The sequence below is a fragment of the Pseudomonas sp. EB271-G4-1 genome (assembly GCF_058791355.1).
The window spans coordinates 1-114,481 of record NZ_JBYTEO010000015.1 but is presented as its reverse complement, the minus strand read 5'-3'; the positions used below and the strand labels follow the sequence as shown (position 1 = coordinate 114,481).

Sequence of the window (114,481 nt, the reverse complement as noted above, 5' to 3'; positions counted from 1 at the left end):
CTCCTACAGGGTGTACATCGATCCCCTGTAGGAGCTGCCGCAGGCTGCGATCTTTCGCTTTTAGCAGGCCCCGATGCGAAACCCGAACCGCGGAAAATGCACATGCACCCAACCGCCGCGCTCATCTTTACGACGCAGGATCAATTCCTCGCGACCGGCGAACAGCAGCTCCCCCGCTACCGGATCAACGCCATAGTCAGTCGCGGCAATCACCACTTGCTGACCGGCCTGGAACCCGTTCGGATCGGCAAACTGCTCGTCCGGCAGATCCGCCGGCGTGGCATTGCGCGCCACCTCCAGGGCCTCTTCAGACGTCATCTCGCTCGGCGCACCGTGACCGAATCCCAGTACCCGCGCCAACCAGGCCGACACCGCCGGATAGCTATCCACACACGGTGAAGTCACGGCGGTTGCCTTGAGGAACCACAGCGGATGAGCCATTGCGAAGTCGGCAATCGACGGCTCGCCAAACAGATAATCGCCCTCCTCGCGCTGCAGCTGCTGCTCCAGGCGCGCCATGATTGTCGGCCATTGGTGTTTGGCCTGCTCGGCGGACAAGCGTGTAGCACTGCCACCGCTGAACAACGCGGCGCGGTCGGCGATGAATGCCTTGATCGCTTCCGGCGGCATATTGCCAAAGCGCACAGCTACCGATTCCGGCTGAAACACCAGGCTGACTGCATGCTGGAACATCACCGAATCGGCCCACGCGGCGAAGGAGGCCGCGATCATTTCCTGGCCTTCGGGGAAGAACGCCGGCAAGGCCTTTTCCTGTTCCAGGCGGCGGGCAATCAACGAAGTGTCGCAATAAATATCGGCGCCAACCTGCAACACTGGAGTTTTGCGATAGCCTCCGGTCAGGGCCGTCAGGTCAGGCTTTGGCATCACCGGCGAAATGTTCACCGAGCGCCAGGACAGCCCCTTGAATCCCAGCAGCAAGCGGGCCTTTTCAGAAAAAGGGGAAGTCGGGTAATGATGAAGAATCAACTCGGACATGCTCGGCTCCGCCGCACGGGTAAGGAATCCGCAGCTTAGCGCGCAATCCATAAGCATCACACCGATATGCCTGATGGGAACTTATCAGTCAGATTGATAAGCCGGCAGCAAAGCTCGCCACCAGGCATTCCTTGGCGCTTTTCCTGAGTTTCTTGATCAGCCGTTCCTGGCGCAGCGCTTCGCTTTTATCGCGGCAGAGTTCGGTATAGACCAGCGCCACGGCCGGGCTGGAAAGAAAGAAGCGCGCGCCCTTGCCGCTCTGGTGAGTGGCAAAGCGGCGTACCGGATCGTCGCTGATCCCGCAGTAGAGCGCGCCATTGGCCGCGCGCACGAGGTAGACGAACCAAGGTTTACTCACCGGTGCATTGGCGTCGAGAGGATTTTCGCTGAGGGTGGTCACGGCACAATCAAAACTTGAAAGGAAACAAGCCGCGATCTTATCAGCGACTGGCCTGCCATGCCTTCAGCCCCTTCAGGGCCTGTGCCCGAACGGCGTTCCTTACCAATGGCGTCCAGCCCAGGATCAGGCCTTTGAAACCCAATGCCTGGCGCGACCAGGCCCACAGATCGAAACGGTCGTGGTGTTCGCAGATCTTGCCGTCACGGAAGACGAATCGTGCCTGGATGTCGTTGACCACGGTGTTGCCGGTCTGGCTGAACAGGTAGGTTGCGACCCAATGCGCGGCGCCCGTGTGCTCATCGGCGTAAACGCTATCGAAGGTCAGGGAGAAATCCCTGGCCCGGGTCGTGAGCATGCGCCACATGTCGCCAGCATCGCGCCCGCGAAGCTCGCCGAACGCCGGATCACTGAACACCACGTCATCGGTATAGCAGGCGCTCATGGCCTCGGCGTCCAGCCGCTGGAAGGCTTGGTAGAACTGGGTGATCAATGCGCGATGGGCATCACTCATGGTCAGGCTCCGTACGAATAAAGGATGGCCAGCAAGATAGTCTGCAAAGCCGCCGAACACTATCGACATTCGTGGTGGGAATACCCTCTGGCACGCTAATGCACCATGCCACTGTCACGGGCATAAGCAAACAGATCCACGTCCGTGGAAATGCCCAGCCTCTGCATGGCCATGCTTTTCTGTTTACTGATCGTCGACACGCTGCGTTTGAAGTAACAAGCAATCTCGCTGACGGTCATGCCGCTGGCGAGCATTCTCACCACTTCATGTTCTTTGGCCGACAGTGACGGTAACGGGGACGAGTCCCCGGTGCCGGCCTCGGTCAGTTCGGCGCGCAGGGACTCGCTGATAAACCGCCGTCCCTGACTCACCGATTTGATCGCGTCGGGCAGCTCCGTCGCCGACGCGCCTTTAGCAACGATGGCCGTCACACCTTCAGCGAAGGCCGACCTCAGTGTCGCGACGTTGGCAAACATGGTGACCAGAATGATCGGCAGCGCCGGGTAGTGCCGGCGCACCCTGCTCAGCATCTTCAGGCCATCGGCCTGCCCGTCGCCCGGCATGCAGAAGTCTGTGATCAGCAGATCACAAGGTAGTGTGGAAAGAAGACTCAGCAGGCTGTCGGGGCCGTCGGCTTCACCGACAACCACGCAGGTTGTGCTTGAATCGATGAGCATCCGCAAGCCGATACGAACGACGGGATGGTCGTCAGCGATGATGACGCGCATGGTCGTAGTTTTCCTGTGAGGTGACTGGAATGCGCGAAAAATAGCGCTGTCCACTGGCCACTACAACAACCAATCTCATCAGTAAAATAGCGACACTCAATGCCTTCGGGGTTTTGTCCTTTCTCTTACAAAACAAACAGACGCCCCCTACTTTTTTAAGCTACGTCACCCACGCCAAAAGACTACAGACAATACAGCGAACCATGACGAGTTGTAGTCCGTCGTCATCCTTCGTGCTCCGGACGCCGCGTTTTCGTATTAGTTGCATTCCTTCCGTCTACCCCGGCCTATAGATTGCCTCCTGTCCACCCAGGGTAATGACTGACAACCTCCTTCAAGGAAGAGCCAACGCATGAACACACCTTTATCATTGCTGGCCGCAGTCTTGCTGCTGACAGGCGCTCCGTCCGCTTTGGCCAGTTCCAACACCGACTTGAGTGTCACCGGCATGATCACTCCCAGTGCCTGTAAGCCCAGTCTCTCGAGCGGCGGTATCGTCGAGCACGGCAGGGTGGGGATGAAGGACCTGCATCCGGACCAGCCCACCCGGTTGGAAAACGGCACGCTCTACCTCGACGTGAACTGCGAGGCGGCCACCCTGTTTACCCTGACCACGGTGGATAACCGCAGCGGATCTTCCGCCATCAGCCCTAGCCAGCACGGGCTGGGGATCGTTAATGATGACGAGAAACTGGGCAGTGTAGCCCTCGGTCTGTTTGACGCGATTGCCGACAAAGCCGCGGTAAAAACCATCTCGTCCCGGGACGATGGTGTCAGTTGGCGAGCGTCGCCCTACCTGGGACATGCCGGCAAGACTTCGTTTGCGGCGATGAATGCCCCTGACACACCGATCGCCATAAAAGACCTGCATGCAAGGCTGACGGCATTCACCATTATCGTGCCTGCCAGCGACCTGACTCTGACCGATGAAATCCCCATCGACGGCCATATCACCGTGCAACTGGACTACTGACAGACCGCGTGCTGCGCAATATCAGCCTGGAGCGCTGACACCGGCAACCGGTGTCACGCCAGCACCCTTTTTTGATCATTCAACGAGACACGTCATGACGATGTTTTCTGCTTTCGTGCGCCCTCTGATCCACGCCGGCGCTGGCTTATTCCCGCTCTTGATGACCGTTTACGCCCAAGCTGACGGGATGGTCCCGAACACTTCCGTGGTCATCATCAATGAGGCCGATGGCGAGGCGTCCGTTACAGTGACCAACACTGATACCACTCTGGCGTTAATGCACGTCACTCTCGAAAACATTGCCGAAGACCCTGAATCGCTGGTGTTTGTGACACCACCGCTGGCCCGGGTTGAAGCGTCGAAAACCCAGTTGGTGCGCTTTATTCTGCAATCGGAAAAACCCTTGCTCACCCAGCGTTTGAAGCGGGTGATCTTTGAAGGCATACCGCAAGGCAAACCCGCCGCCGAAGCTGGACAGGCCCGTGTAGGGGTGACAGTGCGCCAGAACCTGCCGGTGATTCTGCACCCTAAGGGCCTGGCGCCTAATCGCACCCCATGGACTGATCTTCAATGGTCACTAAATGGCGATCAACTGACCGTGCGCAATGACACTCCCTACGTGGTCCGTCTGGGCCAGCAGGTACATCTGCTGCCTTCAGCGGGCAGTGCGATGTTGCCCAAGACCTACGTGTTGCCCGGTGAGCACATCAGTGTTTCGGCACCAGCCGGGGCTGCCACGCATGTGCGCTTTCAACCGGCCACCGTCTACGGTTTTGCGGTACCGCTCTATGACGCGCCGATCAGCTCCTGACGATTGCAGCGACCCACGACGCCACAAAGGAACGGTGAGCGCCTTGTTTTCAGTGAAGTGGAATCAACCGCCACGAGCGTGACTGAGGCCACAGTGCAATCGGCCGGCACGCGCGCATAAACCAAGTGAAACCCATGAACACAGTGATGATTTACCGTGACGGCGAAGCCATGCCCGCGATTCGGTTGATTGCTCATCCTCACGCCTGCCGGCTGTGGATGAAAGCAGTGTTGCTGCTAGCTATTGTGCTGATGGCGCTCGATGCACGAGCCGACGTGCCGTCGCCGGCATCGTTCGATAAAAACACCCTGCAGCAACGCGGTATCGATCCGGCGCTGGCGACGCTGTTGCTGGCGGCACCGAGCTTCCCCGCAGGGCGGCATCCGCTCACGTTGTCGGTCAATGGCCAGCGTCAGGGTCGGGTCGACGTCCGGTTCAATCGCGACGGGACGCTGTGCTTTGATCGCGACTTGCTCGACGCGGCGAACCTGGGTGTGCCTGAACAGTTGGTGGACGCACAACCTGCAAACGACACCCCGTGTCACGATGTGCTCGGCACCTGGCCGCAAACCGTCGTCGATCAGGACCCGGCCAATCTTGCCCTGTCATTGATCGTGCCCGGCGACGCACTGCGCCCGGTTCTTCGAGATGTGTCCGGCTATCAAACCGGCGGCATCGCCGGTCTGCTCAATTACGACGTAACCGGTCTGCACAGCCGATACGGCGATGATTCGAGTCGCTACGCCTCGGCCAGCACCGAGTTGGGTTTCAATGCCGGTGACTGGATCGTGCGCAGCCGACAGATTCAGACCAGGCAGGACGATATCTCCCGCACGACGCACATTGCGGCGTACGCCCAGCGCACATTCGCCAGCCAGGAAGCGGTGCTGCAGGCGGGCCAGATCAATCTCTACAACCCGGTGCTGGCCGGTGCGCAGATCACCGGCGTGCAAGTACTGAACGAACAGGCACTGCAGGTCGAAGGACAAAGCGCGGTCATCGAAGGCATTGCCAACAGTCAGGCGCAGGTCGAAATCCGCCAGAACGGCGCGTTGATCCACTCCACGGTGGTGCCCGCCGGACCGTTTGCGTTGACCAATGTACGTCGCCTCAACAGCCGCTCCGATGTGGAAGTCACGGTCAAGGAGGCTGATGGCAGCGAGCGCCGCTTCACCGTTCCTGCCGCGATGCTCGGCATCGGTTTACCGGCTCCGGGTTACTCGCTGGCGGCTGGCAGGGTGCGCAATACCGGCGACGAAGAAGGTGGCGATCCCTGGGTGATCAGTAGCGGCTGGAGCGGTGCACTCGGCGCACAAGCCCTGCTGAGCGTCGGCATTACCGGCGCCGATGAGTACCGCGCGGCGGGTGCCGGCATCGCGCTGTTACCCTCGCCTGCCACACAGATTCAAGCCACGTTGACAGGTGCCGACGCCAGCGGCCAACAAGCCGGTAAAGGGCTTCAGATCGACCTGAGCGCCTCGCACCTTTTGAGCGCGCAGTGGTCACTCAATACCGGCGGTTCTTACCGGACCCCGGGTTACCGGGAACTGGAAGACGCAGTGTTCGATAGCACCAGTGACCAGCGCAATTCCCGTTACCGCGACCAGCAAAGCGCTGCGCTGTCCTGGTCCCATCCCTGGCTCGGTGCATTCAGTGCCGGCTTCAGTCGTTCTGGCACGTTCGACGGTGACAGCAGCAGCCGCGCGCTCGCCTCCTGGGGGACCAACATCGGCGGTGTATCGATCTCGGCTACGGCTGAGTGGCAGGTCAGTGGCGCCAACCGCAGCGACGACAGCGTATATGTGAACCTGAGCATCCCGCTGGGCCAGAACCGCCGGGCACGCACCTGGGCGCGCAGCACGGGCGGCGAGTACCGCAGCGGCGTGGGCGTGAGTGAACAGATCAACGATCAACTGGCGTATCGGGTCGGCGTCGAGCACGACACACGAGACCGGCAGGTGCAATCGAGCGCGGGGGTTTCCTTGCTGCCGCGCTACACCCAACTGGACCTGAACTACACCCGTACCGATGCCGAGCGTGACAGTTATCAGATCGGTGCCCGGGGCGGGGCCGTGCTGCACGGCGGTGGCGTGACGCTGTCGCCCTATCAGGTGAGCGACACCTTCGCGCTGCTTTCGGTGGGCAATATGGGCGCGATCAAAGTGACGACGCCCAGCGGCCCGGTCTGGACCGACTGGCAAGGCCGGGCGGTGGTCCCGCAAGTGGTGGCCTACGGTCGCAGCGCGGTGGAAGTGGACACCAGAACCCTGCCGCGCAACGCCGACATCAACAATGGGCTGGCGGTGATTTCGGCCGGCCGCGGTGCCGTCGACAACGTTGAGTTTGGCATCACGATGACCCGTCGAGCCTTGCTCAAGGCCACCACCGCCAATGGCGCGCCGCTGCCGCGCGGGGCCACTGTGAACAACGCGGATGGCGAGTTCGTGACCCTGGTACAGGACGGCGGCCTGGTGTTTTTGCCCAATGTCCTCGACCGCCGCGCGCTGTGGGTCCGCGCACCGGGGATGGAGCGCTGCGAATTGCGCTTCGAACTGCCCGCCGACGCGGACACCAACGCGTACTACGAAACCGCCCCCGCCAAGTGCCGAGCCCTCTGAGGATGACTTCATGAATCTGTCTCGCTATCTGCTGCTGACTCTCACGCCCCTGGCACTGAGCGGATTCACGCCACTGGTCTTGGCGTCCAACGACGACTGTCAGTTCAACCTGAGCCAGCCGGTGCTCGATTACGGCTTGATGAACCGGGCGATCCGTCCCGACTCAGCACCGCAGCGACAGCTTGGTATGCGCCAGCTCAGCCTGACCTTGAGCTGCACGCAGCCCATCGACATGAGCCTGTTCTACCGGGCCATGGCGGCGACGGCCGAACGCTTTCACTTTGCCGAACGCGGCAGCTATCAAGTACGGATTCGCGATGCCGTACTCGACGGCCAGTCGGTGGAGATCGGCTTGATTGCCGGGGCCGGTCAGCCACCGAGCAAAACGGCATCGACCCTGATCTGGCGACCGGAACACGGGGTGGTGCCGGTGCAGGCCGGCGTGCCGGTACAGGGACGCAGTTTCTCGGCTCAGCTTGAGCTGACCGCCTGGGTTCAAGAGCAAGGCATGCAGGTGCGTGATGCGGTGACCTGGGAGGCTTCCGGGGCGTTCGACGCCATCGGTGCCGGACGCAGCCGCGAGGCGACCTTGCGCGCCCGTTTCGCCCCGGGAGCCTGCGAACCCATGCTGTCCAATGGCGGCGTGGTCGACTTTGGCACCCTGTCGAAAAATCAGCTCGACACCGAAAAGAGCACGCGCCTGCCACCCAAGTCCCTGACCTTGACAGTGGCTTGTGACGCGCCCACTTCATTCGCCCTGATCATGCAAGACAACCGCTCCGGCTCAGCCACGGTCACCAGCGACATTTTCTACGGCCTGGGAACCGACAGCCGCCAGAACCGGATCGGCCTGTATTCGCTCAACGTCGACCCGGCCGACGCCAGTGCCGATGGCTTCGCCCGCCTCTACCGAACTGACTCCACCACCGGCGGCGTGGCCTGGAGCACCGCCAGCGCCAACCCGATTCCCCTCGGTAAAACCAGTTACCTGGGCTTTACCGACAGCCCTGGCAGCAACGCCGGCCCGGTACTGATCCAGAACCTCAGCACCACCCTGACCGTCGATGCCGTCATCGCCCCCACCAACCACTTGGATCTGAGCAGCGCCATCGATCTCGATGGTGCCGGGACGATCGAGATTATTTACCTGTAACACCCAACCCGATCCTGCTGGATCCGGGGTGCATTTGGGCACCTCGAGCAGTCAGGACGATAACCATAGACGTGAGTAAAACATGATGAAAAAATACCTTGCAGCACTTTCCGCCACAGCACTTATCAGCGTTGCGCCTTATGCGCTGGCAGCGTCCACTGATTTGACCGTCACCGGCACCATCGTGCCGGGTGCTTGCACGCCGACCCTCTCCGACGGTGGCGTCGTTGATCATAAAAAGATTTCAGCGAAAGATCTGAATCCGGATCTCGTTACAAACCTGCCAATAAAGACGCTGCAATTGTCGATCAATTGCGATGCTGAGCAGCCGTTCAAACTACGCACCGTCGATAACCGGCCTGGCACGTCGATCATCAGCTACGCCTACGGTCTGGGTTTTATCAATGGTGATCAAAAGCTCGGTGGGTTTTACATAAGAATGGCCAATCCTCTGGCAAACGGCGTCCCGGTATTGACCCTGAGTTCTTACGATGGCGGTACAACGTGGAAGTATAACCAATGGATGGATCCTGATAGTGGCCTGCTCTCGGTCGGTTCAGTTAGCGACACCACCACCCCGATAGCCGTCAAGGACGTGACGATGGATCTTCAAGTACACACCAGAATCGCTCGCGCCGACGGCCTGGACCTGAGTGACGAAGCGGCTATCGACGGGTCGATCACCCTGGAAGTCGACTACCTGTAACGTAGCCGCCCTTGCCCGGAATCATTCTTCGGGCAAGGGTTGATTGCGCACCGTCGTGCAGCTAGACGGTGCCGTAAGTTGTCTAGTTGCCATTCAGACTTTTTCGCTGACCACCTGAACGTAAAGCGAACGCCCGGCGCCCAGCCCGGCAATGATCGCACCCAGGCCGATCACCCCGAAGATCCAACCCACGGCGCTCCAGCCGCCGGTCCAGTCGTGCACGATGCCGACCGCGAAAGGCCCCATGGACGCCAGGGTGTAGCCGAACCCCTGGGCCATGCTCGACAGGTTCGCCGCCACGTGGGAATCGCGCGAGCGCAACACGATCAGGGTCAATGCCAGGCTGAACGTGGCGCCCTGCCCCAGCCCCAGCACAATCGCCCATCCCCACAAGCCTTCGATCGGGGCGTACAGGCAACCGAACAAACCTGCCAGGGTCAGCGCCATGACGATCACGATCGCCAGGCGCTGGTCCTTGCCGCGAGTCGCCAGCCATGGCGCTGCAAGGGAGCTGATCAATTGAACGATCACCGACCCCGACAGCACCAGCCCGGCCTGGGTTGCGCTCAGGCCACGACCGATCAGGATCGACGGCAACCAGCCGAACACGATGTAGGCCAGGGACGATTGCAGGCCCATGTACAAGGTGACTTGCCAGGCCAACGGGTCGCGCAGCAATCCTCGCACGCGATAGGCAACGTTATGCGCGCCGTGTTTCTGCCCGGTTTGTGGCAGCCAGAAAATCGCCGCAATCAAGGCTGGAATTACCCAGAACCCGAGGCCCAGGCTCCAGCTTTTGTCGAAGTGTTCGCTCAGCGGCACCGTGGCGCCCGCGGCCATGGCCGCGCCCAGGCACAGGGCCATGGTGTAGACACCGGTCATGGTCCCGGCGTGTTTAGCGAAGTCGCGCTTGACGATGCCCGGCAGCAACACGCCGATCACGCCGATGCTCGCTCCGGCCAGCACACTGCCGGCAAACAGGCCGATCTCGCCAAAGGCGCTGCGCAGGATGATCCCGCCCGCCAGGGTCAGGAGAATGCCCAACACCACCCGCTCCGCGCCGAAACGCCGCGCCAGTACCGGTGCCAGCGGGGCGAATAAGCCAAGGCACAGTACCGGCAACGTGGTCAGCAACCCGGCCTGTGACGCCGACAACCCCAGGGTTTTCGACACCTCGCTCAGCATTGGCGCCATGCTCGACAACGCCGGGCGCAGGTTCAGCGCCACAAGGATCAGCCCCAGCAGCAACAACCACGGCCGAACCAGGATCGGCTGGGTTTGCTGGACCTGTTCGTCATCGGCCTCGGCGTCGATCAGCAGCTCTTCCAGCTCTGCCGTGCGCTTGGGTGAAGTGACATCGGTGTGCTGGCTGGACATGGCGTTCTCGGTTTCAAGGTTCATTGATCAACTGCCTCGACAGGGCTTTGGCCCGCTCCGGGTCGCGTTGCTCCACGGCGTCAAGCAGTTCGACGTGCAGGTCGAACACCTCCTGGCGCCGGGGCGTGATGTTCAGGCAATGGCGCAATTGTTCTCCGACAACACTGGAGAAATAGCGATACAGCTCACTGAGCGTCGGGTTGTGCGCGGCGTCCACCAGGCGCCGGTGGAACACCAGGTCACAGGCGATATAGGTGTCGAGATCGCCGTGATAGTGGGTACCGCTGACGCCCAGTGCCTCGCGCAAGGCCACCAGGTCTTCATCGGTGCGGCGCATGGCGGCCAGGCCAATGGCCTCGACTTCCAGGATGTGCCGGGTCTCGCGGGCCTGTTCGAGTGAGCAGCGCGACAGCGCCTTTAGGGTGTCCAGCGGATCGACCACCGCGCGCAGGTAACTGCCGTCTCCCTGACGGATCTCGATCAACCCGGAAAACGCCAGCACGCGCATGGCTTCGCGCACCGTGTTGCGGCTGATGCCCAGCTCTGCGGACAACTCGGGCTCGGTGGGCAAACGCTGACCGACCGCCCAGACGCCCTGGTTGATGCGCAAGCGCAACTGCTCCAAGGCCTGATCGACCAGGGAGCGCTTGATTAACGGAGAAGTATCTGACATGGGATTCATCCTTTCATCCAATCATAGGATGAATTTTCTGACATCTTAGTCAGCTTAACGCCAGAGAACAACCCTCCCCTCTGTAGGAGGTAGGAGCGAGCATGCTCCGGGCGGCGTTCCGACGATGGTCGTCAACGATAACGTTGGAAACCTGGCACCCCGCGGAGCACTCAGGTTTTTCGCGAGCATGCTCGCTCCTACTGGGATGGCAGGGATGGCAGGGACGGCAGGATTGGCAGGCGAAAAAAAACCCTTCACGGTTTGCCGTGAAGGGCCTTTTTTGATGCCCGTGTATCAGGCTTCGGTCTTGGCTGCCGCTGCTTTGGCAGCCGCGTCCTTGATCAGCGCCTGCAACGAACCATCAGCGGACATTTCAGTCATGATGTCGCTACCGCCAACCAGCTCGCCAGCTACCCACAATTGCGGGAAAGTTGGCCAGTTGGCGTATTTAGGCAGGTTGGCGCGGATTTCCGGGTTCTGCAGGATATCCACGTACGCAAATTTTTCGCCACACGCCATCACGGCCTGCGCGGCTTTCGCGGAGAAGCCGCACTGCGGGGCATTCGGCGAGCCTTTCATGTAAAGCAGAATGGTGTTGTTGGCAATCTGCTCTTTAATCGTTTCGATGATATCCATGGAGCACCTCGGCTGAACTTTCCGACTCATGGGTCGGCACGGTGGCGCATTGTAACGGAAAGCCGAGCGCCCTGCTCGGTCTCTCCGTCAGATGCGATCAGGCCGCTACCACGGTCACTGGTACACCGTTCAACGCCGCATTACCCGACAACTCGTCGAGCTGACACTCGTCGGTCAGGTCATTGGCGCTGGAACCCGGCTGACCACTGGCGATGCTCATTTGCACACCTGGCCGGGCATGGCCCCAACCGTGTGGAAGGCTGACCACACCTTTCATCATATCCAGGCTGGCCAACACTTCCACTTCGATCACCCCGACCCGCGAACTGACCCGCACCTTCTGCCCGTCGCTTAACTTGCGACTCGCCAGATCATCCGGGTGCATCAACAACTGATGACGCGGCTTGCCCTTCACCAGACGGTGATAGTTGTGCATCCATGAGTTATTGCTGCGCACATGTCGCCGACCGATCATCAACAACTCATCGCTGGTCGGCGCCTGCAATGTCGCGAAACGCGCCAGGTCGGCGAGGATCGCGGCGGGGGCAGCCTGGACTCGTTGATTGGCGGTTTTCAGGCGGGGCGCCAAGTTGGGTTTCAGTGCGCCCAGGTCAACCCCATGGGGATGATCGAACAGGGTTGCCAGCGACAGCTTGTGTGGCGACGCATCGCCGTACAATCCCATGCGCAAGCCGCGGTCGATCATCTGCGCCGGGGCGATGGTGGGCTTCAACTCCTTGCCGGTCTTCGCTGCAAACGCCTGGGCCAACCCGACGAAAATCTCCCAGTCGTGCAATGCACCCTCGGGCTTGGGCAGGATGGCGCGGTTGAAGCGGCTGACGTTGCGCACCGCAAACATATTGAAGGTGGTGTCGTAATGATCGTTTTCCAGCGCAGAAGTAGACGGCAGGATCAGGTCGGCATAACGCGTGGTTTCATTGATGTACAGGTCGACACTGACCATGAACTCCAGGCCGTCCAGCGCCTGCTCCAGCTGGCGTCCATTGGGCGTGGACAGCACCGGGTTGCCCGCCACGGTGATCAATGCACGGACCTGCCCTTCGCCTTCGGTGAGCATCTCTTCGGCCAGCGCCGAGACCGGCAGTTCGCCACCGTACTCCGGGCGCCCGGACACCCGACTCTGCCACACATTGAAGTGCCCACCCGACGTCGAAGCCACCAGGTCCACCGCCGGTTCCGTGCACAAGGCACCGCCGACGCGGTCGAGGTTGCCGGTAACCAGGTTGATCAACTGCACCAGCCAATGGCACAGGGTGCCGAATGCCTGGGTCGAGACGCCCATGCGGCCGTAGCAAACCGCCGTGGGTGCGGCGGCAAAATCCCGTGCCAATTGGCGGATCTGCTCCGCCGGCACCGCACACAATGGACTCATGACGTCGGCGGAGAAACCGGTCACGGCTTCGCGCACCTGGTCCAGACCGTCCACTGGCAAATGACTGTCGCGGGTCAGGCCTTCGGCGAACAGGGTATGCAGCAGACCGAACAGCAGCGCCGCATCGCCACCGGGGCGCACGAACAGATGCTGGTCGGCGATTGCCGCCGTTTCGCTGCGACGCGGATCGACCACCACGACCTTGCCGCCTCGGGCCTGGATCGCCTTCAAGCGTTTTTCCACGTCGGGCACGGTCATGATGCTGCCGTTGGAGGCCAGCGGGTTGCCGCCCAGGATCAACATGAAGTCGGTGTGGTCGATGTCCGGTATCGGCAGCAGCAAACCGTGGCCATACATCAAGTGACTGGTCAGGTGATGGGGCAACTGGTCGACCGACGTCGCGGAATACCGGTTACGGGTTTTCAGCAAGCCAAGGAAGTAATTGCTGTGGGTCATCAGCCCATAATTGTGCACGCTGGGGTTGCCTTGATAGACCGCCACCGCGTTCTGCCCGTGGCGCTCCTGAATCGCAGCCAGGCGTTCGGCGACCAGGTTGAAGGCGTCGTCCCATTCGATGGGTTGCCACTCGCTGCCCACCCGTCGCATTGGCTGATGCAGGCGATCCGGATCGTTCTGAATGTCTTGCAAGGCAACCGCTTTGGGGCAGATGTGCCCACGGCTGAAGCTGTCCTGGGGGTCGCCCTTGATCGAGGTGATCTGCAGGCTGCCATCGAGCTCGGTGGTTTCGATGGTCAGCCCGCAAATGGCTTCACACAAATGGCACGCACGGTGATGGAGAGTCTTGGTCATGGCCAGTCTCTGTCTTGTTCGGGGCGGGCAATAACGACCGCGGAAACAAAACTATGGTGCCTGCCCCTCCACCGCGCCAGCGACGTTCATCTTGTGAATCGGTGGTTATCAGGCCTGCCGATAACCGCAAGCCATCAGCTGGACGGCAACCTCGGCGGCGCCTGCAACTGGATTTCCTGGAGGGTTTCGACCGGCCCTTGGGCTGCGTGCACACCGGTCAGCTCGCCAATCAGGCGCCAGTGTTCGTCAAGCCCGGCACTGATGGTGACCATGCGATCGATCATGCGCCGTCCTGCGTCGCGTGTGACCTGGTCGTCGCTGCGCAGCAGTTCGAAAGACATCGATGTCATGGAGGCGGTCAGGTGAGTCAGGGAGCGTGCCGTGAGGCCGAGCAATTCCATAAGCTGCTGTTCTTTCGATTCCATCGCTGAGCTTCCTGCGTCACTCGTGAATTAGTTATAACCCAGCACTTTGCATTCGCAAGTATTTCAGATCGGCTGCGCCCGGCACCAAGGTCACGAACCACCGGCCGAAAACCGACTGTCTGTTCGCCATCCCCGCCCCTCTGGATTGCCAAGTTCCAAGGCCCCGGTGTACAAATGACTGGCTGCAGTCAGGAAACAGGCTTCAAAAGCGCTATTGCGGTCCACCGATAGCCCCTCTGAAATCCCCTAAAAACCGTAGCCCTATTGGTAAGACGCGACATTTAATTATAAGATCGCGCCTTCCCCTATTTCGTCGCCCCGTGCGGCTTACGCCGCAGGTCTCGCCCGTTGTTCCGTTAAACAAGGCTTTGAGCATCTGCGGTTTGTAGCAAAAAGGTAGTCAATGATGAGCGCAAGGCACTTTCTCTCCCTGATGGATTGCACGCCCCAAGAGCTGGTCAGCGTGATCCGTCGAGGCGTTGAGCTCAAAGACCTGCGTAACCGCGGTGTACTGTTCGAGCCTTTGAAAAACCGCGTGCTCGGGATGATTTTCGAAAAGTCCTCGACCCGCACCCGAATTTCGTTCGAAGCCGGCATGATCCAGCTCGGTGGCCAGGCGATCTTCCTGTCGCCGCGCGACACCCAACTGGGCCGTGGCGAACCGATCGGCGACTGCGCGATCGTCATGTCGAGCATGCTCGACGCCGTGATGATCCGCACCTTTGCCCACAGCAACTTGACCGAATTCGCCGCCAACTCCCGTGTGCCGGTGATCAACGGCCTGTCCGACGACCTGCACCCGTGCCAGTTGCTGGCCGACATGCAGACGTTCCTCGAGCACCGTGGCTCCATCCAGGGCAAGACCGTTGCCTGGATCGGTGACGGCAACAACATGTGCAACAGTTATATAGAAGCGGCGATCCAGTTCGACTTCCAGTTGCGCATCGCCTGCCCGGAAGGTTACGAACCCAATCCCGAATTCGTGGCCAAGGCCGGCGATCGGGTGACCATCGTTCGTGATCCCCAGGACGCCGTGCGCGGTGCGCATCTGGTGAGCACTGACGTCTGGACCTCCATGGGCCAGGAAGAAGAAACTGCCAAGCGCCTGCAGCTGTTTGCTCCATACCAGGTCAACCGTGCCCTGCTCGACCTGGCCGCCCCGGACGTACTGTTCATGCATTGCTTGCCGGCCCACCGCGGCGAAGAGATCAGCCTCGACCTGCTCGACGACCCGCGCTCGGTGGCATGGGACCAGGCTGAAAACCGGCTTCACGCACAAAAGGCCCTGCTCGAGTTTCTGGTCGAAGCGGCGTACCACCACGCATGAGCCAGCCATTACTGCTTAACCTGCGCAACCTCGCCTGCGGCTATCAAGACCAGCGCGTGGTGCAAAACCTCAACCTGCATTTGAACGCCGGTGACATCGGCTGCCTGCTGGGCTCCTCGGGCTGCGGCAAGACCACCACCCTGCGCGCCATCGCCGGCTTCGAACCGGTGCACGAAGGTGACATCCAGCTGGCTGGCGAGACCATCTCCAGTGCCGGTTTCACCCTCGCACCCGAGAAACGTCGCATCGGCATGGTGTTCCAGGACTACGCCCTGTTTCCGCATTTGAGCGTGGCTGACAACATCGCCTTCGGCATTCGCAAACATCCGAACAAGGATCGCGTCACCGAAGAGTTGCTCGAACTGGTCAACCTGAAAAACCTCGGCAAGCGTTACCCCCACGAGCTCTCCGGTGGCCAGCAGCAACGGGTCGCCCTGGCTCGCGCCCTGGCGCCAGAACCGCAATTGCTGCTGCTGGACGAACCGTTCTCCAACCTCGACGGAGAATTGCGCCGCAAACTCAGCCACGAGGTGCGCGACATCCTCAAGGCCCGTGGCACCAGCGCGATCCTGGTCACCCACGACCAGGAAGAGGCCTTCGCGGTCAGCGATCACGTCGGCGTGTTCAAGGAAGGCCGGCTTGAGCAATGGGATACGCCCTACAACCTCTATCACGAACCACTGACACCCTATGTGGCCAGCTTCATCGGCCAGGGTTACTTCATTCGCGGCCAGTTGAGCAGCCCGGAGTCGGTGCAGACGGAACTCGGTGAATTGCGCGGCAACCGCGCCTACACCTGGCCGGTCGGCGGTGCGGTGGATGTATTGCTGCGTCCGGACGATATCGTCTATGCGCCAGACAGTGCATTGAAGGCGCGGATCGTCGGCAAGTCTTTCCAGGGTGCCTCGACGCTTTACCGCCTGCAAATGCTGACCGGCGCACAACTGGAATCGATTTTCCCGAGCCACGTCGATCATCAGATCGGCGCAGAAGTCGGCATTCGTGTGGCGGCGGAACACCTGGTGCTGTTCCAGGCCTCCGGCAGCATGGCGGCGCAGATTCCAACCGTTGATTCAGGCGTGCGGCGCCACAGCACCGCGCACTGATCAACAGCAAAAGATCGCAGCCTGCGGCAGCTCCTACATTGGAATGCGCTCCCTGTAGGAGCTGCCGCAGGCTGCGATCTTTTCGTTTTCAACCCAAGTTCAAGCTCGGCCTATATCGGCGAATGTTGCCTGGGTGTGCTCCGCCAGCACCGCCGGTGCCAGTTCGACCTCCAACCCCCGCCGTCCCGCACTCACAAAAATGCTCGCCAACGGCTGCGCCGAACTGTCGATAAAGGTCCGCAAGCGCTTCTTCTGTCCCAGCGGGCTGATACCGCCCAGTAGATAACCGGTGGAGCGTTGCGCCGCCGCAGGGTCGGCCATTTCGACCTTCTTCACCTTGGCCGCATGGGCCAGGCCCTTCAAGTCCAGGCTTCCGCCGACGGGCACCACCGCAACCAGCAATTCGCCTTTCTCACTGGCCGCCAGCAAGGTCTTGAACACTTGCGCCGGGTCCAGTCCGAGCTTCTCCGCCGCTTCCAGCCCATAGGAAGCGGCCTTCGGGTCATGTTCATAACTGTGCACACGGTGTTCGGCGCGAACCTTTTTCAGCAAATCCAATGCGGGTGTCATGACAGCTCCAGACTGGGTGGCGGTAGAAAATCCTGGGCCGGATTCTAAGACATTGACCCACAAAAGGCTCTATCGCGGCACTGCCTTAAAAAAGCCCACGTGATTTTGCACACTCACCGACGCGATCATTCACAGAACTAATAGATTATTTGTGACCGACGGTTCACTTTCGACCTTTGACATCAGCGTTTCTTGTCTATATTTTTTCGTTTCTGAAACTGTATGAAATGTCTTACCGCAGTACCCAGCTGTAAAACGGGAACAGGATGGGGATCCTGCCTCAATGAAGAACGCGCTTCGACCATGATGAAATGAAAGCGCCAGACAAGAAAAAAAATGAGGTTTCAATGACAACTGCTTTACAACAACCGTCGCTGTCGAGCCAATGCATGGCCGAGTTCCTGGGGACTGCGCTGCTGATCTTCTTTGGTACGGGCTGCGTTGCCGCGCTCAAGGTCGCGGGTGCCAGCTTTGGCCTCTGGGAAATCAGCGTTATCTGGGGTGTCGGGGTGAGCATGGCGATCTACTTGACCGCCGGGGTTTCCGGCGCTCACCTGAACCCTGCCGTCAGTATCGCATTGAGCATTTTTACCGACTTCGAAAAGCGCAAACTGCCTTTCTACATCGTCGCCCAGGTGGCTGGCGCCTTTTGCGGCGCGTTACTGGTGTACACGCTGTACAGCAATCTATTCTTCGATTTCGAACAAACTCACCAAATGGTTCGCGGCAGTGCGGCCAGCCTCGAATTGGCGTCGGTGTTCTCCACCTTCCCCAATCCAGGCTTATCCACGGCCCAGGCGTTCCTCGTCGAAGTGATCATCACCGCCATCCTGATGGGCGTGATCATGTCGCTGACCGACGATAACAATGGCCTGCCCAACGGCCCGCTGGCGCCGATACTGATCGGCCTGCTGATTGCGGTGATTGGCAGTTCCATGGGCCCGCTGACCGGTTTTGCGATGAACCCGGCACGGGACTTCGGTCCTAAACTGATGACTTTCTTCGCTGGCTGGGGTGAAATTTCCTTCACTGGCGGCCGCGATATCCCGTACTTCCTGATTCCGGTTTTTGCGCCGATTGTCGGTGCCTGCCTGGGTGCTGCCGCCTACCGCGGCTTGATTGCCCGTCACTTGCCTGGCGCCGCGCCTGCTACACAGGATGCAACACCGGCCATTGACGGCAAGCCCAGAATTTCCTGATAGCGTTGGCGCGCGAACCTGCCCGTTTACTCGCGCGCCAGACCTCACTTCCCTTTTTCGTCCAAGGCAATCGACATGACCGACACTCAGAACAAGAATTACATCATTGCCCTCGATCAGGGTACGACCAGCTCGCGCGCGATCATTTTCGACCGCGACGCCAACGTGGTCTGCACCGCACAGCGCGAGTTCGCGCAGCATTATCCGCAAGCCGGCTGGGTCGAACACGATCCGATGGAAATCTTCGCCACCCAAAGCGCGGTGATGGTCGAGGCCCTGGCGCAAGCTGGCCTGCATCACGATCAGGTTGCAGCCATCGGCATCACCAACCAGCGTGAAACCACGGTGGTCTGGGACAAGAATACCGGCCGCCCGATCTACAACGCGATCGTCTGGCAATGTCGGCGCAGTACCGAAATCTGCCAACAGCTCAAGCGCGATGGCCATGAGCAATACATCAGCGAAACCACAGGACTGGTTACCGATCCGTACTTTTCCGGCACCAAGCTCAAGTGGATTCTCGACAACGTCGAGGGCAGCCGCGAGCGCGCGCGCAACGGTGAGCTGCTGTTCGGCACCGTGGACAGCTGGCTGATCTGGAAATTTACCGGCGGCAAGGTGCACGTCACTGACTACACCAACGCCTCGCGCACGATGCTCTTCAACATCCATACCCTGGAGTGGGATGCGAAGATGCTGGAGTTGCTGGACATCCCCCGGGAAATGTTGCCGCACGTGAAGTCCTCTTCGGAAATTTACGGCCACACCAAAAGCGGCATCGCCATCGGTGGTATCGCTGGCGACCAGCAGGCCGCCCTGTTCGGGCAGATGTGCGTCGAATCCGGCCAAGCGAAAAACACCTACGGCACCGGTTGCTTCCTGCTGATGAACACCGGTGACAAAGCCGTGAAATCCAACCACGGCATGCTCACCACCATCGCTTGCGGCCCACGCGGCGAAGTCGCCTATGCGCTGGAAGGGGCAGTGTTCAACGGCGGCTCCACCGTCCAGTGGCTGCGCGATGAGTTGAAGGTCATCAACGACGCCCACGACACCGAATACTTCGCCAACAAGGTCAAGGACAGCAACGGCGTGTACCTGGTGCCAGCCTTCACCGGCCTCGGCGCGCCGTACTGGGACCCTTACGCCCGTGGGGCGCTGTTCGGCCTGACCCGTGGCGTGCGCGTCGACCACATCATTCGCGCCGCGCTGGAATCGATTGCCTATCAGACCCGCGACGTCCTCGACGCCATGCAGCAGGATGCCGGCGAACGCCTCAAGGCCCTTCGCGTTGACGGCGGTGCAGTGGCGAACAACTTCCTGATGCAGTTCCAGGCCGACATTCTCGGCACCCAGGTCGAGCGTCCGCAGATGCGCGAAACCACGGCCTTGGGCGCCGCCTACCTGGCGGGACTGGCCTGTGGCTTCTGGGGCAGCCTGGACGAGTTGCGCGGCAAGGCTGTTATCGAGCGCCAGTTCGAACCGACCCTGGATGAAGCGGCGAAGGAAAAACTCTACGCCGGCTGGAAAAAAGCCGTCAGCCGCACACGCGATTGGGAGCCTCACGAAGGGGCTGAATAAGCCAGGCTGTAAGGCTCGTATCGGGATGTAACTGGTAGGGAGCAGATTCCTGCGGCATCATGGGCAAATTTTGCACGGCAGCCCAAAGGACGCCCCATGAATCTGCCTCCCCGTCAGCAGCAAATCCTCGAACTGGTTCGCGAACGCGGTTATGTGAGCATCGAGGAAATGGCCACGCTGTTCGTTGTTACCCCGCAGACCATCCGCCGCGACATCAATCAGCTGGCGGAAGCCAATCTGTTGCGCCGCTACCACGGTGGCGCGGCTTACGATTCCAGTGTTGAAAACACTGCCTACGCCATGCGCGCCGATCAGATGCGCGACGAGAAACAGCGCATCGGCGAAGCCATTGCCGCACAGATCCCCGACCACGCTTCGCTGTTCATTAATATCGGTACGACCACTGAGTCGATTGCCCGCGCCCTGCTCAATCACAATCACCTGAAGATCATCACCAATAACCTGCACGTGGCCTCGATGCTCAGCGCCAAGGACGACTTCGACGTCCTGCTGACCGGAGGCAATGTGCGGCGAGACGGTGGCGTGGTCGGCCAGGCCAGCGTCGACTTCATCAACCAGTTCAAGGTCGACTTTGCCTTGGTCGGCATCAGCGGCATCGATGAAGATGGCAGCCTGCTGGATTTCGATTATCAGGAAGTGCGGGTATCCCAGGCGATCATCGCCAACGCGCGCAAAGTGATTCTCGCCGCCGACTCCAGCAAATTCGGGCGCAACGCCATGATCCGCCTGGGGCCCATCAGCCTGATCGATTGCCTGGTGACCGACCAGCAGCCGGTGCCGGCGCTGACGCAGTTGTTGAATCAACACAAGATTCGCCTCGAAGTCGTTTAACCCCTGCGCCTGTGGTGAGGGGATTTATCCCCACTCGGCTGCATAGCAGTCGCAAATCCTTCGCACCCGGTGTACCAGGTACACCGTGGGTGCAGGCTTCAGGGCCGCTGCGCAGCCCAACGGGGATAAATCCCCTCGCCACAAGCCCTCGCCTGTCTTATTAAAATGTTCGAATATTTTCCTTTAACCGCCCTTCGATGAGTTTTTTCAATCGAAGTCGACTGGCTGTGCGTGTCTTTATGGGCTAAGATTTTCGCAAATGAACATTAATGTTCGAATTCAAATACAAAAAATCAAAGAATTCCGAGGCCTTAGCCGATGCCCACTTCTATTTCACCTACGCCTCCTCTCGCCGAGGTCTACGATATCGCCGTCATTGGTGGCGGGATCAATGGCGCAGGGATCGCGGCAGACGCCGCGGGCCGCGGGCTCTCGGTGTTCCTTTGCGAAAAGGATGACCTGGCCAGCCACACCTCATCGGCCAGCAGCAAGCTGATCCACGGCGGCCTGCGTTACCTTGAACATTACGAATTCCGCCTGGTGCGCGAAGCCCTGGCCGAGCGCGAAGTGCTGCTGGCCAAGGCCCCGCACATCGTCAAGCCAATGCGTTTCGTACTCCCGCATCGCCCGCACCTGCGTCCGGCCTGGATGATCCGCGCTGGCCTGTTCCTCTATGACAACCTGGGTAAACGGGAAAAGCTGGCCGGTTCCAAAAGCCTGAAGTTCGGTCCCGACAGCGCGCTGAAAAGTGAAATCACCAAAGGCTTCGAGTATTCCGACTGCTGGGTCGACGATGCGCGCCTGGTGGTATTGAATGCCATGGCCGCCCGGGAAAAAGGCGCACACGTCCACACCCAGACCCGCTGCGTCAGCGCGCGTCGCACCAAAGGCCTCTGGCACCTGCACCTGGAGCGCGCCGATGGCAGCTTGTTTTCGATCCGTGCCAAGGCGCTGGTGAACGCAGCCGGTCCCTGGGTCGCCAAGTTCATTCGTGACGACCTGAAAATGGAATCGCCATACGGCATCCGCCTGATCCAGGGCAGCCACCTGATCGTACCGAAGCTGTACGAAGGCGATCACGCGCACATCCTGCAAAACGAAGATCAGCGCATTGTCTTCACCATTCCATACCTCAATCACTTCACCCTGATCGGCACCACCGACCGCGAGTACACCGGTGATCCGGCAAAAGTGGCGATTACCGAGGCCGAAACCGATTACCTGCTGCAAGTGGTCAACGCCCACTTCAAAAAACAGATCGGCCGTGGCGATATCCTGCACAGCTACTCCGGCGTTCGTCCGCTGTGCAACGACGAGTCCGACAACCCATCGGCCGTCACCCGCGACTACACCCTGGCGCTGTCGGGCAGTGGCGAGGAAGCGCCCCTGCTGTCGGTATTCGGCGGAAAACTGACCACCTATCGCAAGCTGGCCGAATCGGCGCTGGCGCAACTGGCGTCGCACTTCCCGCACATCTTGCCAAGCTGGACCGCCAACGCCCCCCTGCCGGGCGGCGAAGACATGAGCACACCGCAGGCGCTGAGCGCGCAGATCCGTGACAAGTTCGACTGGATCCCCAGCGAAATCTCGCGCCGTTGGGCCACCACCTACGGCAGTCGCACCTGGCGCATGCTCGAAGGCGTACAGAACCTCAACGACATGGGCGAACACATTGGCGGCGGTCTCTACACCCGCGAAGTCGATTACCTGTGCAGCGAAGAGTGGGTGACCAGCGCCCACGACGTTCTGTGGCGGCGCAGCAAACTCGGCTTGTTCACCACCCCCGAACAACAGCAAAGGCTCGCCGATTACTTGAGCAAGGTCGAGCAGAACCGCAGCAAGATCGAAGCAGCCTGACGGATTGCTTGAATAGAGCAGCAGATCAAAAGATCGCAGCCTGCGGCAGCTCCTACAGAGCGAGTTGCCGCAGGCTGCGATCTTTTTGCATTCGGTTTTCCGAACGCGACTGGGTGGTCAATTCGGTTAACCGGATTTCCCTTACCTAAAAAAACCTCAATAAATATTTAATCTCCTTATAAATCAATGTATTGAACCATCGAGCCTGGCCTGGCACGAGTCATGCTCTACACTCTTGGACGAATGTTTGTTGTACCGACGCTCCAGGAGCCGTCGGGCATTCGAAGCACAAAAGGGCCGACGAACTGGCTCCATAAAAAAAACAATGTCGAGGAAAATTTGATGCGCATCGTTCCCCATATCCTGGGCGCAGCCATTGCTGCCGCTCTGATCAGCACGCCAGTTTTCGCCGCCGAACTCACCGGCACCCTGAAAAAGATCAAAGAGTCCGGTGTCATCACCCTCGGGCATCGTGACGCTTCCATCCCGTTCTCCTATATTGCGGACGCTTCCGGCAAACCGGTCGGCTACTCCCACGACATCCAGCTCAAAGTCGTCGAAGCGCTGAAAAAAGAACTGGATCTGCCGAACCTGCAGGTCAAGTACAACCTCGTCACCTCGCAAACCCGTATCCCGCTGGTGCAGAACGGCACCGTGGACCTGGAATGCGGTTCGACCACCAACAACGTCGAGCGCCAGCAACAAGTCGACTTCTCCGTCGGCATCTTCGAAATCGGTACTCGCCTGCTGTCCAAGGCAGACTCCAAGTACAAGGATTTCCCGGACCTGGCCGGCAAGAACGTCGTGACCACCGCCGGCACCACGTCCGAGCGCATCCTCAAGGCGATGAACGCCGACAAGCAGATGGGCATGAACGTCATCTCCGCCAAAGACCACGGCGAGTCCTTCCAGATGCTGGAAACCGGTCGCGCCGTTGCATTCATGATGGACGACGCCCTGCTGGCCGGTGAAGCGGCCAAGGCCAAGAAAGCCAGTGACTGGGCCGTGACCGGTACGCCACAGTCCTACGAAATCTACGGCTGCATGGTGCGCAAAGGCGACGAGCCGTTCAAAAAGGCCGTGGATGACGCCATCAAGGCCACCTACGCATCGGGCGAGATCAACAAGATCTACGAGAAATGGTTCATGCAGCCAATCCCGCCAAAAGGCCTGAACCTGAACTTCCCGATGAGCGACGAGCTCAAGGCCCTGATCGCCAATCCGACCGATAAAGCGGCTGACGACAAGAAATCCTGATTTCTGACTAACCTTATCTCCTGAGAGGGCCACTGCCCTCTCGGGAGGTTGTCACTCCCTGCTGGCATTTCTGGAAACACTCGAACTGGTGGCTGTCGAGCCGGTGGCGTGTGCCCGAGCATCACGTTCGGGCGGGAACGGAGCTTCCCCCAAGCGGGTACATCGATTGATCTCAAGGGGAGACCCTAATGAATTACAACTGGGACTGGGGCGTGTTCTTCAAGTCCACTGGCGTTGGCAGCGAGACGTATCTCGACTGGTACATCGCCGGCCTGGGCTGGACTATCGGCATTGCCATCGCGGCCTGGATCATTGCCCTGACACTGGGTTCGATCCTGGGTGTCATGCGTACCGTGCCGAACCGCATCGTATCGGGCATCGCCACCTGCTACGTCGAACTCTTCCGTAATGTGCCGCTGCTGGTTCAGCTGTTCATCTGGTACTTCCTGGTACCCGACCTGCTGCCTGCCGACCTGCAAGAGTGGTACAAGCAGGACCTGAACCCGACCACCTCGGCATTCCTCAGCGTTGTCGTGTGCCTGGGCCTGTTCACCACCGCCCGCGTTTGCGAACAGGTGCGCACCGGTATCCAGGCGCTGCCCCGCGGCCAGGAGTCTGCAGCCCGCGCCATGGGCTTCAAGTTGCCGCAGATCTACTGGAACGTACTGCTGCCCCAGGCGTATCGGATCATCATTCCACCGCTCACCTCGGAATTCCTCAACGTCTTCAAGAACACCTCCGTGGCCTCGCTGATCGGTTTGATGGAGCTGCTGGCGCAAACCAAACAGACTGCGGAGTTTTCCGCGAACCTGTTCGAAGCCTTCACCCTGGCCACGCTGATCTATTTCACCCTGAACATGAGCCTGATGTTGCTGATGCGCCTGGTCGAGAAGAAAGTCGCCGTACCGGGCCTGATTTCCGTAGGGGGTAAATGATGGAATTCGACTTCTCGGGCATCATCCCGTCCCTGCCGGGCCTGTGGAACGGCATGGTCATGACCCTCAAGCTGATGGCCATGGGCGTGATCGGCGGGATCATCCTCGGTACCATCCTGGCGCTGTGCCGTCTGTCGCACAACAAATTGCTGTCGAACCTGGCCGGCGCGTACGTCAACTACTTCCGCTCGATCCCGTTGCTGCTGGTGATCACCTGGTTCTACCTGGCGGTGCCGTTCGTGCTGCGCTGGATCACTGGCGAAGACACGCCGATCGGTGCGTTCACCTCCTGCATCGTGGCGTTCATGATGTTCGAAGCGGCGTACTTCTGCGAAATCGTCCGTGCTGGCGTGCAGTCGATTCCCAAGGGCCAGATGGGGGCTGCCAAGGCACTGGGCATGACTTACGGCCAGATGATGCGCCTGATCATCCTGCCCCAGGCGTTCCGCAAGATGACCCCCCTGTTGCTGCAACAGAGCATCATCCTGTTCCAGGACACCTCGCTGGTGTACGCCGTCGGTCTGGTGGACTTCCTCAATGCCTCGCGCGCCAGTGGCGACATCATTGGCCGCTCCAATGAGTTCCTGATTTTCGCGGGTCTCGTGTACTTCATCATCAGCTTTTCCGCCTCGCTGCTGGTCAAGCGTCTGCAAAAAAGGTTCGCCGTATGATCTCTATCAAAAGCATCAACAAGTGGTATGGGGACTTCCAGGTACTGACTGATTGCAGCACCGAGGTCAAGAAAGGCGAAGTGATCGTGGTATGCGGGCCGTCCGGTTCCGGCAAGTCGACCCTGATCAAGTGCGTCAACGCCCTGGAACCGTTCCAGAAAGGCGACATCGTGGTTGACGGCACCTCCATCGCCGACCCGAAGACCAACCTGCCGAAACTGCGTTCGCGCGTGGGCATGGTGTTCCAGCATTTCGAACTGTTCCCGCACCTGACCATCACTGAAAACCTGACCATCGCGCAGATCAAGGTGCTGGGCCGCAGCAAGGAAGAGGCCACCAAGAAAGGCCTGCAACTGCTTGAACGTGTTGGCCTCTCGGCTCACGCCCACAAGCACCCGGGACAACTCTCCGGTGGCCAGCAGCAGCGTGTGGCGATTGCCCGCGCGCTGGCGATGGACCCGATCGTCATGCTGTTCGACGAACCGACCTCGGCGCTGGACCCGGAAATGGTCAACGAAGTGCTGGACGTGATGGTGCAACTGGCCCACGAAGGCATGACCATGATGTGCGTAACCCACGAAATGGGTTTCGCCCGTAAAGTGGCCGACCGGGTGATCTTCATGGACCAGGGCAAGATCATCGAAGACTGCAAGAAAGAGGAGTTCTTCGGCGACATCAGCCACCGCGCCGAGCGTACGCAGCACTTCCTCAACAAGATCCTGCAACACTAACAGCAACACGGCCGCCCCTCTGTAGGAGCGAGCATGCTCGCGATGACCTCAAAGACACCGCGTACATCCAGGATGAACGCGTCTTCGTTGACGACCATCGCGAGCATGCTCGCTCCTACAGGAGGCCGACGCTGGTTGACCCAAGGCATCTGTGATGAAATGCGACCCCAATCTCTATCGCGCCGCGTCGCCATCACTCGCCGTGAAACCTCGCCTGATTCGCCATCTGTTCCTGCCGCCGCTGATCATCGCCCTGATGATCGGACTGGGTTATATCGGCTTCTGGACCAGTGAACACTACGGAATCCGCAGCCTCGGCGAAAATGGCCAGCGCCAGCTGGAACTGCACGCCCGCGCTGTCGAGAGCGAGATCAGCAAATACACTTACCTACCCAGCCTGCTGGAACTCGAAACCAGTGTTTCGAAGCTGCTGGCCGACCCGACGCCGGAGCACCGGCAGACCGTCAATGATTACCTAGAAGGCCTGAACCGGCGCAGCCGCAGCCGGGCCATCTACGTGATGGACACCACCGGCCGCGTCATGGCCACCAGCAACTGGCGCGATGTCGACAGTTACCTGGGTGAAGACCTGTCTTTCCGTGCCTATTTCCAGAACGCCGTGCGTGGCCAGCCCGGACGCTTCTATGGCATTGGCAGCACCAACGGCGAACCCGGTTACTACTTGGCCCATGGCCTGGAAGAACACGGCAAGATCATCGGCGTCGCGGTGGTCAAGGTCCGCCTCGAGGCCATGGAGGAGCGTTGGCAACGCGCGCGCCTTGAAGCCTTCGTCAGCGACGAGAACGGCATCATCATTCTCTCCAGTGACCCCGCTCGACGCCTGAAATCGGTGGTGCCGCTGAGCGAAGAAACCAAGGAAAAGCTCGCCCGCAGTCTCCAGTACTACTGGTTCCCACTGAACGAATTGCAACCGTTGGCCCGGGAAACCCTGTCCGAGGGCGTGGAGAAACTCACCTTCCCCGCCAATAGCGAACTGGTTTCCGATGACGAAAACATCAGCTACCTGTCACAAACTCGTCCCCTGAGCGATACACCGTGGAATTTCACCCTGCTCACGCCACTGCAGGATCTGCGCCGCGAAGCGGTCAACCAAGGGATTCTGGTGGCCGTGGCCTTTGCCCTTGTGGCGTTCCTGCTGATCGCCTGGAACGAGCGGCGCAAAGTGATCGCCACCCGTCTCGCTGCCCGAGAAGCCTTGCAGGAAGCCAACAACCAATTGGAGCGTCGGATTACCGAACGCACCACCGACCTGCGCGCCAGCAACGAGCGGCTCAAGGGGCAGATCCGCGAGCGTCGTCACGCCGAAGAGACGCTGCGCCGTGCCCAGGACGAACTGGTGCAGGCCGGGAAACTCGCCGCGATTGGCCAGATGTCCACCAGCATCGCCCACGAATTGAACCAGCCGTTGGCGGCGCTGCGCACCTTGTCCGGCAACACCGTGCGGTTTCTCGAGCGCGGTCAACTGGATGTGGCCAGCACCAACCTCAAGACCATCAACGAATTGATCGACCGCATGGGCCGGATCACCGCCAGCCTGCGCTCCTTCGCCCGGCGCGGTGACGACAAGGGCCAGGCTTGTCTTGGCAAAGCCGTGGACGCCGCCTTGCAATTGCTCGGCGGGCGTGTGGAAAACGCCCATCTGCAGGTGCATCGCCACTTCGACGATGTGCAAATGCAGATCGATCAGACGCGCCTGGAGCAGATCCTGGTCAACCTGGTTGGCAACGCCCTGGACGCCATGCAGGCGCAGCCGCAGCCCGAATTGTGGCTTGAAGGCGAAGCACTGGAGGGTAAATATCGGCTGCGTGTACGGGACAATGGCCACGGCATCGATGCCGAAGCGCGCAAACACCTGTTCGAACCATTTTTCACCACCAAGCCCGGCGAACAAGGCCTGGGCCTAGGCCTGACCCTTTCCGCGAGCCTGGCCGCTGCCACTGGCGGTCACCTGGGTGTCGAACACCCGGCCAGCGGTGGTACTGCTTTCGTCCTCAGTTTACCGTTGGTAAGCCCCACTTCCGCTGAGCCAATATGAACAACGACCTTATTGTATTGATCGTCGAAGACGACCCCCATGTTTTGCTCGGCTGCCAGCAGGCACTGACCCTGGAAGATATTCCCTGCATCGGTGTCGGCAGTGCCGAGGAAGCCCTGGAGCGGGTGGGCGAAAACTTCGCCGGCATCGTCATCAGTGACATTCGCCTGCCCGGCATCGATGGACTGGAACTGCTGAACCGACTCAAGGCCCGCGACCGCAGCTTGCCGGTAGTGCTGATTACCGGTCACGGCGACATCTCCATGGCCGTCGGCGCCATGCAGAAAGGTGCCTACGATTTCATGGAGAAGCCCTTCTCTCCCGAACGCCTGGTGGATGTAGCGCGCCGTGCCCTGGAGCAACGCAGCCTGGCACGAGAAGTCTCGTCGTTGCGCCGGCAACTGGCCGAGCGCGACTCACTTGAAGGTCGAATCATCGGCCGTTCGCCGGCAATGCAGAACTTGCGCGAACTCATTGCCAATGTTGCCGATACGTCAGCCAACGTGCTGATCGAGGGCGAAACCGGCACCGGCAAGGAACTGGTCGCGCGCTGCCTGCATGATTTCAGTCGTCGGCACACCCGGCAATTCGTGGCGCTCAATTGTGGTGGCCTGCCGGAAAACCTGTTCGAAAGCGAAATCTTCGGCCACGAAGCCAACGCCTTCACCGGCGCAGGCAAACGGCGGATCGGCAAGATCGAGCATGCCGACGGCGGCACGCTGTTCCTCGACGAAGTGGAAAGCATGCCCCTGCCCCTGCAGATCAAACTGCTGCGGGTATTGCAGGAGCGCACCCTCGAACGCCTCGGCTCGAACCAGAGCGTGGCGGTGGACTGCCGGGTGATCGCGGCCACCAAATCCGATCTCGACGAGTCGAGCAAGGCCGGTGAATTTCGCAGCGACCTGTATTACCGCCTTAATGTGGTGACCCTGGAACTGCCACCTCTGCGCGAGCGCCGCGAAGACATCCTGCAATTGTTCGAGTTTTTCTTGCAGCAATCGTCCTTGCGTTTCGACCGCGCCGTACCGGAGCTGGATAACCAGACCCTGTCTAACCTGATGAGCCACGATTGGCCGGGTAACGTGCGCGAATTGCGCAACGTCGCCGAGCGATTTGCCCTGGGCCTGCCGGCATTCAAGAAACCGGGTGCGGGCGGTGCCGCCCAAGGCCTGGCTTTCGCTGAAGCGGTGGAGGCCTTTGAGCGCAACTTGCTAAGCGATGCCTTGCAACGCAGCGGCGGCAACCTGACCCAGGCCAGCCAGGAACTGGGCATGGCCAAGACCACGCTGTTCGACAAAGTGAAAAAGTACGGGCTAAGCCACTGATGGATCTGATTCTCAAAGCAACCCTGGGCGCATCGGTGGTGTTGATCCTCGCGGCCCTGGCCAAGACCAGAAACTATTACATCGCCGGACTGGTGCCACTGTTTCCGACCTTTGCACTGATTGCCCACTACATTGTCGGCAAGGGTCGTTCGCTGGATGACTTGAAGACCACCATCGTGTTTGGCATGTGGTCGATCATTCCTTACTTCATCTACCTGACAACCCTCTATGTGCTGGTCGATCGCATGCGCCTCGAGGCATCGCTGGCCGTGGCGGCAGTGGCGTGGTTGATCGCGGCGACGGCGCTGGTCACAGTTTGGATTCGCTTGCAGGCCTGATCACAATTCCTCTGTGGGAGCGAGCCTGCTCGCGAAGACGGAGGGTCGGTCATGCCAATGTTGACTGTGCCACCGCTTTCGCGAGCAGGCTCGCTCCCACAGGGGAAGGCGGTGTTACAAAAGGTTGTGTTCCGCCACGGGCTCAACCTGCGCCCAATGCGAAGTGTCCTCACGATGCGCCCGTAGGTACGGCAACACCGCCGCCAGCAACGGCGCCTTGAACGCTTCCTGAAACCGATGAGCCAACCCCGGTATCAACTTCAACTGGCTGCCACGCAGATGCGCCGCCAGGTGCACGCCGTGCATCACCGGCAACAACGGATCGGCCGTGCCATGCACCACCAGCGCCGGCACCCGTAGCTGGTTGAGCAGTGCCACTCGGCTCGGCTCGGCCAGGATCGCCAGGATCTGCCGTTTAGCCCCCTCGGGATTGAATGCCCGGTCATACGCCAGTGCCGCCTGATGCAACAGTGCCTGACGATCATCGGTCACCGACGGACTGCCCAGTGCCGCCAGCAGGTCCGCCTGTTGTTCCAGTGCGATTTCACGATTGGGCGCCCCCCGGCGCGCCAGCAACTGCAGCAGCGCCGCACTGGGTGCGGGTAAACCTTCGGCGCCGGAAGTACTCATGATCAGGGTCAGGCTTTCAACCCGCTGTGGCGCCATCGCCGCCATGTGCTGGGCAATCATCCCGCCCATGCTGGCGCCCAGCACGTGAAATTGCTCGATGCGCAACGCATCCATCAGGCCCAGTGCATCATCCGCCATATCGGTCAGGGAGTATGGCGCCGACACGGGCAAGCCGAGCTTATAGCGCAACACTTCGAAGGTCAGGTTGGCCTCGACGGGGGGTTGCCGCCAGGTCGACAGGCCGACGTCGCGATTGTCGTAGCGAATCACCCGGAACCCTTGCTTACAGAGCGCAACCACCACTTCGTCAGGCCAATGAATCAACTGCCCACCCAGGCCCATCACCAGCAGCAACGCCGGGTCCGAGGCGCGACCGATGCTCTGGTACGCCAGGCTTACCTGATCCAGGTTGACCCGCTCGGTGGCCACATTGACGTCACAGCGGGACGCCGAAAAAGAAGGAAAACTCAACAACAACGCGGCCAAAAAGGCCGCTGTCGATAAAAATCGTGCACGCATGAAAAACACCGAAACGCAGAACCCCAGTAGAGCGAAAGTCTGATGAAGTTTGTTCAAGCGCGCTGCCACAGTTGCATGACAATTTGATGAATGTCGCTCAGCGGTCGATGCGGTAACTATGTAGTACCACGGGCCTGGGGGATTTTTTTTTAATGGCGCTGGATCAGGAGTGGACTTGCCGCTCCCCGTAGAAGAGCCCTCCACCATGACCGAAAGACTGCCCCCAACTCTCCCCACCCCCTCTCTAATCCCCATCCCCGAGTTCTCGACGCTGCCGAGCCATATCGATCAGAGCCTGCTGCAAGGCGCCTTGACCCGTTGGCAAGCATGCAAGGAAGGTTTGCAGGCGCTGTTCGCCGACGCGCCGCGCAGCGAAGACGCCAATGCCTATTGGGATGCCCGCGCCCCCGGAACACCGCTGTCACGGCGTGATCGGGCCAGTCAGTTGTACCGCGAACATATCGAAGCCGCGGCCCAGGTGGCATTCGCCCTGAGCACCGTGAGCGCCGAACAATTGAAACCGTTGTGGTTGGTTTTGGATTCAGGGCCCCAGGCAATGCAGCTGGACGATCAGTTGATCCACTGCGAACACCTGGCGCTGAAGCTGAGCGACAACAGCATCCTCAAACTTCCCGCGGCCTGGGTGATCAGCGTGGGCAACCAGCACCCCGTCGCGCAATTGCTGTACTTGCCGTCTCGACCGGTCCCCGTCCAGGCCTTCAAAGACCGCAGCGACATGGAGCACTGGTTGTCCGCGCAACTACTCGCCCCGCCAGAGCTCCCCAGCCATTACAGGTTTGAATACACGGCCCGGACCGGGCCATTGACGACAGGCATCGCGGACCTGTTTTCGCCCGGACCGCAAGGGCGCCTCGCCGAGGTATTCGCCCAAGCGCCGCCCCTTGAGGACCTGGATCAGACCGAAGGCGTTGGCGATGAAGATCAATCATCGCTATTCGATAGCCTGTCTGCGGATATTCCACTGTCGCTGCGCCAGGCCTCGCTTGGCAAACAGCGTGCGGTGCTCGAAACACTGCTGGGTGAGGCGCTGGACAGTGACCTTCAACAAGCACTTGAGGACACACTCAAGGCGCTGGAAACCGCAGAGCTTGCTGCAGACGCTGCCGCATCCACCTTGCTCTACCGATCGCGCACACTGGACCTGATAACGTTCAATCGTGGCTTCAACGCACTCTACCAGGCACACAAAGACGGCCTGAAGGCCGAGGTGGAACTGCAACGCACGCTTAATCAGCTCGATAGCACGGAACTCGAATTGCTCAGGGGCCTGCTGGACACAGCCGCCGAGCCAGACCCTGACGTTGCATTCGCCAGCCTGATGCTGAGTGTGAGAACAGACGCCGGCGATCCTTTGCCCCATGAGCTCAAAGGGGTGTTTGTGATTGGCCGGACACACACGCTGTCCGATCCAGAATCCCCTCACAGCCTGCTGCTCTACTGGCCCGGTATTGGCGGCGGCTTGCAACGATTCGCCAACCGCAAGGACCTGGAAGAGCAGTTGTTGAAAATCCAGGGACGGGACCCGGTCCTGGCCCTGCACCTGAAGGCCATCACGACCGATCCGCTGTTATACAGCCTCAATCAACAGATCAGCTTTTTCGAAGAACAAGCCGCGCAAACACGCCAGCGCTATCCTGACAGCGGCCAGGCGACACAACGTGCGCAGGCACTGGAAAAGCTGCGCAAACAAACGCTGGCACTACTGCAGGTCCCGGTGAACGCAGCGAGAAGCCTGGCGCTCATGCATATTCTGGAACAGCAGCGCAGCGCCGCGATGGTTGCCAGGCTTCCCACCTGGTTGACGACCTTGGCAGCTCCCGACCGTGCCAGGCTCAAGAGCCTGACCAGCGCTTGTATCCAGGCCATGAAACGCGGCCACGAACAACTGGAAAAAACCCTGGCGCCTCGCGAAGTCTTCACCCGTCGACACCTTCAGGCGCGCCTGCGCCAGGATTTCTCGCTCAAAGGCGACTTCGACGTCCAACTGGACTTGCCCGACTCCGTCACGCTGCAAAAACAACTGACGGACGGCGCGGCTCCCGGTACCCCGCAAAAACTGGTGACGGTGCCCAGTACCGCCAGAAGCAAGATGTCACTCGAAGAACTCGCCCAACTCAACATCGACAACAAGCCGTCGATGCAGCTTGAGCCCTTGTCCTTGCGCCTGGGCTTCATGCGGGTGGAAGTCAAGGCGCCGGACGACGGCGAACGCCAGGCCCTGACAACCGGCATTACCCATGCCTACCTGCGCAAGACGCTGCCGGAACTCGACTTGCCCAAGGTCTACGAACAACTCATCTATGACACGTTCATGGGCAGTCACGGCGAACCGCTGTTTGTAAGGGAACATCGCCGGGAATGCCTGATCGAGCCCTGGCGCCAAACCCTCAAGCTGCAAGGGGAGTGTGCACGCCTGCAACGACACATCGGCCTCGACGACCTGCTCGTCCTGAACGCCGCCATCGACGCCGATACCCCGCAAGCCTGGCTCGCGGGCGGCAAGCGCATCGAATTATTGCCGGCCTACCTGAGCGCGGGCGGCAAGGACACCCCCAACGAGGGCCCGGTGACCTTGTCCGGGGTGACGTTCATTCACGAACAGGTCAGCGGCATGACTTTGCTGTACCTGCCCGACAGTCCCGATGGCCAGTTCCTGCGCCGTCACGACAGCCTCGAAGACGCGCGCAAGGCCCTGTTCAACCTGTGCCTGCGCAGTGAGATGGTCAGCTACCTGGCCGATCGCGCTTTGCAGGGAGACGTGCGAGCTCATGAAAGCCGGATCAACCAGGCCGTCCTCAAACACTTCGACGCCATGATCGGTGTCGGGGCACGCTGGCCGGCGGTCACTTCACTGGCCGCGCACCTGCTCAATACCCAGATGGGACGCCTGATCGAAGCCCATCGCGGTACATCGCGTTCCAACGAAGCGTTATTCCTGGAACGCTACGCGCTCAGCGGACCGAAGGCGTTGAACTACATAAAAATGGCCTTGGGCCTTGTGCCCTACGTGGGCGCAGCCATTGCTCTCTACGATGCCTGGAGCAGCGCCAATCGGGCTGTCGCAGCGCTGTTACGCGCGGACGCGGGTGAAGGCCTGACAGAGATAGAGTCGGTGCTGTTGTCTCTGATCGATGCCGCCATGGACCTCCTTCCCAGTACGATGGGCACCCGATCGGCCGCAGCCGCCCGCACGTTGACGCGTGCTCGTCAGTTAAAGGCGCTTGGCAAAGGCACCCTGGCCTTGCCACCGACCTCAAAACACCAGGCGCGGCACATCGCCCAACGTTTCGCCGGTTACGAGTATGAAAAACCAATCTCCCTCGTCGGGTTGCAACCGGTCGAGCACGGTGTCTATCGCAATGTGTACCGTCATGCCGATGGTGACTTCATCACGCGCCATGGCCGAATCTTCCAGGCTGAACTGAGCAAGGACTCACGCGGCTGGCGACTGAGCGGCACTCATAAAAAAACCTACAAGCAACCCATCGCTCTCGATGAAGCAGGCCGGTGGGACACCTGGTTCGGTGTTTACGGGTCGACTTTCGACGGCGGCGGGCTGGGTGGTGGTGGCGTGCTCGGACATCTGGCGGACACCTTCGACCCGCTCTGGCCGGCCGCCATTCGCGAGCGACTGCCACGCTGGTGGGCCGATCGGGTGTTTCGTCGTCACCATGAATTGACCGAAGCCGCCGATGACTTGGCGCCGCAAATCGAGACCCGGATCCAGGGCACTAACGCAACGCTGAACCGGTACAACAGCAGCCCCGTCGAAGCCCGCCCGGACCTGTTGCCAGCCGCCGATACAGCCTGTCTCAGCGACATCGAAATAGTCAACAGGCACTATCAGACGCTGGTCGAACTGGCGCCCCTGACACATGGCAACAAACGGCGTGTACTCAAGGACATGCAAAGTAATGATGCCCTCGTGATCGCCGATCGCCAAAAGCAGCGGGTCTTTTTCATCAATCATCGAGCTAACCCGCTCATGGACAGGATCGACGCTCTAATCGACCAACTGGACGAGTTACCGGACAACGCGCACGCCGAACGCCTTCGGATTCTGCAAGACATCCGAAAAATTCGCGTCGAACTGATCGGCCACCTGGGGCAGATGGAAACGGCAATGGGCGAGCTCAAGCGGTGGTACGAGCGCATTACGATCAGTACCGAAAAGGCGCAAATGACGCCCGAAGTAACGATGTTGAACGCACGCCTGAGTGAAGCCAATCTGCTTTACTTGAAAACCGGGCATTTGCTGGAAACCGTCCAGCGCTTCGACACGACACAGGATCTCTCCTGGTTCCATCTACAGGCCCAGGTCGACAGCCTGCGGACCAAAGTCGACCGTGCATTGTTTACCCAATACAGCCTGCCGGAAGTCACCGCCAACCGAGCCCAGCGCAATCAGATTCTTCAGGAGTGCCTTGAGCACTATCAGCAATTTCGTCGCGGCATGAACGCCTGGACCGCCAGCTACCCCGGGCACTTTCATCTCGACGCTGTTGCGCCCTTGCTCGAGGGTATCGAGAAAATGGCCGAACGGGCACGCAAGGCTATCGACCAACCGGCTCCAGCCCTGCCCTCCGGGCAACGCAGCAAGAAAATCTTCACCACTGAAGACGACCATCTGTTAATCGGGGTCGAACGCTGGGAGCCGACAACCCAGAAGCACCAATACATCCTGACTGGCCAGGGTGGTGTCCAGGAAACGTGGGAACAGGGTGCAAACGGCAAGTTTCGCTTGCTCAATCCAGCAGCGCCGACCGCTCGTCCCGCGCAAAGGAACCCTGCCGCCATGCTCGAAGACGCCCGTAACCGCCTTCAGTCGCAGCAGGCCTACCAGTCGAAGATCGAAACCTATGCGGCGCAAGACATGCTCCCGGTCGATCTCGAGCACATGATGGTCAGTGAAGCCAGCGAGCTGACGCGGCGGGCGCTGGACATCGAAGCCGTTGTTCCACAGAGCCCCGTCATCGAGCAACTGCGTAACAAGGCGACGGAACTGATCGCCACCGGACGCCAGATGCGTACTCGGCAGTCGCTACTGAGCAAAAACCCTACGGATGGCATGCTCGATGACTTGATTACCCACAACGCTGTGGAGATACGTAAAACCAGCCCGATCAAAAGCCTGCGAAAACGCCCGGGTGGCCGAGCCGACTACCTGCAGGAATACGAAATCTGGGACCTGACCAGCGTCCCGTCCAACGTGTTGTGGTACGCCCATTTTCATTACAGCAAGGCCACACCCGCCTTCGCCGAATTCGAAAAGGCGCACCTGAAACTGCCGCAGTACCGGTATCTGACCCACGCCGATGACGCCACCCTGCCCTATGCCGACATTGGCAAACGGTCAACGGTATTGCGACATTTCGATCAGGCCTGACACGCGATAACGGGAGCGGTTGAACCACTCCCGTTATCGTCCTCAAGCCAGTTGGCTGCGCAGTTGTCGTGCCGCGGCGACCATGTTCACCAAGGCAGCCTCGGTTTCCGGCCACGCCCGGGTCTTCAAACCACAATCGGGGTTGACCCACAGCCGCTCGGCCGGGATCCGCTTGACGGCCTTGCTGATCAATTTGACCATTTCGGCGGTGTCCGGCACCCGTGGCGAATGGATGTCGTAGACACCCGGACCGATATCGTTCGGGTAGTCGAACGCCTCAAAGGCTTGCAGCAACTCCATGTCCGAACGCGAGGTTTCAATGGTGATCACATCGGCGTCCATCGCTGCGATGGCCTCGATCACATCGTTGAACTCGCTGTAGCACATGTGGGTGTGAATCTGCGTTTCGTCACGCACACCGCTGGCGCTCAAGCGGAACGCCTCTACCGCCCACTCCAGATACTCCTGCCATTGCGCCCGGCGCAGTGGCAGCCCTTCGCGGAACGCCGCTTCGTCGATCTGTACGATCTTGATGCCGGCGGCTTCCAGATCCAGCACCTCATCGCGCAGGGCGAGGGCCAGTTGCTGCGCCTGGACTTTGCGTGACACGTCTTCGCGGGGGAATGACCACATCAGCATGGTCACGGGACCGGTAAGCATGCCTTTCATGACCTTGTCGGTCTGGCTCTGCGCGTAGCTGATCCAGTCGACCGTCATGGCTTTGGGACGGCTCAGGTCGCCATAGATGATTGCCGGTTTCACACAGCGCGAACCGTAGCTCTGCACCCATCCGAAGCGGGTAAAGGCATACCCATCCAGCTGTTCGGCGAAGTACTCGACCATGTCATTGCGTTCGGCTTCGCCATGCACCAGCACGTCCAGCCCCAGACGCTCCTGAATCTGCACTGCGTGGCGAATTTCGTGGTGCATGGCATCGGTGTAATCGTTGGCCGACAGCTTGCCTTGCTTGAAGGCCTGACGCGCCAGGCGAATCGAGCCAGTCTGCGGAAACGAGCCGATGGTGGTGGTCGGGAACGCTGGCAACTTCAAGCGTGCGCGCTGTTGCTCGATGCGTTTGGCAAACGGTGAATGACGCTGGCTGTCCGTGGCAACGATGGCGTTGATCCGCGCCTGTACCTGGGCCTTGTGAATACGCGGCGACTCGGCGCGGCTGGTCGCAATGGCACGGCTTTGAGCCAGCGCCGCTTGCACTTTGGGTGCTTGCGGATCATTCAGGGCATCGCGCAGTACCGCGATTTCGCCACATTTCTGCACCGCAAACGCCAGCCAGCTTTTCAGTTCCGGATCGAGCTTGTCTTCACGCTCCAGGTCTACCGGGCTGTGCAGCAGCGAACAGGAGGTGCTGACCCACAGGTTGTCGCCAAAACGCTCCTGGGCAAATTGCAGTTGCGCCAGCACCGGTTCCAGCTCGCAGCGCCAGACGTTGCGGCCATTGACCAGACCCACCGAGAGAATCTTGTAGGTTGGCAGGCGATCGAGCACGTGCAGCAGTTGATCCGGCGCACGCACCGCATCGATGTGCAAGCCTTGCACCGGCAGGCCGACAGCCAGGCCAAGGTTGTCCTGCAGGCCGCTGAAGTAAGTGGCCAGCAGCTTTTTCAGCGGCGAGTACTGCAGGATGTGGTAGGCCCGTTCAAAGGCGTTTTTCCATTCCTGCGGCAAGTCGAGGGTCAGGATCGGTTCATCGATCTGTACCCACTCCACGCCTTGGGCAGCGAGACGCACGAGGATTTCGTTGTAGACCGGCAGCAGGCGTTCCAACAGGTCGAGTTTATCGAAGTCCTGGCCTTTGACTTTGCCCAGCCACAGGTAAGTCAGCGGGCCGATGATCACCGGCTTGACGGTGTGCCCCAGGGCCTTGGCTTCATCGACTTCATCGAACAGCTGTTCCCAGCTCAGCGTGAACTGCTGGTCAGCGCTGAATTCCGGGACCAGGTAGTGGTAATTGGTGTCGAACCACTTGGTCAGTTCCTGGGCGTATTGCTCTGAGCCGTGCTCCGCGCCGCAGCAGCTCGCCGTGGCGCCACGGGCCATGGCGAACAGCGTGTCGAGGGTCGGCAGGCCACGCGCGTCGCGGGTGCTGTCGAAACGCTCGGGGATCACGCCGAAGGCCAGGGAATGAGTCAGTACCTGGTCGTACCAGGCAAAATCGCCGACCGGCAGCAGGTCGATACCGGCGTCTTTCTGCAATTGCCAGTGGCGGGCGCGCAATTGGCGACCGACGCTTTTCAGCGCCTGTTGGTCGAGGTCGCCCTTCCAGTAGGATTCGAGGGCTTTTTTCAATTCGCGGTCGGCACCGATGCGGGGGAAACCAAGGGTGTGGGCTACGGCCATGTCGAATTGCTCCTGGGTAAAAGATGGCGCTATTGTCGACAGCGAAGCCATCATGAGACAAACTCAACCTTTTCGTGTTGATCACAAGTTTTTCTCATGGAGCCCCACGGTGCTTGAAATCCGTCACCTGAAGACCCTGCACGCCTTGCGCGAAGCCGATAGCCTGGTGGATGCAGCCGACCGCCTGCACCTGACGCAGTCGGCGCTGTCCCATCAGTTCAAGGAACTTGAAGAACGCATGGGCATGCCGTTGTTCGTGCGCAAGACCAAGCCGGTGCGTTTCACCAGTGCCGGCTTGCGCCTGCTGCAACTGGCCGACGCCACCTTGCCGCTGCTGCGCGCCGCCGAGCGCGACATCGCGCGGCTGGCCGGCGGCACCGCGGGGCGCCTGCACATGGCCATCGAGTGCCACAGTTGTTTCCAGTGGCTGATGCCGACCATCGACCAGTTCCGCGACGCCTGGCCGGAAGTCGAGCTGGACCTGGCCTCGGGCTTCTCCTTCGCCCCGCTGCCCGCCTTGGCCCGTGGCGACCTGGACCTGGTGGTGACGTCCGACCCGGTGGAGCTGGTAGGGATCACCTATGTGCCACTGTTTACCTATGAAGCGATGCTCGCGGTGGCGAACCAGCACCGCCTGGCCAGCAAGGCCTACATCGTCCCGCAAGACTTGCTCAGCGAAACCCTGATCACCTATCCGGTGGAACGTGACCGGCTGGATATCTTCACGCGCTTCCTGGAACCGGCCGACGTCGAACCGGCCCAGGTCCGCACCTCGGAACTGACGGTGATGATGATGCAACTTGTGGCCAGCGGGCGCGGTGTGTGCGGCATGCCCCATTGGGCGCTGCATGAATACAGCTCACGGGGCTACGTGAAGGCCAAGCGCCTGGGCGAGAAAGGCTTGTTTGCGACGCTGTATGCGGCGATCCGGGCCGACATGCTCGATGCGCCGTACATGCGGGACTTCTTGCTGACGGCCAAGGACACGTCGTTTTCGACGCTGGATGGGGTCAGCGCGGTTCGTTAACCGCCTTGTGGCGAGGGGACTTGTCCCCGCTGGAGTGCAAAGCACTCCCCTGCAATTTTTCAGACAAACATTGCTCGTGGGTATCAGGGCCGCTTCGCAGCCCAACGGGGACAAGTCCCCTCGCCACAAAAGCTGCTCAAGCCATCCGTTTTTGCTCGAGCATCAAGCGCAACGCCAGTGCCGACAACACAAAGCCCATGAAATAACGCTGCAATGCCAGCCAGGTCGGATTGCTGATAAACCATGACGCGATGCCCGACGCGAACAGGGCGATCATCAGGTTCACGCAGAAACTGACGCTGATCTGGGTCAGGCCCAGGACGATACTTTGAGTGAACACCGAACCGTGCTCAGGGGTGATGAATTGCGGAAACACCGACAGGTAGAACACCGCAATCTTCGGATTCAGGGCGCTGGTGAGAAAACCCATGGTGATCAACTTGCGCGACGAATCCGGTGGTAGTTGTTGCGCTTCGAACGGCGAACGCGCTCCCGGCTTGACCGCCTGCCAGGCGAGCCACAACAGATACAGTGCGCCGGCCCACTTCAACACTTCGTAGGCCATCGGCACCGCCAGGAACACGGCGGTCAACCCGGCCGCGGCGGCGAACAGATGCACAAAGAAACCCGCGACCACGCCGAGCAACGAAGTGACCCCAGCCTTGCGGCCCTGGCAGATCGAACGGGAGATCAGGTAGATCATGTTCGGCCCCGGTGTCAGCACCATCAACAACGCGGCAGCGGCGAAAATCAGCAGGTCTTGAAGCGGGATCATGGGCGAAGTCCTTTGCGTAAATGATCAGGCGGTCGCGGTCAGCGAAGCTCGATAAAACGGCAGGATCAGGTCCCGTGTCAATGGCGCCAGAACGACACCACCGTCGGTACCCGGATCAATCCAGAGCACCTCTTCGATCTCGGCGGCCGGGGACACATCGGTGTCGATGGTCAGCAGAAACAGTTCGGCCTGTACGACAAAACCCGGTTCATTGGCGGCAGGGGCCGAGAACTGCCCGAGGAAAGTGGCTTGCGTCGGATCGATGACCAGCCCCAACTCCTCTTCCAGCTCCCGGGCCAGTGCGCTGGCCGGTTGCTCACGGGCCTCGATCTTGCCGCCCGGTTGCATGAATGCCTGGGTGCCGCGCTTGCGCACCAGCAGCGTACGGCCGTCCGGGCCGATCAACAGGGCGGCGGCGATGTGGATAAGTCCGCAAGATTGGGCAGCAAACGTCGACATGAAAAAAGGCCTTTGACTCAAAAGCGCCAAGGATCACATGTCCGCCACCGATTGTGTAGGAGTCGAGTTGATCGTTCCCACGCTCCGCGTGGGAATGCAGCCCGGGACGCTCCGCGTCCCAAATCAAAAGCCGAACGCAGAGCGTCCGTTGATGCATTCCCACGCAGAGCGTGGGAACGATCAGTTAACGCGCAGGAATCATCAGCTCCCGCAATCCACAAGCATGTTCGACCAATTCCCCTGGCAACTTCAGCCGCTGATCCTCCAGGTATCGATAATTCCGACGCGCCGCCGTCAACCGCTCCAGGTCCAGGTCCAGTGCAAACTGCCCCTCGTCACGCCCGGCCTCGAACAACAGCGTGCCCAAGGGATCCACCAACGCACTGCCGCCAGCAAACAACACACCGCCATCGCCCTCTTCCACCCGGTTGACCATCAGTGCAAACGCCTGGTTTTCCTGGGCTCGGGCCATGATCGCCGTGCGGTGAGTGGGACCGTAGGGGTCCATGTTGCCATTGGTCACCAATAACAATTCGGCACCCAGTTGCGCCAGGGCGCGTGCGGTTTCCGGGAACTCGATGTCGTAGCAGATCAGCAAACCAACTCGCACCCCGTTCCACAGGTAGGTGGCGAAGCGATCACCGGCTTCATACACGCCACGCTCCGACGGCCACAGGTGCGTCTTGCGATACTTGAGGGCGATACCCTCGGGGGTAATCAGCAACGTAGTGTTGTAGAACCGGCCGTTGTCGCGCTCGCTGGTGCCGATGACCACGGCAATGTTGCGATCACGGGCGGCTGCGACAATCGCACTGACGGTCGGGCCCTCCAGCGGTTCGGCAACCTCGGCCACGGACTCCGCGCACGGGAAGCCCATCAGGTGGCTTTCCGGGAACATGATCAGTTGCGTATCGGCAGCGCAGGCGTTGATCGCCACCAGGGCTCGTTCGAGGTTGTAAGCCGTGTCATTGTCACGGCCCGCCAATTGGGCGAGTTCGACTTTCATGGGGAGTCCTTGTTCTGAACGCCGGAAAGATTGCCCGGTCGTTGTGTGTGCGCCAGTATGCGCAGCAAGCACGCGGTCGAAAATCACGCCGCCGGGGTAACACGATAGGGGTAGAGGCATGACACTCGCGTTGGACGACATCGCCTGGCACCGCTCGGTCGGGCAATTGATCGATGCCTTGGACAAGCCCAATTTCTGGACGCAGTTGGTGCGCTTGCTGGATCAATACGTGCCCTGCGATAGCTGGGTGGCCTTGCTGTTCAGCGCCGACCAGCACCCACAGGTGTTTGCTGAATGCCCAGGCATTGACGCCAGCCCCGACCCGCTGTTCCAGGATTACCTGCGCGGCCTGTACCTGCTCGACCCGTTCTATATCGCCTGCCGCGAGCAGTCGCGCAGCGGTTTGTATCGCCTGTCGGAAGTCGCGCCGGAGCAGTTCGAACTCACCGAGTACTATCAACGATACTTTCGTGTGAATGTCGTGGCCGACGAAATACAGTTTAATTGCCAACTGGAGGGCGATCGCACCTTGTGCCTGTCACTGGGCAGCCAGCAACGCTTCAGTGCGCAGCAGATTGCCCTGCTTTCGCTGATCCAGCCCTGGGTGCTCGGGTTGTTGCGCCAGCGCCTGCCCTACGAGACCAACGAAGTGCTGGCGGCCTCTGCCCCCGCGCCGGTACAAGGCGACTGGCGCGTGCAACTGGAAGCTTCGGTGCAGCAACTCATGGGCGCACAATTGACCGCCCGGGAGCTGGATGTCGGGCGCTTGATGCTCAGCGGCTGCTCCAGCAAGGAAATCGCCCGCAAACTGGAAATCTCCATCGAGACCGTGAAAGTCCATAAGAAACACATGTACAGCAAGCTGGGGATCAAGTCCCAGTCCGAGCTGTTTTCGATTTTTCTCCAGGCACAAAACGCCTGAAAAGATCGCAGCCTTCGGCAGCGCCTAAAAAGGCAAGCCATGCACCCACCTGTAGGAGCTGCCGAAGGCTGCGATCTTTAAAAACCGAGTCCGAACCCAAGGAAACCGTATGAGCCTGTCACTCCTGAGCCGCTACGCCTTCTTTGCCGTCTGCGTAATTTTCACCCTCGCCAGCCTGCCCTTCCTCGATCACGACTGGCTCTGGCCAATCACTGTCGTTACCGGCATCCTCAGCCTGATCGGCATTTTCGATCTACTGCAAAGCCCCCACGCGGTGCGCCGCAATTACCCGATCCTGGGCAACATCCGTTACCTGGTCGAAGCGATTCGCCCGGAAATCCGTCAATACCTGCTCGAATCCGACAGCGACGCCCTGCCCTTTTCCCGCGCCCAGCGTTCGCTGGTCTATTCCCGCGCCAAGAATGAGAGTGCCGACAAACCATTCGGTACCTTGATCGACGTGTACCAGTCCGGCTTTGAATTCATCGGCCACTCGATGCGTCCCGCCCCCTTGAGCGACCCCAGCGGTTTCCGCGTCACCGTCGGCGGCCCGCAGTGCACCCAGCCGTATTCGGCGTCGGTGTTCAACATCTCGGCCATGAGCTTCGGCTCGCTCAGTGCCAACGCCATCCGCGCGCTGAACCAGGGCGCCAAGCTCGGCAACTTCGCCCATGACACCGGTGAAGGCAGCATCAGCCCCTATCACCGCGAACACGGCGGCGATCTGACGTGGGAGCTGGGCAGCGGATATTTCGGTTGCCGCACGGCCGACGGGCGCTTCGACCCGGAACGCTTCGCCGCTCAAGCACGAACACCTCAAGTGCGGATGATCGAAATCAAGATGAGCCAGGGCGCCAAGCCGGGCCATGGCGGGATCCTGCCCAAGCACAAGGTCACTCGGGAGATCGCCGACACCCGCGGCATTCTGATGGGCGAAGACTGCATCTCGCCGTCACGCCACAGCGCGTTTTCCACGCCGATAGAGCTGATGCATTTCATCCAGCAATTGCGCGAGTTGTCCGGCGGTAAACCGGTGGGCTTCAAATTCTGCCTGGGGCATCCGTGGGAGTTCATGGGCATCGCCAAGGCCATGTTGGAGACCGGCATTCTCCCGGACTTCATCGTCGTCGACGGCAAGGAAGGTGGCACCGGTGCCGCGCCCGTGGAATTCACCGACCACATCGGCGTGCCGATGCGCGAAGGTTTGTTGTTCGTGCACAACACCCTGGTGGGATTGAACCTGCGGGACAAAATCAAGCTCGGCGCCAGCGGCAAGATCGTCAGCGCGTTCGATATCGCCAGCGTGCTGGCCATCGGCGCCGACTGGGCCAACTCGGCGCGCGGGTTCATGTTCGCCATCGGCTGCATCCAGTCGCAAAGCTGCCACACCAACAAATGCCCGACCGGCGTCGCCACCCAGGATACGTTGCGCCAGCGCGCGCTGGTGGTGCCGGACAAGGCCCAACGTGTCTACAACTTCCATCGCAACACCCTCAAGGGCCTGGCTGAGATGCTTGCTGCCGCGGGCCTTGAACACCCATCGCAGCTGTCGGCCAAGCACTTGGTACGGCGCATGTCGGCGACCGAGATCAAGTTGTTCTCACAGCTGCATGTGTTCCTTAAACCAGGAGAGTTGCTGACCGGTGAAATCAATGGCGAGTTTTACTCGCGGATGTGGCAGATGGCGCGGGCGGACAGTTTCGAGCCCAATGAGGTGGCGGCAGCCTGACCTGATCCTGCTCTTTGTAGGAGCTGCCGCAGGCTGCGATCTTTTGATCTTGACCGCGCCCCTATCAATGCGTATCACCAACGCAACGATTTGATCGGGGCCGGTTCTTTCATGACAATAAATCCGTAATCGCCAATCAGGTAAATCCGGTAATACTGGCTCTCCACCAGCGGCGGGAAGCCTTGGTAACCCACCCGCGTAGCATTGCGCCGCTCCTTCTCCGCGACCACGTTGGTGATGCCCACTTTCGGCAAGTTTTCAGCCAGCATGTAGAAGTCGACGTTCAGCAGATAATGCAAAACCGGCAGTTGCTTGAACGAACCCGCGGCTCCCAGCAGCCAGTGATCGGAATAGGTCACCGACATGTAGATGCGCTTGGCGTCACGCAAGGGTTGATGGCTGGCGATGTCGCGCTCAAGGCTGTTCAGCGCGCTGCTGGCAAAGGCCTTTTGCACCGTCAGGACCCGGCCATAGGCAAACGACAACGACAGCATGGCCAGCAGCGGCACCAGCAACAACAGTGGCAGGCGTTCATGAAGCATTGCCAGCGCCAGATGACTCAAATAGAACAGCAGCACCAGCAACACCGCAAACCCCATCAAGGTCCTCGCGCCTTCGTTGAAGTCGCGAAAGAACAGCGCGACGCCGGACACCAACAACACCACGACCGGCACGGTCAGCAGACACAGCAGGCCGATCAGGAGCTTCTTCGTTGCGCTGTCCTTGCGCCTGATAATCTCCAATGCCAGGCAAACCGCACCGGCAACGGCGCACAGCAACAACCCGGCAGACACCCAGGCAAATCCGCCATGGAACAGCAGCACGACTTTTTCCAGCACTCGCGCGATGTTCATGTGGATTTGCAGCAAAGGCTGCGTTCCCCCGTTGAGCAGCAACGTGCGGTCCTGTCCCATGAAGGGAAATGCACTGACGCAGTAAATCAGCCAGCCGAGAAGCAGCTGGGCGATCCTCCAGCCGATCAAGCCGCCCCACCGCTCCCAGGCCACTTGGTCATTGACTGCCCTGAGCACTTCCAGACAGCACAGGCCAAGAAACACATTGATGCTGACTTGATACAAGCCCAGCGCCAGCGCGATCAGGAAGGAAGGCACCAGCCATTGCAAAATGCGTGAAGGGTGATGAAACGTGATGGCGTAGATCACCGCTACCACGCTCAAGGTCATGATCGGACCGTCGTATTGATAGGTCAGGTTTTGCAGGAAGAACGGGTTGTAAAAAAGCGGTAACCACACCAGGCAGCCACTGATGGTCGGTTGGCGGAAGTGATGAAAGGTCAGGCTGGTCAGTGCCCAGGACATGACCAGGGTGGCGATCAACAGCGGCAGGGGAAAGATGTTCGGCGCGCCGTTGCTGAAGGTCAGCGCTTTGTAGAACAACTCGGCGAACAATCGCCCTTCCTTTGCCCAGGCCATACCGGCCGAGAGCGAACGCCAATTGTCATCGATGTAGGGAAAATCCGCGAGGATCAGCGGCAGGACATACACAAAGGTTGCGAACAGAAAAAACAGCCAGGCCTGGCGGCGAGTGAGTTCCTTGATGAAGAAATCGCTGAACCTGCCCATTTAGGGTGTGCGCCTGTCTTTGCCGCCAACGATGTCCTTGATCACATAGCGCGGCCGGTGCTTGGCTTCGATGTAGATCCGGCCGACGTATTCGCCGAGGATACCGATGCCGATCAGCTGCACACCGCCGAGAAACAGGATAGCAGTCATCAACGAGGGGTAACCGGGCACGCTGTTCCCAAAGAAAATCTTGTCCAGCACCATGTACACCGCGTAGAGCACCGCAAAAATCGAAATCCCGCCGCCGACGTAAGTCCACAGGCGCAGCGGCACGGTGCTGAACGACGTCACACCCTCCAGTGCCAGGTTCCACAATTTCCAGACGTTGAACTTGCTACTGCCTGCCACACGCTCGGCCCGCTCGTATTCCACCACCACCGTGTTGAACCCGGCCCAGGACAACACGCCTTTCATGAACAGTTGATGCTCGGGCAAGGTGCGGATCACGTCCACCACCTTGCGGTCCATGAGCCGGAAATCACCGACGTTCTCTTCGATCCGGGTGTAGGAAATTCGATTCAACAGGTGATAGAACAGCGCCGCGCTGTGGCGCTTCAAGTAACTGTCGGAGGTGCGGTCGCGGCGCTTGGCCAGAACCACGTCCGCGCCTTGTTGCCATTGTTCGATCAACAGCGGGATGACACTGATCGGGTCCTGCAGGTCGACGTCCATCGGGATGACCGCATCGCCGCTGGCATATTCCAGCCCGGCAAACAGCGCCGGTTCCTTGCCGAAATTGCGCGAGAAATTGATCAGCATCACCTGTTCGTCCACCTGCGCCAGGGCCGCGGCCTGTGCGGCGGTGCCATCGGTGCTGCCGTCATTGATAAACACGATCTCGACCTCGGCACCGTCGAGTTTCAACTCACGTCGTACCGCCTGGTAAAACAGGTTGATCGCCTGTTCTTCGTTGAACACCGGGACGATAAGCGAAACCTTCATGAATCACGCTCACGAAACACCACGTATTTGGAAAACAGGAACCCCAGCACCAGGCTCAGGCCGGAAAACAACGCCACGGTCAGCAGGCCATGCAAGCGCCAGACATCGCCGGCATGACCGACGCCGAAGCTGAGCGCACCCATCGCCAGCATGAACGACAGGTAGCCGCCTACCGACGCCTTGGCGTCAAAGGTATAGAGCGCGTTCATATAAAAGGAAAACGAGGCCGCCACGCAAAAGGCCGCCAGGTTACTGGCCGCTTGCGTGAAGCCGGCAGCCACGCTCAAGAGAAAAAAGATCTGCCAGTGAATCAGCGTGTTTGCAACGCCAATCACCGTGTAGCTGGACAAGCCTTTGCATGAAAGCCTCATGTAACGCTCCTGCGACAGAACGCTGAACACACAGGTATTTGAGCTTGTCTACTGTCAGAAATCGCAGGTCGGCCAACCTTTCAGACCAGCGGTCAGGACTTGCAATCAGGGCAGGAGACATTCCGAAATACCCCGCCTTTGCAATTGCCGGCGAATCAGTCCACCCTGCGCGCCGCCAATATGTGGCGCGCAACTTTTTGCGCCTTTGGCTAATCCTTTGTTCAATACCTGTCTACGAGCCTGACGTCATGACGCTAGCGCGCGATCACCGGATCGATTTTTTTCGCGGCCTGGCACTGATCTTCATTTTCTGGGATCACGTGCCCCACAACCCTTTGGGTCAAATCACGCTGCGCAACTTCGGGTTCAGCGATGCCGCCGAAGTCTTCGTGTTCCTCGCCGGTTACGCGGCCGTACTGGCCTACGGCAAAGTCCTGGCGCGCGAAGGCTTTTTGATCGCCTGTGTGAAAATCCTGCGCCGCGCCTGGGTGCTCTATGTGGTGCACATCTTCCTGCTGGCAATGCTGATGGGCATTGTATTTTTCGCCAACAGCCACGTGGAAACCCGCGACCTTGTGGAAGAAATGGGCATGCATCATTTCATCAGCGACCCTCAGCAGGCCCTGATCGATGAGTTGTTGCTGCGTTTCAAACCGAACCTGATGGACCCGCTGCCGCTGTATATCGTGCTGCTGGCGGGCTTGCCGCTGGTGCTGCCGATATTGGTACGCAAGGCCTGGCCGGTGGTGGCGGTGTCCTTTGCGCTGTACATGACGGTGCCGTTGTTCGGCTGGAACCTGGCAGCGATCAAGGATGGCGTCTGGTACTTCAACCCCGTGGCCTGGCAACTGCTGTTTGTCCTTGGCGGTGCGGCGGCGATGCATGCTCAACGCCCTCGCGTGCCCGACACCCGGCCGCTGGTGCGCCAGCCGTTGTTCATGATGGCGGCGGTGTATTGCGTAATCGCCGCGGTGCTGACCATCGCCTGGCGCTGGCCTCAGGTCCACGACGCCCTGATGCCCGCCAGCCTGGGCAATCTGCTGTACCCGATCAGTAAGACCAACCTGTCGCCTGTGCGTCTGCTGCACTTCCTGGCGTTGGCCTACGTCACCGCGAAACTGTTGCCCAACACCGGCTGGACGCAAAACTGGCTGGCGCAGCAGAGCTGTCGCATGGGGCGTTTTTCGTTGGAGATTTTCTGCCTGGGCGTGTTGCTGGCGCCTCTGGCGGACATGCTCAATGCGCTGACCGACGATGCGTTCGCCATGCAGATTTTTACCGCGTTGGTGGGGGCCGGGTTGATGGCGTTGCTGGGGGCGTGGCTTGAGTTCAACAAGCGCTTGAATCGACCGGCTTCGGCGGTAGCCGCCTTGTAGGAGCTGGCTTGCCAGCGAAGGCACCCGAAAGTGCGGCGCAATGCCCAAGGACGCCTTCGCCGGCAAGCCGGCTCTTACAGGATGAAAAAAAGCCCCGATCAATTCGATCGGGGCTTTTGCATTTCAGGCGTTACGATTTACGAAGCCGAACGCACCGCACCCTGCGCGATATTGGTCGGTTGCAGCTTGAACACGTAGAACAATACTGTCAGCAGCACCAGGAACGCAGGCCCCACATACAGGGCCACGCGCGTGTCCGGGAAATACGCCATCAAGCCGACCACCAGCACAAGGAATGCCAGAGCCAGGTAAGAGCTGATCGGGTACAGCCACATGCGGTACTTGAGGCCGGCTCGCTCGCTGGCGCTCAGGCCTTGGCGGAACTTGAGCTGGGCCAGCAGGATCATCACCCAGGTCCAGATCGCGCCGAAGGTGGCAATCGCCGTCACCCAGACAAACACCTTCTCAGGCACCAGGTAGTTGAGCAACACGCCCAGCAGCAGGGCGCCAATCGACAGCAGCAAGGCGCGACGCGGCACACCATTGCTGGAAGTCTTGGCAAAGCCGGCCGGGGCCTGCCCGTTCTGCGCCAGGCTGTAGAGCATGCGCCCGGTGCTGAAGATACCGCCGTTACAGGACGACAGCGCAGCCGTGATCACCACGAAGTTGATGATGCCCGCCGCAGTCTTGATGCCCAGACGCTCGAAAGTCATCACGAACGGACTGCCCTGGGTACCGATTTCGTTCCACGGGTAGATCGACAGGATCACGAACAGCGCACCGACGTAGAACAGCAGGATCCGCCAGAACACCGAGCCGATGGCGCTGGGAATGGTCTTCTGCGGGTTCTTCGCTTCACCGGCGGTCAGGCCGATCATTTCCACGCCGAGGTAGGCGAACATGACCATTTGCAGGGACATCAACACGCCCTGCACACCGTTTGGCATGAAGCCGCCGTGGGTCCAGAGATTGGAAATCCCCAGGGCCACGCCATCGTTGCCGAAGCCGAATGCGATGATGCCGATGCCACCGAACACCATCGCAATGATGGTGACGATCTTGATCAAGGCGAACCAGAACTCGAACTCACCGAAAGCTTTCACCGCAATCAGGTTGATCGAACCCATGCTGACCAATGCCGCCAGTGCCCATATCCAGCGCGGCACATCAGGGAACCAGACGCCCATGTACACCGCCACGGCTGTGATTTCCGCGACACAGGTCACCAGCCACAGGAACCAGTAGTTCCAACCGGTCAGGAAGCCCGCCAGCGGGCCGAGGTAGTCTTGGGCGTAACGGCTGAACGAGCCGGCGACCGGGTTGTGCACGGCCATCTCGCCGAGCGCACGCATGATCACCAGGATGGCCAGGCCGCCGATGATGTAGGACAGCATGATGGCCGGGCCAGCCATTTCAATGGCCTTGGCCGAACCCAGAAACAGACCGACGCCGATACAGGCACCGAGTGCCATCAAGCGAATATGCCGTTCGCCGAGTTCACGTTTGAGCGGGCCGCCCTGAGCGGTCTCGCCGTGGGGCAGGTGATTGCCTACGGGCATGGGTACAACCTCGTATTGTTATTGGATATATCCACCGAGTGGCGAAGCGTTGACCGATAAGCCATCGCCTGCCTTGACCGACTCTGCTTCGTGGGCAGAACCGTCTTGCAGTCCGAAACCTGCGAGATCAGCGGGGGGTGCAGTATAAAAAGCTCGCGACAGAGATTTTCACTCTATAAACCACAAAAATCAGGTGTAAATCTCGGCGAAAGCGGTATCCACGGAGATGGATTATCTGGGTCTTGTAGGAATTTTCGCTTTTTGAAACGGCGGCGAGTATTGCACGGTATTGGTGCGTCGTCATGCCCCGCTAAACCTCTCGAGGGCTCTGGATCAACCCTGTAGGAGCTGCCGCAGGCTGCGATCTTTTGATTTGCTTTTAAAAGACAAGATCAAAAGATCGCAGCCTGCGGCAGCGCCTACTAAGCTTCAGACAAGTCCGATCAATCTGCGTGAATGGATCAATCGACTATGGGCGCTTTACAGCAAACCGATTCGAGTACAACCGTGGTCCAGACTGAACCTGTGGATGAAGCGCCAATACCTGAAAAACCCCCTCGCAGTCGCGTCAAGCACGGCTGGAAAGCGTTTTGGCTTTTGTTGGTAATCATTGCGATTGTCGTGGGTCTGGCGGCGGCCAAGGAAATGCGTACCTCGAGGTTTCAAGCCAGGGAGGTCAGCAAGTTTGCCAAGACCCTGAGTTATGAACTCAAACCCGGTCCCAGCGACGCCATTCACTACCCTGGCGCGGGCCCATTCGACCTGCGCCTGGGTTACAGCTCGCTGGACGAATTTCTGCCACGCCTTATCAAGCGTGACTACGTCATTTCTGCCCAGACCCGGTTTTCCAAGGCTTTGATGGACTACACAGACAAGGGCCTGTTCGTGCCTTATGCGGAGAAAATCCAGGCTGGGCTGTCAATCACCGATTGCCGCGCCAACCCCTTGTACCAATACAAGTATCCGCAACAGCTCTATTCCAGCTTCGAGGCGATCCCTCCGGTGGTGGTCAACAGCTTGCTGTTCATCGAAAACCGCTTTTTGCTCGACCCTAGCCAGCCCCTCGCCAACCCGGCGGTGGACTGGCCACGGTTCGGCATGGCGGCGTATACCCAAGTCGCCAAGATGCTGCACCTGCCCGGTCAATCGGCGGGTGGCAGTACCCTGGCCACGCAACTTGAGAAGTATCGACATTCACCCGATGGGTTGACCGTCTCGGGTGGGGAAAAAATTCGCCAGATGATTTCCGCCACCGTGCGCGCCTACCAGGATGGCCCGCAAACGCTCAAGGCTCGGCAGAACGTGGTGCGCGACTACCTCAATAGCGTGCCGCTGTCGGCGGTGCCGGGCCACGGTGAAGTGCATGGCATGGCCGAAGGTTTGCGCGTGTGGTATGGCGCCGACTTCAACAAGGCCAACGAAACCCTGGCGAGCGACGCCACGGATCCAAAAAGCATGGCGGAAAAAGGCCTGGCCCTGCGCGAGATGCTGTCGTTGATGATTGCCCAGCGCCGCCCGTCCCATTACTTGACCAAAGGCCACGATGAACTGGCCGACCTCACCGACAGTCACATTCGTTTGCTGGCACAAAACGGCGTGATCGATGCGCCCTTTGCCGCCGCGGCCCTGGCCAGCAAAGTCACGTATCGCGACTGGGCGACCCAACCGACCATTCAACCAATCGAAACCAACAAGGGCATCAGCGTGGCCCGCAGCCGCCTGGCCGGGTTGCTCAATCGTCCATTGTACGATCTCGATCGGCTTGACCTCTCGGCCACCAGCACCCTGCAAGGCGAGCTGCAAACCCAGGCCACCGCCTACCTCAAACGCTTGGCCGACCCGGCCTATGCCGCTGAAATCGGCCTGATGGGCGAACGCTTGCTGACCCCCACCAGCACCACCCAGGTGCGCTACAGCTTCACACTGTTCGAGCTGACACCGGATGGCTCACGGGTGCGGGTCCAGACCGACAGCACCGATCAACCGTTCGACATCAATGAAGGCAGCAAGCTGGAACTGGGCTCCACGGCGAAAATGCGCGTGCTCACCACTTACCTGCAGATCATTGCCGAGTTGCATGACAAATACGGCGAGATGTCCGTCCCGGACCTGAAGAAAGTCGAGATACCGGAACAGGATCGCCTGAGCCGCTGGGTGGTCGATTACCTGATCCAGAACAAAGACCACAGCCTGCAACCCATGCTCGGCGCCGCGCTGGATCGCAAGTATTCCGCCAGCCCCGGCGAAGCATTTTTCACCGGTGGCGGCTTGCACACGTTCAATAACTTCCGCAAGGAAGACAACGGTCGCAACCCGACCCTGCGCGACGCCCTGCGGGAGTCGATCAACCTGCCGTTCATTCGCCTGATGCGCGACCTGGTGCGCTACACCACGTATTCCGGCCCCAACAACCGGGCCGAATTGCTCAAGGACGACCGCGACCCTCGCCGCCAGGAATACCTGGCCTCGTTTGCCGACCGCGAAGGCACGTCGTTCCTGCTCAAGTTCTGGAAAAAATACAAGAACAAGGACACCCAGGCGCGACTCGAGACCTTCCTCGACAGCATGCGCCCGACCCCGATCCGCCTGGCCGCCGTGCACCGCTACCTGCTGCCGCAGGCCAGCCAGCAGAGCTTCAACACCTTTGTGCGCTCGCACCTCACCGGCGAAAAATCCAGCATCGACAAGGAAAAACTCACCGACGAGCGCCTCGAACGCCTGTACCTGGCTTATGGACCCGGCACCTACGACTTGCCCGACCAGGGCTTCATTGCCAAAGTCCACCCGCTGGACCTGTGGCTGATGGGCTACTTGCTGACCCACCCGGACGCCACGTTCAAGGACATCGTCAAAGCCAGCCAGTTCGAGCGCCAGGAAGTCTATAGCTGGCTGTTCAAGAGTCGACACAAGGGCGCCCGCGACAACCGCATCCGCACCATCCTGGAAATCGAAGCCTTCCTCGACATTCACCAGCGCTGGCAGCAAGTGGGCTATCCGTTCGATCACCTGGTGCCTTCGCTGGCCACCGCCATCGGCAGCTCCGGCGACCGTCCGGCCGCACTGGCCGAGCTGATCGGCACCATCCTCAACGACGGTGTGCGCATGCCGACGTTGCGCATCGACAGCCTGCACTTCGCGGCGAACACGCCCTATGAAACCAAACTGATCAATGACCCGGACGTCGGCAAACGGGTGATGCCGTCCGAGGTTGCCAAGGCCATGCGCGAAGCCTTGTCCCAGGTGGTGGACGCCGGTACGGCGAAACGCGTCGCCGGCAGTTTCATCACGCCAGACGGCAAGCCGCTGGCCATGGGCGGCAAGACCGGCACCGGCGACAACCGCATCGAAGCCATCGGTTCGGGCGGCCGGATTCTGAGCTCGAAGTCGATCAACCGGACGGCGACCTTCGTGTTCTACATCGGCGACAGCCATTTCGGCACCTTGACCGCCTTCGTGCCGGGGCGCTCGGCCGAGGCGTTCAAGTTCACCTCGGCGTTGCCGGTGCAAGTGCTCAAGGGCATGGCACCGATCCTGACGCCGTACCTGCAACCGGGAAGTCACACCGAGTGCCTGCCTGTTGAAGTCGCCCGACGCTGATCGCGGGTCATTTATTCTTTTCGACAGACCTCGCCCTGAAGGCCGTCACGCCTTCAGGGCACGCGTTATCTATCCCACTTCGGAATCCCAGATCACGGTGATATTGCCCCTGAATTTGGAAGCTTCGCCTGCCTTGATCATGTAGTCCACGTAATAAGGTGCAACTTCGAAATGCAGGGTGCCGGGCGCACGGTCTACATAAAAGCCCGGTTTGAATTGCTGGGCATTCACCTGTCCGACATGTAAAGGACGACGAGTGACCGGTTGCCCAAAGATATCCGTCAAGCCGTTGGGCAAGCTGACGCTCAGTTGCACCACCGCAGCTCGCTGGGAAACAGGATCGCGAATCATGCAATCGAAGAGTCCGGTGATTTCACACTGAAGCTGCATCTTGAAACGGCTAGACGAGGAAATGTTGAAGGTTTGATCGCGAAACAACCGGGTTGGCTTGCGCCCCTGGGTCAGCCAGGACTGCCAGCCACCCGCCGGCACCAGTTCCACCCGATCACCACCGGGGGGAATATCCACTTTGAGCGTATGCCGTACATCCAGGGAGAAGTTGAGGATCAACTGATTGTCATCGGGAATCATCACATCGCCCATGTCGAAATCCTGATGAGGGCCGACCGTATACGCAACGGTACCTGTGTATTTACCCCCCAGCATGTTCAGCGGATCAGGGGTGCGCAGCTCATACGCGAACACAAAATACTGATAACGAAAGGCGAGCGGAATCTCGAACAGTGCTTTCTTGCTACATACGCCTGCTCCAACGGGAACCATCCAGAAACTGTTGTAACCATGGTGGCCGGCAGTGGATATGCCGACGCCGCCACAAGGCGCTGGCGCATAGACCCACGCGCCTCCCTCCCACAAATTGTCCCACCACCCTCCATTGGTCAGTTCGCCGATGGCCCGGGGTAAGCCGGCTTCGTGACCAATACCCGCAATGCGTATGGACAGCTCCTTTGAATCGCCCGACTCATGAGTCACGCGCACCGTTCTCCACTCAGAGGGGACCTTCGCCATCCCGCCCTGGCGAGGGTCCGCATGATTGGCCAGGATCGGTGCGTTGGCAGCAAACGCTATGGGGGCAATCAGACTGAATAGCCCACGAGGCTCGCAAGCACTCGGGACTTGGCGACAGAACCCCCCGGACGGTGTCTGATTGATGAATACATTCTTTTGGGGTTGTGACGAGTCGGGCGCGAAGGACGCCTCGATGTCCAAGACCGCCGCATTCGCCTGCAGGGCAAAGGCAACACTAAAGAAGCTGATTGATCCAAAACGCTTCAGGCTCTGGGCTAGTGGTTTGCTGTGCAATCTTTTCATATCGGCAACACCGCGTTGAAGATCATATTGATACTGCCAAAGTACTTGCCGGGCTTGTAAACCCCGTCGGCAGGCGGCATCGGGAGGACTTCCAGCAACACGCGTTTTCCGGGCGCTGCATCGGTCATGGACACCACTTCGCCGCTCTCGTGTTCGCTCAACAATTTGCCGTTGAACAGCACCCGCAAGGCGATGTCATCGGCATCGGTGCCGTTAGACAGATAGGGGCGTCCGTCAAGCCGCGCTTCGATCGAGCCTGCCACATTCTTCACATCGAAATACTTGCGCAGGCTGCCCAGTGTCGACGTCGCCACCTTCCACGGCAGTTGCTGCTCGCGATGAATCCAGCCCGAGTCCGAGGGGATGACGTAAAACGCCGGGGTCGGAATGGTCACGTACACTTCGAAGGTGTGCTCTTCCCGGGCGGCGAATACACCCGCGCTCGCCGCCATCACGGCGGCCGACAACCAGACCTGGATCAGCTTCCTGTTCATGGGTCAGCCCTTCACGTCGAGGTTTTTGCTGCGTTCACCTTCGACCAAGGTGAAGCGGTATTCGCGACCGGCCTGCTTTTCGAACTCAAAAGTGCGACCTGCGAGGATGTGATGCTTGGTCGTGGGCTGGCAGTCCTGATCGTTTTTGACCGCGCAGTCCTTGAACTCATCGATCACCACAACGGAGTTGCCGTTGTTGCGGATCCGATAGGTGCTTGTGGCGTTTTCAACCGCGCTGTCAAAGCGTGTTTCCTTGGGCCGCACGAAAAACACCGCGCCATAACCTGCCAGCACGGTGACACCGGCGGACAGCGACTTTTTGTAGTCTTCCTGTTCTTCGCTGGACAGCGCGAACGCGTCTTCCTTCTCCGGCACCACCGGTACAAAACGCACCCTGAAATACCGCTCCCGGTCACGCTCGCCCATGTACAGCAAACGCGTGCCCTGCATGCCGTTGGCCGGCACGATCAACCGCGCCGGGCTGGCCATCAAGCCGTCGCGGGAGCTGCCATCGGCATTGGATTGAAGCGGTACTTCCTGCGACTTGCCATCGGCGTCGTAGAGAATCTCGAGGATGTTGACCTTGACGAATGCCGTACTGTCGCCGCCATTGAACACACGTTTCAGGAAGGTGCTTTTATCTCCGTCCAGATAGTCGTAGACGGTACCGATATTGATGCTCGGGCTAGCGTGAGCCGTTTGGGTGAACAAACAAAAACCAACTAATACCAACAGACGTTTCATCGTCCCTACCTCGTTAATTAATCCGGTTTGCCGGGGGTTAACCCGCAGTTCGAGCCTTGAACGTCGCATCCGCCAACGTATCCGGCGTGCAACGCAGATCGCCGATCATCAGCACGTTGTTTTCCGTGCGGCCATCGCTCGGGTCGAGACGGAACTGGCACAGCAACTGGTTGCCGTGGCGCACCTCCAGGGTCGGTGAGCCGGCGTTCATTTCCATGGAGAAGAAGCCGTCCACTTCACTCACCCCGCGACTGGCGTGGTTGATGATGTGGTGGCCCTTGAGCGGGTTGCCCTGCGGGTCGATCAAGCGACCGAGCACGGTCAGGGTTCTCATCACTTTCACCTGGCGATATTCCACCCCCCCTTTGTTCAGGTGATAGCTGGAACGAGCCGGCTGGATGGTGGCTGCGGGAACGTGGTTACCCTCGAAATCGAAACTGACCGAGCTACTTTTGTAGGCGGTGATCGGCACGAAATTGCGCCCTGGCTTGAGTATCGCGCTGCCGCCGCTCAAATCATCGGCGCGCAAGGCGATGTCCTCGATGTCCGACTCCACGTCGATGATCATCCCGGCACCGTTGCGGTGGTATTGGCTGGTCATGACCATTTTTTGCCCGCCGACGGCCACGGTGCTTTCGAGGTTCAAGCCGCCGGTGAGGTCGTTGTTGAAGGACGAACGCTGGATGAAGCCGTCGCCATTGACCAGGTCCGAACTCATGGTCGCCATGGCATTCAAGCCGATGCCATAGGTATCGGTGATGGCCGAGGCGGAGACGCTTTGCAGCACATGGTCCTGCAGGGTTTTGCGATAGGTGATCGAGGCATTGTTATCGCGCCCGCCTTCCCTCGCGGTGCGGGTGCCAATGCTGCCGGAAATCTGTTCACCGGGACCGCCCAACGCGATATTCACACTCAAGTCGATGCCGCGATTGCGGTCGTCTCCCGAACTCACGCTGCCCGGCCGATCGAACAGCGACAGGCGCCAATTGGCGTCACTGCCAAACAGTTGAGTGCGCTGGCTCCAGCCCAGGTCCACGCCCGTGCCGTTGATGTTGCCTTCACTGTGGGACACCCGGGCGTTGATTGAGCTTTTAGTGGTGACTCGGTGATTGATCGACAGCGACGAATTGCTGGTTTGGCCGACGAACACATTGCGCTGCCGCACCCGCGTGCCATCGGGCAAGGTGTCGTAGAGCCGAGTGGTGTCGAGCCAGCTGCGGGTGTGACTGGCGACGAGACTGCCGCTGCCGTAGGAATAAAGGCCCTGTACATCGAGGCCGGTGCCGTAGTCTTGAGTCTTGTAGACGTTGGCGAACAGGCTGGCGTTATTGACGATGGCCCAGTCCACCGAGGTGCCGTATTGCAGCGAGTCGCGCACCTGGCGAGCGTTCAGGCCGAGGATTACGCGTGGGTGAAACAGGTAGTTAAACGCCGCACCGGCGGTCATGTCGCCATCGTGCTGCTCCTCCCAGTTGCTGAGCAACTTCGATTCGCGACCCGCAAACAGGTTGTAGCGCCAGCGCTCCTCATGGTTGCGCCAGTTGCTCGGTTTGTAGACCAGTTCCTGGGTGCTGGAAGTGATTTGGCCGTCTTCGATCAGGCGCACTTCCACTTCATAGATGCCGCCCGGCAGCGCACGCGTATCGAGGGTCTGCAACCCTGCTGGCACGGCCTGGGTGTTGATCAGCAAACCGTCGCGGTAAATCTCCACCGAACCCTGTCGATTGGCGGTGACATAGATGGGGTACACCGCCGGTTTCGGGTTGTTGATGGCCAGGCTGTCGGAGCTGCCGTACATCACCCCCAGCGCGGTGTCGGGGCTGATGCCAAAGGCGCGGGGCTGACGGGTCAAGCCTTCGGAAGTCGGCGTGAAATAACCCAGGCGCAGGAAGTTGCCTTCCAGTTCGCGTTGAGTGAAGAGTTCGTACACGGCGTGGTAGAGCTTGTTGTCCAGGCCACCGAGTCGAGACAGTTGCAAGTTGACCGCCTGGGTCCAGTTGCCCAGGCTGCTGCTGGCGTCCAGGCCGTAGCGTCCGCCAAGGTCCTGATTCTGACCGCCATTGAGGTTCAACTGGTTGCGTATGATCAACCCGGTGCTGCCGTGCTCCGGCAGGTTGTAGTAACGCTGTACCTCACCGTCACGCTCGGCGTTTTCCGTGAGGATCGACACCAGGGAATTTTCAAGGCTGTAATGCACAGCCAACAGCTGCTCGGGGCATTTCGCCTGGCAGCCGCCCAAGGCTACGCCCTGCTTCAGATAGTTAGCCCAGGTGTCGCGCTCACTGGGCTTGATGGTGCTGTCGCTGACATCGACGAAGTTAACCAAAGTGACGCGATCGTCGCGCGTCAGCACAATCATCGCTTCACCAAGAAACTGTTGGTCAAGTTCCACGCGCACCGCCATCGGCACATCGAAGAAGTGTTCTTCGAAACCCTTCGGCAAGCCTTTGGCCTGCGCCAGCAAACTTCGAGGTGTGTGGCCGTTTTCCATGGGCGCGGCCACGGCAGTTGCGCAAAAACACAGGGCAAGCGCCGCCGCGATGGGAGTCATCGGGAACATGAACGAAATACTCTGAAGATAAATTCGTTGAAACCCGATCGACAGGCAGGGGTTACCCATCGACCGGTAAGTGTTAACGAATAAGGCTGGGCCTTAAGTCATGGCTGACTTAGTTGATGCGCGGAATGGCATCAAAGATCAGGACTGGATTGGCCGTGTAATTACCTGTCTGCGAGCTCATCGGCAGGGCGGCGGTAATCAACAGCACAGCCCGCATGCCAGCATTGGATTCAGTATCGCCAACCACTTCCTGGGAAGTACCGGTCAAGGTCACGCCGTTGAAGACGTACTTCAGCGCGATGAAGTCTTTACCGTTGTGCAGGGGTTGTGGACCACCTTCAACATAAGCGTTGACCGAACCGAGAGTGTGGCGGACATCGAAAGGCGCACTCAGCGTGCTCAATTTCTCATTTACCACGTCCCAGGTCATTTTTTCATCTTTACCGAATTCAGGATTCACCGGCTGGGCGTGGAATGCGTTGGTGGGAATAAAGGCGCTGATGTTGATGGACGAGCGCACTTCTTCCGCAGCGAACGCCATCGAAGAGCTGAGGGCCAGGAGAGTCATCGGGACGGCGATTGCAAACTTCTTGAACATTGTTGAGTACCTGTTTTTTTTCAAAGGATTGGTCTGTGGAAAGTTTAACGAACCGTGCCAGCAACCAGCGTGATGGCATTCCTGCTCAACTTTCGACGCCAACAATGATCAACCAAAATCCTAGGAAAGTAAGTACGAAAACTCCATGCAAGATGTAGTTAAAGTACCCCACGCACCCGTGGAAAAAGCACGAAAAACAACAGAGTAAGACATTTACCTATCAGCCATATCCTACACACAGTTTTTTGAACGAGCCCCATGACCGACAGGACACCGTTCCCCCCTTACGATAGGGGATAGGCAAACAGGGCTTATGACTAATAGCGACGACAAGAGTGGGGAGCTTTTGGCCCAGGAGCGGCGGCGCCGCTGGAGCCCAGGGCAGAAGCTGGCCATTGTTGAAACGGGTTTACCGGGTGATACGTGACAACAAACCTTTTGCTTGAACGTCGGATCAAACAACCCGGCGTGCCGCGTCGGCACGAAGGCCGTATTGCTATGCGGCAGCATCAATGTAACGGGGAGTTGGTGTCCGGTTTGGTAGGGGCAGTCCAGTTTTCGCAATAAAAACACACAGAAAAGAACTAAAACAACTTCTGTAAGAAGTGTACTACTTATTCATTAACTCATTACCAACAACAGTTGGAACCTGATAATTATTTTAGTCACTCTAAAATTACCAACACTCCCTTCTCCCGCCAGACCGGCGGAGCTTCTGGTCTCCCGACCGTCGGTCAATAAAGCTTGCGCACTGCATAAGATATATCTTACGTTGTATCTAGAAATCACAGGAGAAGGAAAAAATGAGAGACCATCATTCCCCGCACCGCGAACACGGCGACGGCCGTGACGGCTTCGAAAAACGTCCCGGGCGCGAACGCGGCGGCCGCGGCCCCCGGGTGTTCGCCCCCGGCGACTTGAAATTGCTGCTGCTGGCGCTGATTGCCGAGCAGCCTTGCCACGGATATGACTTGATCCGCCAGATCGAAGGCATGTTCGACGGCGCCTATAGCCCCAGCCCAGGGGTGATCTACCCGACCCTGACCTTTCTGGAAGAGAGCGAAATGATTCAGGGCGATGCCGAGGGTGGCAAAAAACGCTACAGCGTGACCGACGCCGGACGTCTGTCTTTAACCGAACAAGCGATTGCCCTGGACGGCGTGCGCACACGCATCGATGTGAGCAAGCGCTCGTTGCGCGGCCACGATCGCCCGCCGCAGATCCACGAGGCTGTGCATAACCTGCGTCATGCCTTGCAACTGCACCATGGACGCTGGAGTGCCGAAGAGATCCAGCGTGTCGCCAACCTGCTCAACAACACCGCCAAAGCCATTGTCGACGGCCCCGCCGTTCAATTTGCCCAGGAGCCAGCCGAATGACTGACGTTATCGTGCCTACCCCAACCATTCACCGCGTGATGCATGAAATAAAACGACGGCGCCTGGAGGTGCTGCGCGTCGTCGACCTGACGCCACGCATGCGCCGCATTACCCTCGGTGGGCCTGAGCTGGCCGGCTTCGTAAGCCTCGGCACCGACGACCACGTCAAACTGCTGTTCCCGCAGAATGCGGAGCAACAGGCGGCGCTGGAAACCCTGGTGCTCGGCGCCGGCAAGGACAACGGCCCGATGCCGGCCATGCGCGACTACACCCCGCGCCGCTACGACCTGGACGCCCTGGAGCTGGATATCGATTTCGTGCTGCACGGCGATGGCCCTGCGTCGACCTGGGCCGCACAGGCCCAACCCGGGCAGTTCCTGCACATCGGCGGGCCTCGCGGCTCGATGATCGTGCCGGATATCTTCGACAGTTACCTGCTGATCGGCGACGAGACCGCCCTGCCCGCCATCGCCCGACGCCTTGAAGGCCTGGCGGCCAATCGCAAGGCGCTGGTGGTGATCGAAGTGGAAAATGGCAAGGAACAGCAAGTGCTGCAGAGCGCTGCCGTGGTCAATGTGATCTGGGTGTTGCGCGAAGGGGGCAAAGACCATTTGTTGAGCACTGTGCGCCAGATCCAGGTGCCAGCCGGCAGCCTGTACGCGTGGGTGGCAACCGAGAGCAAGGTGTCGCGGCAGATACGTCGGGTGTTGCTCGACGAGCACGGTTTGAACGAACAGTTCGTCAAGGCCGTCGGCTACTGGCGGCTGGACGACAGCGACGAGGAGTAATGAGGTTTGAACTGTAGGAGCGAGCATGCTCCGGGCGGCGTTCCGACGAAAAACCTGAGAGCACCGCGGGGCGCCAGGCTTCCCGCGTTATCGTTGACCTCCATCGCGAGCAGGCTCGCTCCTACAGTTGATCGGGTACATCCGAGAGCCCAGTGGTCACCGCCACCGACGATCCAGCGCCATCAACAACAAAGCAATCACCACAAACCCCATCAGTAATCCGCCGGCATTCAAAAACACCTGTGGATAACCCAACTTGTCCACATCAATGAACGGATAGGGATAAGCCGCCAACACGTGCCCGCGAAGCAGTGTGTATGCGAAGTACAGCAACGGGTAAATCAGCCACAGCGCAATGTGCCGCAGACGCAAGGTGCCTTTCGGCACACAGAACCACCAATACAGCAGAAACAGCAGCGGCATCACGTCGTGCAACAGTTCATCGGCCAGCCATTGCCAGCCTTGCGGATGCCACAAATGCCGCAACAGCAGGTTGTAGGCCAGGCTAACCACCACGATGCTCACGGCAACACCGCTACTGACCCCCGGCTGCAGAAACCAGCGACGCGCCGCCGACTCGCGGGACGTGGCTGCACAGGTCAGCACGGTCGCCACCAGGGTGTTGCTCAGCACGGTGAAAAAACTGAAAAAACTCATCAGCCCGCCCAGCAGGCTGGCGCCGATGCTCCAGCGCGCAAAAAAAATCAGGTACAGCTGAATACTCAGCCCGGCCCAGCCCAGCACGGCCGCCAACGTCATCAAGCGTCGCTGCACGCCTTCCTTGGGTGGCATGTCAAACCGGGCGCTTGGTGCGCATCAGCTTCACGTATAAGCGCTCCACTTTCTCCCGTGCCCACGGGGTCTTGCGCAGGAACGTCAGGCTCGACTTGATGCTCGGATCGCTCTTGAAGCAACGTATATCGATGCGCTCGGCCAATCCCGACCACTCGTAATGGGTCACCAGCGCATTGAGGATCTGTTCCAGGGTGACGCCGTGCAGCGGATCGGGGTTGTGTTCGTTCATGCCAGGCCTTCGAGCAGGAGTGGGAATTGGAAGCCGCGCACCTTACGTTAAATGTAGGTGAAACCCAAAAGATCGCATCCTGCCCCAGCGCCTACAAGGACTGTTACCGAATCCGAAAGGATGCATGTCAGGAAAAGACCTTTCTCTATTTGTAACAGAACATTATCCTTACGCCCGCTTTAGCTGAAACGTTTCCTCCTCTGCTTTGCGTCTGCCGTTTTACGTTCATTCCCCAGAAAAAGATCAAGAATTTCTTCTCTATGCCTGATTTACGACTCCCCAAAGACAGCGCTGTCTTCAAGACTACTGTTAGCCTGCTCACAGGCCTAGGCGCTTTCAGCCTCGTTACGTGCACCCAGGCGGCGCCCGCCTTCGACAGCGACTCCCCGTGGATGCTTGGCGACTGGAACGGCACCCGCAGTGATCTTTCGGCGAAGGGCTACGATTTCAAGATCGACTACACCGGCGAAATGGGCAGCAATCTGCAGGGCGGCTTCGACCAGGATCGCACCGCTCGCTACAGCGATCAGTTTGGTTTCGGCACTCACCTGGACCTGCAGAAAATCCTTGGCTGGGATGACGCAGAGTTCCAACTGACCATCACCAAGCGCAGCGGCAACAACATCAGTAACGACCGGATCAATGACCCGCGAGTGGGCGGATTCACTTCGGCACAGGAAGTCTGGGGCCGTGGCCAGACCACGCGCCTGACGCAGATGTGGTACCAGCAGAAGTTCCTCGACCAGACGCTCGACATCAAGGTCGGCCGTTTCGGCGAAGGCGAAGACTTCAACAGTTTTCCCTGCGACTTCCAGAACCTGGCGTTCTGCGGCTCCCAGGTCGGCAACTGGGTGGGCGACATCTGGTACAACTGGCCCGTCAGCCAGTGGGCGATGCGGGTCAAGTATCACCTGACGCCCGAACTGTACGCACAGGTTGGCGCCTATGAGCAAAACCCGTCGAACCTCGATCGCGACAACGGCTTCAAGCTCAGCGGCAGCGGCACCCAAGGGGCCATCCTGCCGGTGGAGCTGGTGTGGACACCAAAGTTCAACGGCCTGCCGGGTGAATACCGTGCCGGCTACTACTACAGCAACGCCGACGCCACCGATGTCTACAAAGACAGCAACGGCCAGCCCGCCGCGCTGAGTGGCGAGGCTTATCGCAGCGCCTCAAGCAAGCACGGTGTTTGGCTCGGCCTGCAGCAGCAAGTCACCAGCATTGCCAGCGACCATTCCCGAGGCCTGAGCCTGTTCGCCAATGGCACGATGCACGACAAGAAGACCAACGCCATCGACAACTATGTCCAGGCCGGCCTCGTCTACAAAGGCCTGTTCGATGCCCGCGCCAGGGATGACATCGGTTTCGCCATGGCCCGCGTGCACGTCAACCCGGCGTACCGCAAGAATGCCGAGGCGCGTAATCAGGCCAATGCTGTCTTTGACTACGACAACCCGGCCTACCTGCCGCCCCAAGACACCGAATACAGCGCCGAACTCTACTACGGCGTGCACGTCACGAACTGGCTGACGGTGCGCCCGAACCTGCAATACATCCGCCACCCCGGTGGCGTGAACGAGGTCGATGACGCGCTGATTGGCGGGATCAAGATCCAGTCGTCCTTCTAACCAACACCCCAAACCCTGTGGGAGCGAGCCTGCTCGCGAAGAGGCCATCACATCCAACATTAGCGTCGGATGACACAGTGCTTTCGCGAGCAGGCTCGCTCCCACAAGGGATTACATCGACTGAACACCTGTTATATGAACCACGCCCCCGCGGGATCGTCATCTACAGTGAACCTGCGCGGGACCACTTGAAACGTCACGGAGAACCACACTATGAGCACTGAGGGTGCTTTGAGTCGAAGCCGTCTGTTGCCGACCCTGCTCGGCATACTGCTTCTGCTAATGGGCCTGGCCATGCTGGCCGGCGGGATCAAGCTGAGCATGCTCGGCGGCTCGCTGTACTACCTGCTGGCCGGTATCGGTCTTGCGCTGACCGGCATCCTGCTGATCGCCGCGCGCCGTGCCGCGTTGGGCCTGTACGCGCTGGTACTGTTCGCCAGCACCGTTTGGGCACTGTGGGAAGTCGGCCTCGACTGGTGGCAGCTGGTGCCGCGCCTGGCGATGCTGTTCGCGCTGGGCCTGGCGATGTTGCTGCCGTGGTTTCGCCGTCCGCTGCTGCGTGATGGCGCCGCCCCCATGGGCACCGGCGCACTGAGCGTGGCTGTGGTGATCGCAGGCGCGACCGCCTTGGCCAGCCAGTTCACCAACCCGGGCGAAATCAAGGGCCAACTGGACCGCGACAGCGTGCCGGGCATGACCAACACCGCGCCGGCCATGCCCGACGGTGACTGGAACTCCTACGGCCGCAGCGCCCATGGTGACCGTTACTCGCCGCTGGCGCAGATCACCCCGCAGAACGTCAACAAACTGGTACCGGCCTGGACTTACCGCACCGGTGACCTGCCAGGGCCGAACGACCCGGGCGAAACCACCGCCGAAAACACCCCGCTGAAAGTCAACGGCATGCTCTACGTGTGCACGCCGCACAGCCAGGTGATCGCCCTGGACCCGGACACCGGCAAGGAAATCTGGCGTTTCGATCCGAAGCTGTCGACGCAGAATGCGGCGAACTTCAAGGGTTGGGCGCACATGACCTGCCGTGGCGTGACCTATCACGATGACGCGGTGTACGCCTCCGAACAGAGCCCGACCGGTTCGGCCAGCCCGGCCCCGGCCAGCGCTTGCCCGCGCAAGATCTTCCTGCCGACCGCCGACACCCGCCTGATCGCGCTGAACGCCGACACCGGCAAAATGTGCGAAGACTTCGGCGACAAGGGCCAGGTCGACCTGCGCGCCAACATCGGCGGTTTCACGGCCGGCGGTTACTACTCCACCTCGCCACCCGCGGTCACCAAGGACCTGGTGGTGATTGGCGGCCACGTCACCGACAACGTTTCCATCGACGAGCCAAGCGGCGTGATCCGCGCGTTCGACGTGCACACCGGCAAACTGGTGTGGAACTGGGACAGCGGCAACCCGGACGACACGACGCCGATTGCCGAGGGCAAGACCTACACCCGCAACTCGCCAAACATGTGGTCCGTGTTCGCGGTCGATGAAAAACTCGGCATGCTGTACCTGCCGATGGGCAACCAGACCCCGGACCAGTTCGGCGGCGCGCGTACCCCTGAATCGGAACTGCACGCGGCCGGCCTGACTGCCCTGGACATCGCCACCGGCAAAGTGCGCTGGCACTTCCAGTTCACTCACCATGACCTGTGGGACATGGACGTAGGCGGCCAGCCGACCCTGATGGACCTCAAGACCGCCGACGGCGTGAAGCAGGCCGTCCTGGCGTCGACCAAGCAAGGCAGCATCTATGTGCTGGACCGCAGCACCGGCCAGGCCATCGTGCCGATCAACGAAGTACCGGTGCCGCAAGGCGCGGTGGAAGGCGACCACACCTCGCCGACGCAACCCAAATCCGACCTGAACCTGATGCCACCGCCGCTGCAAGAGCGCGACATGTGGGGCGTCACGCCGTTCGACCAACTGATCTGCCGGATCGACTTCAAATCCTTGCGCTACGACGGCCCGTTCACCCCGCCATCGCTGCAGGGTTCGATCGTCTATCCGGGCAATTTCGGTGTGTTCGACTGGGGCGGCATCTCGGTTGACCCGGTGCGTCAGATCGCGTTCGTGAACCCGAGCTACATGGCGTTCAAGTCGAAAATGATCCCGGCCGCCGAAATCGCCGCCCAAGGCCCGCGCAAAAGCGAAACCGAAGGCGTGCAACCCAACAAGGGCGCGCCGTACGGCGTGGTGCTCGAAGCCTTGCTGTCGCCAATGGGCCTGCCGTGCCAGGCGCCAGCGTGGGGCTACGTGGCCGCGATCGACCTGACCACCCATGAAAAAATCTGGATGCACAAGAACGGCACCGTGCGCGACAGCTCGCCGGTTCCGATCCCGCTGAGCATGGGCGTACCAAGCCTGGGCGGCACCTTCATCACCGCCGGTGGCGTCGGTTTCCTCAGCGGCACCCTGGACCAGTATCTGCGGGCCTACGACGTGAAAAACGGCAAGCAACTGTGGGAAGGTCGCCTGCCCGCAGGCGCGCAAACCACGCCGATGACCTACACCGGCAAGGACGGCAAGCAATACGTGCTGGTCGTGGCTGGCGGCCACGGTTCGCTGGGCACCAAACAGGGCGACTATGTGATTGCCTACAAGCTGTCGGAATAAGTAACAACCGTAGCTAGCGCCAAGGCGACCCTCGCAAGGGGGTCGCCTTTTTTGTGGGCGAGCTATCAGTCCAAAAGCAGCGCCCGGGGCCTTGCCTCAACGCCACAGCGGTCTAACATCAAACGAAAGGAAATTTTGTCCCAATCCCCTCAAGTTGAAGGACTCGACTACCGACACAGTACTGATCGGGCAATTGCCCCAGACACAGCAAATCGGCCAAGCTGCTGGCATTATCCCGCAGGATGGATTGTCCCTTTGACTGCCACCACGGGATTGCCAATACTCATGGCAACTTGATGCTACCCGCACGGAACAAGGAATTACCCTTTGAAGCTGGAACTCAAGAACAGCTTGTCGGTGAAGTTGCTCCGGGTCGTGCTCCTGTCGGCATTGATCGTCGGCGTGGTCTTGAGCTGCGCGCAGATTGTTTTCGATGCCTATAAAACACGCCAGGCCGTCGCCAGCGATGCCGAACGCATTCTCGACATGTTCCGCGACCCTTCGACCCAGGCCGTCTACAGCCTGGATCGGGAAATGGGTATGCAGGTAATCGAAGGCCTGTTCCAGGATGATGCGGTGCGTCAGGCCTCCATAGGCCATCCCAACGAAGCCATGCTGGCGCAAAAATCCCGTGAGTTGCAGCAGTCCAGCAGTCGCTGGCTGACCGACCTGATCCTCGGCAAGGAACGCACCTTCACCACCCAGTTGGTGGGACGCGGCCCTTACAGCGAGTATTACGGCGACCTGAGCATTACCCTCGACACCGCCACCTACGGCAAGGGTTTTATCGTCAGTTCGGTAATCATCTTCATTTCCGGGGTATTGCGTGCCCTGGCGATGGGCCTGGTGCTGTACCTGGTCTATCACTGGCTGTTGACCAAACCCCTGTCGCGCATCATCGAGCACCTGACCGAAATCAATCCCGACCGCCCCAGCGAGCACAAGATTCCATTGCTCAAGGGCCACGAGAAGAACGAACTGGGGCTGTGGATCAACACCGCCAACCAGTTGCTCGAATCCATCGAGCGCAACACGCACCTGCGCCACGAAGCGGAAAACAGCCTGTTGCGCATGGCCCAGTACGATTTCCTTACCGGCCTGCCGAACCGCCAGCAATTGCAAACGCAGCTGGACAAGATCCTCGTCGATGCCGGCAAGTTGCAACGCCGGGTTGCGGTGCTGTGCGTCGGGCTCGATGACTTCAAGGGCATCAACGAACAGTTCAGCTACCAGACCGGCGACCAGCTGCTACTGGCCCTGGCCGATCGCCTGCGCGCGCACAGTGGACGCCTGGGCGCCCTCGCCCGCCTGGGTGGCGACCAGTTCGCCCTGGTGCAGGCCGATATCGAACAACCCTACGAAGCCGCCGAACTGGCCCAAAGCATCCTCGATGACCTGGAAGCGGCGTTTGCCCTCGATCATCAGCAGATCCGCCTGCGCGCCACCATTGGCATCACCCTGTTCCCCGAAGATGGCAACAGTACCGAGAAGCTGCTGCAAAAAGCCGAACAGACGATGACCCTGGCCAAGACGCGCTCGCGCAACCGCTATCAGTTCTACATCGCCAGCGTCGACACCGAGATGCGCCGCCGTCGCGAGCTGGAAAAAGACCTGCGCGACGCACTGGTCCGCGACCAGTTCTACCTGGTCTACCAACCGCAGATCAGCTACCGCGATCACCGGGTCGTTGGCGTCGAAGCGTTGATTCGCTGGCAGCATCCCGAGCACGGGCTGGTACCACCGGACCTGTTCATTCCGCTGGCCGAGCAGAACGGCACCATCATCGCCATTGGTGAATGGGTGCTGGACCAAGCCTGCAAACAATTGCGCGACTGGCACGACCAGGGCTTCAGCGACATGCGCATGGCCGTGAACCTTTCCACCGTGCAATTGCACCACGCCGAGTTGCCTCGGGTGATCAACAACCTGATGCAGATGTATCGCCTGCCGCCACGCAGCCTGGAGTTGGAGGTCACCGAAACCGGCCTGATGGAAGACATCAGCACCGCCGCCCAGCATCTGCTCAGCCTGCGCCGCTCCGGTGCGCTGATCGCGATCGACGATTTCGGCACCGGTTATTCGTCACTGAGTTATCTGAAAAGCCTGCCGCTGGACAAGATCAAGATCGACAAGAGTTTCGTCCAGGACCTGCTCGATGACGATGACGACGCAACCATCGTTCGCGCCATCATTCAGTTGGGCAAGAGCCTGGGCATGCAGGTGATCGCCGAAGGCGTGGAAACCTTGGAGCAGGAGGCCTACATCATCTCCGAAGGCTGCCACGAGGGTCAGGGCTACTTCTACAGCAAGCCCCTGCCGGCCCGCGAGCTGGTGGCTTATCTGAAGCAAGCCCAGCGCAGTAACGCGGCAATCTTGTAACCCCCCCTGTAGGAGCGAGCATGCTCGCGAAAAACGCCAACGATAACGCAGCGCTTCTGGTTACCCGCGTCGTCGATTCGTTTTTCGCGAGCATGCTCGCTCCTACAGAGTGAATAAGAAATATTTCCAACCGCAACCCTTTACACATAATGCGAAAGATTTGCATTATGTGTCACTTTTGCGCGCCGGACGCGTTATTCCACCCCCTCTCGAAGCAGGATGTTCGCCATGATTCGTATGCCTCTGGCTACCGCCAGTCTGTTGGCCATCGCAATTTCCCTCGCCGGTTGCGGTGAAGGCAAAGACAAAGAAAAAGCGGCCGCTCCTGCGCCAGCGGCCAGCACTTCTGCGGCCCAAGTCGCACCAGCTGCTGCGCCTGCCGCTGCCAGCAAAGTCGACGAAGCGGCCGCCAAAGCCGTTGTCGCGCACTATGCCGACATGGTTTTCGCCGTTTACAGCGATGCCGAATCTACTGCGAAAACCCTGCAAAGCGCCGTCGACGCCTTCCTCGCGAAGCCGAACGCCGACACCTTGAAAGCCGCCAAGGCCGCCTGGATCGCTGCTCGCGTTCCTTACCTGCAGAGCGAAGTGTTCCGCTTTGGCAACACCATCATCGACGACTGGGAAGGCCAAGTGAACGCCTGGCCACTGGACGAAGGCCTGATCGACTACGTCGACAAATCCTACGAGCACGCACTGGGTAACCCCGGCGCCACGGCCAACATCATCGCCAATACTGAAATCCAGGTCGGCGAAGACAAGGTCGACGTGAAGGACATCACCCCGGAAAAACTCGCCAGCCTGAACGAGCTGGGCGGTTCCGAGGCCAACGTCGCCACCGGCTACCACGCCATCGAATTCCTGCTCTGGGGCCAGGACCTGAACGGCACCGGCCCTGGCGCCGGCAACCGTCCAGCTTCCGACTACCTGGAAGGCAAAGGCGCCACTGGCGGCCACAACGATCGTCGCCGCGCCTACCTGAAATCCGTGACTCAATTGCTGGTCAGCGACCTGGAAGAAATGGTCGGTAACTGGAAGCCGAACGTGGCCGACAACTACCGCGCCACCCTGGAAGCGGAACCGGCTGAAAGCGGCCTGCGCAAAATGCTGTTCGGGATGGGCAGCCTGTCCCTGGGCGAACTGGCGGGCGAGCGCATGAAGGTTTCCCTGGAAGCCAACTCCCCGGAAGACGAACACGACTGCTTCAGCGACAACACCCACAACTCGCAGTTCTACGATGCCAAAGGCATTCGTAACGTGTACCTGGGCGAATACACCCGTGTCGACGGCAGCAAGATGACCGGCGCCAGCCTGTCGTCCCTGGTGGCCAAGGTCGATCCAGCGGCAGACACCGCATTGAAAGCCGACCTGGCTGCCACCGAAGCCAAGATGCAGGTCATCGTCGACCACGCCAACAAGGGTGAGCACTACGACCAGTTGATCGCTGCCGGCAACACCGCCGGCAACCAGATCGTCCGTGACGCCATCGCATCCCTGGTCAAGCAGACCGGTTCGATCGAAGCCGCCGCTGGCAAACTGGGCATCAGCGACCTGAACCCGGACAACGCTGATCACGAGTTCTGATCACCGCTGGCTCTTCGGTTGCCGATCGTTCCCACGCTGATCGTTCCCACGCTCTGCGTGGGAATGCAGCCCGGGACGCTCCGCGTCCCAAATCAAAAGCCGAACGCGGAGCGTCCGTTGAGGCATTCCCACGCGGAGCGTGGGAACGATCATCTGCCTAAGCGAACGATAATTCCTCTTATTCAAATTCCCATCCCCTGTTAGACTTTGCGCCCTTGTTTTGCTCGTCTTGCAGGATGTCTGATGCCCTCGCTGCCTCTTCGCTTGTCCGCACTGTTGTTGGCCCTGGGCCTGAGTGCCTGCGATGACGCCCCGAAATTCACCCAGGCTGAACCCGGTGAAGCCCGCTCCGGCGGCGGTACGACCGTGCGCAAGACCGATCAGAACGCCTTTTCGCTGCCCTCCGCTAACCTGCCGCCATCGCGGCGTGTGGACTTCAGTGTCGGCAATAGCTTTTTTCGTAATCCCTGGGTGATCGCTCCGTCGACCACCACCGCTCGCGACGGCCTCGGTCCGCTGTTCAACACCAATGCCTGCCAGGGCTGCCATATCAAGGACGGCCGCGGTCACCCGCCTGCGCCAGATGCGCGCAATGCCGTGTCGATGCTGATACGCCTGTCGATTCCCGACACCCCAGCCTACGCCAACGTCATCGAGCAACAGGGTGTCGTACCGGAGCCCGTGTATGGCGGGCAGTTCCAGGACATGGCCGTGCCCGGCGTGACGCCGGAAGGCAAGGTGCGGGTCGACTACTCGCCGGTGATGGTTCGCTTCAAGGACGGCACCGAAGTGGAACTGCGCAAGCCGAGCCTGAACATCACCCAGCTGAACTACGGCCCGATGCACCCCGACACGCGCTTCTCGGCCCGTGTCGCACCTGCGATGATCGGCCTGGGCTTGCTGGAAGCCATTCCTGAAGAGGCCATCCTGGCGAATGCGGACGCGCAGGCCAAAGCGAAAAACGGCATCGCCGGGCGCCCGAACCGGGTCTGGGATGATATGCAGCAGAAAACCGTGCTCGGGCGATTTGGCTGGAAAGCCGGGCAGCCGAACCTCAATCAACAAAATGTCCATGCGTTTTCCGGTGACATGGGCCTCACGACCCACCTGAGGCCCTTTGACGACTGCACCGACGCGCAAACGGCCTGTAAGCAGGCACCCAATGGCAACGGCCCCGATGGCGAGCCGGAAGTCAGCGACAACATCCTGCGCCTGGTGCTGTTCTACACCCGTAACCTCGCCGTACCGGCGCGCCGCGATGTCGGCACGCCGCAAGTGCTGGCCGGCAAGACCCTGTTCTACCAGGCCGGTTGCCAGTCCTGTCACACACCCAAGTACACCACCGCCGCCGACGCCGCCGAAGCTGAATTGGCCAATCAAGTGATTCGCCCCTACAGCGATCTGCTGCTGCATGACATGGGCGATGGCCTGGCCGACAACCGCACCGAATTCCAGGCCGGAGGGCGCGACTGGCGTACCCCGCCGTTGTGGGGCATTGGTTTGACTCAAGCCGTCAGTGGCCACACCCAGTTCCTGCACGACGGCCGCGCCCGCAACCTGCTCGAAGCTGTGCTCTGGCATGGCGGCGAGGCAAAAGCGGCGCAACAACAGGTTTTGTCTTTCAATGCCGAGCAGCGCGCTGCGTTGTTGGCGTTCTTGAATTCCCTTTAATACCCATCTTCCCGCGGGAGCCCGACATGTTCCGTCCCAAATTGTTGTTCACCAGCCTTGCCGCGCTAGCCTTGGGCGCCTGCTCGCCACAGGACCCGCAGGCCGTCACTTCGGCTGCGATCGCCAAGTCGGTGATTCTGCCGACCTATACCCGCTGGGTTGAAGCCGACCGCCAGCTGGCCGTCAGCGCCCTCGCCTACTGCGAAGGCAAGGCAAATCTCGAAACCGCCCGCGCCGACTTCCTGCACGCGCAAAAAGCCTGGGCCGAACTGCAACCGCTGCTGATTGGTCCGCTGGCCGAGGGCAACCGTGCCTGGCAGGTGCAGTTCTGGCCCGACAAGAAGAACCTGGTCGGCCGCCAGGTCGAGCAACTGGTCACTGCACAACCGCAGATCGATGCTGCTGCACTGGCCAAATCCAGCGTGGTGGTCCAAGGCCTGTCGGCCTACGAATACATCCTGTTCGACAGCAAGCCTGATGTGGCCAACGCCGAGCAAAAGGCCAAGTACTGCCCGCTGCTGATCGCCATTGGCGAGCGTCAGAAACAGCTGGCCGAAGAAATCCTCAAAAGCTGGAACAACACCGACGGCATGCTCGCGCAAATGAGCAAGTTCCCGAACCAGCGCTACGCCGACTCCCACGAAGCAATCGCCGATCTGTTGCGCGTGCAGGTGACCGCCCTCGATACCTTGAAGAAGAAGCTCGGCACACCGATGGGCCGCCAGAGCAAAGGCGTGCCGCAGCCGTTCCAGGCCGATGCCTGGCGCAGCCAGTCGTCCCTGACCGCCCTGGAGGCCAGCCTCGCTGCGGCCAGAACGGTATGGGAAGGTGTCGACAACAAAGGCCTGCGCGGCCTGTTGCCAAGCGACCAGAAGCCATTGGCCGACAAGATCGACGCGGCCTACGCCGCTTCGTTGAAACTGTTCGCCAGCAGCCAGCGCTCGTTGACCGAAATGCTCAACGACGACGCCGGTCGCCAGCAACTCAATGATCTCTACGACAGCATCAACGTGGTCCACCGCCTGCACGAAGGCGAGCTGGCGAAGGCGTTGGGCATCCAACTGGGCTTCAACGCCAACGACGGTGACTGATGAGGGCGAGTTCCATGCTGCGACGCCAGGCTCTGAAATTAGGGAGTTTGCTGCTGGGTGCGGTGTCACTGGGCGGCTGGACGCTGTCCAGGCACAAGGATAAAAGCCCACTGCTGCTCTCGGCGCGGGACGATACCGACGGCAAGCACTACGCCGTCGGTTACCGGCTGGACGGCACCCGGGTGTTTGCCACCCAGGTCGGCCAGCGCTGCCATGACATCATCAATCACCCGACGCTGCCGATCGCGCTGTTCGTTGCCCGGCGTCCGGGCACCGAGAGCTACCTGATCGACCTGCGTGACGGCACGCTCCTGCAAACCGTGACGTCTCAGCCGAACCGGCACTTCTACGGTCATGCGGTGATTCACCACAGCGGTGACTGGTTGTACGCCACCGAAAACGACACCACCGATCCGGGTCGCGGCCTGCTCGGCGTGTACACGTTCGAAGGCGAACGCCTGGTGCACAGCGGTGAGATTTCCACCCACGGCATCGGCCCGCATCAAGTGTCGTGGATGCCCGATGGCGAGACCCTGGTGGTGGCCAACGGTGGTATCCGCACCGAAGCCGAAAGCCGGGTCGAGATGAACCTCAATGCCATGGAGCCGAGCCTGGTCCTGATGCAGCGCGACGGCACCCTGCTGAGCAAGGAAACCCTCGGCCAGCAGATGAACAGCGTGCGTCACCTGGGCATTGCCAGCGATGGCACCATCGTCGCCGGCCAGCAATTCATGGGGGCAGCCCACGAGCATTCGGAGCTGCTGGCGATCAAGCGTCCGGGCCAGCCGTTCGTGGCGTTCCCGGTGCCGGAGCATCAGTTGCAAGCCATGGGGCACTACACCGCCAGCGTTGCGGTGCACAGCGACTTGCGCCTGGTCGCGCTGACCGCGCCTCGGGGCAACCGCTTTTTCATCTGGGACCTGGACAGCGGCGAAGTGCGCCTGGACGCACCACTGCCCGATTGCGCCGGAGTGGGCGCGGTGGCCGACGGATTCGTCGTGACCTCGGGCCAGGGACGCTGCCGGTACTACGATTGCCGCCAGGCAAATCTGCTCGCCAAACCGCTGGATCTGCCGGCGGGGCTCTGGGACAACCATCTGCATCTGATGGCTTGAGTCAGGCCCAAAAAGATCGCAGCCTGCGGCAGCTCCTACAGGGTCATGTGTACACCTGTAGGAGCTGCCGCAGGCTGCGATCTTTTCCGGAACCGACAAAAATCAGCCATTGGATTCCCCTTCCCACTCGCGGTAATGTGCCCCACTGTCTCACCTGATTTCTCCAAGGAACTGGAAATATGCTGCGTCGCCGCATGCTGATCATGTTGGGTGTTGTACTGTTGATCGTGCTGGTCCTGGCCGGTTACAAAGCCTTCTCCATCTATACGATGATTCAGGGCTTCTCCGCGCCAAAACCGCCGATCAGCGTCGCCGTGGCCACGGCCATCGAACGGCCCTGGCAAGCCAGGCTGCCTACCGTAGGCACCCTCAAGGCGCTGCAAGGCGTAGACCTGAGCCTGGAGACCGATGGTACGGTCGTTGACCTGCAGTTCGAGTCCGGGCAGAAAGTCAAAGCCGGTCAACCCCTCCTGCGCCTGGACAGCGCCGTGGAAAGCGCGTTCCTCGAAACCGCCCTGGCCGACCTCGGCCTGGCCCAACTCGATTACGGTCGAGGAAGCCAGCTGGTGGGCAGCCAGGCCATTTCCAAAGGCGAGTTCGATCGACTGTCGGCGGTACTGAAAAAGAGCAAGGCCACGGTCAACCAACTCAAGGCCGCGCTGGGCAAAAAAAGCATCGTCGCCCCCTTCAGCGGGACCATCGGCATTCGTCAGGTGGACGTTGGCGACTACCTGGCCAGTGGCACCATGATTGCCACCCTGCAAGACCTCAGCAGCCTCTACGTCGACTTTTTCGTGCCAGAGCAGTCGGTGCCAAAGATCGCCATTGGCCAGCCGGTTGAAATCATCGTCGCGGCGTATCCGTCCCAGACCTTCCCCGGCACCATCAGTGCGATCAACCCGAAACTGGAAAACAGCACGCGCAACATGCAGGTCCGCGCGACCCTGGCCAACCCCGATGGCAAGCTGCTGCCAGGCATGTTCGCCAACCTGCAGGTGATGTTGCCCAACCCGCGGCCGAGCATCGTCGTGCCGGAAAGCGCGATCACCTACACGCTCTACGGCAACTCCCTGTATGTCGTTGCAGAGAAGAAGGCTGAAGACGGCAGCCTCGAAAAAGACGACAAGGGCCAGCCGATCCTGATCGCTGAACGGCGGTTCATTGAAACCGGTGAACGCCGCGACGGGCAGGTGGTGATTACCAAAGGTCTGCAGAACGGCGAAAAGGTGGTCACGGCCGGCCAGATCAAACTGGACAACGGTGCGCACATCGCCATCAGCGACGACAAGACCCTGGCCGAAAAGAACAGTCAGCCACGCGCTGACTGATCAAGGAACCCCCCAATGGCTTTTACCGACCCGTTCATCCGTCGCCCGGTGCTCGCCACCGTGGTCAGCCTGTTGATTGTGCTGCTGGGCTTCCAGGCCTGGAGCACGCTGCCGCTGCGCCAGTACCCACAAATGGAAAACGCCCTGATCACGGTCACCACCGCGTACCCCGGGGCCAACGCCGAAACCATCCAGGGCTACATCACGCAACCGTTGCAACAGAGCCTGGCCAGTGCCGAAGGTATCGACTACATGACTTCGGTCAGTCGGCAGAATTTCTCGGTGATCTCGATCTACGCACGCATCGGCTCCAACAGCGACCGCTTGTTCACCGAACTGCTGGCCAAGGCCAACGAGGTCAAGAACCGCCTGCCCCAGGATGCCGAGGACCCGGTGCTGAGCAAGGAAGCTGCCGACGCCTCGGCGCTGATGTACATCAGCTTCTCCAGCAAGGAGCTGAGCAACCCGCAGATTACCGATTACCTGTCGCGCGTCATCCAGCCGAAGCTGGCAACCTTGCCGGGCATGGCCGAAGCCGAGATTCTCGGCAACCAGGTCTTCGCCATGCGCCTGTGGCTGGACCCGGTGAAGCTGGCCGGTTTCGGCCTCAGCGCCAGCGACGTGACCAACTCGGTGCGCCAGTACAACTTCCTTTCCGCCGCGGGCGAAGTGAAAGGTGAGTACGTGGTCACCAGCATTAGCGCCAATACCGAGCTCAAATCAGCCGAAGCCTTCGCCGCGATCCCGCTCAAGGTCGAAGGTGACAGTCGCGTGCTGCTGCGCGATGTCGCGCGGGTCGAGATGGGAGCGGAAAACTACGACACCATCAGCTCGTTCGGCGGTACGCCCTCGGTGTACATCGGCATCAAGGCCACGCCTGCGGCCAACCCCCTCGACGTGATCAAGGAAGTGCGCAAGATCATGCCGGAGCTTACGGCCCAGCTGCCACCGAACCTGAAGGCGGAAATCGCCTACGACGCGACGCTGTTCATCCAGGCCTCGATCAACGAAGTGATCAAGACCCTGTTCGAAGCAGTACTGATCGTGATCGTGGTGGTGTTCCTGTTCCTCGGTGCGTTGCGCTCGGTGGTGATCCCGGTGGTCACCATTCCGTTGTCCATGATCGGCGTGATGTTCTTCATGCAGATGATGGGTTACTCGCTGAACCTGCTGACCCTGCTGGCGATGGTGTTGGCCATCGGCCTGGTGGTGGACGATGCCATCGTGGTGGTAGAAAACATCCACCGCCACATCGAGGAAGGCAAGACGCCGCTGGATGCCGCCATCGAGGGCGCCCGGGAGATCGCCATGCCGGTGGTCTCGATGACCATCACCCTGGCAGCGGTGTATGCGCCGATCGGCTTCCTCACGGGCCTTACCGGGGCGCTGTTCAAGGAGTTCGCCCTGACCCTGGCCGGTGCGGTGGTGATTTCCGGCATCGTCGCCCTGACCCTGTCGCCGATGATGTGCGCCCTGCTGCTGCGTCACGACGAAAACCCCACGGGCCTGGCCCATCGCCTTGACCTGATTTTTGAAAGCCTCAAGCGCCGATACCAGACAATGCTCCACGGCACCCTCAACACCCGGCCGGTGGTGCTGGTGTTCGCGGTGATCGTGCTGTGCCTGATTCCCGTGCTGCTCAAGTTCACCAAGTCGGAACTGGCGCCGGATGAGGACCAGGGCATCATTTTCATGCTGGCCAGTGCACCGCAACCGACCAACCTCGACTACTTGAACACCTACACCGACGAGTTCATCACGATCTTCAAGGCGTTTCCCGAGTACTACTCGTCGTTCCAGATCAATGGCTTCAACGGTGTGCAATCGGGTATTGGCGGTTTCCTGCTCAAGCCCTGGAACGAGCGCAGCCGCACGCAGATGGAAATCCTGCCCGAGGTTCAGGCCAAGCTGGAGAGCATTTCAGGCTTGCAGGTATTCGGCTTCAACCTGCCTTCCCTGCCGGGTACCGGCGAGGGTCTGCCGTTCCAGTTCGTCGTCAACACGGCCAACGATTACGAGTTACTGCTGCAAGTGGTCGACCGGGTGAAAAAACGCGCGATGGAGTCTGGCAAATTCGCCTTCGTCGACGTCGACCTGGCCTTCGACAAGCCTGAAGTGGTGGTGGACATCGACCGCGCCAAGGCCGCCCAGATGGGCGTGTCGATGCAGGATCTGGGCGGCACGCTGGCGACGTTGCTGGGTGAGGCGGAAATCAACCGTTTCACCGTGGATGGCCGCAGTTACAAAGTCATTGCCCAGGTCGAACGCCCCTTCCGGGATAACCCTGACTGGCTGAACAACTACTACGTCAAGAACACCCAGGGCGAACTGCTCGCCCTCTCGACCCTGATCACCGTGACCGACCGGGCGCGCCCTCGGCAACTGAACCAGTTCCAGCAACTCAACTCGGCGATTCTTTCCGGGGTGCCGCTGGTCAGCATGGGCGAGGCCATCGACGCCGTGCGTCAGATCGCCCGGGAAGAAGCGCCGGCGGGCTTTGCCTTCGACTATGCCGGTGCATCGCGGCAATACGTCCAGGAAGGCAGTGCACTATGGGTGACCTTTGGCCTGGCACTGGCGATCATCTTCCTGGTACTGGCGGCCCAGTTCGAAAGCTTTCGCGATCCGCTGGTGATCCTGGTGACCGTCCCGCTGTCGATCTGCGGCGCCTTGCTGCCGCTGTTCCTCGGCTGGTCGAGCATGAACATCTATACCCAGGTCGGGTTGGTGACGTTGATCGGCCTGATCAGCAAGCACGGCATCCTGATCGTCGAATTCGCCAACCAGCTGCGCAAGGACAGGGGCCTGACGCCCCGCGAAGCGGTGGAGGAAGCCGCGGCCATTCGCCTGCGCCCGGTATTGATGACCACGGCGGCAATGGTATTCGGCATGGTGCCGTTGATCATCGCCACGGGGGCCGGCGCGGTGAGCCGGTTCGATATCGGTACGGTCATTGCCACCGGGATGTCGATTGGGACGCTGTTTACGCTGTTTGTGTTGCCGTGCGTGTATACGCTGCTGGCCAAATCCTCTCGCTAAGATCGTTCCCACGCTCTGCGTGGGAATGCCTCTACGGACGCTCCGCGTTCGGCTCTTGATTTGGGACGCGGAGCGTCCCGGGCTGCATTCCCACGCAGAGCGTGGGAACGATCTGCACTGCGCAACAAAAAAGGCCTCGCATCAGCGAGGCCTTTTATTTGGGCTTCATTGTGTTCAACTTTGCGGCCTCAATCCTTGAGAGAGTCCGAACATGAACAGCAACAAATCATGATCGGGTTGAGTGGCCACGGATGCCTTGGCAACCCGTGGCAACGGACAGTGCTCGCCACTGTGTACTGAACTTAAGACTTGCGTGCGGGGCTGCTCCCATGCCGCCACCGCGAGTGAAGCAACTGCCAAGGCTCCTACCAGAAACAAACCTCGCGCAACTTCAAGTTTCATTGCTATAAACCTTTGATAGCGCTGCCAAACGCCGTCTCATAAAAATAGACGAGTTTCTTCCAGTCCGTCGGGCTGAATGACGAGTGGCGGCGCAGCTGCTTCATGTCATGGGCCGCCGCCTGGCGAGCGGTCAAGCGCCGCCGGCACTTCTCCAGATCGATCAAGGCAACTTCGACTTTGGCTGCCTCACCCTCACCGGTGACGCGAACAAATACGTGCTTGATATAGATGCAGCTGTGTTGCCAACGCCCCTTGTGCATCCGCGCCAGGTTCTCGGCCAGGTCCTTGAGCACGCGATCGTGCACAGCCTCACCATGACGCTCGCGTCCGCCGCTTTCGTACCAACGTTCGATTTCCTCGAAGCCGTCCAAAGACTTGGTCACCAACAAGGCGCGCCACTTGTGCACGGGATCGCGTTGCGCTTCGCAGAACACGATTTCCGGGACGCGCACATCGAGCAGGCGCAAGCCGGTGAGTGCATCACGCTCGCGCAGCACCGTCGGCCGTCCGAAAGGGTGCAAAAGACCCCGATGGATATGGCCGGTCTGGCGTTTTACGTAGAGCAGTTGTCCATCACTGTCCATGAGACGCTGCACGCCACTCTCGCCACCGCGCCGGACGTTGGGCTCTTCCACCCATTCTCCGCGCTGATTCCAGAAGTAATCGAATCGGTCCTGGGAGGCGACGCCTGTTCCTGCTGCACACTGCTCTACCATCTGTTACCTCTTGCGTAATACATAAACTCGCCACATGGCATAGAGCGGCAAAAAGTCGATACGTTCCTGAATACGGAAACCAGCCTGCTCAAACTCCTTTTCTACGGTAGCCGCCGGTAACACAAATCTATTTTGGTAACCTTCCTGCCCACGGGTTCTCTCCGCGCGCTTGCGTTTCCAGGCTTTGAAGTTACCGTCGACCCACAGTGAAAGGATGACGCTGTCTCGGCTGACGCGCTCGAATTCGCGCAAGATCGCCAGTCGATGCTGGGCTTCACCGATGTGGTGGAGCAAACGCATGCAGAAAATGCTGTCGACAGCGTTATCCGGCAACGCAATGTCGAACGCGGACGTCTGCAAGGGTTGTACCCGTTTCACCACTTCAGCCGGTTGCGACTGTGTAGCGATCTTGATCATGGACTCGGAGTTGTCGGCACCGATGATCACGCGGTTGGGTTTCTCCGCCAGCATTGGCCAGAAACGCCCCGCACCGCAGGGCAGATCGAGAACCAGGCCCGGCTCGCCGACCAACGCCAGCGCCTTGCGCGCCATTTGTACGTCACGCCAGTGGGACAGGCGGCGGCCGACGCCATCCTTGTGTTTTTGCAGGTAACGTTTGGCGTGTTGATCGTCGTACTTGTTGGAAAAATCCAGTTTGATCGGGCCATCCACCATCATCAATCTCCTGAGCTTCTGATTCCAACCACCTTAGGCAGTCATGTGTGAGGGTCAGGTCATGCGATTGTGAAAATTTCGTGATGAAAACCTCGAAACGTTTCGAGGTATTACAAGGCGGCAATCTCAACCAACCGTCCAGCGACCATCAACTCACAGTCGACGCATTGAACTGGACCTGAAAACGACAGCCATTGGGTTCCATGGTCGTCAGGCTGACGCTCCAGCCCTGGTTTTCACAGATCCGTTGTACTAACGATAGTCCAAGCCCGAGGCCCTCTCCGCGTTTCTCGTTGCCTCGCACAAAAGGTTCGAACATCGCTTCGCGTTTTTCCTCGGGAATACCCACGCCACTGTCCTCGACCGTGAACCCGGTGGGCATCAGGCTCAGCCGGATAAATCCACGGTCGGTGTAATGCAATGCGTTACGCAGCAGGTTGCCCATGACCGCGTGCAATAGCGTTGCGTTATACCGAGTAGTGTGGGGACCACCCCAGTCGACAATCAGCTTGAGCCCCTTGGCCTCGATCGGCTCGCGCCACAGGTTGATCAAGCCGTCGGCCACTTCATCCAGCGTTTGCTGCGCAGACATGCCGGCGTCTTCGCGCTGAGCGCGGGCCAGCATCAGGAAAGTTTGTACCAACTCGCGCATTTCTTCACTGGCGCGGGCAATTCGCTCGACCTGGGCAAGGCCGCGCTGGTCGATCCCGGGGTTTTCCAACAGCAACTCGCAGGAACTGGCCAACACCATCAAGGGCGTGCGCAGTTCATGGCTGACGTCACTGGTGAACATGCGCTCACGGGTCAGCGCCTGGCGCAACCGGCCGAGGGTAGCGTCGAAGGCCACGGCCAGCTCACCCACTTCATCGGCCGCATAATCCGGCGCCAGTGGCGGTGCCAGACCCAGTAGCTGATCGCGATGACGTACCTGACGCGCCAGCCTTACTACCGGTGCCATTACCTTGCGCGCCAGCACCCAGCCGAGAAACACCGCCAGCGCCAGGCTCAGCACGAAGCCCACCAGCACCACGGCAAACAGCACTCGCTCGCGCTCTTCGAAGTCACTCTGGTCCTGCAACAGCACATAGCGCCGACCATCGACCACCTCGACCATCGCGTGGTACGACAGCTGCTCGCGAAAAACCTCGTGAAACCCTGGATCCAGGTGCCGCAAATCCTTGGGCAACTCGAAATCGCCCCGCCCGCCGCTGAAATAAAACAACTGGTCCGGTTCCGGGCGATGGCTCCAGTCCGAAACGCTGTCCATCAGCAACAGGCGCTGCAAATCGCCACCCAGGCCCGCCGAGATCAATTTTTCTTCCACCAGGTGCACGGTGGCAACGATGCCCATGGCAAAGGCGCCCGCCACCAGTGCGCTCATCAGCGCAAAGGCAATGATGATCCGTTGAGCGAGGCTCTGTTTAAACTCCATCACGCCCCTCGGCCAGGCGGTAACCCACACCGTGCACGGTTTGCAGCAGCGGTTTGGCGAACGGCTTGTCGATCACCTGGCGCAATTGATGGACATGGCTGCGCAGGCTGTCGCTGTCTGGGCAGTCATCGCCCCACAGGGCCTCTTCGAGAATTTCGCGGCGCAGTACATGCGGGCTTTTCTGCATCAGGACCGCCAGCAACTTCAGGCCCACCGGGTTGAGCTTGAGCAATCGGCCTTCGCGGGTGACCTCCAGCGTATCGAGGTCATAGCTCAGGTCACCCACCTGCAAGGTCCGGCGACCTCCACCTTGGGTGCGACGCATCACTGCTTCGATCCGCGCCGCCAGTTCAGACAAGGCGAAGGGTTTGATCAGGTAGTCATCGGCACCGGACTTGAAGCCTTGCAGCCGGTCGTCCAGTTGATCACGGGCAGTGAGCATGATCACCGGCGTGTCGCGCCGGGCATCTTCGCGCAGGCGTTTGCACAGCGTGTAGCCGTCGATGCCAGGCAACATGATATCGAGTACGATCAAGTCGTAATGCTCCGTAGCTGCCAGATGCAGGCCCGACAAACCGTCCTGTGCGCAATCCACGGTATAGCCCTTGAGTCCCAGGTAATCGGCCAGATTAGCCAGGATATCGCGGTTGTCTTCAACCAATAAAATTCGCATGGGCATCTTCTCCGTACACAATAACGGCCGTCTCGGCCCGCGCAGCTTAAGGCCAAGCGTGATTCAGGGCCAGGGTTGCGTGCAGTCGTCGGTTGGGCGAAATCGTCGGATCAAGCCCCAACGTTTTTTTCACTATCGGTTCACGGGTTGACGACAGGGTCGAGCCCAGACTCCGCGCGGCTGCGTATTCAAGAACATTTCACTGACCAAGGATTGACCATGGTTTCGATCTCTGCACGCCCCGCTTCTCGCCCGCTCAACTTCTGGGTGTGCCTGGGTGTTCCCGCCGTTGCGGCAATCATTCTGGTGTTGCTTGAACTGACGACCCTGGACATGGACCTGGCCAGGCTGTTCTACGATCCGGTCGCCGGGGACTTCATCGGCCGGCACAGTTATTTCCTGGAAACCGTCCTGCATGATCGGGCCAAGCAAGTGGTTATCGCCTTCTCGGTGCTGGCTATCCTCGGTTTTGCCGGTTCGTTCTTTCTGCCCCGGCTCAAGCCGTTCAAGCGGGAACTGGGCTGCCTGGTGCTGTCCCTGGGGCTGGCGACGTCCTTTGTCACGCCGATGAAAGCGGTGACGGCGGTGCAATGCCCGTGGAGCCTGGAGCAATTCGGCGGTCACGAGACCTACAGCGAATTGTTGAGCCCGCGTCCGGCTACAGAAAAACCGGGGCGTTGCTGGCCTGGCGGTCACGCCGCGACCGGTTTCACCCTGTTTGCACTGTTCTTCGTGTTGCGTGATCGCCGTCCGCGCATGGCGCGTGCGGCCTTTGTTTTCGCCTTCGCCCTGGGCTCGGTTTTTTCCATCGGCCGGATGCTGCAGGGAGCACACTTCTTCTCGCACAACGTGTGGACGGCGGTATTCTGCTGGCTGATTTGCCTGGGGTCGTATTACTACATCCTTTATCGACCCACTTCCAAGGCCGAGAGAGAGCTCGAAGCACAGCCGGTCAGTGCCTGAAATACAGATCAAATGTGGGAGCGGGCTTGCTCGCGAAGGCGGTAGATCAGTCAACCTCCCCGGTGATTGACACACCGTCTTAGCGAGCAAGCCCGCTCCCACACTGAATCGCTTGCACTTCAAAATCCGGGCAATAAAAAACCCCGCCTACTTACGCAGGCGGGGTTTTTTTATACAGGGGTAAGGCTGGCTTACATCATGCCGCCCATGCCGCCCATACCGCCCATGTCTGGCATGCCGCCGCCAGCACCGCTGTCTTTCTTCGGTGCGTCAGCTACCGCAGCTTCGGTGGTCAGGATCAGGCCGCCGATGGACGCTGCAGCTTGCAGAGCCGAACGGGTGACCTTGGTTGGGTCCAGGATACCCATTTCGATCATGTCGCCGTATTCGCCAGTCGCAGCGTTGTAGCCGAAGCTGCCTTCGCCGTTCTTGACCTTGTCGACCACTACGCTTGGCTCGTCGCCGGAGTTGGCAACGATCTGGCGCAGCGGCGCTTCAACAGCGCGACGCAGTACAGCGATACCCACGTCCTGATCGGCGTTGTCGCCTTTCAGTTGAGTCAGTGCTTCCAGAGCACGGATCAGGGCCACGCCACCGCCAGGCACCACGCCTTCTTCAACGGCTGCACGGGTAGCGTGCAGGGCGTCTTCAACGCGGGCTTTCTTCTCTTTCATTTCAACTTCGGAACCAGCGCCAACCTTGATCACTGCAACGCCGCCGGACAACTTGGCCAGACGCTCCTGCAGTTTTTCACGGTCGTAGTCCGAGGAAGTCTCGGCAACCTGGGCACGGATCTGGTTGATGCGTGCTTCGATGTCGCCTTGAACGCCAGCACCGTCAACGATGATGGTGTTTTCCTTGGACAGGGTTACGCGCTTGGCGTTACCCAGGTGCTCCAGGGTGGTGCTTTCCAGGCTCAGGCCGATCTCTTCGGAGATAACGGTACCACCGGTCAGAACGGCGATGTCCTGCAGCATGGCCTTGCGACGGTCGCCGAAGCCAGGCGCCTTGACGGCTGCGACTTTGACGATACCGCGCATGTTGTTCACAACCAGAGTCGCCAGGGCTTCGCCTTCAACGTCTTCGGCCACGATCAGCAGTGGACGGCCGGCTTTGGCAACGGCTTCCAGTACTGGCAGCATTTCGCGGATGTTCGAGATCTTCTTGTCGACCAGCAGGATCAGCGGGCCGTCCAGCTCAGCGACCATGGTCTCTGGCTTGTTGACGAAGTACGGGGACAGGTAGCCACGGTCGAACTGCATGCCTTCAACAACCGACAGTTCGTTTTCCAGGCCCGAGCCTTCTTCGACGGTGATCACGCCTTCTTTACCGACTTTTTCCATGGCTTCAGCAATGATGTCGCCGATGGAGTTGTCGGAGTTGGCGGAGATGGTACCTACCTGAGCGATAGCCTTGGTGTCAGCGCATGGCTTGGACAGGGCCTTCAGCTCTTTGACGATAGCGATGGTCGCTTTGTCGATACCGCGCTTCAGATCCATCGGGTTCATGCCGGCAGCGACGGCTTTCAGGCCTTCGTTGACGATCGATTGAGCCAGAACGGTAGCGGTGGTGGTGCCGTCGCCTGCGTCATCGTTGGCACGGGAGGCAACGTCTTTGACCAGCTGCGCGCCCATGTTTTCGAAACGGTCTTCCAGTTCGATTTCTTTGGCTACGGAAACGCCGTCCTTGGTGATGGTCGGAGCGCCGAAGCTCTTCTCGATGATCACGTTACGGCCTTTCGGGCCCAGGGTCGCTTTTACTGCGTCAGCCAGGACGTTGACACCGGTGAGCATTTTCTTGCGGGCGGAATCGCCGAATTTAACTTCTTTAGCAGCCATGATCGATATTCCTTAAATACTTTGTAGTAACGGGAAAATGAGCGGGGAATCAGCCTTCGACAACAGCGAGGATTTCGTTCTCGCTCATTACCAGCAGGTCTTCGCCGTCGACTTTCACAGTGTTGCTGCCGGAGTAAGGACCGAACACAACCTTGTCGCCCACTTTCACGGACAGTGCACGCACTTCACCGTTTTCCAGTACGCGGCCGGTGCCGACAGCGAGGATTTCGCCGCTGTTGGCTTTTTCAGCAGCCGAACCTGGCAGGACGATACCGCCAGCGGTTTTCTTTTCTTCTTCGCTGCGACGGATGACGACGCGGTCATGCAGAGGACGAAGCTTCATTGTCGATCTCTCCTAATTGTGGTTTTCATCGGCCGGTGTAGTCCCGGCGGGTTTAACAAAGTCCGGCGGTGCCGGGTGCGGTTCGTCGAGCGAACCGCGGAAGTCTGTCTGGCGTGATCACCAGAAACCTTGCGGTGACCGTTACATAAGGGCGCACAAGCTTATTACAAGGGCGCAGATCGAAAAATTTTTACGGTGATCGCCCGAAAACGAACACGGCACCCGAAGGTGCCGTGTCGATATTGCTGTTACTTGGTATCGCGGTGTTCGAACTCGCCTTCGATCACGTTCGGCTCGCGGCCCAGAGGCTCGCGCGGCGCAGGGCCCCCACGGGGCTGGAGGTCGTCGGCGAACGCACGCTGGCGGATCGCTTGTTCCTCGGCACGCTGGCGCATTTTATTGGCCAGGAGGCGACGGCTGATCGGCATCAGCATGACCAGGCCGATCACGTCGCTGATGAAACCCGGAAGAATCAACAAGCCACCGGCCAACGCCAACATCAGGCCTTCCAGCATGGTCTGGGCTGGCAATTCGCCACGATTCAGGCTTTCACGGGCACGCAGTGCGGTGGCCAACCCGGCAACGCGCAACACGAACACACCGAACATCGAGCCGAGAATGATCAGCAGCAGGGCCGGGAAAAACCCGATCGACCCTGCCACCTTGACGAATACGAACAGCTCCAACACCGGGAACAGCAGAAAGAGCAACAAAAAAGGGCGCATCAAATGGTTCCTCAACGCAAGAATGCCTTGCCAGTAATCCTTAGATGACGTCGCCATTTCGTGAATTCAAGCGTCAGCCACTGCCTTTTTCGGCCAATGTTCGGCATGAGCCAGGAAAACCAAGGCCTCGCGCACTTGTGTCGGCGTATTACAAGGCGCTGGAAACGGCAGCCAGTGCAGCCCCTGGCCGATGAGCAGGTGCATGCCTTCGCTGTCGATGCCCACCAGGGTCGCCGGCGAAGTTTTCGGCAAGCCGGCCAGTTCGACGTAATGCGCAATGGCTTTGGCGTGATCGGCGTTCATGTGTTCGATCATGCTCGCCTCGGCCTTGCCGGCAAACGGGTTGGCCAGGGTCAGCTCGTTGACCCAGTGGATCGCGCCAAACCCGCCAATGTAGCGATGGCGCACCGGCTTGAGCACCCAGAAGTCGAAATCGTGGGCCTGATGATAGTTCTGCGAATCCGGGAAATAGCGGTAGTACCGTTCGGCGGCCGCTTCGATGGCGGCAACGTCTTCGACCTGTTGCGCTTCGGCCAGGTAGGTCAGGCGACCAACGGCCTGGACGTCTTCGGCCCCACGCTCGCCCACGAACAGTGAGCATTTCGGATCTTTTTGCAGATTGTGGGTGTGCTGGGCGATGCGGCTGATCAGGATCAGCGGCCGGCCGAGCTCGTCCAGGCAGTACGGAACCACGGAACCGAACGGGAAACCAGGCATTGACTTGGAGTGTGTGGAGAGCACCCCACGGTATTCCTTGAGGAGCAATTCTCGTGCATGCTTAGCCGCTTCAACGCTCAATTTATGACTCCTTATTAAGAATCCGTCGTAAAAACGGACAGGCTGCTGATGAAAGTTCCAGCATGCCGTCGGGGTAGTTCTCATGTGCAGCCGTGGCCAGTTCGGGCGCAGATCGAGAGGCACTCAAGAAGCAAACCAACCAGACCTGCCACCGGGGGCATGCGAATGAAACTCACTGACAAAGTAATCATTATCACGGGCGGTTGCCAGGGTTTAGGCCGCTCCATGGCCGAGTATTTGGCCGCCAGGGGCGCAAAACTGGCGCTCGTCGACCTGAACCAGGAAAAGCTCGACGACACCGTCGCTGCCTGCACGGCCTTGGGCGTCGAAGCCCGCGCCTATCTGTGCAACGTCGCCAATGAAGAGCAAGTGAGCCATATGGTCGCCCAGGTCGCCAGCGACTTTGGTGCTATTCATGGCCTGATCAACAATGCCGGGATCTTGCGTGATGGCCTGCTGCTCAAGGTCAAGGATGGCGAAATGACCAAGATGACCCTGGCTCAATGGCAGGCGGTCATCGACGTCAACCTGACCGGCGTATTCCTGTGCACCCGTGAAGTCGCGGCGAAAATGGTCGAGCTCGACAACAGCGGCGCGATCATCAATATCTCGTCGATTTCCCGCGCCGGCAATGTTGGCCAGACCAACTACTCCGCCGCCAAGGCCGGTGTCGCGGCAGCTACCGTGACCTGGGCCAAGGAACTGGCGCGCTATGGCATCCGGGTGGCCGGCATTGCACCGGGCTTCATCGAAACCGAAATGACGCTGGGCATGAAACCTGAAGCACTGGAGAAAATGACGTCGGGGATTCCGCTCAAGCGCATGGGCAAGCCTGAGGAAATCGCCCATTCGGCGGCCTACATCTTTGAGAACGACTATTACACCGGTCGGATTCTGGAGTTGGATGGCGGGTTGCGCATCTAGAGCCCCCCTAAACCAATGTGGGAGCGGCGGTGCGACGATTCGACTTGCTCGCGAAAGCGGTGGTTCAGTCAACAATACTGTTGAATGTTAATCCGCATTCGCGAGCAAGCCCGCTCCCACAGGTACCGGCGTTATCCGGCAGATATCAATCGTCGCTGATGGTGATATTCGGCATCGCCGGCGTGGCGGCTTCCTGCAACACGATCCGCGCACCGACATGGCGGGCCAGTTCCTGGTAAACCAGTGCAATCGGGCTGTCCGGTTCGGCGATGACCGTTGGCTTGCCGCCATCGGCCTGTTCGCGGATAGCCATCGCCAGCGGCAGCGACGCCAGCAGCTCGACGCCATACTGATTGGCCAGTTTCACACCGCCACCCTCACCGAACAGATGTTCGGCATGCCCGCAGTTCGAGCAGATGTGTACGGCCATGTTTTCCACCACGCCCAGTACGGGGATGTTGACCTTGCGGAACATCTCCACGCCCTTGCGTGCGTCCAGCAATGCCAGGTCCTGTGGCGTGGTCACGATCACCGCGCCGGCCACCGGGACTTTCTGTGCCAGGGTCAGCTGGATGTCACCGGTGCCTGGCGGCATGTCGATGACCAGGTAATCCAGGTCGCCCCACGCGGTTTGTGTCACCAGTTGCAGCAAGGCGCCGGAGACCATCGGCCCGCGCCAGACCATCGGCGTGTTGTCGTCGGTGAGGAACGCCATGGACATCACTTCGACACCATGGGACTGAATCGGCACGAACCATTTCTGATCCTTGATCTGCGGCCGGGTGCCTTCGGCGATACCGAACATGATGCCCTGGCTCGGCCCGTAGATGTCCGCGTCGAGGATCCCGACCTTGGCGCCTTCGCGGGCCAGGGCCAGCGCGAGGTTGGCCGCGGTGGTGGACTTGCCCACCCCGCCCTTGCCGGATGCCACGGCCACGACGTTCTTGACGTTGGCCAGGCCCGGGATCTGTGCCTGGGCCTTGTGCGCGGCGATCACGCTGGTGATATCGACGCGGGCGGCGCTGACCCCGTCAAGGCCTTCAATGGCCATTTGCAGCATCTGCGCCCAACCGCTCTTGAACAAGCCGGCGGCATAACCCAGTTCCAGCTGCACGGTGACGCGCTCACCCTGGATCTCGATGTGGCGCACGCAGCCGGCGCTGACCGGATCCTGGTTCAGATAGGGGTCGGTGTATTGGCGAAGGACGGCTTCCACCGCTGCGCGATTGACGGCGCTCATGGGCAACTCCGAAAACAAGACTGGGAATAGATGGCGGGTATCCTACCCCTTCTGTCTTCCGGACGGCATGCCTGGCAACGATTTGCAGGGGTGAAATATCTTTGCCGGCGCTTTATAGTGGCCGACCTCCGTTTCATCAAGTAGCCGAGCCCCATGTCCGAGCCACGCAAGATCCTCGTCACCAGTGCCCTGCCCTATGCCAATGGTTCGATCCATCTTGGCCACATGCTGGAATACATCCAGACCGATATGTGGGTGCGCTTCCAGAAGCACCGCGGCAACCAATGCATCTATGTCTGCGCCGACGACGCCCACGGTTCGGCGATCATGCTGCGCGCGGAAAAGGAAGGCATTACACCGGAACAACTGATCGCCAACGTCCAGGCTGAACACAGCGCCGACTTTGCCGAGTTCCTGGTGGACTTCGACAACTTCCACTCCACTCACGCCGAAGAAAACCGTGAGCTGTCGAGCCAGATCTATTTGAAGCTGCGCGACGCCGGGCACATCGCCACGCGTTCGATCACGCAGTATTTCGACCCGGAAAAGAAAATGTTCCTGGCCGACCGCTTCATCAAGGGCACCTGCCCGAAATGCGGCACCGAGGACCAGTACGGCGACAACTGCGAAAAGTGCGGCGCGACCTACGCACCGACCGACCTGAAGGATCCGAAGTCGGCGATTTCCGGGGCCACTCCGGTGCTCAAGGATTCCCAGCACTTCTTCTTCAAGCTGCCGGACTTCCAGGAAATGCTGCAGGCCTGGACCCGCAGCGGCACCCTGCAAGACGCCGTGGCCAACAAGATCGCCGAATGGCTGGATGCGGGCCTGCAACAGTGGGACATCTCCCGCGATGCGCCGTACTTCGGTTTTGAAATCCCCGATGAGCCGGGCAAGTACTTCTACGTGTGGCTGGACGCACCAATCGGCTACATGGCGAGCTTCAAGAACCTTTGCGACCGCACGCCGGAGCTGGACTTCGACGCGTTCTGGGGCAAGGACTCCACCGCCGAGCTGTACCACTTCATCGGCAAGGACATCGTCAACTTCCATGCCCTGTTCTGGCCAGCGATGCTCGAAGGCGCGGGCTACCGCAAGCCGACCGGCATCAACGTGCACGGCTACCTGACCGTCAACGGCCAGAAAATGTCCAAGTCCCGTGGCACCTTCATCAAGGCCCGGACCTATCTGGATCACCTGTCGCCGGAATACCTGCGTTACTACTACGCAGCCAAGCTGAGCCGTGGCGTCGACGACCTCGACCTGAACCTCGAAGACTTCGTGCAGAAGGTCAACTCCGACCTGGTCGGCAAAGTTGTCAACATCGCCAGCCGTTGCGCCGGGTTCATCAACAAGGGCAATGCCGGGGTGATGGTCGAGACCAACGCCGCGCCGGAGCTGACCGAAGCGTTCCTGGCTGCCGCACCAAGCATTGCCGACGCCTATGAAGCCCGCGACTTTGCACGCGCCATGCGCGAGATCATGGGCCTGGCCGACCGCGCCAACGCCTGGATCGCCGACAAGGCACCTTGGTCGCTGAACAAACAGGAAGGCAAGCAGGAAGAAGTCCAGGCCATCTGCGCCACCGGCGTCAACCTGTTCCGTCAACTGGTGATCTTCCTCAAGCCGGTGCTGCCGCTGCTGGCCGCCGATGCCGAGGCGTTCCTCAACGTCGCGCCGCTGACCTGGAACGACCACGCGACCTTGCTCGCCAACCATCAGCTGAACGAGTTCAAGCCGCTGATGACCCGTATCGACCCGGTAAAAGTGCAGGCCATGACCGACGCTTCGAAAGAAGACCTGACCGCCAGCCAGACCGACACCGGCGAGGCTTTACCTGCGGGCAATGGCGAATTGGCGAAGGATCCGTTGTCGCCGGAGATCGAGTTCGACACCTTTGCCGCGGTTGACCTGCGCGTCGCCCTGATCGTCAAGGCCGAGCACGTGGAAGGCGCAGACAAGCTGTTGCGCCTGACCCTGGATATCGGTGACGAGCAGCGCAATGTATTCTCCGGGATCAAGAGCGCTTATCCGGACCCGTCCAAACTCAATGGCCGACTGACGATGATGATCGCCAACCTCAAGCCGCGCAAAATGAAGTTCGGCATTTCCGAAGGCATGGTGATGGCGGCAGGTCCCGGCGGTGAAGAAATCTACCTGCTGAGCCCTGACAGCGGCGCCAAGCCTGGTCAGCGGATCAAGTAAGGCACTGCGGTAAACCGATCCCACAGTCGTGCCTGGCGCGACTGTGGGATTTTCATGTCTGGCCCACCCTCCGTCCTTGCCGGATAATGCATAAACTTTTTAGACGGCTGCGTTGAAAAAGCCCCGTTCTTGCCGTAATGCTGTTCACTTAAGACAATTTTAAGGTGAGCAAGAAATATGTGGTGAGGGTATTCATCGAGACGTCGCACCGACCCGTTGGGCCGCGAAGCGGCCCTCAGCAACCGTTCAAACAGACCGAGTTGTTCGGATTTACGACTGCTTCGCAGCCGAACGGGGATAAATCCCCTCGCCACAAAGCACGATCATGACCGAAACCCTGCTTACGCTCATCAGTACCGCCCTGCTCAACAACCTCGTGTTGCACTGGCCGCTGGGTGTAGATCCCCTGTTGGGCAGCGAACGTCGCCAGGTGCATGCCCTGGGCATCGCGACGACTTGCCTGATGCTGGTCACCGGGGTGCTTGGCCATGTGATCTATCAATGGCTGCTGGTACCGTTGGCGTTGACCGCGCTGCACCTGTTCGTGTTCCTGCCATTGAGTGCGCTGCTGATCGGCCCGTTGTTGAAGTTGCTTGCACGGGTGTTTTCGACACTGTCCTTCGAAGGTCTTTGGCCGTTACTGCTGTGCAATGCCGGGGTGCTCGGCGTGGCATTACTCAACGCCCGGGAGAACAACGGATTTTTTCACGCCACAGCCTTGAGCATTGGTGCCGGGCTGGGCTTCTGGCTGGTACTGAGTCTGTTCCAGGACCTGCGCCAGCGCACACTCGACAACGATGTGCCCCTGCCCTTTCGCGGCCTGCCGATCGACCTGATCGGCGCCGGCCTGATTGCAGTGGCCTTTCTCGGATTCAGCGGGCTAATCAAAACATGAGTCTGATTCAACGCATCGACGCCCTTTTGCCGCAGACCCAATGCGGCAAGTGTGGCCACCCCGGATGCAAGCCGTACGCCGCAGGCATCGCCAGCGGTGAGCCGATCAACAAATGCCCGCCTGGTGGCAGTGAAACCATTATTGCCCTGGCCGAACTGTTGAACGTGCCGGTGCTGGAACTGGACACCAGTCGCGGCTCGGCTCCGGCGCAGATCGCCTATATTCGTGAAGCGGAATGCATTGGTTGTACGAAATGCATTCAGGCCTGTCCGGTTGACGCCATCGTCGGCGCGGCCAAGTTGATGCACACAGTCATCATCGACGAATGTACCGGTTGCGACCTGTGCGTGGCGCCATGCCCGGTGGACTGCATCGAAATGCATCCGCTGCCCTTGAGCGGCGTGCTGCCGATTGTCGGTGGCCTGGCCTCCAGCCTGGAAGAACAACGGGCGCGAGCCGCCAAGCGCAATCATGCACGGCGCCGTTTCGAGCAGCGCAACGCCCGTTTGCAGCGTGAAGAGCAACAAAAAATTGCCGAGCGAGAAGCCCGTGCGCAACGGGCTGTCCAACCCAGTGAAGTACCGCTCGACCCGGTGCAGGCAGCCCTCGAACGCGTGCACGCGCAGAAGGCCGCGAACGCCGATGCGGCCTTGAAAAAAGCCAAGGTCGACCTGGCGATGAGCCGGGCGCAACTGAACAAGTCGCTCAAGGCCTTCGGTCATCCGCCGACCTTCGAACAGCAATCGCAGTTGATTGTGCTGCAACAGCAGTTCGAAGCCGCCGAGCAAGCCTTGGCCCAACTGGAACGCGTTGCGCCGCCAGCCGTGGCGCCTGTCGCCGCTGTGGCGAACGACGCCGACCTGAAACGCGCAAAGATCCAGCTAGCCATGCGTCGTGCCGAGCTGAAGAAAGCCCAGGCGAATGCGGCTCCCGTCGAGCAGATCGAAGCCCTGGAGCGAGCCCTGAGCGAAGCCGAACGCCAGGTGGATGCACATGCCGCCCCTTGAATCGGCGGACGAACGTCTGCAGCAGGCGATGAAACTGGTTCTGCTGGCGACGTTGCCAGGCGTGTTGGCGTTGTTCTGGTTCTATGGCTGGGGCGTGTTGATCAACTTGACGCTCGCTGGTGTCAGTGCCTTAGCCTTTGAAGCGGCGGTGCTGCGATTGCGCAAGCGCGCGCTCAAGCCAACCTTGAGCGATGGCAGCGCCCTGGTCAGTGCCACGCTACTGGCCTTGGCCTTGCCACCCTATTGTCCCTGGTGGCTGACGGTCAGCGCAGCGGCGTTTGCGATGTTGCTGGGCAAGCACCTGTATGGCGGGGTCGGCAGCAACCCGTTCAACCCGGCAATGCTGGGTTTCGCCCTGGTGATGGTGACCTTTCCACAGCAGATGACCCATTGGCCAGCCTCCCACGGCATGGACTTGTGGGGTGGCGTGCAGCAAGTGTTCGGCGCAGGCCAAGACCCGGACGCCTGGGTCCGGGCCACGGCATTGGACAGCCTGCGGATCAACAAAAGCCTGACCATGGATGAACTGTTCGCGGCGAATCCGGCCTTTGGTCAGTTCGGTGGCCATGGCGTGGAATGGGTCAACCTGGCCTTTCTCGCCGGGGGCGCTTTCTTGCTGCAACGCCGCGTATTCAGCTGGCATGCGCCGGTTGGCATGCTCGCCAGTCTGTTCATCATCAGCCTGTTGTGCTGGAACGGTTCGGGCTCAGACTCCCACGGATCACCGCTGTTTCATCTGCTCACCGGTGCCAGCATGCTCGGCGCTTTCTTCATCGTCACTGAACCGGTGTCCGGCGCAAAAAGCCCCGGTGCGCGACTGCTGTTCGGTGCAGGCGTGGGGTTGCTGACCTACCTTATTCGCACCTGGGGCGGCTACCCGGACGGCGTGGCCTTTGCCGTGCTGTTGATGAACCTCTGTGTACCGGCGCTGGAGCGGCTTGTCGCGGCCAGGCAGGAGCTGCGCGCACCATGAGCCGAGCGTCGAGCGCCGCCATCCTGGCATTGCTGGCCACTCTCGGGGCTGGCCTGACTTATCTCGTGCAGCACGCCAGCGCACCGCGGATTGCGACTGAACAGCGCCTGATCGACAGTCGCAACCTGCTGGACCTGCTGCCGCCCGACGGCTATGACAATCAACCCCTGGAGCAACCGCTCAGCCTCGAAAACGCTACGTTGGCCAACAGCACGCTGCTGGCGGGCTACCGTGCAACCAAGGCCGGCCGAGCCTATGCCGTGCTGCTGCGCAGCCAGACCCTGGGCTACGCGGGCGCCATTGACTTGCTGATCGCCATCGATCGCAACGGTAGGTTGCTGGGGGTCAAAACTCTCAGGCAGATGGAAACCCCGGGGCTCGGCGCACGCATCGCCGACTGGCCGAACGCCTGGCTCGAGGGCTTTTCCGGCAGGTCGCGAACCGATCCGGCTGACAACGGGTGGGCCTTGAAAAAGGACCAGGGACAGTTTGACCAGGTTGCGGGAGCGACCATCACCTCAAGAGCGGTGATCCACGCCACCCATGACGCATTGCGCTACTTCGATGAGCACCGAGCCTCACTGCTTGGGAGCCCTTCAAATGAATGAATCGTTGCGGCTGCGGAACACCCTGATGCTCGTGCCACTGATTGGCGCCACCGGCTCGCTGGTGAATGCCCTGGGCCTGTGGTTGATGTTCATGGTGGTAACCAGTGCCTTTGGCCTCTGCATGAACGCCTTGCGCTCGCGCCTGCTCCCAGCGACCCATTTGCCGGCCAGCGTATTGCTTGCCGCAACGTTGACCAGTTGCGCAGAACTCGGCGCGCAGGTCTGGTCGTTGCAATGGCATCAACATGCCGGGATCTATGCCGGGTTGATCGCCTTGCAATGCGTCGTACTGGAGCGCAGTGATTTCTTCCAGGGCCCCTGGCGCGAACGCTGGCGCCTCTGCGGCCTGTTCGGCGCATTGATGGTGTCCCTGGGCCTGCTGCGCGAACTCATTGGCTACGGGACCCTCGGCAATCATCTGCCCTGGCTGGCGGGTGCAACGCACGCGGATTGGCAGGGCTGGTTGCTGACCGCTGACGGTGGCTTGCGACTGGCCACGCTGGCCCCTGGCGGTTTCATACTGCTCGGGTTGCTCATCGCCGCCTGGCAAGCCTGGCATCGCCCCCCACCCTCACACTGATCGCCTTCGAGGAAACGCACCGCACATGAACGCCGCAAAACGTCTCGAAATATTCCGCCGGCTGCATGAAGACAATCCGGAACCGAAGACCGAACTGGCCTATTCCTCACCCTTTGAGTTGCTGATTGCGGTGATTCTTTCGGCGCAATCAACCGATGTCGGCGTCAACAAGGCCACGGCAAAACTGTTTCCGGTTGCCAATACCCCGGCGGCGATTTATGCCCTGGGCGTGGAAGGATTGTCGGAATACATCAAGACCATCGGCCTTTACAACAGCAAGGCTAAAAACGTGATCGAGACCTGCCGGCTGCTGGTTGAGCGTCATGGAGGGGAAGTGCCGCAGACCCGTGAGGAACTCGAAGCCTTGCCTGGCGTCGGCCGCAAGACCGCCAACGTGGTGCTCAATACTGCATTTCGCCAATTGACGATGGCCGTGGATACCCACATTTTTCGGGTCAGCAACCGCACCGGCATCGCGCCTGGCAAGAATGTGGTCGAGGTCGAGAAAAAATTGATGAAGTTTGTGCCCAAGGAATACCTGCTCGACTCCCATCACTGGCTGATCCTTCACGGGCGTTACGTCTGCCTTGCCCGCAAGCCTCGCTGCGGCAGTTGCCGGATCGAAGACTTGTGCGAATACAAGCACAAGACGTCGGACGATTGAGCTGCTATTGGGGTTTTCGATTTATCGATTGAAAAAATCTTTTTTACCCGTCGCAAGATTGTCGATATAAGGAGCCCCAAAGGCCTTCTTCGCCTGGAGTAACTAAATGAGCACTGGCAAAGAACAATTGGACGTGGATGAGGACTTTACCGCCGGAGAGGCTGATGATGCCGAGCCGGTGGCTGAAGTAGCGAAAACCAACCTGAGCAAGCGTCGGACCATCGACAACCTGCTGGAGGAGCGCCGACTGCAAAAGCAATTGGCCGATTACGATTTTGACTTGTAAAACCTAAAAGCCTCCCGAAACGGAGGCTTTTTACCAAGTGTCGAGTCGCGATCAATGCTCGCCTGTGGCACTTCGTAAAACTCGGGCTCATCATGCCAGGCCGTTACGCTGGGCGAGCTCGATCAGATCGACCAGGGAGCGCGCATTGAGTTTCAACAGCAGTCGGGTCTTGTAGGTACTGACGGTCTTGTTACTGAGAAACATCCCATCAGCAATTTCTTTATTGGTCTTGCCCCGGGCCAACTGCTGCAACACCATCATTTCCCGCCCTGAAAGACGATCCACCATATCGGCTTCACTGGCATTGCCAAGACTGGCACGCACTGTATGCAACGCCTGATTGGGGAAGTAACTGTAGCCTGACAAGACCGCCTTTATTGCACTGAGCAACTCCGTGAGATCCTGCTGTTTGCACACATACCCGGCGGCGCCGGACTGCATGCAGCGCATGGAAAAATGCCCAGGTGACTGAGAGGTTAATATCAGTACTTTCATCGGCATCGCAGCCGATGTCAGCCGCGCAATAACTTCCAGTCCATCCAGTTTCGGTATTCCAATATCCAGTATGACAATGTCCGGCATGTATTCTCGGGCCAGTTGCAATGCATCCACACCATTATCTGTTTCTGCAATGACTTCGTAGCCATGACGCTCCATCAGCATTCGTACCGCAAGACGAATGACGGGGTGATCATCCACAATCAGCACTTTATTCATGGGCAAGTCCAATTTCGCTATTCGATTTTTTAGAACCCGCACAATAGCCTAGTCGTTTCCCCCCTGGCATGTCGCTCCCCCCGGCCACTCGCACCCAGAGACATTCCCTACAGAAATTAGAGACTTTTCTTACAAAAAACCCAAGAAACCCCAGGACAGAAAACCTTAATTGAGGACTTGACTTTCCAATTGAGATTATTTTTTTGTATCGACCTGCAACAAAATAACCTGGGGAATTTAATTTTCAGACAGCGAACAGACATGTATCGACCCGCCCCACAAACTCAAAGGTAACTAAGGTTATCCAATATCCTCTCCTCCCCAAAAATATCACACATGACTTATCAACTCGCCCTTACAGCAAAAACCAACACATCATCGCCCTTATGGAAACGGTAAACAGCAAGCGTGCCGGCCTGACATTAAATTACTTGAAAAATAAAAAACCCGGGATGCCCAAGATCAGTTAGATGCATTAAATTAAAAACAAACACCACACCAAATAACAGTACGAGGATAAAAAATGGATAAGCTCAAAAAAAGTATAAGCAACCCCATGACAGTGATTGCAATATTTGCAACTCTGTCAGAAACATCAGCGGCCGTTACATTGCCGTTCCTTGATGACGATGACAGAGACGTCTACATCTGGTTCCTGATCAGCTTTCCCTTTTATCTGCTGTTGCTATTCTTCGCAACGCTCAACTTCAACTATCGATCGCTGTACGCCCCCTCTGACTTTGAGAAGGGAAAACATTTCATAAAATTCATGGACGGAGCTGAGCAACCCGAAAACGGGAAGAATAGAAAGTCCGCTGGCAGGACATCAGGCAGTGGCGGCCGATCCACTCGCCGCCCCTCCAAGGCACAGGATCCACCTTCGAAATCGGTCCCTGGCGTCGCCCTTTCGGCGCTACACCGCCTACGCCTGCCTGAACGGTTGAGGGACCTGTATGTCGTTGATGCACGCGCGATGACAGGCAACGCCGAGCTCTGCCACTTGATGGAGAGCATTCACAACGAACCGGGGAAAGCTGCGCGTGCAGTCGTATTCCTCACCTGCAACGCGTCAGATTCAATACTGAAGGAAGGCGCGGAAAACCCTGTAAAACACGCGAAGAGATCCTGCCGCACTACATTTTGTGCTGCCTACAATTTGAATTCACAGGGCTTGACGGTCATTGATCAACAGTTGCCAAGCGACGCACGACAGCCCGTGGCGTTTGACGATCAATCTGAAGGGAAGGATGTGCGAGGAAAAAGCAAAAAGCCGGAAGTATGTTGATGCAGGCAGACACCCACTTTTCAAAATGTGTGGCCCCGTCGATGACCGGGCCACACATTCCATTACATCAAAGGTCTCAGAACAGCTTGCGACCTTTGTTCGCCGCGATACGCATGCGCAAGGCGTTGAGCTTGATGAAGCCCGCTGCGTCGGCCTGGTTGTACGCGCCGCCATCTTCTTCGAAAGTGGCAATGTTGGCGTCGAACAACGACTCGTCGGACTTGCGTCCGGTGACGATCACGTTGCCCTTGTACAGTTTCAGGCGAACCACACCATTCACGTGTGCCTGGGAGGCATCGATCATCTGTTGCAACATCAGACGCTCAGGGCTCCACCAGTAACCGGTGTAGATCAGGCTGGCGTACTTGGGCATCAGCTCGTCCTTGAGGTGAGCTACTTCGCGGTCCAGGGTGATCGATTCGATCGCACGGTGGGCACGCAGCATGATGGTGCCGCCAGGGGTTTCGTAGCAGCCACGGGACTTCATGCCCACGTAACGGTTTTCGACGATGTCCAGGCGGCCGATACCGTGCTCGCCACCGATGCGGTTCAGGGTCGCCAACACGGTGGCAGGAGTCATTTCGACGCCGTCCAGTGCCACGATATCGCCGTTGCGGTAGGTCAGCTCCAGGTACTGCGGTTTGTCGGGCGCTTTCTCCGGGGAGACGGTCCAACGCCACATGTCTTCTTCGTGTTCGGTCCAGGTGTCTTCCAGCACGCCGCCTTCATAGGAGATGTGCAGCAGGTTGGCATCCATCGAGTACGGGGATTTTTTCTTGCCGTGACGCTCGATCGGGATGGCGTGCTTTTCGGCGTAATCCATGAGCTTCTCGCGGGACAGCAGGTCCCACTCGCGCCATGGAGCGATCACTTTCACACCTGGTTTCAGGGCATAGGCGCCCAGTTCGAAACGAACCTGGTCGTTACCCTTGCCGGTGGCGCCGTGGGAAATGGCGTCAGCACCGGTTTCGTTGGCGATTTCGATCAGGCGTTTGGCGATCAACGGACGAGCGATGGAAGTACCCAGCAGGTACTCGCCTTCGTAAACGGTGTTGGCGCGGAACATCGGGAAAACGAAATCGCGCACGAACTCTTCGCGCAAGTCGTCGATGTAGATCTCTTTCACGCCCATGGCTTGAGCCTTGGCACGTGCAGGTTCGACCTCTTCGCCCTGACCCAGGTCAGCGGTGAAGGTCACCACTTCACAGTTATAAGTATCCTGCAGCCACTTGAGGATCACCGAAGTGTCCAGGCCGCCGGAATACGCCAGAACGACCTTGTTTACGTCCGCCATGCCATCACTCCACGGGGTTCTACGGAAAGCCGTCAAGTCTACCGCCCATACAGAATAATTTACAGTGGCGCGACAGCTTATGACGACGAAGCGACAGATTATGTCGAGAGCGCGACGATGACCGAAGGGTCAGGAAGTTGCCGAAGCGGTGGGCTTCGTCGCTTGAGGGGCCACCTGCTCCGCGGGGGCTCCCCGCTCCAGGCGTATCGCCACCCGGCGGTTTTTCGCCCGGTTGATGTTGCTGGTATTGGGTGCCAGTGGATAGCGCTCGCCATGGAAACGCAGGGTGATCTGTGACTCCTGGATGCCGTTGGCCTTGAAAAACTCCATCACCGCCAGCGCCCGGCGCCGTGACAGGTCACGGTTGGTCAGGCGATTGCCGCTGTTGTCGGAGTGGCCGTCCAGTTCGATGCGATTGACGGTCGGATCGGCCTTCATGTATTCCAGCATGACTTGCAGCCTGGCTTTGGCGGGCCCGTCCAGATCGATACCGCCACCGGGAAAGCCGACCTGGGATTGCTTCACCTGATCGAAGTTCTGCGGCAGCAACTTGGCCACGCAGCCCTGATAATCGGCAAACGCCTTGTTGAACCTGACCGGCAACAAACGCACCTCCGATACCCGGCCATCGCCCGAGGAGTGCCGGACCACGGGGCTGCGTCCGTCGATCAGGCCGCTGATCAAGCGTCCGGCCTGGGCCTGTGAGCTGTTGAACAGGACATTGCCGCTGCCGATCCGTACCGTGCCCAGATTGATATCACCACGTCCTGGCTGCCAAGGCGCGGCGGCGGCCAACAAAGTGGCAGAACCACCGCCCATCATTGCGTTGTACGCATTCAAACGAAATATCGCCTGCTCGCCAGCGCGGCGCACGAACTGGCCCGAGCCGAAATCAGTGACCGGCTGCGTCAGCCGGCACTCGAACTTGTCGCCTTCGACCGTCCACTCAATGCTCTCCAGGCGAGTCTGGAAAGTGAGTGCCATTGCGGGAAGGCTGGCAAACACACTGAGCAAGGCTAAATAACGCTGGCGCACGGGAGGCTCCACTGGCTTCTACGACAAAAAGACCGACACACAGATGTTTACGGCATACCTGTTGGATATCGGAAGCTTCCCGTAAAACTTGATAGCGGGTGCCTGCAAGAGTCTTTTCCGGTAGCATTCCCTTGAGTTTGACCCGCCTGGAATCCCCTCATGTCCGACCGCCTGACCCTGCTGCGTCCCGACGACTGGCATATTCATCTTCGCGATGGTGCCGTGTTGACCAATACCGTCGCGGATGTCGCGCGCACCTTTGGCCGCGCCATCATCATGCCCAACCTGGTACCGCCGGTGCGCAATGCGGCTGAAGCCGACGGCTATCGCCAGCGGATTCTCGCTGCCCGCCCGGCCGGCAGCCCGTTTGAACCGCTGATGGTCCTGTACCTCACCGACCGCACCCAGCCTGAAGAAATTCGCGAGGCCAAGGCCAGCGGTTTCGTTCACGCCGCCAAGCTGTACCCGGCCGGCGCGACCACCAACTCGGACTCGGGCGTCACCAGCATCGACAAGATTTTCCCTGCACTCGAGGCCATGGCCGAAGTCGGGATGCCTTTGCTGATCCACGGTGAAGTCACCCGCGGCGATGTCGACGTGTTCGACCGCGAAAAAATCTTCATCGATGAGCACATGCGTCGGGTGGTCGAGCGTTTCCCGACGCTCAAGGTGGTGTTCGAACACATCACCACCGCCGACGCCGTGCAGTTCGTCAACTCGGCTTCGGCCAACGTTGGCGCGACCATCACCGCGCATCACCTGCTGTACAACCGCAATCACATGCTGGTGGGTGGAATTCGGCCGCACTTCTATTGCTTGCCGATCCTCAAGCGCAATACGCACCAAGAAGCCCTGCTCGACGCCGCCACCAGCGGCAGCGAAAAGTTCTTCCTCGGCACCGATTCGGCGCCCCACGCCCAGCACGCCAAAGAAGCCGCTTGCGGCTGCGCCGGCTGCTACACCGCCTATGCGGCGATCGAGATGTACGCCGAGGCGTTCGAACAACGTAACGCGCTGGACAAGCTCGAAGCCTTCGCCAGCCTCAACGGCCCGCGTTTCTATGGCCTGCCGGCCAACACCGATCGCATTACCCTGGTCCGCGAAGAATGGACCGCCCCGACCAGCCTGCCGTTTGGCGAGTTGACCGTTATCCCGCTGCGCGCCGGTGAAAAACTGCGCTGGCGCCTGCTGGAGGAACACGCGTGAGTGAAGACCATTTCGACGACGAACAGGAAGGTCAAGGCGGTGGTGGCGGTTCCCGTCATCCAATGGCCGCCAGGTTTCGTGGCTACCTGCCGGTTGTCGTCGACGTAGAAACCGGTGGTTTCAACTCGGCCACCGACGCCCTGCTGGAAATTGCTGCAACCACGATCGCCATGGATGAAAAGGGTTTTGTGTACCCCGATCACACCTACTTCTTCAGGGTCGAGCCTTTTGAAGGTGCGAACATCGAAGCGGCAGCCCTGGAGTTCACCGGGATCAAGCTTGATCACCCGCTGCGCATGGCCGTGACTGAAGAAGCGGCGCTGAACGATATCTTCCGCGGCGTGCGCAAGGCACTCAAGGCCAACGGCTGCAAACGGGCGATTCTGGTTGGGCACAACAGCAGCTTCGACCTGGGCTTCCTCAACGCCGCGGTTGCGCGCCTGGACATGAAGCGTAACCCGTTCCATCCATTTTCCAGTTTCGATACCGCGACGCTCGCGGGCCTGGCTTACGGTCAAACCGTGCTGGCCAAGGCCTGTCAGGCCGCCGATATCGACTTCGACGGTCGCGAGGCGCATTCGGCTCGCTACGACACCGAGAAGACTGCCGAGCTGTTCTGCGGCATCGTCAACCGCTGGAAACAAATGGGTGGTTGGGAAGATTTCGACGATTGATTGAAGATTTTCTGCCCTTTGCTCTTTGTAGGAGCCGAGCTTGCTCGCGATGGTCGTGAACGATAACGCGGGCAGTCTGGATTCCCGCGGTGTTCTTGAGTCCATCGTCGGAGCGCCGCCCGGAGCATGCTCGCTCCTACAGGGGTCTTGCGTTTACTCCGCGCATAAAAAAACCGGCCTCAAGGGCCGGTTTTTTTGTACCTGGAGCGTGTGCCTTACAGCGCAGCAGCGTGCTCGGTCAGGTAAGCCGCAACGCCTTCTGGCGAAGCGTTCATACCTTTGTCGCCTTTTTTCCAGTTGGCAGGGCAAACTTCACCGTGCTCTTCGTGGAATTGCAGGGCGTCAACCAGACGCAGCAGCTCTTCCATGTTACGGCCCAGCGGCAGGTCGTTGATGATCTGCGAGCGGACAACGCCTTTGTCGTCGATCAGGAAGGCGCCACGGAATGCCACGCCGTCAGCGGACTGAACGTCGTAGGCCTTCATGACTTCCTGCTTGATGTCGGCAGCCATGGTGTAACGAACTGCGCCGATACCGCCGTCGTTAACCGGGGTGTTGCGCCATGCGTTGTGGGTGAAGTGCGAGTCGATCGACACAGCGACCACTTCAACGTTGCGCGCCTTGAACTCAGACATGCGGTTGTCCAGAGCGATCAGCTCCGACGGGCAAACGAAGGTGAAGTCCAGCGGGTAGAAGAACACCAGGCCGTATTTGCCTTTGATGGCCGACGACAGGGTGAAGCTGTCTACGATTTCGCCATTGCCGAGTACGGCCGGTACGGTGAAGTCAGGGGCTTGTTTGCCTACGAGTACGCTCATTGGATATCTCCTGGTGTAGAAGCGTTAAGAACAAGGTTTGCATCAGCCTGCCACCCTCAGGCGACAGCCCTGTGACACAAACCCGTTTCGAAAAGACCGGCCATCATACACCGCGTTTTTGGCGTGTCCGTAACGGTTTCTCCCCTGAGCGTAAAAAAGGACGAAGGGTCATCGGGATGGCAGCACACTGCGGACCAACCGTTCGTCAGACCTGGCAAAAAGTGCTCTCAAAGCACTTTGACAATCATTCTCGTTAACATTAAGATCCATCGCATTCGAGACATCAACAAGCGACGGTCTTCACTTATGTATGTTTGCCTCTGCACTGGCGTCACCGACGGCCAAATCCGCGATGCGATCTATGAAGGATGCTGCAGCTACAAGGAAGTGCGCCAGGCCACCGGCGTTGCCAGTCAATGCGGCAAATGTGCCTGCCTTGCCAAGGAAGTGGTCCGCGAGACCCTGACCAAGTTGCAGACGGCCCAGGCTTCGATCCCGTTTCCAGTTGAATTTACTGCCGCCTAAATCCCGCATTTCAAAGAACCGGACTCATGTCCGGTTTTTTTATGTCTGCAAATCAACTGCTTAGGCGCTAGACGCGGAACACAAACATTCTTATTCCGATTAATTTTTATATATGATTCAATAACTTAGGTTTGACACTCTTAGTAGTGCGGCTCAAACTCTGCCTTATAGACAGCTAATACAGGGCAGGACCCCATCATGAAAGGCGACGTTACAGTCATCCAGCATCTCAACAAGATCCTTGCCAATGAACTGGTCGCGATCAATCAATACTTCCTGCATGCACGCATGTACGAAGATTGGGGCCTGAACAAGCTCGGCAAGCACGAGTACCACGAATCCATCGACGAGATGAAGCACGCGGACAAGCTGATCAAGCGCATCCTGTTCCTTGAAGGCCTGCCGAACGTCCAGGACCTGGGCAAGCTGCAAATCGGCGAGCACACCCAGGAAATGCTTGAGTGTGACCTGCGTATCGAGAAGACTGGACATGCCGACCTGAAAGCGGCCATCGCGCATTGTGAAACAGCGGGCGACTTCGGCAGCCGTGAATTGCTTGAAGATATCCTTGAATCCGAAGAAGAACATATCGACTGGCTGGAAACCCAACTGGGACTGATCGACAAGATCGGAATCGAGAACTACCTGCAATCGCAGATGGGCGACGACGAGTAAGTTCTACACTGCCCGCCTCGATGTAACAGAAGGCCCCGCGCTCTTTTAAAGAGGCGGGGCTTTTTTGTTTCAATTTGCCAATGTCTCAACCGGCCCAGGGGATTTTTCCTAAAGCCTGCTCCCCACAAGTCGATAACCTGGCATCGATAGCCGTGGGTGATCCACTGATCACCTCACCACCTTTTTCCACAGAAGGTTTTTATGTCCTCCACCAAAGCCCGCGCAGATTCACTTTCGCTTCTGCTGTTTACCTTGCGCAGTGGCAAGCTGATGGCGATCAACCTGCTCAAAGTCAGTGAAATCATCCCTTGCCCACCACTGACCAAACTCCCCGAATCGCACCCCCATGTCAAAGGCATCGCCACCCTGCGCGGCACGTCGTTGTCGGTAATCGACCTCAGCCGCGCCATCGGTGAGCGTCCGCTGGAAGACCCTGACGGTGGGTGCCTGATCGTCACTGACGTCAGCCGCTCCAAGCAAGGCTTGCATGTCCAGGCGGTGAGCAAGATCGTGCACTGCCTGACCACCGACATCCGTCCGCCACCCTTCGGCTCTGGCGGTTCGCGCTCGTACATCACCGGCGTGACCTCGGTCGACGGCACTCTGGTGCAGGTGCTGGACATCGAGAAGGTCATCCATGGCATCGCCCCGGTCCCCATCGACATGGCGCCGACCGAGCTCAGCATGGAAGACGCAGAAATACTGGGCAGCGCTCGTATCCTGGTGGTCGATGACAGCCAGGTGGCGCTGCAGCAATCGGTGCACACCTTGCGCAACCTGGGCCTCCAATGCCATACGGCCCGCAGCGCCAAGGAAGCCATCGACTGCCTGCTGGACCTGCAAGGCACCGCCCAGCAGATCAACCTGATCGTCTCGGACATCGAAATGTCCGAAATGGACGGCTACGCCTTCACCCGTACCCTGCGTGAAACCCCGGACTTCGCGCACCTCTACGTGCTGCTGCATACCTCCCTGGACAGTGCGATGAATAGCGAAAAGGCGCGGCTCGCGGGGGCCAATGCGGTATTGACCAAGTTCTCTTCGCCGGAACTGACCAAGTGCCTGATCGACGCGGCCAAGGCTGTCGCCGAACAAGGTCGTTGAGTCTTGAACGAGCAATTCTGCTATCTCATGCGGCGCAGTCTCGCGCGAGGCGTGCCCGCCCCCGCCTGGCCTCAGGGGATCGTCCTGACCGGCTATCGTCCCGATCAGGCAGAAGAGGTTCACGACTTGCTGGAATTGGGTTACTCCCAAGGAGGCGGCCGCGTCCCGGCCCTGGACGAATGGCAACAGCGTTTTGAATCCGATCCTGAATATGATCCGGCCTTGTGCTTCATCGCCCTGGATGCCCAGGGTATCGCGGGTGTGTGTCAGTGCTGGACCAGCGCCTACATCAAGGATCTGGTGGTGCATCCGCGGGCGCAAGGCCGGGGCTTGGGGCGAGCGTTGCTGCTCAATGCCTTCAAGGTGTTTCAACTGCGGCGCGAAGGGTATGTCGATTTGAAAGTGCTGGAAGACAACGTTCGCGCACAGCAGTTGTATGAAAGGGCTGGGATGCATGTAGTCCGCCGGGAACCAGTGCCGGTCTGACCCAGACCTTCAGGCATACTCAGGCCTTGGCCCACACCCGCCCAAGGATCACCAAACCATGAAAGCCGTCACCCTCACCTTCGTTTGCCTCACGGCCCTCGCTACCCAGGCCCAGGCCTCCAGCCCCGACGCCTGGGCCGCCTTCGACAAAGCCGTACTCGCCAGCTGCACCAAGGCCAGCGGTCTGGCCAATGCCAAACCCGTCGGCAACGCCGCGCAGTTCGATGATCGGGTCGGTTACACCGCGCTGCTGCTGCAAGGCCAGTACCCGCAAAAGCACATGAAAGGCCGACAAGGAACCGAACTGTGCCTCTACAACAAGAAAAGCAAAACAGCCTACGTGACCGAATGGGACTCCATACGCCCAAACTGACACCGCTGTCAGTCAGCAGTCACTTTCCTGACCGGGTCACAGGGATATAACGTAGATAGTCAAAGCTGCGCACACTTCCACTTTCCGACCCGGCGCCCCTCTCGCATGCGAACTCAGAAAAAAACCGTTGTTATTGCAGCCTTTCTGATCGTGCTGGTAGCGCTGGGTGCGTGGTACCTGGGGAAACCCTCTGCAGCCCGGGTAACTACACAGGCCGCCATTCCGGTACGCGTGGTCAACGTGGTCGAAAAAGACGTGCCCCGCTATGTCAGCGGTATCGGTTCAGTGCTATCGCTGCACAGCGTGGTAGTCCGTCCGCAAATCGACGGCATCCTCACCAGGATCCTGGTCAAGGAAGGCCAACTGGTGAGCAAAGGTGATTTGCTGGCCACGATCGACGACCGATCGATCCGCGCCAGTCTGGACCAGGCCAGAGCGCAACTGGGCGAAAGCCAGGCGCAATTGCAAGTGGCCCAGGTCAATCTCAAGCGCTACAAACTGTTGAGCGTCGACGACGGGGTGTCCAAACAGACCTACGACCAGCAACAAGCGCTGGTCAACCAGCTAAAGGCCACGGCCCAAGGCAACCAGGCTTCGATTGACGCAGCCCAGGTGCAATTGTCGTACACACAGATTCGCTCCCCAGTCAGTGGTCGCGTCGGTATTCGTACGGTGGATGAAGGCAACTTCCTGCGCATGACGGACACCCAGGGACTGTTCACGGTGACCCAGATCGACCCTATCGCCGTGGAATTCTCCCTGCCGCAGCAGATGCTGCCGACCCTGCAAGGCCTGATCAACGATCCACAACATGCCAAGGTCAAGGCCTACATCGGTGCCGACACCGATGGTGAAACCGGCAACCTGCTGGGCGAAGGCCACTTGACCCTGATCGACAACCAGATCAACGCCAACACCGGCACCATCCGCGCCAAGGCCGAATTCAATAATCCCGGGCAAAAACTCTGGCCAGGCCTGTTGGTGACAGTAAAGATCCAGACAGCGCTGGATAAAGATGCGCTGGTCGTACCGCCCACCGTCGTGCAGCGTGGCCTCGATCAGCACTTCGTCTATCGGGTGAATGGCAACAAGGTCGAAACCGTACCGGTGCAGATGGTTCATCAAAGTAGCGGTCAGAGCATCATCAAAGGGGTGAAACCCGGTGACGTGCTGGTCAGTGATGGCCAGTCGCGGCTCAAGCCCGGTGCTACCGTGCAAGTACTCACCGACCCGCCGCAGGTCGTAAAATCGGAGTCGGCGCCATGAAAGGCCAGGGTTCGGTATCCGCCTGGTGCATTGACCACCCTGTGGCGACGATTCTGCTGACGTTTTCCCTGGTGCTGCTGGGGGCGATTGCCTTCCCGCGCCTGTCCATCGCGCCGCTTCCGCAAGCAGAATTTCCGACGATACAGGTGGCCGCGCAACTGCCGGGGGCCAGCCCGGAAACCATGGCCTCATCGGTGGCCACACCCCTTGAAGTGCAGTTCAGCGCCATTCCCGGCGTGACGCAAATGACCTCGAGCAGCGCCCTGGGCTCAACCAACCTGACCCTGCAATTCACCCTCGACAAGAGCATCGATACCGCCGCCCAGGAGGTCCAGGCCGCGATCAACACCGCGGCAGGCAAACTGCCCAAGGACATGCCGAACCTGCCGACCTGGCGCAAGGTCAATCCGGCCGACAGCCCGGTACTGATCCTCAGCGTCAACTCGTCCCTGATGCCCGGCCCGGAGCTCAGCGACCTGGTGGAAACCCTGTTGTCCCGTCAGATCAGTCAGATCGACGGTGTCGGCCAGGTCGTGATTACCGGCCAGCAACGTCCGGCGATTCGTGTCCAGGTCTCGGCAGACAAACTCGCCGCCATTGGCCTGACCCTCGCCGATATTCGCCTGGCGATCCAGCAGACCAGCCTCAACCTTGCCAAAGGTGCGCTGTATGGGGAATCGAGCATCTCGACCCTGTCCACCAACGACCAGTTGTTCCATCCTGAGGAATACAACCAACTGATCGTTTCCTACAAGGACGGCGCACCGGTCCATCTCAGGGATGTCGCCAAAGTCGTCAACGGCTCGGAAGATGCCTACGTCCAGGCTTGGGCGGGCACCCAACCGGGCGTCAACCTGGTGATCTTCCGCCAACCGGGGGCCAACATCGTCGAGACCGTGGACCGCATTCAAGCGGCGCTCCCGAGCCTGGAAGCAATGCTCCCGGCTTCGGTGCAGGTCAAGACACTGATTGACCGCACGCAGACTATCCGCGCTTCGCTGCATGAAGTGGAAATCACCCTGTTGATCGCGATCATGCTGGTGGTGGCGGTGATGGCGCTGTTCCTGCGCCAGCTCTCGGCAACCCTGATCGTGTCGGCAGTACTGGGGGTTTCACTGATCGCCAGTTTTGCATTGATGTACGTGATGGGCTTCAGCCTGAACAACCTGACGCTGGTGGCAATCGTGGTGGCCGTGGGGTTTGTGGTCGACGATGCGATCGTGGTGGTGGAAAACATCCACCGCCACCTGGAGGCAGGCGACGGTATGCGCGAGGCCGCGATCAAGGGCGCCGGAGAAATCGGCTTCACGGTGGTATCGATCAGTTTCTCGCTGGTCGCGGCGTTCATTCCGCTGCTGTTCATGGGCGGCGTGGTCGGACGCCTGTTCAAGGAGTTCGCCCTGACCGCCACCGCCACCATCATGATTTCGGTGGTCGTGTCGCTGACGTTGGCGCCCACCCTGGCAGCGCTGTTCATGCGCGCGCCGGTGCATCACGCCCACGACAAGCCCGGCTTCGGCGAACGCCTGCTCGCGCTGTACGAAAAAGGCCTGCGCCGCGCGCTCGCTCACCAGAAGTTGATGATCGGCGTATTCGGTCTGTCGCTGGCCCTGGCCGTTGCCGGTTACATTTTTATTCCCAAGGGCTTCTTCCCGATCCAGGACACCGGGTTTGTCCTCGGCACAACCGAAGCCGCCGCTGATATTTCCTACGGCGACATGGTGAAAAAACACTTGGCGATGGCTGAAATCGTCGCTGCCGACCCCGCCGTCGAGACCTTCTCGCACTCGGTCGGGGTGTCGGGCAGCAACCAGACCATCGCCAACGGCCGCTTCTGGATCGCCTTGAAAAAACGCGGCGACCGCGATGTTTCAGCCAGCGAATTCATCGACCGTATTCGCCCGCAATTGATGAAAGTTCCGGGCATCGTCCTGTACCTGCGCGCCGGGCAAGACATCAACCTCAGCTCCGGCCCGAGCCGGGCCCAGTACCAGTACGTACTCAAGAGCAACGACGGTGCAATCCTGAGCACCTGGACCCAGCGCCTGACGGAAAAACTGCGTGGCAACCCGGCCTTTCGCGACATTTCCAACGACCTGCAACTGGGCGGCAGCATCACCCACATCAGCATCGACCGCAGTGCCGCGGCACGCTTTGGCCTGACGGCCAGCGATGTCGACGAAGCGCTGTACGACGCCTTCGGCCAGCGCCAGATCAACGAATTCCAGACCCAGATCAATCAGTACAACGTGATCCTGGAACTGGACACGCGCCAGCGCGGCAAGGCCGAAAGCCTTAACTACTTCTATCTGCGCTCGCCCCTGAGCGGGGAAATGGTGCCGCTGTCGGCCCTGGCGAAATTCGATGCGCCCACGGTGGGGCCGCTGTCCATCGCCCATGACGGCATGTTCCCGGCCGCCAACCTGTCGTTCAACCTGGCGCCCGGTGTGGCGCTGGGCGATGCAGTGATCATGCTCAACCAGGCCAAGGTCGACATCGGCATGCCAACGGCCATCAGCGGTAACTTCCAGGGCGCGGCCCAGGCGTTCCAGAGTTCGCTGGCCAGTCAGCCATGGTTGATCCTGGCGGCGCTGGTGGCGGTTTACATCATTCTTGGTGTGCTCTACGAGAGCTTCGTCCACCCGCTGACGATCATCTCGACTCTGCCCTCGGCCGGGCTGGGCGCAGTGATCATGCTGTGGATCTGCGGCCAGGACTTTTCGATCATGGCGCTGATCGGGCTGGTGCTGCTGATCGGCATCGTCAAGAAAAACGGCATCCTGATGATCGACTTCGCGCTCGACGCGCAGCGCAAGGGTGGCCTGGCGCCGGAGGAAGCGATCTTCCAGGCGTGCCTCACGCGGTTCCGCCCGATCATCATGACCACCCTCGCCGCACTGCTCGGCGCCCTGCCGCTGATGCTCGGCTATGGCACCGGCGCCGAACTGCGCCAACCCCTGGGGATCGCGGTGGTCGGCGGCCTGCTGGTGAGCCAGGCACTGACGCTGTTCACCACGCCGGTCATATACTTATGGCTTGAACGACTCTTCCATAGGCCCAAGCCCGCGCCCGTGCCGGCGCTGGCGAGCACAGACTGAGGCGGGGTCATGCGCGTCCTGATTATCGAAGACGAAGAAAAAACCGCGGACTATCTTCACCGCGGCCTGACGGAACAGGGTTACACCGTGGACCTGGCCCGCGATGGCGTGGAAGGCCTGCACCTGGCGCTGGAAAGCGACTACGCGGTGATCGTCCTCGACGTGATGCTGCCGGCCCTCGACGGTTTCGGTGTATTGCGCGCCTTGCGTGCGCGCAAACAAACGCCGGTGATCATGCTCACCGCCCGCGAACGGGTCGAAGACCGCATCAAGGGCCTGCGCGACGGTGCCGACGACTACCTGGGCAAGCCATTTTCCTTCCTCGAACTGGTGGCACGCCTGCAGGCGCTGACCCGGCGCAGCGGTGGCCACGAGCCGGTGCAAGTGAGCATCGCCGACCTGTGGATAGATTTGATCAGCCGCAAGGCCACCCGCGCCGGCACACGCCTGGACCTGACAGCCAAGGAGTTCTCGCTGCTCAGTGTTCTGGCCCGTCGCCAGGGTGAAATCCTGTCGAAGACGGCCATCGCCGAAATGGTCTGGGACATCAATTTCGACAGCGACGCCAACGTCGTCGAAGTCGCGATCAAACGCTTGCGAGCCAAGCTCGATGGGCCATTCGAAGAGAAATTGCTGCACACGATTCGTGGCATGGGTTATGTACTGGAGAGCCGTGGTGTCCAGTAATAGCATTGCGCTGCGCCTGAGCGGGATGTTTACCCTGGTGGCGCTGCTGGTGTTCCTGTTGATCGGCTGGGCGCTGTACCAACAGGTCGACAAAGGTTTGGGGTTGTTGCCCGAAGCCGAACTGGACGCGCGCTACAGCGTGCTCGAATCGACCGTCGGCCGTTACGGCACGCCCGAGCACTGGGTGAAGATCAATAACAAGCTCAAGCTGCTCGGCGAAGAAGACAAGCGCATCAGTTTCTGGATCGTCAGCGGCGATCCCCAGTACGAATACGGCAATCCGACCCCGAGCATCCGTGCCTTCGCCGAAGGACCGTTGGGCATGCGCGACTTGCAACTGGCGGATCACCCCTACCCGCTGAAAGTGCTGGTCAGCCAATTCCCGGCCAAGGATCAGCGCCCGCCCCTGCGATTCATGATCGGTATCGACACCGAAACTTTTTACCATACCCAGCACCAGTTGCTGATCGCCCTGATCAGCCTGGCGGTTATCGGCGTGCTGATGGCCTCGGCGCTGGGTTACTGGGTGGCGCGGATCGGGCTCAAACCATTGATCAAGCTATCCCAGGAAGCCCAGCGCCTGGCCCCGCCATTGCGTTCAGGTCGCTTGCGCCTGTCGTCGCTGCCCCCTGAGTTGAATCAATTCGTCGACTCGTTCAACTCGACACTGGAACGGGTCGAACAGGCGTACTCGCGCCTGGAATCGTTCAACGCCGATGTCGCCCATGAACTGCGCTCGCCGCTGACCAACCTGATCGGCCAGACCCAGGTCGCGCTTACACGCGGGCGTTCGGCGGAACACTATTTCGAGGTGCTGCAATCGAACCTTGAAGAACTTGAACGGCTGCGCTCGATCATCAATGACATGCTGTTCCTGGCCAGCGCCGACCAGGGCAGCAAGGCCACCAAACTGACCTCCACCTCACTGGCGGAGGAAGTGGCGACGACCCTGGAATATCTGGACTTCATTCTCGAGGACGCCCAGGTACAGGTTCAGGTCAGCGGCGATGCCCAGGTGCGAATCGAGATCGCCCACCTGCGCCGGGCCTTGATCAACCTGCTCAACAACGCCGTGCAGCACACCGACCCCGGACAAGTCATCAAGGTGCGAATCGAAGCAGGCGAGCACCAGGTCAGCATCGGCGTCGCCAACCCGGGCGCACCGATTTCCAGCGAGCATCTGCCGCGCCTGTTCGAACGCTTCTACCGGGTCGATGCCTCACGCAGCAACAGTGGCAACAACCACGGGTTGGGCCTGGCCATCGTCAAGGCGATTGCCCTGATGCATGGCGGCGATGTGTTCGTGCACAGCGACCATGGCATGAATACCTTTGGCATGCATTTGCCCGTCTGAGGCCCCACGCTCCCTCCCCCCCGAAAACAGGCCGACCGGCAGGCCGCCTCGTTTTGGGTGTTGCTCGTTGATCCGTGCCGCGTCGAAGCCTGTGGGAGATTGTTGTCTGAGTACATATCCATTGCTGCGGAGTACATATCCGTTGCTGCGGTAACGGCCACTTATGGTTTCGCTCTTACAGCGACTCCCTTTTTCAAACGCCAAAAAGGAAGCAAAAGGCTTTGCCCCACCACTCGGTGCCTCGCTAGGGCTCGGCATGCCCTCACTCCGGCATTGCTCCGTGGGTCGC

Annotated in this window: 97 protein-coding genes; 57 read left to right on the top strand and 40 right to left on the bottom strand. The window is 59.8% G+C overall.

Annotated elements, in window-relative coordinates; genetic code table 11:
• Positions 1-60: 60 nt before the first annotated feature.
• From AC3WWR_RS10355 to AC3WWR_RS10340, 4 genes are all read right to left on the bottom strand, one after another.
• Positions 61-996, bottom strand: coding sequence for a glutathione S-transferase family protein (locus AC3WWR_RS10355; RefSeq protein WP_492598671.1), 936 nt, complete (start codon positions 994-996; stop codon positions 61-63).
• 88 nt (positions 997-1,084) lie between these two features.
• A complete protein-coding gene (locus tag AC3WWR_RS10350) occupies positions 1,085-1,396 on the bottom strand; it encodes a GIY-YIG nuclease family protein (protein ID WP_432668549.1) in 312 nt (103 codons plus the stop codon).
• 40 nt (positions 1,397-1,436) lie between these two features.
• Positions 1,437-1,907 (bottom strand): nuclear transport factor 2 family protein, encoded by a 471-nt coding sequence (locus tag AC3WWR_RS10345; RefSeq protein WP_179055602.1) that lies wholly within the window; start codon positions 1,905-1,907, stop codon positions 1,437-1,439.
• Positions 1,908-2,002: 95 nt separating this feature from the next.
• Positions 2,003-2,635, bottom strand: a complete 633-nt coding sequence (locus AC3WWR_RS10340) for a response regulator (protein WP_083349700.1) — start codon at positions 2,633-2,635, stop codon at positions 2,003-2,005.
• Positions 2,636-2,987: 352 nt separating this feature from the next.
• Here AC3WWR_RS10340 and AC3WWR_RS10335 point away from each other — a divergent pair, with 352 nt between their 5' ends.
• The 5 genes from AC3WWR_RS10335 (at position 2,988) to AC3WWR_RS10315 (ending at position 8,896) form a co-directional block, all read left to right on the top strand.
• Positions 2,988-3,608, top strand: a complete 621-nt coding sequence (locus AC3WWR_RS10335; protein ID WP_083349701.1) for a DUF1120 domain-containing protein — start codon at positions 2,988-2,990, stop codon at positions 3,606-3,608.
• A gap of 94 nt (positions 3,609-3,702) precedes the next feature.
• Positions 3,703-4,419: a fimbria/pilus chaperone family protein gene (locus AC3WWR_RS10330; RefSeq protein WP_083349702.1), complete on the top strand. Its 717-nt coding sequence runs from the start codon at positions 3,703-3,705 to the stop codon at positions 4,417-4,419.
• Between the two features lie 134 nt (positions 4,420-4,553).
• Complete coding sequence (locus AC3WWR_RS10325) at positions 4,554-7,037, top strand: fimbria/pilus outer membrane usher protein (protein WP_492598670.1); 2,484 nt, start codon at positions 4,554-4,556, stop codon at positions 7,035-7,037.
• A gap of 10 nt (positions 7,038-7,047) precedes the next feature.
• Positions 7,048-8,190, top strand: a complete 1,143-nt coding sequence (locus tag AC3WWR_RS10320; RefSeq protein ID WP_492598669.1) for a DUF1120 domain-containing protein — start codon at positions 7,048-7,050, stop codon at positions 8,188-8,190.
• Positions 8,191-8,272: 82 nt separating this feature from the next.
• On the top strand, positions 8,273-8,896 hold the full coding sequence (locus tag AC3WWR_RS10315; RefSeq protein WP_318646566.1) for a DUF1120 domain-containing protein: 624 nt from the start codon (positions 8,273-8,275) through the stop codon (positions 8,894-8,896).
• A gap of 93 nt (positions 8,897-8,989) precedes the next feature.
• Here AC3WWR_RS10315 and AC3WWR_RS10310 read toward each other — a convergent pair whose 3' ends face one another.
• The 5 genes from AC3WWR_RS10310 to plzR all read right to left on the bottom strand — a co-directional run bounded on the left by AC3WWR_RS10310 (position 8,990) and on the right by plzR (position 14,210).
• Positions 8,990-10,297: a CynX/NimT family MFS transporter gene (locus AC3WWR_RS10310; RefSeq protein WP_492598668.1), complete on the bottom strand. Its 1,308-nt coding sequence runs from the start codon at positions 10,295-10,297 to the stop codon at positions 8,990-8,992.
• Positions 10,287-10,946, bottom strand: a complete 660-nt coding sequence (locus tag AC3WWR_RS10305; protein WP_020799848.1) for a FadR/GntR family transcriptional regulator — start codon at positions 10,944-10,946, stop codon at positions 10,287-10,289. Before AC3WWR_RS10305 ends, AC3WWR_RS10310 begins: the two co-directional genes overlap by 11 nt.
• Positions 10,947-11,240: 294 nt before the next feature.
• Positions 11,241-11,582 (bottom strand): Grx4 family monothiol glutaredoxin, encoded by a 342-nt coding sequence (gene grxD / locus AC3WWR_RS10300; RefSeq protein ID WP_007938922.1) that lies wholly within the window; start codon positions 11,580-11,582, stop codon positions 11,241-11,243.
• Between the two features lie 97 nt (positions 11,583-11,679).
• On the bottom strand, positions 11,680-13,785 hold the full coding sequence (locus AC3WWR_RS10295) for a molybdopterin oxidoreductase family protein (protein WP_492598667.1): 2,106 nt from the start codon (positions 13,783-13,785) through the stop codon (positions 11,680-11,682).
• Between the two features lie 134 nt (positions 13,786-13,919).
• Entirely contained in the window at positions 13,920-14,210 is a 291-nt protein-coding gene (gene plzR, locus AC3WWR_RS10290; protein WP_020799851.1) for a PlzR type 4 pili assembly inhibitor, read from the bottom strand.
• Between the two features lie 406 nt (positions 14,211-14,616).
• On the opposite strand from plzR, the gene argF reads away from it, so the two are divergent.
• Positions 14,617-15,537: an ornithine carbamoyltransferase gene (argF, locus tag AC3WWR_RS10285; protein WP_032831452.1), complete on the top strand. Its 921-nt coding sequence runs from the start codon at positions 14,617-14,619 to the stop codon at positions 15,535-15,537.
• Positions 15,534-16,643 (top strand): ABC transporter ATP-binding protein, encoded by a 1,110-nt coding sequence (locus AC3WWR_RS10280; RefSeq protein ID WP_110752750.1) that lies wholly within the window; start codon positions 15,534-15,536, stop codon positions 16,641-16,643. The genes argF and AC3WWR_RS10280 overlap by 4 nt, the downstream gene beginning before the upstream one ends.
• 99 nt (positions 16,644-16,742) lie before the next feature.
• Here AC3WWR_RS10280 and ybaK read toward each other — a convergent pair whose 3' ends face one another.
• Positions 16,743-17,213, bottom strand: coding sequence for a Cys-tRNA(Pro) deacylase (ybaK, locus tag AC3WWR_RS10275; RefSeq protein ID WP_020799853.1), 471 nt, complete (start codon positions 17,211-17,213; stop codon positions 16,743-16,745).
• Positions 17,214-17,560: 347 nt separating this feature from the next.
• Here ybaK and AC3WWR_RS10270 point away from each other — a divergent pair, with 347 nt between their 5' ends.
• The 11 genes from AC3WWR_RS10270 to AC3WWR_RS10220 all read left to right on the top strand — a co-directional run bounded on the left by AC3WWR_RS10270 (position 17,561) and on the right by AC3WWR_RS10220 (position 30,015).
• On the top strand, positions 17,561-18,412 hold the full coding sequence (locus tag AC3WWR_RS10270) for an MIP/aquaporin family protein (protein ID WP_151143246.1): 852 nt from the start codon (positions 17,561-17,563) through the stop codon (positions 18,410-18,412).
• 75 nt (positions 18,413-18,487) lie between these two features.
• The gene (gene glpK, locus AC3WWR_RS10265) at positions 18,488-19,993 is read left to right on the top strand and encodes a glycerol kinase GlpK (protein WP_492598666.1); all 1,506 of its coding nucleotides are present in this window, start codon (positions 18,488-18,490) and stop codon (positions 19,991-19,993) included.
• A 96-nt stretch (positions 19,994-20,089) separates the two neighbouring features.
• A complete protein-coding gene (locus AC3WWR_RS10260) occupies positions 20,090-20,845 on the top strand; it encodes a DeoR/GlpR family transcriptional regulator (RefSeq protein ID WP_008056633.1) in 756 nt (251 codons plus the stop codon).
• A gap of 318 nt (positions 20,846-21,163) precedes the next feature.
• Positions 21,164-22,702, top strand: a complete 1,539-nt coding sequence (gene glpD / locus AC3WWR_RS10255) for a glycerol-3-phosphate dehydrogenase (protein WP_492598665.1) — start codon at positions 21,164-21,166, stop codon at positions 22,700-22,702.
• Positions 22,703-23,044: 342 nt separating this feature from the next.
• Positions 23,045-23,959: a glutamate/aspartate ABC transporter substrate-binding protein gene (locus tag AC3WWR_RS10250; protein ID WP_020800741.1), complete on the top strand. Its 915-nt coding sequence runs from the start codon at positions 23,045-23,047 to the stop codon at positions 23,957-23,959.
• A gap of 188 nt (positions 23,960-24,147) precedes the next feature.
• Complete coding sequence (locus tag AC3WWR_RS10245) at positions 24,148-24,894, top strand: amino acid ABC transporter permease (protein ID WP_020800742.1); 747 nt, start codon at positions 24,148-24,150, stop codon at positions 24,892-24,894.
• On the top strand, positions 24,894-25,565 hold the full coding sequence (locus AC3WWR_RS10240) for an amino acid ABC transporter permease (RefSeq protein WP_020800743.1): 672 nt from the start codon (positions 24,894-24,896) through the stop codon (positions 25,563-25,565). Before AC3WWR_RS10245 ends, AC3WWR_RS10240 begins: the two co-directional genes overlap by 1 nt.
• Positions 25,562-26,296 (top strand): amino acid ABC transporter ATP-binding protein, encoded by a 735-nt coding sequence (locus tag AC3WWR_RS10235; protein ID WP_015093699.1) that lies wholly within the window; start codon positions 25,562-25,564, stop codon positions 26,294-26,296. Before AC3WWR_RS10240 ends, AC3WWR_RS10235 begins: the two co-directional genes overlap by 4 nt.
• Before the next feature lie 154 nt (positions 26,297-26,450).
• Complete coding sequence (gene aauS / locus AC3WWR_RS10230) at positions 26,451-28,352, top strand: two-component sensor histidine kinase AauS (RefSeq protein ID WP_020800745.1); 1,902 nt, start codon at positions 26,451-26,453, stop codon at positions 28,350-28,352.
• On the top strand, positions 28,349-29,677 hold the full coding sequence (gene aauR, locus AC3WWR_RS10225; RefSeq protein WP_432668556.1) for a two-component response regulator AauR: 1,329 nt from the start codon (positions 28,349-28,351) through the stop codon (positions 29,675-29,677). The genes aauS and aauR overlap by 4 nt, the downstream gene beginning before the upstream one ends.
• An 8-nt stretch (positions 29,678-29,685) precedes the next feature.
• Entirely contained in the window at positions 29,686-30,015 is a 330-nt protein-coding gene (locus AC3WWR_RS10220; RefSeq protein WP_432669686.1) for a GlpM family protein, read from the top strand.
• Positions 30,016-30,129: 114 nt separating this feature from the next.
• On the opposite strand, the gene AC3WWR_RS10215 is transcribed toward AC3WWR_RS10220, so the two are convergent.
• Complete coding sequence (locus tag AC3WWR_RS10215; RefSeq protein WP_432668557.1) at positions 30,130-31,164, bottom strand: alpha/beta fold hydrolase; 1,035 nt, start codon at positions 31,162-31,164, stop codon at positions 30,130-30,132.
• Positions 31,165-31,369: 205 nt separating this feature from the next.
• Between AC3WWR_RS10215 and AC3WWR_RS10210 the strand changes: the two genes are divergently transcribed.
• Positions 31,370-36,571: a dermonecrotic toxin domain-containing protein gene (locus tag AC3WWR_RS10210; RefSeq protein WP_432668558.1), complete on the top strand. Its 5,202-nt coding sequence runs from the start codon at positions 31,370-31,372 to the stop codon at positions 36,569-36,571.
• 42 nt (positions 36,572-36,613) lie between these two features.
• Here AC3WWR_RS10210 and metE read toward each other — a convergent pair whose 3' ends face one another.
• On the bottom strand, positions 36,614-38,926 hold the full coding sequence (metE, locus tag AC3WWR_RS10205; RefSeq protein WP_432668559.1) for a 5-methyltetrahydropteroyltriglutamate--homocysteine S-methyltransferase: 2,313 nt from the start codon (positions 38,924-38,926) through the stop codon (positions 36,614-36,616).
• Between the two features lie 109 nt (positions 38,927-39,035).
• On the opposite strand from metE, the gene metR reads away from it, so the two are divergent.
• A complete protein-coding gene (gene metR, locus AC3WWR_RS10200) occupies positions 39,036-39,953 on the top strand; it encodes a transcriptional regulator MetR (protein ID WP_020800752.1) in 918 nt (305 codons plus the stop codon).
• A 136-nt stretch (positions 39,954-40,089) separates the two neighbouring features.
• Here metR and AC3WWR_RS10195 read toward each other — a convergent pair whose 3' ends face one another.
• The 3 genes from AC3WWR_RS10195 to AC3WWR_RS10185 all read right to left on the bottom strand — a co-directional run bounded on the left by AC3WWR_RS10195 (position 40,090) and on the right by AC3WWR_RS10185 (position 42,193).
• On the bottom strand, positions 40,090-40,728 hold the full coding sequence (locus tag AC3WWR_RS10195; protein WP_033043244.1) for a LysE family translocator: 639 nt from the start codon (positions 40,726-40,728) through the stop codon (positions 40,090-40,092).
• A 24-nt stretch (positions 40,729-40,752) separates the two neighbouring features.
• Positions 40,753-41,187 carry an NUDIX hydrolase gene (locus AC3WWR_RS10190; RefSeq protein ID WP_020800899.1) on the bottom strand — a complete coding sequence of 145 codons (435 nt, stop codon included), beginning with the start codon at positions 41,185-41,187 and terminating at the stop codon, positions 40,753-40,755.
• 184 nt (positions 41,188-41,371) lie between these two features.
• Positions 41,372-42,193 carry a carbon-nitrogen hydrolase family protein gene (locus AC3WWR_RS10185; protein WP_492598664.1) on the bottom strand — a complete coding sequence of 274 codons (822 nt, stop codon included), beginning with the start codon at positions 42,191-42,193 and terminating at the stop codon, positions 41,372-41,374.
• A gap of 118 nt (positions 42,194-42,311) precedes the next feature.
• Here AC3WWR_RS10185 and AC3WWR_RS10180 point away from each other — a divergent pair, with 118 nt between their 5' ends.
• Both AC3WWR_RS10180 and AC3WWR_RS10175 read left to right on the top strand, forming a co-directional pair.
• On the top strand, positions 42,312-43,115 hold the full coding sequence (locus tag AC3WWR_RS10180; RefSeq protein WP_033045134.1) for a helix-turn-helix transcriptional regulator: 804 nt from the start codon (positions 42,312-42,314) through the stop codon (positions 43,113-43,115).
• Between the two features lie 109 nt (positions 43,116-43,224).
• Positions 43,225-44,844, top strand: coding sequence for an FMN-binding glutamate synthase family protein (locus AC3WWR_RS10175; protein WP_033045133.1), 1,620 nt, complete (start codon positions 43,225-43,227; stop codon positions 44,842-44,844).
• Between the two features lie 74 nt (positions 44,845-44,918).
• Here AC3WWR_RS10175 and AC3WWR_RS10170 read toward each other — a convergent pair whose 3' ends face one another.
• The 3 genes from AC3WWR_RS10170 to AC3WWR_RS10160 are packed head-to-tail and all read right to left on the bottom strand — an operon-like array spanning position 44,919 to position 47,740.
• Complete coding sequence (locus AC3WWR_RS10170) at positions 44,919-46,427, bottom strand: glucosyltransferase domain-containing protein (protein ID WP_432668562.1); 1,509 nt, start codon at positions 46,425-46,427, stop codon at positions 44,919-44,921.
• On the bottom strand, positions 46,428-47,369 hold the full coding sequence (locus tag AC3WWR_RS10165) for a glycosyltransferase family 2 protein (RefSeq protein ID WP_020800894.1): 942 nt from the start codon (positions 47,367-47,369) through the stop codon (positions 46,428-46,430). It lies immediately after the preceding gene.
• Positions 47,366-47,740: a GtrA family protein gene (locus AC3WWR_RS10160; protein ID WP_020800893.1), complete on the bottom strand. Its 375-nt coding sequence runs from the start codon at positions 47,738-47,740 to the stop codon at positions 47,366-47,368. Before AC3WWR_RS10160 ends, AC3WWR_RS10165 begins: the two co-directional genes overlap by 4 nt.
• Positions 47,741-47,988: 248 nt before the next feature.
• Here AC3WWR_RS10160 and AC3WWR_RS10155 point away from each other — a divergent pair, with 248 nt between their 5' ends.
• On the top strand, positions 47,989-49,116 hold the full coding sequence (locus AC3WWR_RS10155; RefSeq protein ID WP_033045130.1) for an OpgC family protein: 1,128 nt from the start codon (positions 47,989-47,991) through the stop codon (positions 49,114-49,116).
• Positions 49,117-49,253: 137 nt separating this feature from the next.
• On the opposite strand, the gene AC3WWR_RS10150 is transcribed toward AC3WWR_RS10155, so the two are convergent.
• Complete coding sequence (locus AC3WWR_RS10150; RefSeq protein WP_083349714.1) at positions 49,254-50,675, bottom strand: amino acid permease; 1,422 nt, start codon at positions 50,673-50,675, stop codon at positions 49,254-49,256.
• A 471-nt stretch (positions 50,676-51,146) separates the two neighbouring features.
• On the opposite strand from AC3WWR_RS10150, the gene AC3WWR_RS10145 reads away from it, so the two are divergent.
• Positions 51,147-54,272, top strand: a complete 3,126-nt coding sequence (locus AC3WWR_RS10145) for a transglycosylase domain-containing protein (RefSeq protein WP_033043785.1) — start codon at positions 51,147-51,149, stop codon at positions 54,270-54,272.
• 69 nt (positions 54,273-54,341) lie between these two features.
• Here AC3WWR_RS10145 and AC3WWR_RS10140 read toward each other — a convergent pair whose 3' ends face one another.
• The 5 genes from AC3WWR_RS10140 to AC3WWR_RS10120 all read right to left on the bottom strand — a co-directional run bounded on the left by AC3WWR_RS10140 (position 54,342) and on the right by AC3WWR_RS10120 (position 60,000).
• The gene (locus tag AC3WWR_RS10140; protein WP_432668563.1) at positions 54,342-55,604 is read right to left on the bottom strand and encodes a hypothetical protein; all 1,263 of its coding nucleotides are present in this window, start codon (positions 55,602-55,604) and stop codon (positions 54,342-54,344) included.
• Complete coding sequence (locus AC3WWR_RS10135; protein ID WP_033043790.1) at positions 55,601-56,098, bottom strand: CS1 type fimbrial major subunit; 498 nt, start codon at positions 56,096-56,098, stop codon at positions 55,601-55,603. Before AC3WWR_RS10135 ends, AC3WWR_RS10140 begins: the two co-directional genes overlap by 4 nt.
• 3 nt (positions 56,099-56,101) lie before the next feature.
• Positions 56,102-56,842, bottom strand: a complete 741-nt coding sequence (locus AC3WWR_RS10130) for a hypothetical protein (RefSeq protein ID WP_020797447.1) — start codon at positions 56,840-56,842, stop codon at positions 56,102-56,104.
• A 37-nt stretch (positions 56,843-56,879) separates the two neighbouring features.
• Positions 56,880-59,402, bottom strand: a complete 2,523-nt coding sequence (locus AC3WWR_RS10125) for a TcfC E-set like domain-containing protein (protein WP_033043792.1) — start codon at positions 59,400-59,402, stop codon at positions 56,880-56,882.
• 109 nt (positions 59,403-59,511) lie between these two features.
• On the bottom strand, positions 59,512-60,000 hold the full coding sequence (locus AC3WWR_RS10120; RefSeq protein WP_083349718.1) for a CS1 type fimbrial major subunit: 489 nt from the start codon (positions 59,998-60,000) through the stop codon (positions 59,512-59,514).
• A gap of 803 nt (positions 60,001-60,803) precedes the next feature.
• Here AC3WWR_RS10120 and AC3WWR_RS10115 point away from each other — a divergent pair.
• Positions 60,804-61,379 carry a PadR family transcriptional regulator gene (locus AC3WWR_RS10115; RefSeq protein ID WP_020797450.1) on the top strand — a complete coding sequence of 192 codons (576 nt, stop codon included), beginning with the start codon at positions 60,804-60,806 and terminating at the stop codon, positions 61,377-61,379.
• On the top strand, positions 61,376-62,167 hold the full coding sequence (locus AC3WWR_RS10110) for a siderophore-interacting protein (RefSeq protein ID WP_083349719.1): 792 nt from the start codon (positions 61,376-61,378) through the stop codon (positions 62,165-62,167). Before AC3WWR_RS10115 ends, AC3WWR_RS10110 begins: the two co-directional genes overlap by 4 nt.
• 156 nt (positions 62,168-62,323) lie before the next feature.
• Here the strand turns inward: AC3WWR_RS10110 and AC3WWR_RS10105 are convergent, their stop codons facing one another.
• Both AC3WWR_RS10105 and AC3WWR_RS10100 read right to left on the bottom strand, forming a co-directional pair.
• Positions 62,324-62,959 (bottom strand): Pr6Pr family membrane protein, encoded by a 636-nt coding sequence (locus tag AC3WWR_RS10105; RefSeq protein WP_020797452.1) that lies wholly within the window; start codon positions 62,957-62,959, stop codon positions 62,324-62,326.
• Position 62,960: 1 nt separating this feature from the next.
• On the bottom strand, positions 62,961-63,191 hold the full coding sequence (locus tag AC3WWR_RS10100; RefSeq protein WP_020797453.1) for a VF530 family protein: 231 nt from the start codon (positions 63,189-63,191) through the stop codon (positions 62,961-62,963).
• A 260-nt stretch (positions 63,192-63,451) separates the two neighbouring features.
• Here AC3WWR_RS10100 and AC3WWR_RS10095 point away from each other — a divergent pair, with 260 nt between their 5' ends.
• The 9 genes from AC3WWR_RS10095 (at position 63,452) to AC3WWR_RS10055 (ending at position 79,648) form a co-directional block, all read left to right on the top strand.
• Positions 63,452-64,819 carry a carbohydrate porin gene (locus AC3WWR_RS10095; RefSeq protein ID WP_432668564.1) on the top strand — a complete coding sequence of 456 codons (1,368 nt, stop codon included), beginning with the start codon at positions 63,452-63,454 and terminating at the stop codon, positions 64,817-64,819.
• A 213-nt stretch (positions 64,820-65,032) separates the two neighbouring features.
• Positions 65,033-67,441 carry a glucose/quinate/shikimate family membrane-bound PQQ-dependent dehydrogenase gene (locus AC3WWR_RS10090; protein ID WP_020797456.1) on the top strand — a complete coding sequence of 803 codons (2,409 nt, stop codon included), beginning with the start codon at positions 65,033-65,035 and terminating at the stop codon, positions 67,439-67,441.
• 327 nt (positions 67,442-67,768) lie between these two features.
• Positions 67,769-69,820 carry a putative bifunctional diguanylate cyclase/phosphodiesterase gene (locus tag AC3WWR_RS10085; protein ID WP_020797458.1) on the top strand — a complete coding sequence of 684 codons (2,052 nt, stop codon included), beginning with the start codon at positions 67,769-67,771 and terminating at the stop codon, positions 69,818-69,820.
• Positions 69,821-70,048: 228 nt separating this feature from the next.
• Positions 70,049-71,404 carry an imelysin family protein gene (locus AC3WWR_RS10080; RefSeq protein WP_432668565.1) on the top strand — a complete coding sequence of 452 codons (1,356 nt, stop codon included), beginning with the start codon at positions 70,049-70,051 and terminating at the stop codon, positions 71,402-71,404.
• A gap of 243 nt (positions 71,405-71,647) precedes the next feature.
• Positions 71,648-73,075, top strand: a complete 1,428-nt coding sequence (locus tag AC3WWR_RS10075; RefSeq protein WP_432668566.1) for a di-heme oxidoreductase family protein — start codon at positions 71,648-71,650, stop codon at positions 73,073-73,075.
• Between the two features lie 26 nt (positions 73,076-73,101).
• Positions 73,102-74,166 carry an imelysin family protein gene (locus AC3WWR_RS10070; protein ID WP_168758903.1) on the top strand — a complete coding sequence of 355 codons (1,065 nt, stop codon included), beginning with the start codon at positions 73,102-73,104 and terminating at the stop codon, positions 74,164-74,166.
• A 14-nt stretch (positions 74,167-74,180) separates the two neighbouring features.
• Positions 74,181-75,281, top strand: a complete 1,101-nt coding sequence (locus AC3WWR_RS10065; RefSeq protein WP_020797463.1) for a DUF1513 domain-containing protein — start codon at positions 74,181-74,183, stop codon at positions 75,279-75,281.
• Positions 75,282-75,460: 179 nt separating this feature from the next.
• The gene (locus tag AC3WWR_RS10060) at positions 75,461-76,609 is read left to right on the top strand and encodes an efflux RND transporter periplasmic adaptor subunit (protein ID WP_020797464.1); all 1,149 of its coding nucleotides are present in this window, start codon (positions 75,461-75,463) and stop codon (positions 76,607-76,609) included.
• 15 nt (positions 76,610-76,624) lie between these two features.
• On the top strand, positions 76,625-79,648 hold the full coding sequence (locus AC3WWR_RS10055; protein ID WP_033045441.1) for a multidrug efflux RND transporter permease subunit: 3,024 nt from the start codon (positions 76,625-76,627) through the stop codon (positions 79,646-79,648).
• Between the two features lie 174 nt (positions 79,649-79,822).
• Here the strand turns inward: AC3WWR_RS10055 and AC3WWR_RS10050 are convergent, their stop codons facing one another.
• The 5 genes from AC3WWR_RS10050 to colR all read right to left on the bottom strand — a co-directional run bounded on the left by AC3WWR_RS10050 (position 79,823) and on the right by colR (position 83,546).
• Entirely contained in the window at positions 79,823-80,050 is a 228-nt protein-coding gene (locus AC3WWR_RS10050) for a hypothetical protein (protein WP_020799915.1), read from the bottom strand.
• Positions 80,051-80,052: 2 nt separating this feature from the next.
• On the bottom strand, positions 80,053-80,766 hold the full coding sequence (locus AC3WWR_RS10045; RefSeq protein ID WP_033044247.1) for a lipopolysaccharide kinase InaA family protein: 714 nt from the start codon (positions 80,764-80,766) through the stop codon (positions 80,053-80,055).
• 3 nt (positions 80,767-80,769) lie between these two features.
• Positions 80,770-81,438 (bottom strand): class I SAM-dependent methyltransferase, encoded by a 669-nt coding sequence (locus AC3WWR_RS10040; RefSeq protein ID WP_033044253.1) that lies wholly within the window; start codon positions 81,436-81,438, stop codon positions 80,770-80,772.
• A gap of 151 nt (positions 81,439-81,589) precedes the next feature.
• On the bottom strand, positions 81,590-82,873 hold the full coding sequence (locus AC3WWR_RS10035; protein WP_020799912.1) for a sensor histidine kinase: 1,284 nt from the start codon (positions 82,871-82,873) through the stop codon (positions 81,590-81,592).
• Positions 82,863-83,546, bottom strand: coding sequence for a two-component system response regulator ColR (gene colR / locus AC3WWR_RS10030; protein WP_020799911.1), 684 nt, complete (start codon positions 83,544-83,546; stop codon positions 82,863-82,865). Before colR ends, AC3WWR_RS10035 begins: the two co-directional genes overlap by 11 nt.
• 219 nt (positions 83,547-83,765) lie before the next feature.
• Here colR and AC3WWR_RS10025 point away from each other — a divergent pair, with 219 nt between their 5' ends.
• A complete protein-coding gene (locus AC3WWR_RS10025) occupies positions 83,766-84,509 on the top strand; it encodes a phosphatase PAP2 family protein (protein WP_020799910.1) in 744 nt (247 codons plus the stop codon).
• Between the two features lie 191 nt (positions 84,510-84,700).
• On the opposite strand, the gene groL is transcribed toward AC3WWR_RS10025, so the two are convergent.
• From groL to AC3WWR_RS10005, 4 genes are all read right to left on the bottom strand, one after another.
• A complete protein-coding gene (groL, locus tag AC3WWR_RS10020) occupies positions 84,701-86,347 on the bottom strand; it encodes a chaperonin GroEL (RefSeq protein WP_020799909.1) in 1,647 nt (548 codons plus the stop codon).
• Positions 86,348-86,396: 49 nt separating this feature from the next.
• Positions 86,397-86,690: a co-chaperone GroES gene (locus AC3WWR_RS10015; protein WP_020799908.1), complete on the bottom strand. Its 294-nt coding sequence runs from the start codon at positions 86,688-86,690 to the stop codon at positions 86,397-86,399.
• Between the two features lie 248 nt (positions 86,691-86,938).
• The gene (locus tag AC3WWR_RS10010) at positions 86,939-87,415 is read right to left on the bottom strand and encodes an FxsA family protein (protein ID WP_020799907.1); all 477 of its coding nucleotides are present in this window, start codon (positions 87,413-87,415) and stop codon (positions 86,939-86,941) included.
• 66 nt (positions 87,416-87,481) lie between these two features.
• On the bottom strand, positions 87,482-88,213 hold the full coding sequence (locus tag AC3WWR_RS10005; RefSeq protein ID WP_033044249.1) for a HugZ family pyridoxamine 5'-phosphate oxidase: 732 nt from the start codon (positions 88,211-88,213) through the stop codon (positions 87,482-87,484).
• A gap of 165 nt (positions 88,214-88,378) precedes the next feature.
• On the opposite strand from AC3WWR_RS10005, the gene AC3WWR_RS10000 reads away from it, so the two are divergent.
• Positions 88,379-89,137 (top strand): SDR family oxidoreductase, encoded by a 759-nt coding sequence (locus AC3WWR_RS10000; RefSeq protein WP_033044250.1) that lies wholly within the window; start codon positions 88,379-88,381, stop codon positions 89,135-89,137.
• 145 nt (positions 89,138-89,282) lie between these two features.
• Here AC3WWR_RS10000 and apbC read toward each other — a convergent pair whose 3' ends face one another.
• Positions 89,283-90,377, bottom strand: coding sequence for an iron-sulfur cluster carrier protein ApbC (gene apbC / locus AC3WWR_RS09995; protein WP_168758907.1), 1,095 nt, complete (start codon positions 90,375-90,377; stop codon positions 89,283-89,285).
• 153 nt (positions 90,378-90,530) lie between these two features.
• On the opposite strand from apbC, the gene metG reads away from it, so the two are divergent.
• The 8 genes from metG to AC3WWR_RS09955 all read left to right on the top strand — a co-directional run bounded on the left by metG (position 90,531) and on the right by AC3WWR_RS09955 (position 97,595).
• A complete protein-coding gene (gene metG, locus AC3WWR_RS09990; protein WP_033044251.1) occupies positions 90,531-92,582 on the top strand; it encodes a methionine--tRNA ligase in 2,052 nt (683 codons plus the stop codon).
• A gap of 325 nt (positions 92,583-92,907) precedes the next feature.
• Positions 92,908-93,477 (top strand): Rnf-Nqr domain containing protein, encoded by a 570-nt coding sequence (locus AC3WWR_RS09985; protein ID WP_492598663.1) that lies wholly within the window; start codon positions 92,908-92,910, stop codon positions 93,475-93,477.
• The gene (gene rsxB / locus AC3WWR_RS09980) at positions 93,474-94,484 is read left to right on the top strand and encodes an electron transport complex subunit RsxB (protein WP_492598662.1); all 1,011 of its coding nucleotides are present in this window, start codon (positions 93,474-93,476) and stop codon (positions 94,482-94,484) included. Before AC3WWR_RS09985 ends, rsxB begins: the two co-directional genes overlap by 4 nt.
• Entirely contained in the window at positions 94,471-95,457 is a 987-nt protein-coding gene (locus AC3WWR_RS09975) for an RnfABCDGE type electron transport complex subunit D (protein WP_151143277.1), read from the top strand. The genes rsxB and AC3WWR_RS09975 overlap by 14 nt, the downstream gene beginning before the upstream one ends.
• A complete protein-coding gene (locus AC3WWR_RS09970) occupies positions 95,454-96,065 on the top strand; it encodes an RnfABCDGE type electron transport complex subunit G (protein ID WP_020799899.1) in 612 nt (203 codons plus the stop codon). Before AC3WWR_RS09975 ends, AC3WWR_RS09970 begins: the two co-directional genes overlap by 4 nt.
• Positions 96,058-96,645: an Rnf-Nqr domain containing protein gene (locus AC3WWR_RS09965; protein ID WP_042955729.1), complete on the top strand. Its 588-nt coding sequence runs from the start codon at positions 96,058-96,060 to the stop codon at positions 96,643-96,645. Before AC3WWR_RS09970 ends, AC3WWR_RS09965 begins: the two co-directional genes overlap by 8 nt.
• Before the next feature lie 25 nt (positions 96,646-96,670).
• Positions 96,671-97,309 (top strand): endonuclease III, encoded by a 639-nt coding sequence (nth, locus tag AC3WWR_RS09960; protein ID WP_020799897.1) that lies wholly within the window; start codon positions 96,671-96,673, stop codon positions 97,307-97,309.
• Positions 97,310-97,415: 106 nt separating this feature from the next.
• Positions 97,416-97,595, top strand: coding sequence for a PA3496 family putative envelope integrity protein (locus AC3WWR_RS09955; protein ID WP_020799896.1), 180 nt, complete (start codon positions 97,416-97,418; stop codon positions 97,593-97,595).
• A 90-nt stretch (positions 97,596-97,685) separates the two neighbouring features.
• Here AC3WWR_RS09955 and AC3WWR_RS09950 read toward each other — a convergent pair whose 3' ends face one another.
• Entirely contained in the window at positions 97,686-98,312 is a 627-nt protein-coding gene (locus AC3WWR_RS09950; protein WP_008057539.1) for a response regulator transcription factor, read from the bottom strand.
• 523 nt (positions 98,313-98,835) lie between these two features.
• Here AC3WWR_RS09950 and AC3WWR_RS09945 point away from each other — a divergent pair.
• Positions 98,836-99,597, top strand: a complete 762-nt coding sequence (locus AC3WWR_RS09945; RefSeq protein WP_020799895.1) for a hypothetical protein — start codon at positions 98,836-98,838, stop codon at positions 99,595-99,597.
• Between the two features lie 76 nt (positions 99,598-99,673).
• Here AC3WWR_RS09945 and AC3WWR_RS09940 read toward each other — a convergent pair whose 3' ends face one another.
• Together AC3WWR_RS09940 and AC3WWR_RS09935 are read right to left on the bottom strand one after the other, a co-directional pair.
• Positions 99,674-100,891 carry an argininosuccinate synthase gene (locus tag AC3WWR_RS09940; RefSeq protein ID WP_020799894.1) on the bottom strand — a complete coding sequence of 406 codons (1,218 nt, stop codon included), beginning with the start codon at positions 100,889-100,891 and terminating at the stop codon, positions 99,674-99,676.
• A gap of 129 nt (positions 100,892-101,020) precedes the next feature.
• Positions 101,021-101,926, bottom strand: coding sequence for a flagellar protein MotY (locus tag AC3WWR_RS09935; protein ID WP_020799893.1), 906 nt, complete (start codon positions 101,924-101,926; stop codon positions 101,021-101,023).
• 159 nt (positions 101,927-102,085) lie between these two features.
• Between AC3WWR_RS09935 and pyrC the strand changes: the two genes are divergently transcribed.
• Positions 102,086-103,132 (top strand): dihydroorotase, encoded by a 1,047-nt coding sequence (pyrC, locus tag AC3WWR_RS09930; protein ID WP_020799892.1) that lies wholly within the window; start codon positions 102,086-102,088, stop codon positions 103,130-103,132.
• Positions 103,129-103,806, top strand: a complete 678-nt coding sequence (rnt, locus tag AC3WWR_RS09925; protein WP_020799891.1) for a ribonuclease T — start codon at positions 103,129-103,131, stop codon at positions 103,804-103,806. Before pyrC ends, rnt begins: the two co-directional genes overlap by 4 nt.
• Before the next feature lie 215 nt (positions 103,807-104,021).
• On the opposite strand, the gene AC3WWR_RS09920 is transcribed toward rnt, so the two are convergent.
• The gene (locus AC3WWR_RS09920; RefSeq protein WP_020799890.1) at positions 104,022-104,624 is read right to left on the bottom strand and encodes a peroxiredoxin; all 603 of its coding nucleotides are present in this window, start codon (positions 104,622-104,624) and stop codon (positions 104,022-104,024) included.
• Positions 104,625-104,930: 306 nt separating this feature from the next.
• Here AC3WWR_RS09920 and AC3WWR_RS09915 point away from each other — a divergent pair, with 306 nt between their 5' ends.
• The 9 genes from AC3WWR_RS09915 to AC3WWR_RS09875 all read left to right on the top strand — a co-directional run bounded on the left by AC3WWR_RS09915 (position 104,931) and on the right by AC3WWR_RS09875 (position 114,192).
• Positions 104,931-105,149, top strand: coding sequence for a bacterioferritin-associated ferredoxin (locus AC3WWR_RS09915; protein WP_020799889.1), 219 nt, complete (start codon positions 104,931-104,933; stop codon positions 105,147-105,149).
• Between the two features lie 198 nt (positions 105,150-105,347).
• Positions 105,348-105,824, top strand: coding sequence for a bacterioferritin (gene bfr / locus AC3WWR_RS09910; protein WP_020799888.1), 477 nt, complete (start codon positions 105,348-105,350; stop codon positions 105,822-105,824).
• Between the two features lie 201 nt (positions 105,825-106,025).
• Complete coding sequence (locus AC3WWR_RS09905; protein ID WP_020799887.1) at positions 106,026-106,928, top strand: chemotaxis protein CheV; 903 nt, start codon at positions 106,026-106,028, stop codon at positions 106,926-106,928.
• A gap of 27 nt (positions 106,929-106,955) precedes the next feature.
• The gene (locus tag AC3WWR_RS09900; protein WP_033042996.1) at positions 106,956-107,414 is read left to right on the top strand and encodes a GNAT family N-acetyltransferase; all 459 of its coding nucleotides are present in this window, start codon (positions 106,956-106,958) and stop codon (positions 107,412-107,414) included.
• 58 nt (positions 107,415-107,472) lie between these two features.
• Positions 107,473-107,787: a hypothetical protein gene (locus AC3WWR_RS09895; protein WP_020799885.1), complete on the top strand. Its 315-nt coding sequence runs from the start codon at positions 107,473-107,475 to the stop codon at positions 107,785-107,787.
• Positions 107,788-107,892: 105 nt separating this feature from the next.
• Complete coding sequence (locus tag AC3WWR_RS09890; RefSeq protein WP_020799884.1) at positions 107,893-109,053, top strand: efflux RND transporter periplasmic adaptor subunit; 1,161 nt, start codon at positions 107,893-107,895, stop codon at positions 109,051-109,053.
• The gene (locus AC3WWR_RS09885; RefSeq protein WP_432668568.1) at positions 109,050-112,151 is read left to right on the top strand and encodes a multidrug efflux RND transporter permease subunit; all 3,102 of its coding nucleotides are present in this window, start codon (positions 109,050-109,052) and stop codon (positions 112,149-112,151) included. Before AC3WWR_RS09890 ends, AC3WWR_RS09885 begins: the two co-directional genes overlap by 4 nt.
• Before the next feature lie 9 nt (positions 112,152-112,160).
• The gene (locus AC3WWR_RS09880) at positions 112,161-112,838 is read left to right on the top strand and encodes a heavy metal response regulator transcription factor (protein WP_020799882.1); all 678 of its coding nucleotides are present in this window, start codon (positions 112,161-112,163) and stop codon (positions 112,836-112,838) included.
• Complete coding sequence (locus tag AC3WWR_RS09875) at positions 112,828-114,192, top strand: heavy metal sensor histidine kinase (protein WP_168758929.1); 1,365 nt, start codon at positions 112,828-112,830, stop codon at positions 114,190-114,192. Before AC3WWR_RS09880 ends, AC3WWR_RS09875 begins: the two co-directional genes overlap by 11 nt.
• Positions 114,193-114,481: the final 289 nt, after the last annotated feature.

What these genes read in the sequence shown, in the direction of transcription:
- AC3WWR_RS10355 (WP_492598671.1), bottom strand. Translation starts at nt 996, where the DNA reads ATGTCCGAGTTGATTCTTCATCATTACCCGACTTCCCCTTTTTCTGAA.
- AC3WWR_RS10345 (WP_179055602.1), bottom strand. Translation starts at nt 1,907, where the DNA reads ATGAGTGATGCCCATCGCGCATTGATCACCCAGTTCTACCAAGCCTTC.
- AC3WWR_RS10340 (WP_083349700.1), bottom strand. Translation starts at nt 2,635, where the DNA reads ATGCGCGTCATCATCGCTGACGACCATCCCGTCGTTCGTATCGGCTTG.
- AC3WWR_RS10335 (WP_083349701.1), top strand. Translation starts at nt 2,988, where the DNA reads ATGAACACACCTTTATCATTGCTGGCCGCAGTCTTGCTGCTGACAGGC.
- AC3WWR_RS10330 (WP_083349702.1), top strand. Translation starts at nt 3,703, where the DNA reads ATGACGATGTTTTCTGCTTTCGTGCGCCCTCTGATCCACGCCGGCGCT.
- AC3WWR_RS10325 (WP_492598670.1), top strand. Translation starts at nt 4,554, where the DNA reads ATGAACACAGTGATGATTTACCGTGACGGCGAAGCCATGCCCGCGATT.
- AC3WWR_RS10320 (WP_492598669.1), top strand. Translation starts at nt 7,048, where the DNA reads ATGAATCTGTCTCGCTATCTGCTGCTGACTCTCACGCCCCTGGCACTG.
- AC3WWR_RS10315 (WP_318646566.1), top strand. Translation starts at nt 8,273, where the DNA reads ATGATGAAAAAATACCTTGCAGCACTTTCCGCCACAGCACTTATCAGC.
- AC3WWR_RS10310 (WP_492598668.1), bottom strand. Translation starts at nt 10,297, where the DNA reads ATGAACCTTGAAACCGAGAACGCCATGTCCAGCCAGCACACCGATGTC.
- AC3WWR_RS10305 (WP_020799848.1), bottom strand. Translation starts at nt 10,946, where the DNA reads ATGTCAGATACTTCTCCGTTAATCAAGCGCTCCCTGGTCGATCAGGCC.
- grxD (WP_007938922.1), bottom strand. Translation starts at nt 11,582, where the DNA reads ATGGATATCATCGAAACGATTAAAGAGCAGATTGCCAACAACACCATT.
- AC3WWR_RS10295 (WP_492598667.1), bottom strand. Translation starts at nt 13,785, where the DNA reads ATGACCAAGACTCTCCATCACCGTGCGTGCCATTTGTGTGAAGCCATT.
- plzR (WP_020799851.1), bottom strand. Translation starts at nt 14,210, where the DNA reads ATGGAATCGAAAGAACAGCAGCTTATGGAATTGCTCGGCCTCACGGCA.
- argF (WP_032831452.1), top strand. Translation starts at nt 14,617, where the DNA reads ATGAGCGCAAGGCACTTTCTCTCCCTGATGGATTGCACGCCCCAAGAG.
- AC3WWR_RS10280 (WP_110752750.1), top strand. Translation starts at nt 15,534, where the DNA reads ATGAGCCAGCCATTACTGCTTAACCTGCGCAACCTCGCCTGCGGCTAT.
- ybaK (WP_020799853.1), bottom strand. Translation starts at nt 17,213, where the DNA reads ATGACACCCGCATTGGATTTGCTGAAAAAGGTTCGCGCCGAACACCGT.
- AC3WWR_RS10270 (WP_151143246.1), top strand. Translation starts at nt 17,561, where the DNA reads ATGACAACTGCTTTACAACAACCGTCGCTGTCGAGCCAATGCATGGCC.
- glpK (WP_492598666.1), top strand. Translation starts at nt 18,488, where the DNA reads ATGACCGACACTCAGAACAAGAATTACATCATTGCCCTCGATCAGGGT.
- AC3WWR_RS10260 (WP_008056633.1), top strand. Translation starts at nt 20,090, where the DNA reads ATGAATCTGCCTCCCCGTCAGCAGCAAATCCTCGAACTGGTTCGCGAA.
- glpD (WP_492598665.1), top strand. Translation starts at nt 21,164, where the DNA reads ATGCCCACTTCTATTTCACCTACGCCTCCTCTCGCCGAGGTCTACGAT.
- AC3WWR_RS10250 (WP_020800741.1), top strand. Translation starts at nt 23,045, where the DNA reads ATGCGCATCGTTCCCCATATCCTGGGCGCAGCCATTGCTGCCGCTCTG.
- AC3WWR_RS10245 (WP_020800742.1), top strand. Translation starts at nt 24,148, where the DNA reads ATGAATTACAACTGGGACTGGGGCGTGTTCTTCAAGTCCACTGGCGTT.
- AC3WWR_RS10240 (WP_020800743.1), top strand. Translation starts at nt 24,894, where the DNA reads ATGGAATTCGACTTCTCGGGCATCATCCCGTCCCTGCCGGGCCTGTGG.
- AC3WWR_RS10235 (WP_015093699.1), top strand. Translation starts at nt 25,562, where the DNA reads ATGATCTCTATCAAAAGCATCAACAAGTGGTATGGGGACTTCCAGGTA.
- aauS (WP_020800745.1), top strand. Translation starts at nt 26,451, where the DNA reads ATGAAATGCGACCCCAATCTCTATCGCGCCGCGTCGCCATCACTCGCC.
- aauR (WP_432668556.1), top strand. Translation starts at nt 28,349, where the DNA reads ATGAACAACGACCTTATTGTATTGATCGTCGAAGACGACCCCCATGTT.
- AC3WWR_RS10215 (WP_432668557.1), bottom strand. Translation starts at nt 31,164, where the DNA reads ATGCGTGCACGATTTTTATCGACAGCGGCCTTTTTGGCCGCGTTGTTG.
- AC3WWR_RS10210 (WP_432668558.1), top strand. Translation starts at nt 31,370, where the DNA reads ATGACCGAAAGACTGCCCCCAACTCTCCCCACCCCCTCTCTAATCCCC.
- metE (WP_432668559.1), bottom strand. Translation starts at nt 38,926, where the DNA reads ATGGCCGTAGCCCACACCCTTGGTTTCCCCCGCATCGGTGCCGACCGC.
- AC3WWR_RS10195 (WP_033043244.1), bottom strand. Translation starts at nt 40,728, where the DNA reads ATGATCCCGCTTCAAGACCTGCTGATTTTCGCCGCTGCCGCGTTGTTG.
- AC3WWR_RS10190 (WP_020800899.1), bottom strand. Translation starts at nt 41,187, where the DNA reads ATGTCGACGTTTGCTGCCCAATCTTGCGGACTTATCCACATCGCCGCC.
- AC3WWR_RS10185 (WP_492598664.1), bottom strand. Translation starts at nt 42,193, where the DNA reads ATGAAAGTCGAACTCGCCCAATTGGCGGGCCGTGACAATGACACGGCT.
- AC3WWR_RS10180 (WP_033045134.1), top strand. Translation starts at nt 42,312, where the DNA reads ATGACACTCGCGTTGGACGACATCGCCTGGCACCGCTCGGTCGGGCAA.
- AC3WWR_RS10175 (WP_033045133.1), top strand. Translation starts at nt 43,225, where the DNA reads ATGAGCCTGTCACTCCTGAGCCGCTACGCCTTCTTTGCCGTCTGCGTA.
- AC3WWR_RS10170 (WP_432668562.1), bottom strand. Translation starts at nt 46,427, where the DNA reads ATGGGCAGGTTCAGCGATTTCTTCATCAAGGAACTCACTCGCCGCCAG.
- AC3WWR_RS10165 (WP_020800894.1), bottom strand. Translation starts at nt 47,369, where the DNA reads ATGAAGGTTTCGCTTATCGTCCCGGTGTTCAACGAAGAACAGGCGATC.
- AC3WWR_RS10160 (WP_020800893.1), bottom strand. Translation starts at nt 47,740, where the DNA reads ATGAGGCTTTCATGCAAAGGCTTGTCCAGCTACACGGTGATTGGCGTT.
- AC3WWR_RS10155 (WP_033045130.1), top strand. Translation starts at nt 47,989, where the DNA reads ATGACGCTAGCGCGCGATCACCGGATCGATTTTTTTCGCGGCCTGGCA.
- AC3WWR_RS10150 (WP_083349714.1), bottom strand. Translation starts at nt 50,675, where the DNA reads ATGCCCGTAGGCAATCACCTGCCCCACGGCGAGACCGCTCAGGGCGGC.
- AC3WWR_RS10145 (WP_033043785.1), top strand. Translation starts at nt 51,147, where the DNA reads ATGGGCGCTTTACAGCAAACCGATTCGAGTACAACCGTGGTCCAGACT.
- AC3WWR_RS10140 (WP_432668563.1), bottom strand. Translation starts at nt 55,604, where the DNA reads ATGAAAAGATTGCACAGCAAACCACTAGCCCAGAGCCTGAAGCGTTTT.
- AC3WWR_RS10135 (WP_033043790.1), bottom strand. Translation starts at nt 56,098, where the DNA reads ATGAACAGGAAGCTGATCCAGGTCTGGTTGTCGGCCGCCGTGATGGCG.
- AC3WWR_RS10130 (WP_020797447.1), bottom strand. Translation starts at nt 56,842, where the DNA reads ATGAAACGTCTGTTGGTATTAGTTGGTTTTTGTTTGTTCACCCAAACG.
- AC3WWR_RS10125 (WP_033043792.1), bottom strand. Translation starts at nt 59,402, where the DNA reads ATGTTCCCGATGACTCCCATCGCGGCGGCGCTTGCCCTGTGTTTTTGC.
- AC3WWR_RS10120 (WP_083349718.1), bottom strand. Translation starts at nt 60,000, where the DNA reads ATGTTCAAGAAGTTTGCAATCGCCGTCCCGATGACTCTCCTGGCCCTC.
- AC3WWR_RS10115 (WP_020797450.1), top strand. Translation starts at nt 60,804, where the DNA reads ATGAGAGACCATCATTCCCCGCACCGCGAACACGGCGACGGCCGTGAC.
- AC3WWR_RS10110 (WP_083349719.1), top strand. Translation starts at nt 61,376, where the DNA reads ATGACTGACGTTATCGTGCCTACCCCAACCATTCACCGCGTGATGCAT.
- AC3WWR_RS10105 (WP_020797452.1), bottom strand. Translation starts at nt 62,959, where the DNA reads ATGCCACCCAAGGAAGGCGTGCAGCGACGCTTGATGACGTTGGCGGCC.
- AC3WWR_RS10100 (WP_020797453.1), bottom strand. Translation starts at nt 63,191, where the DNA reads ATGAACGAACACAACCCCGATCCGCTGCACGGCGTCACCCTGGAACAG.
- AC3WWR_RS10095 (WP_432668564.1), top strand. Translation starts at nt 63,452, where the DNA reads ATGCCTGATTTACGACTCCCCAAAGACAGCGCTGTCTTCAAGACTACT.
- AC3WWR_RS10090 (WP_020797456.1), top strand. Translation starts at nt 65,033, where the DNA reads ATGAGCACTGAGGGTGCTTTGAGTCGAAGCCGTCTGTTGCCGACCCTG.
- AC3WWR_RS10080 (WP_432668565.1), top strand. Translation starts at nt 70,049, where the DNA reads ATGATTCGTATGCCTCTGGCTACCGCCAGTCTGTTGGCCATCGCAATT.
- AC3WWR_RS10075 (WP_432668566.1), top strand. Translation starts at nt 71,648, where the DNA reads ATGCCCTCGCTGCCTCTTCGCTTGTCCGCACTGTTGTTGGCCCTGGGC.
- AC3WWR_RS10070 (WP_168758903.1), top strand. Translation starts at nt 73,102, where the DNA reads ATGTTCCGTCCCAAATTGTTGTTCACCAGCCTTGCCGCGCTAGCCTTG.
- AC3WWR_RS10065 (WP_020797463.1), top strand. Translation starts at nt 74,181, where the DNA reads ATGCTGCGACGCCAGGCTCTGAAATTAGGGAGTTTGCTGCTGGGTGCG.
- AC3WWR_RS10060 (WP_020797464.1), top strand. Translation starts at nt 75,461, where the DNA reads ATGCTGCGTCGCCGCATGCTGATCATGTTGGGTGTTGTACTGTTGATC.
- AC3WWR_RS10055 (WP_033045441.1), top strand. Translation starts at nt 76,625, where the DNA reads ATGGCTTTTACCGACCCGTTCATCCGTCGCCCGGTGCTCGCCACCGTG.
- AC3WWR_RS10050 (WP_020799915.1), bottom strand. Translation starts at nt 80,050, where the DNA reads ATGAAACTTGAAGTTGCGCGAGGTTTGTTTCTGGTAGGAGCCTTGGCA.
- AC3WWR_RS10045 (WP_033044247.1), bottom strand. Translation starts at nt 80,766, where the DNA reads ATGGTAGAGCAGTGTGCAGCAGGAACAGGCGTCGCCTCCCAGGACCGA.
- AC3WWR_RS10035 (WP_020799912.1), bottom strand. Translation starts at nt 82,873, where the DNA reads ATGGAGTTTAAACAGAGCCTCGCTCAACGGATCATCATTGCCTTTGCG.
- colR (WP_020799911.1), bottom strand. Translation starts at nt 83,546, where the DNA reads ATGCGAATTTTATTGGTTGAAGACAACCGCGATATCCTGGCTAATCTG.
- AC3WWR_RS10025 (WP_020799910.1), top strand. Translation starts at nt 83,766, where the DNA reads ATGGTTTCGATCTCTGCACGCCCCGCTTCTCGCCCGCTCAACTTCTGG.
- groL (WP_020799909.1), bottom strand. Translation starts at nt 86,347, where the DNA reads ATGGCTGCTAAAGAAGTTAAATTCGGCGATTCCGCCCGCAAGAAAATG.
- AC3WWR_RS10015 (WP_020799908.1), bottom strand. Translation starts at nt 86,690, where the DNA reads ATGAAGCTTCGTCCTCTGCATGACCGCGTCGTCATCCGTCGCAGCGAA.
- AC3WWR_RS10010 (WP_020799907.1), bottom strand. Translation starts at nt 87,415, where the DNA reads ATGCGCCCTTTTTTGTTGCTCTTTCTGCTGTTCCCGGTGTTGGAGCTG.
- AC3WWR_RS10000 (WP_033044250.1), top strand. Translation starts at nt 88,379, where the DNA reads ATGAAACTCACTGACAAAGTAATCATTATCACGGGCGGTTGCCAGGGT.
- apbC (WP_168758907.1), bottom strand. Translation starts at nt 90,377, where the DNA reads ATGAGCGCCGTCAATCGCGCAGCGGTGGAAGCCGTCCTTCGCCAATAC.
- metG (WP_033044251.1), top strand. Translation starts at nt 90,531, where the DNA reads ATGTCCGAGCCACGCAAGATCCTCGTCACCAGTGCCCTGCCCTATGCC.
- AC3WWR_RS09985 (WP_492598663.1), top strand. Translation starts at nt 92,908, where the DNA reads ATGACCGAAACCCTGCTTACGCTCATCAGTACCGCCCTGCTCAACAAC.
- rsxB (WP_492598662.1), top strand. Translation starts at nt 93,474, where the DNA reads ATGAGTCTGATTCAACGCATCGACGCCCTTTTGCCGCAGACCCAATGC.
- AC3WWR_RS09975 (WP_151143277.1), top strand. Translation starts at nt 94,471, where the DNA reads ATGCCGCCCCTTGAATCGGCGGACGAACGTCTGCAGCAGGCGATGAAA.
- AC3WWR_RS09970 (WP_020799899.1), top strand. Translation starts at nt 95,454, where the DNA reads ATGAGCCGAGCGTCGAGCGCCGCCATCCTGGCATTGCTGGCCACTCTC.
- AC3WWR_RS09965 (WP_042955729.1), top strand. Translation starts at nt 96,058, where the DNA reads ATGAATGAATCGTTGCGGCTGCGGAACACCCTGATGCTCGTGCCACTG.
- nth (WP_020799897.1), top strand. Translation starts at nt 96,671, where the DNA reads ATGAACGCCGCAAAACGTCTCGAAATATTCCGCCGGCTGCATGAAGAC.
- AC3WWR_RS09955 (WP_020799896.1), top strand. Translation starts at nt 97,416, where the DNA reads ATGAGCACTGGCAAAGAACAATTGGACGTGGATGAGGACTTTACCGCC.
- AC3WWR_RS09950 (WP_008057539.1), bottom strand. Translation starts at nt 98,312, where the DNA reads ATGAATAAAGTGCTGATTGTGGATGATCACCCCGTCATTCGTCTTGCG.
- AC3WWR_RS09945 (WP_020799895.1), top strand. Translation starts at nt 98,836, where the DNA reads ATGGATAAGCTCAAAAAAAGTATAAGCAACCCCATGACAGTGATTGCA.
- AC3WWR_RS09940 (WP_020799894.1), bottom strand. Translation starts at nt 100,891, where the DNA reads ATGGCGGACGTAAACAAGGTCGTTCTGGCGTATTCCGGCGGCCTGGAC.
- pyrC (WP_020799892.1), top strand. Translation starts at nt 102,086, where the DNA reads ATGTCCGACCGCCTGACCCTGCTGCGTCCCGACGACTGGCATATTCAT.
- AC3WWR_RS09920 (WP_020799890.1), bottom strand. Translation starts at nt 104,624, where the DNA reads ATGAGCGTACTCGTAGGCAAACAAGCCCCTGACTTCACCGTACCGGCC.
- AC3WWR_RS09915 (WP_020799889.1), top strand. Translation starts at nt 104,931, where the DNA reads ATGTATGTTTGCCTCTGCACTGGCGTCACCGACGGCCAAATCCGCGAT.
- bfr (WP_020799888.1), top strand. Translation starts at nt 105,348, where the DNA reads ATGAAAGGCGACGTTACAGTCATCCAGCATCTCAACAAGATCCTTGCC.
- AC3WWR_RS09905 (WP_020799887.1), top strand. Translation starts at nt 106,026, where the DNA reads ATGTCCTCCACCAAAGCCCGCGCAGATTCACTTTCGCTTCTGCTGTTT.
- AC3WWR_RS09900 (WP_033042996.1), top strand. Translation starts at nt 106,956, where the DNA reads ATGCGGCGCAGTCTCGCGCGAGGCGTGCCCGCCCCCGCCTGGCCTCAG.
- AC3WWR_RS09895 (WP_020799885.1), top strand. Translation starts at nt 107,473, where the DNA reads ATGAAAGCCGTCACCCTCACCTTCGTTTGCCTCACGGCCCTCGCTACC.
- AC3WWR_RS09890 (WP_020799884.1), top strand. Translation starts at nt 107,893, where the DNA reads ATGCGAACTCAGAAAAAAACCGTTGTTATTGCAGCCTTTCTGATCGTG.
- AC3WWR_RS09885 (WP_432668568.1), top strand. Translation starts at nt 109,050, where the DNA reads ATGAAAGGCCAGGGTTCGGTATCCGCCTGGTGCATTGACCACCCTGTG.
- AC3WWR_RS09880 (WP_020799882.1), top strand. Translation starts at nt 112,161, where the DNA reads ATGCGCGTCCTGATTATCGAAGACGAAGAAAAAACCGCGGACTATCTT.